This window comes from Streptomyces sp. NPDC091281, assembly GCF_044757425.1.
Lineage (GTDB): Bacteria > Actinomycetota > Actinomycetes > Streptomycetales > Streptomycetaceae > Streptomyces.
On record NZ_JBIVUY010000006.1, the window covers coordinates 228,997 to 340,879 of the forward strand.

Here is a 111,883-nt window from a genome sequence, read left to right on the forward strand (position 1 = left end):
GGGCCGATCCGGATAATGATCGTCCTGTTGTCAGTGGGGCCCGGTACGCTCGAAAGCACGATGACAGAGGACCTCTCCCCGGCCGAGCGGTACGCGGCTGCGCGCAGGCGCGCAGCCGAGCAGGCCACCGCGCTCGCTCCCTTCCGCGCGATGTACGACTTCGGTCTCGACCCCTTCCAGATCGAGGCCTGCCAGGCACTGGAGTCCGGCAAGGGCGTCCTGGTCGCCGCCCCCACCGGCTCCGGCAAGACGATCGTCGGCGAGTTCGCCGTCCACCTCGCCCTGGAGCAGGGCCGGAAGTGCTTCTACACGACGCCCATCAAGGCGCTGTCCAACCAGAAGTACTCCGACCTCTGCCGCCGCTACGGCAGCGACAAGGTGGGCCTGCTCACCGGCGACAACAGCGTCAACTCCGACGCCCCGGTGGTCGTCATGACCACCGAGGTCCTGCGGAACATGCTGTACGCCGGGTCGCAGACCCTCGTCGGCCTCGGATACGTGGTGATGGACGAGGTGCACTACCTCTCCGACCGCTTCCGCGGCGCCGTCTGGGAGGAGGTGATCATCCACCTGCCCGAGTCCGTCACCCTCGTCTCCCTGTCGGCCACCGTGTCCAACGCCGAGGAGTTCGGCGACTGGCTCGACACCGTCCGCGGCGACACCGAGGTGATCGTCTCCGAGCACCGGCCCGTCCCGCTGTTCCAGCACGTCCTCGCCGGACGGCGGATGTACGACCTGTTCGAGGAGGGCGAGGGCCACCGCAAGGCCGTCAACCCCGACCTCGCGCGCCTCGCCCGCATGGAGGCCAGCCGTCCCTCGTACCAGGACCGCCGCCGCGGCCGGATGCGCGAGGCGGACCGGGAGCGCGAGCGCCGGTCGCGGTCGCGGGTGTGGACGCCGGGCCGCCCCGAGGTCATCGAGCGGCTCGACGCCGAGGGCCTGCTGCCCGCCATCACCTTCATCTTCAGCCGCGCCGCCTGCGAGGCCGCCGTCCAGCAGTGCCTGCACGCCGGACTGCGGCTCAACGACGATGACGCGCGCGCCGAGGTCCGCGCCCTCGTCGAGGAGCGCACCGCCGCCATCCCCCGCGAGGACCTTCACGTCCTCGGGTACTACGAATGGCTGGAGGGGCTGGAGCGGGGCATCGCCGCCCACCACGCGGGCATGCTGCCGACGTTCAAGGAAGTCGTCGAGGAGCTTTTCGTCCGCGGCCTCGTCAAGGCCGTGTTCGCCACCGAGACCCTGGCCCTCGGCATCAACATGCCCGCCCGCTCGGTGGTGCTGGAGAAGCTCGTCAAGTGGAACGGCGAACAGCACGCCGACATCACCCCCGGCGAGTACACCCAGCTCACCGGCCGCGCGGGCCGCCGCGGCATCGACGTCGAGGGCCACGCCGTGGTGCTCTGGCAGCGCGGCATGAACCCCGACCACCTCGCCGGACTCGCCGGAACGCGTACGTATCCGCTGCGCTCCAGCTTCAAGCCGTCGTACAACATGGCGGTCAACCTGGTCGAGCAGTTCGGGCGGCACCGCTCGCGGGAGCTGCTGGAGACCTCGTTCGCCCAGTTCCAGGCGGACCGCTCGGTGGTCGGCATCTCCCGCCAGGTCCAGCGCAACGAGGAAGGACTGGAGGGCTACCAGGCCTCCATGACCTGCCACCTCGGCGACTTCGAGGAGTACGCGCGCCTGCGCCGCCAGCTCAAGGACCGGGAGACCGAACTCGCCCGGCAGGGCGTCGCCCAGCGGCGCGCCGAGGCGGCCGTCGCGCTGGAGAAGCTGAAGCCCGGCGACATCATCCACGTGCCCACCGGCAAGTACGCCGGACTGGCCCTGGTCCTCGACCCCGGCCTGCCCGCCGGACGCTCCAACGGCCACCGCGGCTTCGACCACCACGACGGGCCCCGCCCGCTGGTGCTCACCGCCGAACGGCAGGTCAAGCGGCTCGCGTCGATGGACTTCCCGGTGCCCGTGGAGGCCCTGGACCGGATGCGCGTCCCCAAGACGTTCAACGCGCGCTCCCCGCAGTCCCGGCGCGACCTCGCCTCCGCGCTGCGCACCAAGGCCGGGCACATCCCGCCGGAGCGGGCCCGCAAGAAGCGGGCGCAGGCCGCCGACGACCGGGAGATCGCCCGGCTCCGCACCGAACTGCGCGCCCACCCCTGCCACGGCTGCTCCGAGCGCGAGGACCACGCCCGCTGGGCCGAGCGGTACTACCGGCTCCAGCGCGACACCTCGCAGCTGGAGCGGCGCATCGAGGGGCGCACCAACACGATCGCCCGCACCTTCGACCGGATCGTCGCGCTCCTCACCGAACTGGACTATCTGCGCGGCGACGAGGTCACCGAGCACGGCAAGCGGCTCGCCCGGCTCTACGGCGAGCTGGACCTCCTCGCCAGCGAGTGCCTGCGCGCCGGGGTCTGGGAAGGGCTCGCGCCCGCCGAGCTGGCCGCGTGCGTGTCCGCGCTCGTGTACGAGTCCCGTGTCGGGGACGACGCCATGGCGCCCAAGCTGCCCGCGGGGCGGGCCAAGGCCGCGCTCGGGGAGATGGTGCGGATCTGGGGGCGGCTCGACGCGCTGGAGGAGGACTTCCGGATCAGCCAGACCGAGGGGGTCGGCCAGCGGGAGCCCGATCTCGGGTTCGCCTGGGCCGCGTTCATGTGGGCCTCCGAGAAGGGGCTCGACGAGGTGCTGCGCGAGGCGGAGATGCCCGCGGGGGACTTCGTGCGGTGGTGCAAGCAGGTGATCGACGTGCTGGGGCAGATCGCGGGGGCGTCGTCGCACGCGGAGGGGTCCACGGTGCCTCGCGCTGCGCGGAAGGCCGTGGATCAGCTGCTGCGGGGGGTTGTGGCCTACTCGTCGCTGGGCTGAGAGGCCCTGCGGGGCTTGGGCGGGCGGGGGCGCGTCGGTTCGGGGGCCTCGGGGTTCTCGGGGTGCTGGCCGGGTGCGGGTGTGTGGGGGCTGGTCGCGCAGTTCCCCGCGCCCCTGAGGGGATTCGCCCGGACCGGGGGGTCTGTGCGGGTGGGGATGGGGTGGGTGCGCGGTTCCTCGCGCCCCTGAGAGGGCTTGGCCGGGCGTGGGGACCGTGGACCCGCGGACCGGCCTTCTTCTTCAGCTCATCGCGGGCTTCTCCGGCTCATCGCGGGAATCTGACGCAAGCCACGCTCCCGGAACGGGAGTTCACCCGTCCCGGTGAGGGTTTTCGCACACCCTGACGCCGTCACGCGCCGTATTCGAACGAACCCCCAGCGTGCAAAAAGAGTGAGGCTACTCCACGTGCCGGGCCGGTTTCAGGCGGTTGCCGAATATGACACGGCGATGATCCCGCCGGACTAAGCTCGCCCGCGAAGCACCAAGTTGAGGTGTATTCGCGCACTTGTTCCCCGATATCCAGAACGTACCGACAGATCCCCTACAGAGGGTGCCCCCCATGGTGAGTGTTCAGTCCCCACCCGGCCGCCGTGAACCGGCCGACACACGCGTGCTGTTGCTGCCGGCGATACTGATGGCCGCGGCGACCGGAGCGGCTGTCGCCCTGGTGACGGAGCCCGCCCGGCTCGCCGTCGGCGTGTGCGGTGCCCTGGCCACCCTCCTGGTGAGCGCGGCGGGGGCCGAGACCGTCCGCCGGGGCCGTCGCCTGCGCGAACTGCGGGCGGAGAAGGATCGCCGCGTCGCCTACCTCGAACGCCGCGTCTCCGCCCACCAGGAACAGAACCTGCGCGTCGCCGAGTACTTCGTCCCCCAGGCCGTCACCTGGCTGCGCGGCGGCAACTCGCCCCGAGAGGTGATGCTCCACTTCAGCGACGTCGACACCGACTTCCGCGAACTCGACGAAGGTCAGCTGAACACCGTCAAGGCCATCCTCGACATCGTCGACCACGAGGAGGCCCTGCGCGACTCCGCCCAGCGGTCCTTCGTCAGCGTCGCCCGCAAGGTGCAGGCCATCGTCCACCAACAGGCCGCGGAACTCCGGGAGATGGAGGAGGACCACGGCCGCAACCCCGAGGTCTTCGACGACCTCCTGCGCATCGACCACGGCACCGCCCTGATCGGCCGCCTCGCCGACTCCGTCGGTGTCCTCGGCGGCGGCCGGCCCAGCCGCAACTGGCCCCAGCCCGTGCCGCTCTACAGCGTGCTGCGCGGCGCCATGTCCCGCATCCTGGAGTACCGGCGCATCCAGCTCGACTCCATCGCCAAGGTCAACATCCGCGGCCTGTCCGTCGAACCGCTCATCCACGCGCTCGCCGAACTCCTCGACAACTCCACCCGCTACTCGCCCCCGCAGAGCAAGGTGCACGTCAACGCCGTCGAGGTGCAGACCGGCATCGCCATCGAGATCGAGGACGCGGGCGTCAGCCTCAGCGAGGAGGCCCGCGCCAAGGCCGAACGCATGCTGGAGATGGCCATGGCGGGCGTCGACATCCAGGACGTCGGCGGCACCCCGCGGCTCGGCCTCGCCGTCGTCGGCCGTCTGTGCAAGTCCTTCAACATGCAGGTGTCGCTGCGCACTTCGGCGTACGGCGGAGTCCGCGCCGTGCTGATCGCGCCGAGCGAAATGGTCACCTCCGACCCGGCGCCCGGCTTCGCCCACGGCATCGGCGCCACCGCCGTGCCGCAGATCGACCTCAGCACCATGGTCGAGGGCCCGAAGCGCCCGCCCAAGAAGCGCCGCCCCACCAACCCGAGGATTCCGGCGGGCGTCTCCCTGGACGACGACGAGGTGCCCGTGGTCACCGAGTGGACCGACAAGGGGCTGCCGCAGCGCCGCAGCAAGGCGACGATCCCGATCAGCCAGCGCTACCGCGAGGCCTACGCCGCCCAGGCCGCCGCCGAGCGCGGCGAACCCGACCCGTTCGCCCGCCCCGAGCCCGAGCCGGAGCCGCAGCCGGAGATCAAGCGGCAGGAACCCGGCGTCGCCTTCGAGGCCTTCTGGGAGGGCCTCAAGAAGGACAACCCCGGTGTGCACCCCACCGACTTCACCCGCAACCCCACCGCGTACCTGCACCTGATCGAGGACAAGGCCAAGACCGAGGCCGACGACGAAGGGGACCTCACGTGATCCAGCAGCGCCAAAACTTCGACTGGCTGCTCAAGGAACTGTACGACGGCGTTCCGGGCATCGAGATGATCGTGGTGCTCTCGGCCGACGGACTGCGCATCGCCCGCTACGCCGGCGACCCCGACGCCGCCGACCGGGTCGCCGCCGCCTGCGCCGGGCTCCAGAGCCTCGCCGGGGCCGTCGCCCAGGAGATCCACTCCAGCGACGGCGTGATGAACCTCGTCGTCATCGAACTCAACGGCGGCTACTTCTACCTGATGTCCGCCGGGGCCAACGCCTACCTCGCCGTCCTCGCCGACGTGCGCTGCGAGGCGGGCCGGATGAGCGCCATGATGCGCGACCTCGTCGTCCGGATCGGCGCCCACCTCACCAGCCCGCCCCGGCGCAACGGGCAGAGCGTATGACTCCTCCGCAACGCCGGCGACGGGACCCCCTGCCGGAGCCGTCGCCCCCGCCGCCCCCCGAGGGCGAGGGCAAGAACCCCGAACGCCTTTACACCATCACCGGCGCCGACGGCGAACGCGCCCCGCTCGACCTGGTCACGCTGATCGTCGCCCATGCCGACCCGCCGACCTCCGCCACCCCCGAACAGACCGCGGTGCTGCGGCTGTGCGGCGCCCCGCTGTCGGTGGCCGAGGTGTCCGCGTACCTCGGCCTGCCGTTCAGCGTGATCACGGTGCTGCTCACCGAGATGCTGGCCGGTGAACTCGTCCAGGCGCGCGCCCCGATCGTCCGGCAGAAGCTTCCCGACCGATCCCTCCTCGAAGCGGTGATGCATGGACTTCAACGGCTCTGACACGATCCCCGGCCCACGGACCGAGGACCACCTCCCGCAGAGCACCCGGGCCGCGGCGAAGATCGTCATCGTGGGCGGCTTCGGCGTCGGCAAGACCACGATGGTCGGCTCGGTCAGCGAGATCAAACCGCTGACCACCGAGGAGACGATGACGCAGGCCGGGATCGGCGTCGACGACAACTACGGCTCCGACTCGAAGACCGCCACCACCGTCGCGATGGACTTCGGCCGCATCCGCATCACCGACCAGGTCGTCCTCTACCTCTTCGGCACCCCCGGTCAGGAACGCTTCTGGTTCCTGTGGAACGGCCTCTTCGAGGGCGCCCTGGGCGCGGTCGTCCTGGTCGACACCCGGCGGCTGGAGGTCAGCTTCGAGGTGATGGGCCGCCTGGAGGAACGCGGCGTGCCCTTCGTCGTCGCCGTCAACACCTTCCCCGACGGCCCCCGTTACCCCCTCGACGACCTGCGCGCCGCCCTCGACCTGCCCCGCGACGTGCCGATCGTCGAGTGCGACGTGCGTCGCCGCGCCTCCAGCCGGGACGTCCTGCTCACCCTGATGAGCTTCCTGCACACCCTCGCCCTCACCGGCAACCTCACCTGACCGGGCCGACGTCGGCGCCCCCCTGCGTCAACCGGCCCCGGAACCAGCCGACTTCGGGCCCCGGCCCCGGACACACCACAGTTTCGGAGCGTCCCTGTGACCCCTGAACATCCCACCCCCACCGGACCGCACGACCTCGTCCCCGACCCCCAGCCGGGGGCCACCGCCGCCCCTCCGCCCGGCTGTCCCGCCCACGCCCAGGGCCCCGGCGGACTGCTCCGGCTCTACGGGCCCGGCGCCGCCGACCTCGGCTCGCTCTACGACCAACTGCGCGGCCAGCACGGCCCGGTGGCGCCCGTCCTGCTCCACGACGACGTACCGATGTGGGTCGTCCTCGGCCACGCCGAGAACCTGCACATGGTGCGCACGCCCTCCCAGTACACCCGTGACAGCCGCATCTGGACCCCGCTGCTGGAGGGCATGGTCAAGCCCGACCACCCGCTGATGCCGCACATCGCCTGGCAGCCCATCTGCTCGCACGCCGAGGGCGACGAGCACAAGCGGCTGCGCGGCGCGGTCACCGCCGCGATGGCCACCATCGACGACCGCAGCGTCCGCCGCTACATCTACCGGTCCACGCAACGCCTGGTGAACCGCATCTGCGAGCAGGGTTCCGCCGAACTCGTCGGCCAGTTCGCCGAGCACCTCCCGATGGCCGTCATGTGCCACGTCCTCGGCATGCCCGAGGAGTACGACGACCGGATGGTGCACGCGGCCCGCGACGCCCTCAAGGGCACCGAGACCGCCATCGCCAGCCACACCCTCGTGATGGAGGCGCTCGACCGGCTCACCACCCGCCGCCGGGCCCGCCCCGAGGAGGACTTCGCCAGCCACCTCATCCTCGACCCGGCCGGACTCACCGACGACGAGGTCCGCGAGCACCTGCGCCTGGTGCTGTTCGCCGCCTACGAGGCCACCGTCAACCTGCTCTCCAACGCGCTGCGGATGGTCCTCACCGACCCGCGGTTCCTCGCCCAGCTCAACGGCGGGCAGATGACCGTGCCCGAGGCGGTCGAGCAGTCCCTGTGGGACGAACCGCCGTTCAGCACCGTCTTCGCCTACTTCGCCAAGCACGACACGGAGTTGGGCGGCCAGCGCATCCGGCGCGGCGACGGCCTGCTGTTCGCGCCCGCGCCGGGCAACGTCGACCCGCGCGTCCGGCCCGACCTCGCCGCCCACATGCAGGGCAACCGGTCCCACCTCGCCTTCGGCGGCGGCCCGCACGAGTGCCCCGGCCAGGACATCGGCCGCGCCATCGCCGACGTCGGTGTCGACGCGCTGCTGATGCGCCTGCCCGACGTGCAGCTCGACTGCCTGGAGGAGGACCTGCGCTGGACGACGTCGATCGCCTCCCGCCATCTCGTGGCGCTGCCGGTGCGGTTCGAGCCGAAGCCGCAGCAGGACGTGATGACGAGGCCGACGCACGGGGTTCCGACACCTGTCCGCCCGGCCGTCCCGCTCAGCCTCGACATCAACCCCCGGCCGGGCCCCGCCGAACAGGCCGCCGCCGCACCGACGGCCACCGCCACCGCCACCGTGACCGCCCCGGCCGGGTTCGCGCCGCCGCCCGCCCCCGGTTACGGGCCGCCGACCGGCGAACCCCTGCCGGGCGCCCTGCCCCGCCCCCGCCCGGACTCCGTGCCGGACGCGGGACCCGGCCCCGAGTCCGCGTCCGCGCACGCACCCGCCACCGGCCCGGCCCGGCCGCCGGGTGCCTGGCGGCGCTTCGTCACCTGGTGGCACGGCTACTGACCGCGCGGCACCCCTCGGTCGCCGCCCGGCCCGCCTGTTTCCGCGCCGCCGTCGTCCTCACCGGCCGGTGACCACGCGGACAGGGTCCGGCCGCTGCGCAGCCGGTGGTCCTTCCCTGTGACCGGGTCGGTGAACGCCAGTTCCCGCGCGAGCAGTTGGAGCGGGTGCCGGGGATCACCGGCCGGTCCGGCGGCGGTCACCTCCGGGTAGAGCGGGTCGTGGCGGATCGGTACGCCCAACGCGCTCATGTGCACGCGGAGTTGGTGGGTCTGGCCGGTGTGCGGGGTGAGCCGGTAGCGGGCGAGGCCGTCCGGCCGGTGCGCGAGCAGTTCGACCCGGCTGACCGCGTTGGGCTCGCCCGGCACCTCGCGGGCGGCCAGCTCCCCGCGCTCCTTGAGGATGCGGCTGCGCACGGTCACCGGCAGGGTGAGCGCCGGATCGTACGGGGCCACGGCCTCGTACACCTTGTGGACCCGGCGCTCGCGGAACAGGGCCTGGTAGGCGCCGCGTTCCTCGGGGCGCACGGTGAACAGCACCAGTCCCGCGGTGAGTCGGTCCAGGCGGTGCGCGGCGCCCAGCGTGGGCAGGCCGAGTTCACGGCGCAGCCGGGCGAGCGCGGTCTCGGTGACGTGGCTGCCGCGCGGGGTGGTGGCGAGGAAGTGCGGTTTGTCGGCGACGACGACGTGCTCGTCCCGGTACACCACCTCGACCGGGAAGGGCACCGGTTCCTCCGGCGGGAGGTCGCGGTGGAACCACACGAACATGCCGGGCACGTACGCCGCGTCCGGCGGCACCGCCTGCCCGTCCGTGCCGACGATCCGGCCCGCCGCGAACATCTCCGCCAGCAGTCCGGCCCGGCGCGGCCCGAACCGCTCCGACAGATGCTCGCCGACCGTCGCCCACGGCCCGAGCCCCGGCAGCCGCACCCGCACGGGATCGATCCCGTCACGCTGCGGGAGGGGAGAGGGCGGGGGAGGGGTACGGCGTCTCATCGCCCCCAGCCTAGGCCGCGGCCCGGCTCGCAGTCCGGGGCGCGCGCCGCGGCGGACGTGGGGTGCTGCGGAGGTGGGGCGCGGCGGAGGGGGGCGCCCCGCCCGGAGCCCGTGCCCTCGGTGCGCCGTGCGCTCGGCGGCCGGCTGCGCGGAAAACCTCTTGGTCCCCACCCCGATCGCTCGGCAGGATGAGGATCATGCCCTACCTGACGCCGCCCGTCCTGCCGCCGGGCACCCTCGCCGCGCGTCCGCAGCCCGTGCTCCCCACCGGCGACGGACTGCTGCTGCGGCCCTGGCGGGCCGAGGACGCGCCCGCCGTCCACGAGGCCTTCCAGGACCCGGCGCTCCGGCAGTGGCACGTCCGGGGCTGCGACTCGGTGACCGAGGCCGGCGGCTGGATCGAGGAGTGGCGCAGCGCCTGGGCGAGTGAGCGGAACGCCCAGTGGGCGGTCGTCGACGCGGACACCGGCACGCTGTTCGGCCGGGTCGCCCTGCGGGTGATCCTGCTGGACGAGGGCGTGGCCGAGGTCGCCTACTGGACGACGGAGGCGGCCCGCGGCCGGGGCGTCGCCGCCCGCGCCACCGACACCCTCGCCCGCTGGGCCCTGGACGAGATCGGCCTGCACCGCCTGGAACTCATGCACGCCACCGCCAACGAGGCGTCCTGCCGCGTCGCCGCCAAGACGGGCTTCCGCCTGGAGGGCACCAGACGCAGCGCGGTCCTCCACGCCGACGGCTGGCACGACATGCACCTGCACGCGCGCGTGCGCGGCGACTGAGGGGGCGACCGACGGGTCGGACGGATTGTCAGTGGGTGCCCCTAGCCTGGACGACGTCACTGTTCATCGTCTGCTGGCTGGCGTGCGTTGGACATCCGGGCGTCCCGCCGACGGACAGCGCCGTCGGCGGGACGCCCGGCACTCCAAGGGCGGACAGGCCCCGCGGACACGGCCTAGGCTCCGGATCATGCAACGCAACGAGGTCATGCAGCGGGTCGTCGGGATTCTCACCGAGGCGGTCGAGATGCGGCGGCAGGCACGCGAACACCCGGACAGCGACGTCGTGTCGAGCGGTGCGGTGGCCGCGCTGCTCGCGGAGACGCTGCCGGACATCCGACTGCCCGCCGAGGCGGGCGGCCGGGCCGCGGTCGACATCATCACCGAGGAACTCGGCCCGGCCATCGTGACCATCGCGAACTGCTTCGCCTTCGCCTTCGTCCAGCTCGCCGAGATCCACGACGCGGGCCGCACCGACGTCCCCGCCGCCGAGGTCCTGCGCGCCATCTCCCTGCGACTGGCGGGACAAGAGGGGCAGGAGGGGCAGGAGGGGCAGGCGGGGCGCGCGGGGCAGTGAGAGGAGGGAGAGGGCGCCCACGGGGACGCCCCGGTGGTCGGGGAGAACAGGGGGCGCCCGTCCCGTCCGTGCCGCAGGCCGGGGAGCCGACGCGGAGCCTGCGCAGGGGGAGCGGGCCGGTGACCGCGGCGTAGGCCAGGCGTAGCGGCACGACGCGCGATGCGAGGGGTGCCGACAGCGAGGAACGCCTTACGGGCGCGACGTTCCGCAGGACGCACTCCGCGCGCCCCGCGAGGTGTCGCGTCGTACCGCGCACGAAGGCGGATGAAGGCGTGCGCGGGTGTGCGCGGGCGGTGGAGGGCCGGGAAGGGGGGTGGGGGGCGCCGGGCGGCCCGGCGAGGTCGTCGCGGGCCGCTCTCCGGGGTGCGCGGGCGGTGGGGACGCCCTCTGTGCGGTGAGGTGCCCCCGCGGAGTGGGGCGGGGTGCCTCGGAGTACGGCTGGTGCCGCCTCGGTGTGCCGGGCGATGCCGCCTCCGGGTGCCTGGGGGCGGCCGTCGTGCCTGGTGGGGGGGGTCAGGCGGCGGGCGGGGTCGTGCTCTCCTGCTCGGCCTCGACGCGCGCGTTCCACTCCGGCTTGGAGGCCTGCCAGCCGTCCTCGTTGTGGCCGAGCCGCCAGTAACCCGAGATCGACAGGTCCTCGCGGGGGATCGCCAGCTCGACGCGGAGCAGTTTGCGCAGCTCCTTCACGCAGGCGGCCTCGCCGTGCACGAACGCGTGCAGCCGGCCCTCGGGGAACTCCAGCGCGCGGACCGCCTCGACCAGCCGCTCGCCGACCGGGCGGTCGCCGCGGTGCAGCCAGACGACGTCCACGTCGGAGTCGATCTTCTGCTCCTCCTCCGGGCCGCTGATCTCGACGAACGCGTGGGCCACGGCGCCCGCGGGAAGCGCCTCCAGCGCGGCGGCGATCGCGGGCAGCGCGCTCTCGTCGCCCGCGAGGAGGTGCCAGTCGGCGGCCGGGTCGGGGGCGTAGGCGCCGCCGGGGCCCATGAAGCGGATGATCTCGCCGGGCTGGACGCGGGCCGCCCACGGCCCGGCCAGGCCCTCGTCGCCGTGCAGGACGAAGTCGAGGGTCAGCTCGCGGTGCTCGGCGTCCCAGTGGCGGACCGTGTACGTCCGGGTCACCGGCCACTGCTCGCGGGGGAACTCCGCGCGGATGCGGTCCACGTCGAAGGGCTCGGGGTAGGTCACGCCCGCCGGGCCGAACAGGAGTTTCACGTAGTGGTCGGTGCAGGTGTCGGCCGCGAACTCGGCCAGGCCCTCCCCGCCGAGGATCACGCGCTGCATGTGCGGGGTGAGCCGTTCGGTGCGGACGACCTGCGCGGAATGGGGCTTCCGCGGCTTCCGTGCCGGACGTTCTGCCATGACGGCCTCCCAAGTTGTTTGGTTAGGTTTACCTAAGTTAGCACCCCGCCCCCCTGTGGTGCTCATGATGAGTGGGACCGGCCTCGTCCGCGTGCCCCGGGTAACCTCCGTCGCCCCGGTCACGCCTCCCGGCCGTCCCCCGGCCCGCCTCGGGCCGCTCCACCGCCTCCGACGTCCCGCGACGCCGTCTCCGGCCTCCCGCGACACCGTTTCCCGCATCCCGCGACGCCGTTTCCCACGTCCCGCGACGTACTGCTGCCGCTCCCCCCGTCCGCGAGGGCTCAGTCGCCCAGGGTCGACAGCAGCCGCTGGAGCGATCCGCCGAGCCCCCAGCGCTCCGCCAGTCCCTCCAGTGTCGCCGGTTCCCGCGGAGTCCGCGGCAGCAGCGTGTCCACCTCGGGCAGCGGCACGTCACCGGCGACCCGGACCACCTTCGGGGCGACCGCCAGATACGGCCGGGCCTCGACCAGCCGCTTGCGCTGCGACGGTGTCAGCTTCGCCGCCGGGTCGTCGACCGCGGCCTCGATCCCGGCCAGGTCGCCGAACTCCGCGAGCAGCTTCGCCGCGGTCTTCTCCCCGATGCCGGGCACGCCGGGCAGACCGTCGCTCGGGTCGCCGCGCAGGGTCGCCAGGTCCGCGTAGCCGCGGCCGTCGACGCCGTACTTCTCGCGCAGCCACGTCTCGTCCGTGAGCTGGAGGGTCCCGACGCCCTTGAGGGGGTACAGCACGCGCACCCCGCGCGCGTCGTCCACGAGCTGGTAGAGGTCGCGGTCGCCGGTCACGATGTCGACCGGGCCCTTGGCCCGCCCGGTGAACGTGCCGATGACGTCGTCCGCCTCGTACCCCGCGACGCCCACCCGCGCGATGCCCAGCGCGTCCAGGACGGCCTCGATGACCGGGACCTGCGGGGAGAGGGTGTCGGGCACCTCCTCCTCGTCGGGGCCCGCCTCGCGTTCCTCGGCGACCCGGTGGGCCTTGTACGACGGGATGAGGTCGACCCGCCACTGCGGACGCCAGTCCGCGTCCATGCAGGCGACCAGCTCGTCCGGCCGGTGGTCCTTGACCAGGCGGTCGATGAAGTCGAGCAGTCCGCGTACGGCGTTCACCGGCGTCCCGTCCGGGGCCTTCACGGAGTCCGGGACCCCGAAGTAGGCGCGGAAGTACAGCGAGGCGGTGTCGAGGAGCATCAGTCGTCCGGTCACGCCACGCATCATGCCCCACCGGGCCCGCGACGCCCGGCCGGATTCACCCCCGCGCCCGCCGCGCCCCCGTGCCGCGCCCCGTCGTGCCCCCGTGCCGGGCCCCGCCGCGGCAGGGCTGCGCGGGGCCGTGACCTGTGAAGGGCCTGTGAACTGGCCCACTCGCACGTTTGCGCCCAGGGCGTCCGGGCAGGCGCGGCCTCGGAGCGGCGCAGGTTGCGTGTTCAACCGCCTGCTGACGCCGGACCCTGACCGGTCCGGCGTCCGCGGCGGCGGGACGTGCCCAGCCGTGGTCCGTGACGGCGGGTCCCACCGGCCCGCCGTCCGTCACGTCGGCCCGCACCGGCCCCGGCCGGACCCGCGCTCCTCCGGTCCTTGCCCCCGATCCGAGAAGGTATGTGTGTCCTCCAGGCTGGAAGCCGATCACCTCTACAAGGTGTTCGGCAGACGACAGGACGAGGCGGTCGAACGGCTGCGCGGCGGAGCCGACCGTGAGGAGCTGCGCGCCGACGGCACCACCGCCGCCGTCATCGACGCGTCCCTCACCGTGGACCCCGGCGAGATCTTCGTCGTCATGGGCCTGTCCGGCTCCGGGAAGTCTACCCTGCTGCGCATGCTGAACGGGCTGCTGGAGCCGACCGCGGGACGCGTCCTCTTCGACGGACAGGACCTCACCGCGCTCCCCGCCCGCGAGCTGCGCGAGGTCCGCGCCCGGAAGATCAGCATGGTCTTCCAGCACTTCGCGCTCTTCCCGCACCGCAGCGTCCTCGACAACGCGGGCTACGGCCTCGCCGTCCAGGGCGTCCCGCGCGCCGAGCGCGAGGAACGCGCAGCCGAGGCGCTGCGCCTGTGCGGCCTGGCGGGCTGGGAGCGGTCCTGGCCGGACGAGCTGTCCGGCGGCATGCAGCAGCGCGTGGGCCTCGCCCGCGCCCTCGCCACCGACGCCGACCTGCTGCTGATGGACGAGTCCTTCAGCGCCCTGGACCCGCTGATCCGCCGCGACATGCAGGACCAGCTGCTCACGCTCCAGAAGACGCTCAAGAAGACGATCGTCTTCATCACCCACGACCTCAACGAGGCGATGCGTCTCGGTGACCGCATCGCCGTGATGCGCGACGGCCGCGTCGTCCAGACCGGCACCGCCGAGGACATCCTCCTGCGCCCCGCGGACGACTACGTCGGGTCCTTCATCCAGGACGTCGACCGCTCCCGCGTGCTCACCGCCTCCGCCGTCATGGACACCGAGGTCCGCGGCGACGAGGCCGACTGCGCCTGCGCGACCGCCGCCCCGGACACCCCGTTCACGGAGCTGTGCGCGCTCAGCGCCCGCCTCAGCCACCCGGTCGCCGTCCTCGACGCCGACGACGCGCTCGTGGGCGTCGTCCCGCGCCGCCGCCTGGTCGGCCTCCTCGGCGACGAGACGGGGGCGCCCGCCCCCTGCGGCTCCCCGCGCGACGAGGGGAAGGTGACCGCCCGTGCCTAGGCTCCACCTCGGCGACTGGGTCGACTCCGGCGTCGACTGGCTCGTCACCCACCTGTCCTGGCTCTTCGACGCCGTCAAGACGGTCGTAGAGGGCCTCTACGACGGCATCGACGCCGTCCTCACCGCGCCCGAGCCGCTGCTGCTCGCGGGCATCCTCGCCGTGCTCGCCTGGTGGCTGCGCGGCCTGGTCGCCGGGGTCCTCGGCTTCGCCGGGTTCGCCCTGATCGACTCCCTCGACCTGTGGGAGGAGGCGATGTCCACCCTCTCCCTGGTGCTCGTCGCCACCCTCATCGCCCTGCTGATATCGGTGCCGCTCGGCATCTGGGCGGCCCGTTCCAGGACGGTCAGCGCCGTGCTGCGGCCGGTCCTGGACCTGCTCCAGACCATGCCGTCGATGGTGCTGCTGATCCCGGCGATCCTCTTCTTCGGCATGGGCGTCCCCGCCGGTGTCGTCGCCACCCTGATCTTCGCGCTCGCCCCCGGCGTCCGCATGACCGAACTCGGCATCCGCCAGGTCGACCCCGAACTCGTGGAGGCCGCCGAGGCGTTCGGCACCTCGCCCCGTGACACCCTGCTGCGCGTGCAGCTCCCGCTGGCCCTGCCGACCATCATGGCGGGCGTCAACCAGGTGATCATGCTGGGCCTGTCGATGGTCGTCATCGCGGGCATGGTCGGCACCGGCGGCCTCGGCGGCGCCGTCAACGAGGCCATCGGCCAGCTCGACATCGGCCTCGGCTTCGAGGCGGGCCTCGGCATCGTCGTCCTCGCCATCTACCTCGACCGGATGACGGGCGCCCTCGGCACCCGTATCTCCCCGCTCGGCCGCCGGGCCGCCGCCAAGGCCCGCCCCACGATGTGGACGTACCGGCCCCGCCCGGCCGTCGCCGTGATCGGCGTGGTCGTGCTGGCGCTGGTCGCCGGGGGCATGGGTGTCTTCGGCCGCGACTCCGGCACCGCCGAGGCCTCCGCCACGGACGTCGGCAAGGGCCGCGAGGTCACCATCGGCTACATCCCGTGGGACGAGGGCATCGCCTCCACCTACCTCTGGAAGGAACTCCTGGAGGAACGCGGCTTCGAGGTGAAGACCACCCAGTACGCGGCCGGGCCGCTCTACACCGGTCTCGCCACCGGCCAGGTCGACTTCCAGACCGACTCCTGGCTGCCCGTCACGCACGCCGAGTACTGGAAGAAGTACGGCGACCGCCTCGACGACCTCGGCTCGTGGTTCGGCCCCACCTCCCTGGAGCTGAGCGTCCCCGCGTACATGAAGGACGTGAACACCCTCGCCGACCTCAAGGCGCAGTCCGGGCGGTTCGGCGGGAAGATCACCGGCATCGAGCCCAGCGCCGGGATGATGGGCCTGCTCAAGGACAAGGTCCTGAAGCAGTACGGCCTCGACGGCACCTACAAGGTCGTCGACGGCTCCACCCCCGCGATGCTCGCCGAACTCAAGCGCGCCTACGCCAAGAAGGACCCGATCGTCGTCACCCTGTGGTCCCCGCACTGGGCGTACAGCGAGTACGACCTGAAGAAGCTCAAGGACCCGCAAGGCGCCTGGGGCAGGGGCGACGGCGTGCACACCCTCTCCCGCAAGGGCTTCGCCGACGACAACCCCGAGGTCGCCGCCTGGCTCAAGGACTTCCGGATGACCGAGAAGCAGCTCACCGGCCTGGAGGCCGCCATCCAGAAGGCCGGCAAGGGCAAGGAGCAGGACGCCGTCCGCACCTGGCTGAAGGACGAGCCCGCCCTGCTCGACAAGTGGGCCCCCGTCGGCACGGCCGCGCAGAGCCGGGCGGCCGGGTGACCTGACAGCACCCGGTACGCCCAGCGAGGGGCGGGTCCGCCGTACGCGCCTGACACGCGCGGCGCGACCCGCCCCTCGCGCCCGTCCCCCCGGCCCACCCGCGTCCCGGCTACGGGAGGAATCCGGCCAACCACGCAGCGCCACGCCCATGCCCAGGCCGCGCCCGGCCCCGTGTCCCGGCGCCGCGCGCCCCACCAGCCGGATCACGGGCCGGACGGCCGCACGGGAACACCGGGCCCGCTCCGTACGCTGAACAGAGAGAGCGCACGACGCCGGAGCGGCGTGCGCGGCGTTCCGTCCGCGGGGCGTGCGCGGCGCACCACTGGCGTGAAAGTGGGGGGTCGCGCGGGACACCGCGGGTCCCCGACGCGACAGGCCCGTGAAACGGTTTGCCGAAGATGCGTAGGGTGCAGAGAACCCTTCACAGGGGAGTGCGCCGGCAGCGGGGCACACGGGAAGTCGGAACGCGAGCGAAGGAGGGAGCCGGAGCGATGGGCGACCACAAAGAACAGCCCCTTCGGGTGGGCGCGGCCGTGCGGCGCCGCCGCCGGTCCCTCGACCTGACCCTCGCCGTCGTGGCCCAGCGCAGCGGCCTGTCGGTCCCCTTCCTGAGCCAGATCGAGAACGACCGGGCCCGGCCCAGCACCGGCTCCCTGGAGAAGGTCGCCGACGCCCTGCGCACCACCGCCGTCGAACTCCTCGCCGCCGCCGACCCCGCGTGCAGCGTCGACGTGGTCCGCGCCGAACCGGCCGAGGCCACCGGCTCCGCCCCGCCCGCGCGCGCCTCGCGTTCCCTCGTCCGGGGCCATCACCAGATGCACGCCACCGAGTTCACCGGCGACCACGAGGCGGGCCGCGAGTTCCAGTACCGCAACGACCAGTTGATGTACGTCGCCGACGGCGCCGTCGAGATCGAGGCCGAGGGCCGCGCGTACCGTCTAGGCCGCGGCGACACCCTCTACCTCACCGGCGGGGTCCGCCACCGCTGGCGGGCGACCGTGCCGGACACCCGGATCGTGGTGGTCGCCGTCGCCGAGCACATCGAGGCGGTCCGGGACCGGGAGCGGTAGCCGCCGCCGTGCTGCGCGTCGTCTCCCTCGTCCCCTCGCTCACCGAGGCGGTCGCCGTCACTCTGCCCGGCGCCCTGGCCGGTGCCACCGACTGGTGCACCCACCCGGCCGGGCTCGGCACCGCCCGCGTCGGCGGCACCAAGAACCCGGCGGTCGACCGGATCGTCGCTCTCGCGCCCGACCTCGTCGTCGCCAACGAGGAGGAGAACCGGGAGCCCGACCTCGCCGCCCTGCGCGCGGCCGGGATCGAGGTCCTGGTCACCGAGGTGCGGGACGTCCCGCAGGCCTTCCGCGCACTCGACCGCGTCCTCACCGCGTGCGGCGCCCGCACCCGCCCCCGCTGGCTCGACGAGGCCGAGGCCGCCTGGGCGGCGCCGCCCGGCGCAGCGGAGCGTCCTGCGACGGCCGTGGTGCCGATCTGGCGCCGCCCCTGGATGGTCCTCGGCCGCGACACCTTCGCCGGAGACGTCCTGGCCCGCCTCGGCGTCCCCCACCTCTACGCGGACGCCGCGGACCGCTATCCCAAGGTGCCCCTGGCGGACCTCCGGGCGGCGGCACCCGACCTGGTCGTCCTCCCCGACGAGCCCTACCGCTTCACCGCCGACGACGGCCCCGAGGCCTTCCCCGGTGTCCCCGCCGCGCTGGTCAGCGGACGGCATCTCACCTGGTACGGCCCGTCGCTCGCCGAGGCGCCGCGGGTGCTGTCGGGGGCGCTGCGAGCAGCGCTCCGCTGAGCAGGCCGCGGGCCGTGCCGGCGGCGGCCACCGTCCAGGCGGCCACCAGCACCACGTACAGGCCCACGGCGAGCGCGTCGAAGGCGACGAGACCGGTGTGCCGGGCCAGGGCCTCGGCGCCGGTGACGCAGGTGCCCACCGGGAAGGTGAACGCCCACCAGGTCATCGCGAACCCCATCCCGCGCCGCCGGGCCCGCGCCACCAGGGCCGTCGCCAGCACCAGCCACAGCAGCGCGAACCCCATGACCGGCACCCCGTACAGCACCGCCACGACCGCGAGCCCGCCGCTGTCCGGACCGGGCAGCACACCGGGCGCGACCTCGGCGAACGCGCCCACGGCCGTCGTGGACTGGCCGAGCGGCCCCAGCACCAGGAACAGGGTCGGCGTCAGCAGCAGGGGCAGCGGGCCGCCGGTGAGCAGCCGGGCGAAGACCAGCGGCAGCATCAGCAGCACGGCCAGCAGGCTCAGCCCGAACAGCGCCACGCACCCGAACAGCAGCGTGGCCCGTGCCTGCCCGGCCGGGAGGTACGGCACCAGCCGGGGCCCGGCCGCCGCCGACACCATCGGCGCGACCAGCGGCAGCAGCCACACCGGCGTGGCCTCGCCGGGCCCGACCCGGTGGCGTACGGCCATCAGGTACGGCACGGCCACGGCCGACGCCAGCGCCACCGCCGTACCGGCGCCGAACAGCACGGCGTCGACGGCGACCGCCGCCCGCGTACCGACCACGTCGCGCCCGACGGCGAGCGTGCCCGCGCCCACCGCCGTCAGCGCCATCGCCAGGCAGCCGTAGAACGGGACCGTCGCCGGGTCGAGGAGGTGGGCGCGGGCCTGGTCGGCGTGATGGCGCCAGTGCAGGGTGCGCGCGGCCAGCAGCGCCACCAGCAGGGTGAGGGAGAGCGCCCAGACGACCGTGCAGAGGACCCGCAGGCCCGGCACCGTCAGCGGCAGCCCGGCCCCCGCGGTGGCGACCACGGCGGTGCCCATGACCGTGGCGTACCAGTTCGGTCCGAGGTGGCGGACGGCCGCGGCGCGCGGGCGGGGCAGATCCGGGAGACGGGAGAGGCGTGGAAGGTTCAGGGGCTGGGCTGCGGTGACCATACGTCCACGGTCCCGCCGGAACACGGACGCGACCAGGGAGGATGACTCTATGAGGGCATAAGCTGACTTTATGAGCGGTACGGAACAGCGGGGAGCGGGCGGGGCCGGTGAGGGTCGTACGACCGGCGGGGCCGGTGACGCCGGTGCGGTCGGCGGGGAGCGGGGGGTGGCGGGCTCCCTGGCCCACCGGGTGCCGGATCTCGGCGCGCTGGAGCTGCTGCTCGCCGTCGCCCGGCTCGGCAGCCTCGGCGCGGCGGCTCGCGAGGTGGGGATCACCCAGCCCGCCGCGAGCAGCCGGGTGCGGTCCATGGAACGCCAGCTCGGGGTGGCCCTCGTCGACCGTTCGCCGCGCGGGTCACGGCTCACCGCCGCCGGGGCGCTGGTCACCGACTGGGCGCGCCGGATCGTGGAGGCCGCCGCCGCCTTCGACGCGGGCGCGCAGGCGCTGCGCGACCGGCGGGACTCGCGGCTGCGGGTGGCGGCCAGCATGACCATCGCCGAGTACCTGCTGCCCGGCTGGCTGCTCGCCCTGCACGCGCGGCGCCCGGACACCGCGGTGTCCCTGCTCGCCGGGAACTCGGCGGCGGTCGCGGAGCGGCTGCTCGGGGGAGAGGCCGACCTCGGGTTCGTGGAGGGCGTGAGCACGCCGGCCGGGCTGGACTCGGCGGTCATCGCCCACGACCGCCTGCTCGTCGTCGTCGCGCCCGCCCACGCCTGGGCCCGGCGCCGCCGGTCGGTGGCCGCCGGTGAACTCGCGTCCACGCCGCTGATCCTCCGGGAGCAGGGCTCGGGCACCCGCCAGGTCCTCGACGCGGCCCTGGGCGGCCTGGCTCGCCCCCTGATCGAACTGTCCTCGACGACCGCGGTCAAGGCGGCGGCGGTGAGCGGCGCGGGCCCGGCGGTCCTGAGCGAACTGGCGGTGGGGGAGGAGCTGGCCTCCCGCCGCCTGGTCGGGGTCCCGGTGGAGGGCGTACGGCTGGGGAGAGAGCTACGGGCGGTCTGGCCCACGGGACATCGACCGACGGGGCCGGCGCGGGAGCTGCTGGCGTTGACGAGGGGGTGAGGGGGCGGCCGCCCCCGGGAACACCAGCCGCGGACTCATGGAGCCGCCTCCGGGAACACCAGCCGCGGACTCACCGAGCCGCCTCCACCAGCCCCCGCATCACCCGCACGTCCTCGCCCATCTCCGGATGCCACTGCACGCCCAGCACCCAGCCCTTCGCGGAGGGCGACTCCACCGCCTCCACGGTCCCGTCCACCGCGTACGCCGTCGCGACGAGCCCCGTGCCCAGCCGCTCCACCGCCTGGTGGTGGAACGACGGCACCGACGCCTCCTCCGGCACCAGCGCCGCGTACCCCGACCCGGCCACCGGCGTCACGGGGTGCCGCCCGAAGACGCCGACCACCTCCGCGTGCCCGTCGAGATGCTGCACGAGCGTCCCGCCGAGCGCGACGTTCAGCAGTTGCATCCCCCGGCAGATCCCGAGCAGCGGTGTCCCCGAGGCGAGCGCCGCCTCGATCAGCGCCAGCTCCCACGCGTCGCGTTCCGGCGCGGGCGGCCCCGTACGGGGGTCGCGCGGGGCGCCGTAGCGCGCGGGGTCGACGTCCGGGCCGCCCGCGACGACCAGCCCGTCCAGGCGGGCCACGGCCGCCGCCGCGTGCTCGGGCGCGTCCGGCGGCAGCATCACCGCGAGCCCGCCCGCCCGCTGCACCAGCCGCGGATACCCGGCGGGCAGCAGCGCCGCGTCCAGCTCCCACACGCCCCAGCGCGCCCCGGCCTCCAGATAGGTGCTGACCCCGATCAGCGGCCGCCGGGCCCCCTGACCGTCCTCCTCGGCACCCGCCGCATCCACGGCACCCGCTGTACCCGCCGCGCTCACCGCATCCACCACAGCCACCGCTTCCCTGCTCGTGTCCGCGAGGACTCCCACCCGAATGGACCTGGACCGAACCATTGCACACCCCGGCGCCGCGGACCAGGACGTGTCCGGCCAGGACGCCCCAGGCCCCCCGCAGGACCGTCAGGCCCTCGGACCCTCAGGCCCCTCAGGCCAGGAATCCCCGCAGCAGCGCCGCCGTCCCCGCGCAGTGCTCGCGCATCACCTCGCGCGCCCCGTCCGCGTCCCCGTCGAGCACCGCCTCCACCAGGGCCGTGTGCTGGTGCTGCGAGTGCTCCAGGTTGCGCACCAGGAGCGGGATGCAGTCGAGGAGGTCGTTCACGGTGGCCCGGACCGCCGCGTACCGGGCGGCCAGCGAGGGCGAGCCGGACAGTTCGGCGAGGGTCAGGTGGAACAAGGTGTCGCGGCGCCGGTAGTCGGCGAGCGGGGCGTCCCGCGTGCCGTCCAGCGCCTCCCGCAGCCGCGCCGCGCCGACGCCGTCCAGCCCCTCGGCCGCGCACAGCCCGGCCGCCCCGACCTCCAGCACCTCGCGGAACCGCAGCACGTCCTCCAGGTCGACACCGCTCACCCGCCGCCGCAGCTCGGCCTCGCCACCCGCGCCGACGGCCCGCGGCAGGACGAACGTGCCGCCGTACCGGCCCCGCCGGGACTCCACCAGACCCTGGTCCTGGAGCACCTTCAGCACCTCCCGCAGGGTCACCCGGCTGATCCCGAGCCGCTCGGCCAGCTCCCGCTCGGCGGGCAGCCGCTCCCCGTCCGGCACCAGGCCCAGCCGCATCACCTGGAGGATCTGCTCCAGGGCCTCCTCGAAGCCGTTGCCCGCCCGCACCGGTCGCAGCACCGGCGTCAGCCGGTCCTCCGGCGCGCCGCCGGTGTCCGCCGCCATCCGTCGCGCCCCCTTCCCAAGCAATGGTCCTCCGCCATACCTTAGGACCTCCGGTCATCGGCCGTCCCCTCCCCGTCGGCCACCGACCGCCGTCCAGAGGAAGCCGGAGGAGGCCCTCCCGTGGCACACCGCACCCCCCCGCTCGGCGTCGAGGAACTGCGCCGCCTGGTCGCCGACGGCGAGATCGACACCGTCGTCCTCGCCTTCCCCGACATGCAGGGCCGCCTCCAGGGCAAGCGGTTCGCCGCCCCCTTCTTCCTCGACGAGGTCCTCGGCCACGGCAGCGAGGGCTGCAACTACCTCCTCGCCGTCGACACCGAGATGAACACCGTCGACGGCTACGCCATGTCGTCCTGGGAGCGCGGCTACGGCGACTTCGCGATGCGCCCCGACCCGGACACCCTGCGCCGCGTGCCCTGGCACCCCGGCACCGCGTTGCTCGTCGCCGACCTCGCCTGGGAGGACGGCTCGCCGGTCGTCGCTGCGCCCCGGCAGATCCTCCGCCGCCAGCTCGACCGGCTCGCCGGCCTCGGCCTGACCGCGCAGGTCGGCACCGAGCTGGAGTTCATCGTCTTCAAGGACACCTACGAGGCGGCCTGGGACGGCGGATACCGCGGGCTCACCCCGGCCAACCAGTACAACATCGACTACTCGATCCTCGGTACCGGCCGCATCGAGCCCCTGCTGCGCCGCCTGCGCAACGAGATGGCGGGCGCGGGCCTCACCGTCGAGTCCGCCAAGGGCGAGTGCAACCCCGGCCAGCACGAGATCGCCTTCCGCTACGACGAGGCCCTCGTCACCTGCGACCAGCACGCCGTCTACAAGACCGGCGCCAAGGAGATCGCCGCCCAGGAGGGCGTCTCCCTCACCTTCATGGCGAAGTACAACGAGCGTGAGGGCAACTCCTGTCACATCCACCTCTCCCTCACCGACGCCGACGGCGCCAACGCGATGGCCGACGCCGACGGCGGCATGTCCGACACCATGCGTCACTTCCTCGCCGGTCAACTGGCCGCCCTGCGCGAGTTCTCCCTGCTCTACGCGCCGCACATCAACTCCTACAAGCGGTTCCAGCCGGGCTCCTTCGCCCCGACCGCCGTCGCCTGGGGCCCCGACAACCGCACCTGCGCGCTGCGCGTCGTCGGCCACGGCCGCTCCCTGCGCTTCGAGAACCGGCTGCCCGGTGGGGACGTCAACCCGTATCTCGCGGTCGCCGGACTGGTCGCGGCGGGCCTGCACGGCGTCGAGCAGCGCCTCGAACTCCCCGAACCCTGCACGGGCAACGCCTACGCCGCCGACTACGCCCACGTCCCCGCCACCCTCCGTGAGGCCGCCGAACTGTGGGAGCACAGCGACCTCGCCCGCGCCGCCTTCGGCGACGAGGTCGTCGCCCACTACCGCAACATGGCCCGCGTCGAACTGGCCGCCTACGACGCGGCGGTCACCGACTGGGAACTGCGCCGCTGCTTCGAACGCATGTGATCCACCGACCCCGCCCGGTACGCCCGCCGCACCGTCCCCCGGCGGCGCGGCTCCCCCCACCGCCCCCCGCGCCACCGCCCCGACGGCCCCACCCCGTGCACGCCCCGCTCCGAAAGGGCACCCCCTTGTCCCACCCCCAGCCCGCCGGCACCCCTGACGCCCCCGGCTCCGCCGACCTCGGGGACCTCACCGTCCTGAACCCCGCCACCGAGGAGGTCGTCGCGGTCGTCCCCGCCGCCGACGCCGCCGCCGTGGACCGCGCCGTCACCCGCGCCACCGCCGCGCAGACCCGGTGGGCGGCGCTCGCCCCCGCCGACCGGGCCCGCCTGCTGCGCCGCTACGCCGACACCGTCGACACCCACGTCGAGGAACTCGCCGCGCTGGAGGTCCGCGAGGCCGGACACCTCCCCGGCAACGCCCGCTGGGAGGCCGGGAACGCCCGCGACCTGCTGCTCTACGCCGCGGGCGGCGTCGAACGCCTCACCGGCCGGCAGATCCCGGTCCCCGGCGGCTGGGACGTCACCTTCCAGGAACCCCTCGGCGTGGTCGGCGTCATCGCCCCCTGGAACTTCCCGATGCCCATCGCCGCCTGGGGCGCCTTCCCCGCCCTCGCGGCCGGCAACGCCGTCGTCCTCAAACCCGCCGAGACCACCCCCCTCACCGCCCTGCGCCTGGCCGAACTCGCCCTGGACGCGGGCCTCCCCGAACACCTCTTCCAGGTGCTGCCCGGCCACGGCCGGGTCGCCGGACGCGCCCTCGTCGACCATCCCGGCGTCGCCAAGATCGTGTTCACCGGGTCCACCCGCACCGGCCGCGAGGTCATGGAGCGCTGCGCCCGCCAGATCAAACGGGTCACCCTCGAACTCGGCGGCAAGAGCCCCAACATCGTCTTCGCGGACGCCGACCTCAAGGCCGCCGCCGACCCCTTCTCCTTCCTCGACAACTCCGGCCAGGACTGCTGCGCCCGCACCCGCGTCCTCGTCCAGGAGTCCGTGTACGACGAGGTCGCCGACCACCTCGCCCGCGAACTCGCCGCCGTCGTCGTCGGCGACCCCACCGACCCGGCCACCACCATGGGCCCCCTGATCAGCCGTCAGCAGGTTGAGCGCGTACGGTCGTTCGTCCCCGACGGCGCCCCCGCCCTGCGCGGCGGGGCGCCCGACGGGCCCGGCTTCTGGTTCCCGCCGACCGTCCTCACCGGCGAGCGGCCCGACTCCGCCGCCGCCCGCGAGGAGATCTTCGGCCCCGTCGCCGTCCTGCTGCCGTTCACCGACGAACAGGACGCGATCCGCCTCGCCGACGACACCCCGTACGGCCTCTCCGGCTCCGTCTGGACCCGGGACCTCGGCCGCGCCCTGCGCGTCACCCAGGCCGTCCGGGCGGGCAACCTGTCCGTCAACTCCCACTCCAGCGTCCGCTACTGGACCCCGTTCGGCGGCTACCGGCAGTCCGGCGTCGGCCGCGAACTCGGCCCGGACGCCCTGGCCGCCTTCACCGAGACCAAGAACGTCTTCATCAGCACGGAGGGCCCCGCACAGTGACCAGAGAGATCGTCTGCCGCCGCCTCGTCGGCCGCACCGCCGTCATCACCGGGGCCGCCAGCGGCATCGGCCTCGCCACCGCCCGCCGCCTCGCCGCCGAGGGCGCGCACGTCGTCCTCGGCGACGTCGACGAGGAGCGCGGCAAGGCCGCCGCCGAGGAGACCGGCGGCACCTTCGTCAAGGTCGACGTCACCGACCCCGACCAGGTCGAGGCGCTGTTCAAGACGGCGCACGACACCTACGGCAGTGTCGACATCGCCTTCAACAACGCGGGCATCTCCCCGCCCGACGACGACTCCATCCTGGAGACCGGCCTGGAGGCGTGGAAGCGGGTCCAGGAGGTCAACCTCACCTCCGTGTACCTGTGCTGCAAGGCCGCCCTCCCCTACATGCGCCGCCAGGGCCGGGGCTCCATCATCAACACCGCGTCCTTCGTGGCCCGGATGGGCGCCGCCACCTCGCAGATCTCCTACACCGCGTCCAAGGGCGGCGTCCTCGCCATGTCCCGCGAACTCGGCGTCCAGTTCGCCCGGGAGGGCATCCGGGTCAACGCGCTCTGCCCTGGCCCCGTCAACACCCCGCTGCTGCAGGAGCTGTTCGCCAAGGACCCCGAGCGGGCCGCGCGCCGCCTGGTGCACATCCCCGTCGGCCGGTTCGCCGAGGCCGACGAGATCGCCGCCGCCGTCGCCTTCCTGGCCAGCGACGACGCCTCGTTCGTCAACGCCACCGACTTCCTCGTCGACGGCGGCATCTCCGGGGCCTACGTAACCCCCCTGTAGGCCCCGGCACGTGACCGTACGGAGCCGCCGTACCGGGGATCAGAGGAAGGTGTGGCCCTCGCCCCGGTACGTCGGCACCGTCGCCGTCACCGTGTCGCCCTCGACCAGGTGCAGCGCGTCGAACCGCTCGCACAGCTCCCCGGCCTTCGCGTGCCGGAACCACACCTTGTCGCCGATCAGCAGGTCGTCGGCCGGGGAGCCCAGCAGCGGGGTCTGCACCTCGCCCGCGCCCTCCTGCGGGTCGTAGCGCAGCCCCTCCGGCAGATACGGCACCGGCGACCGGTCCGCCCCGGCGGCACCGGACGCGGGGTAGCCGCCGCCCAGCACCGTCACCACGCCGACCCCCGGCCGCCGCACCACCGGCTGCGCGAAGAGCGCCGCCGGACGGCCGTGGAACGACGTGTAGTTGTCGAACAGGCGCGGCACGTACAGCCCGGAGCCCGCCGCGATCTCGGTGACCGCGTCCTCCGCCGCCGTGTGCTGCACACTGCCCGTGCCGCCGCCGTTGACGAACTCCAGGTCCGGCACCACCGCCCGCACCGCGCGCACCACCGCGCCGCGCCGCTCGGCGAGTTCACGCCGCGCCGCCGCCTGCATCAGCCGGATCGCCCGCGACCGCAGCGGCCGGCCCGCCACCGCGTCCCCGACCCCCGCCACATGCCCCTCGTACGCCATGACCCCCACCAGCCGGAAGCCGGGCCGCCGGGCCACCGCCCGCGCCACGTCGGCGACTTCGGCGGGGGAGTGCAGCGGCGAGCGCCGCGCGCCGACCCGGACCCGGCCGCCCAGCAGCTTCAGCGAGGTGTCCAACTCCAGGCAGACCCGCACCACTTCACGCCCGCCGCCGCGCGCCCCGTCGATCAGGTCGAGCTGGGCGACGTCGTCCACCATCACGGTGACCGCCGCCGCGAGCTTCGGGTCCCCGGCGAGTTCCGCGAACCCGGCACGGTCGGCGGAGGGGTAGGCGAGCAGGACGTCGTCGAACCCGGACCGCGCCAACCACAGCGATTCGGCCAGGGTGAACGACATGATCCCGGCGAAGCCGTCCCGCGCCAGGACGCGTTCCAGCAGCGCCCGGCAGCGGACCGACTTGCTGGCGACCCGGACCGGTTTCCCGCCCGCCCGGCGTACGAGATCGTCGGCGTTGGCGTCGAAGGCCTCCAGGTCGACGAGGGCGAGCGGGGCGTCGAGGTGGGCGGTCGCCCGGTCGTACCGGGCCCGGTCGGTGGCACGCGCAGTCATGGACGCAGCCTGCCAGACGCGATTACCGCAGGGTAGGGGGACGTTCCGGGCAGAAGCCCCCGGCGTCCCGGACTGGTTCCCGCGGGCGCCGGAACAAGACGTAGAGTGACGCGCACGCACGGAGGTCACGGCTCCGGCCGGGCAGCCGCGCCGGGATGCCGGTCCGCCCGCGCGGGTATGCCTGCCCGGAGGACCGAGGGGTCCGTCCCGGGCCGGGGAGGACGGTCGGCGCGGGACGACGACGGCCCGGCGACGAGGAAACGGGGGGTGCATGAGCACGGAAGCACGCCGCGCCTCGGTCCCGCCGCGCCCTTCCGCCCCACCGCACCCCACCACCCCGCCCCACCCGGCCCCCGCCGACACCCCGGCCCCGCCGCCCGTACCCCCGCCCTCGCCTGCAGCCACGGTCCCGGCCCCGCCCGACGGCCCCGCCCCCGCCAAGGTGACCGCGACGACCACCCCCGAGGCGGGCTCCTTCTTCGCCCGCCGCACCCGCGTCACCCCGCCGCCCGCCACCCCCGCGCCCACGGCCACCCCGCGACCGTCACAGCCGCCACAGCCGCCGGAGGCACCGCAGGCACCGCGACCGCCGCGCCAGGCGACCCCGTCCCGCCCGGTCGGCACCCCTCCGGCACCGGACACGCCCCCCGCGCCCACGACGCCGGAGACGGCCCGGACACCGGACACCCGGCACGCCCCGAGCACGCCCGACGCGTCGGCCCCCTCCGCCCCGCCCGAGCCCGAGCAGCCCCCCGCGCCCCCGCCCTCCGCCTCCGCCCGCTTCCCGGACACCCCGCCCCCCGCCGTGCCCCCGGCCCCGGAGATCCCCCGGCCCGCCCGCCTGGACGCGACGCGCGCGGACGCCGTACGCCCCGACACCCCGCGCCCCTCCGGCACCCCCGGCGTGCGCCGCCCCGTACGCCTGGACAACCTCCGTCCCGGCGGCACCCGCCCGCCCGCCCCCGGCGCCGCCGCGCCCACCGCCCCGCCGCGCCCCCGCCCCGCCCCGGCGGACACGCCCCGCCCCGCGACCGCCACCCCACCGCCGCCCACCGCACCGCCCCTGGCCCCCGACACCGCGCTGCCCCCGGCCCCCGGCACCGCCTGGACACCGCTGCCGCGCGGCTGGGTGCCGCCGCCCGCCGTACCGCCCCGCGAGGGGTACGCGCGGGCCGTACCCGGCGAACCGCGGCCCGGACCCGCCGACGCGCCCGCCGCGACCGGCGGCACCGACACCCGCGACGACCTCGACGCGGGCCCCGCCTGGACGCCCGCCACACCCCTGCACCACCCCGACTACGACCCGCCGGAGACCCGCCCCACGCCCCCCGGCCCGGACCCGGCGCTCTCCTGGAGCGCCCCCATGACCCCCGGCGGCGCCCCCGGAGCCACCCGGCCCGTCGTCACGTTCGCCCGCCCCGAGGCCTACCGCGAGCCGTCCCGCCCGCTGTGGGCCCGGCTGCGCGGGCGCCCCGTCACCGCGGCGGCCTGCCTCGTCCTCGGACTCGGCCTGCTCGGCGGCGCCCTCGCGGGCAGCAGCCTCCTCGGCGACCCCGGCGCCGCCCGCGACCGCGGCGCCTACGCCACCGCCGCCGGACTCTGGCACAACGTCCCCGTCGACCGGCTCTTCCCGCCCACGCTCATCGGGCAGGGCGCCGGACCCGGCGGCGCCGACCGCACCTGGACCCGCGTCGCCGTCGCCCCGGACGGCGGCTGCGCGGGCGCCTTCGACCCGCTGCTCACCAAGGTCCTCGCCCCCGTCGGCTGCGCCCGCCTGCTGCGCGCCACCTACACCGACGCCACCCGCAGCCACGTCACCACCGTCGGGATGCTCTTCACCAAGGCCGACCAGGCCGCCATGCGCGCCCTCGACACCCGCTTCACCCGAGAGGGCCTCGCCCGCCGCACCGACCTGCTGCCCCGCCCGTACGCCGTGCGGGACACCGTCGCCGCCGCCTTCGGCGACCGGCAGCGCGCCTCCTGGTCCGTCTCCGTCCTCACCGACGCCCCCGTCGTCGTCTACGCCGTCTCCGGCTGGGCCGACGGCCGTACGGTCGCGACCCCGCAGTCCGCCGCCGAGGCCACCGCGACGGGCGCCACCTCGGCCCCCGCCCAGGCGGGCCTCGGCAACGAGGCGAAGGGCCTCGCCGACCGGATCGAACGCGGCCTGCGCAAGACCGCCGCCGCCCCCACGGAGCAGCCCTCATGACCGGCCGTACGCGAGGAGGGCGCACCGCCCGCCGGGCCGGGGTGCTGAGCTGTCTGCTGGCCGCCGCCGTCGCCCTCGTCCCGCCCGCCACCGCCCACGCCGACGGCATCCGCGCCCAGCAGTGGGCGCTGACGGCGCTGCACACCGACGAGGTCTGGCGCACCACCAAGGGCGCGGGCGTCACCGTCGCCGTCCTCGACACCGGGGTCGAGGCCGACCACCCGGACCTCGACGGCAACGTCCTGCCCGGCCGCGACATGGTCGGCTTCGGCGCCGAGGAGGGCGACCGGGCGTGGGCCCGGCACGGCACCGCGATGGCCGGCATCATCGCCGGTCACGGCCACGGCGCCGGGAACGACGACGGCGTCCTCGGCATCGCCCCCGAGGCGAGGATCCTGCCCGTCCGGGTCATCCTGGAGGACGGCGACCCCGCCCGCGCCAAGGCCCGCACCACCCGCGGCAACGCCCTCGCGGACGGCATCCGCTGGGCCGCCGACCAGGGCGCCGACGTCATCAACCTCTCCCTCGGCGACGACTCCGCCTCCGCCCACCCCGAGCCCGCCGAGGACGAGGCCGTCCAGTACGCGCTGAAGAAGGGCGCGGTCGTCGTCGCCTCGGCCGGGAACGGCGGCGAGAAGGGCGACCACATCTCCTACCCGGCGGCCTACCCCGGCGTCATCGCCGCCACCGCCGTCGACCGCTACGGCACCCGCGCCTCCTTCTCCACCCGCCGCTGGTACGCCACCGTCAGCGCGCCCGGCGTGGACGTCGTCATCGCCGACCCCGACCACAAGTACTACGAGGGCTGGGGCACCTCGGCCGCCGCCGCGTTCGTCTCCGGCGCCGTCGCCCTCGTCAAGGCCGCCCACCCCGGCCTGAACCCCGCGCAGATCAAGCAGCTGCTGGAGGACACCGCCCGCAACGCCCCCACCGGCGGCCGGGACGACTCCCGCGGCCACGGCTTCATCGACCCGGCCGCCGCCATCGCGGCCGCCGCCCGGATCGAGCCCGAGGAACTGCGGACCGTCGCGCACGGCGAGGAGTACTTCGGCCCCGGCCCCGACGCCCCGCCGACCGACGACGCCGCCTCGGGCCGCTCCGCCGCGCTCGCGGGCGGCGCCGGGGCGGCGCTCCTGCTCACCGCCGTCGTCCTGTGGCGTGCCCACCGCCGCCGCACCCCACCCGCCGCACCCCAGCCGTACGAGACGTACTGAGCGGGAGCGGTCGGGAGCCGTACGAGACGCACGGAGCGGGACCGGTCCGGCCGGGACCCGCCGGACCGGGGGAGTCCCGGCGTCGGAGCGGACGCTCAGTCGGTGGCCGTGGCCGCCGGGGCGAACACCGACACCGCCGCCTTCGCCGCCGCCTCCACCCGGGCGATCCCTTTCTCCTGCGAGACGCTCCGGTCGGAGAGCACGGCCACCAGCAGCTCACGGCCCCCGGACGTCACCCGGCCGATGCTGTTGACGTCCCACAGCCCGGTCGCCGTCCGCGGCAGCCAGCCGTTCTTCAACGCCCACGCCGACCCGTCGGCCGCCGCCGAGACACCCCACCGCTGGCCCTCCACGATCGACCCCATCAGCTTCCGCAGGTAGGCGCGCGAGTCCGCGTCCAGCGCCGAGTCCGTGCCGAACACCTGCTCCAGCAGCGTGAGTTGATCGGCGGCCGTGGTCTGTGTCAGCCCCCACAGCAGATCGCGTCCGCCCTCGGTCCCCGTCAGCCCGAGCCGCTCGTTCGCCGCGTCGAGGCCGTCCGCCTCCCCGATGACCTTCCACAGCGCGCTCGCCGCGTCGTTGTCGCTCCGCCGGATCATCGCGGCGGCGTACGTCCGTTCCGTCGCGGTCAGCTCCCGGTCCGCGTCCTGGGCCCGCAGCAGCAGCGCCGCCAGGATGTCCACCTTGACGATGCTCGCCGTGTCGAAGGACCCCGCACCGAACCCGGCCCGCTCCCCGGACACCGGGTCCAGCACGGCCACCGAGACCCGCGCCCCGTCCGGCACGGACACCTTCTCCATCGCCGCCGCCAGCACGGCGTCCCGATCCACCCCGACCGGCACCGCCGCCTCCGCCCGTGCTTCCACCCCGGCCTCCCCTCCCGCACCGCCCGTCTCGCCCGCCTCGGGCGTCACCCGCGGTGTGGCCGATGACGTGACTGGTGACGTCGTCCGGGGCGAACTCCCCGGCACCTGCGCCGACCCCGACGACGACGATACGGCGGCGGCCCGCCCCGGATGCGCCTGCGCGCGGACGAAGACGGTGCCGCCCGCGCTGACCCCCAGCACGGTGGCGACGGCGAGCACGGAGCGCAGGACGCGGCGACCGCTCCCGCGGGGACCGGGGGACGCACCGGCGGACGCACGGGAGAACCTCATGCGGCGATGCTGCGGGCCCTCGCTGTGCGCCCCGTTAAGCGCAGGTTAGATCTGCGTCAGAGAAGCCTCAGCGCGCCCGATAGGGTCGACGACCGTGGCGAACAAGAACATCCCCGACCCCGGCTTCTCCGACGACGACGGCTCCGCCGACCCCCGGCTGAGCGAGGCGCTCGCCGCCTGGGCCGAGGACCGCGCCGCCGTGGGCCCGGTGCTGGCGGCCCTGAAGGGCGCCCGGCTGCTGGTGCCCGTGGTCGCCGTGCTCGGGGAGGTCGAGGAGGACGAGAACGGCCTGCGCCGGGAGAAGACCAGCGACATGGCCGTCCCCACCCTCAAGGCAGGCGGCCGCACCGCCCTGCCCGCCTTCACCTCCACCGCGTCGCTGGCCCGCTGGGACCCGCGGGCCCGGCCCGTCGCCGTCCCCCTGCACCAGGCGTTGCGCGCCGCCGCCCACGAGAAGGCCGACACGGTCGTCCTCGACCTCGCCGGACCGGTCGCCTTCGAACTGACCGGCCCCGCGCTGCTGGCGCTCGCCGAGGGCCGCACCAGCACCGACCCGCTCGCCGACCCGGCGGTCCGTACCGCCGTCCGCGACGCGGTGGCCGCCGAGCCCGACGTGCTCCGCGCCCACCTGCTCCCCGGCGACACCGACGGCACGCTCGCCCTCGTCCTCGGCCCGGGGACCGAACCCGCCGTCACCGCCCGCTCCGTCGCCGCCCGGCTGGCCGCCGACGACACCCTGCGGGCCCGCCTGGTGCACGGCCTCGACCTGGCCCTCCTGCCGCCCGGCACCACCCCGCCGGGCGAGCCGCTGTACGTACGGGACTGACCCGGCCGCCGGGTACGGAGGCGCCGCGCACGCCGTAGCCGTCGTACACGGTGGACGCGGGCCGGGTCAGCCGTAGACCGGCCCCGTGTACTTCTCGCCGGGGCCCTGGCCGGGCTCGTCCGGGACGATCGACGCCTCGCGGAAGGCCAGCTGGAGCGACTTCAGACCGTCGCGCAGGGGCGCCGCGTGGAAGGAGCTGATCTCGGTCGTGCTCGCGTCCAGCAGACCGGCGAGCGCGGTGACCAGCTTGCGCGCCTCGTCCAGGTCCTTGTACGCGTCGCCCTCCTCCGTCAGCCCGAGCTTCACGGCGGCCGCGCTCATCAGGTTCACGGCGACCGTCACGATCACCTCGACCGCGGGGACCTCGGCGATGTCACGGGTCATCTCGTCGAAACCGGCCGGACCGGCGCTCTCCGGACCGTCGGCGGCCGGAAGGGAGCCCGAGGAACCGTGGGAAGCAGCGGCGGAGGAAGCGGAGGAGGGGGTGTCACTCATGCCCCACACGATAGGCGCAGCCCCCGGCCTCCCCGGCGCCCGGCCCCGGCCGCCGCCCACCGGGCACGATTAGCCCTTACCGGCCACGGCTGGTAATCTCGTACAACGACCGGTCGGACACGCGTGCCACCCAGCAGGCGGGCCCGGCCCACAAGTGGAGGCTCCGAACTCCCACCCGATCGCCTTCAGAGGCGGCGGGTCACCCCGGTCAGGCGGCCCCCATCGTTCCGTACGGACGATGGAGTCGCCCGGTAGTGCGCCCCGCGATCCCTCGCGTCGGTGCTCCGGTAGTGCATGGAGCCCCCGCCTGTGATCGTCCGGGGCATTTTTTGTGTTTCGGCGTGGTTATTGGTCTAACGAACACAGACGTTACGCGGCCGTCCGCCAGACCGCCGCGTGGTGCTACCGAGGAGGATCCATCAGCGCCGAGCCCCGCATCAACGACCGGATTCGCGTTCCCGAGGTGCGACTTGTCGGTCCCAGTGGCGAGCAGGTCGGCATCGTGCCGCTCGCGAAGGCACTGGAGCTTGCGCAGGAGTACGACCTGGACCTGGTCGAGGTCGCGGCGAACGCCCGCCCGCCGGTCTGCAAGCTCATGGACTACGGGAAGTTCAAGTACGAGTCGGCCATGAAGGCCCGTGAGGCGCGCAAGAACCAGGCGCACACGGTCATCAAGGAGATGAAGCTCCGGCCGAAGATCGACCCGCACGACTACGACACCAAGAAGGGTCACGTCGTCCGGTTCCTCAAGCAGGGCGACAAGGTCAAGATCACGATCATGTTCCGCGGTCGTGAGCAGTCCCGCCCCGAACTGGGCTACCGACTGCTGCAGCGTCTCGCGGAGGACGTCCAGGACCTCGGGTTCGTCGAGTCGAACCCGAAGCAGGACGGCCGGAACATGATCATGGTTCTCGGTCCGCACAAGAAGAAGACCGAGGCGATGGCCGAGGCCCGTCAGGCGCAGGAGGCCCGCAAGGCCGAAGCGAAGGCCAACCCGGGCCGCTCGCAGAACGCCGCCGACGCGAGCGCCGTGAACGCGGAGGCCCCCGCCGCCGAAGCCCCTGCCGAGGCATCCGCCGAGGCGTGACATCCCGGGACCCCGGTCCCAGGACGTACCCATACAAGAGCGACGCTCCACCGTGCCCGGTTTCACGACCGGGCACCGGAGCGCCACCGACGAGGAGAGAACGGCGCTATGCCGAAGAACAAGTCGCACAGCGGTGCCAGCAAGCGCTTCAAGATCACCGGCTCCGGCAAGGTGCTCCGTGAGCGCGCCGGCAAGCGCCACCTGCTCGAGCACAAGTCGTCCCGTCTGACGCGTCGCCTCACCGGCAACGCCGAGATGGCCCCGGGCGACGCCAAGAAGATCAAGAAGCTTCTCGGCAAGTGACGTTCCGGCGCCCAGGCGCCGCACGTCAGGACCGGGACCCAATCGAATTCGGGCCGCGTGAGTCGAACCGCGGCCCCGCTACAAGGAGTTAACAAGTGGCACGCGTCAAGCGGGCAGTCAACGCCCACAAGAAGCGCCGGGCGATCCTCGAGGCGGCCTCCGGCTACCGCGGTCAGCGTTCGCGCCTGTACCGCAAGGCCAAGGAGCAGGTCACCCACTCGCTGGTCTACAACTACAACGACCGCAAGAAGCGCAAGGGCGACTTCCGTCAGCTGTGGATCCAGCGCATCAACGCCGCTGCCCGCGCCAACGGCATCACCTACAACCGCTTCATCCAGGGTCTGAAGGCCGCCAACGTCGAGGTGGACCGCAAGATCCTGGCCGAGCTGGCCGTGAACGACGCCAACGCGTTCGCCGCGCTCGTCGAGGTCGCCCAGAAGGCGCTGCCGAGCGACGTCAACGCGCCGAAGGCCGCGTGACGCTGCGCCGGCGCTAGCCGAACGCACCGAGGACCCGCAGGCCGTCGACCGGCCCGCGGGTCCTTTTGCGTGAACCCGGCCCGCGGGCCCTCTTGCGTGAACGAGGCCGCGCGGACGGCCGGTCGGAGCCGCAGCTGTCAGCCCGTCCGGCGTTCGAGGACGAGGCCCGTCCAGGGCCGACAAGGGGGTCCGGGGGCGAAGCCCCCAGCAACGGCCCCCGCCCACCCCACCCCCGCCCCCTCACCGAAGGTGCCCCCATGCCCCGGATCAGCCCCGAGCTGATTTCCCCCCGCTCCCCCCGCGTCACCGCCGCCAGGCGCCTCGCGCGGCGGAACTTCCGGGGCAAGGACCGGCTGTTCCTCGCCGAGGGCCCCCAGGCCGTCCGCGAGGCCGTGGCCCACGGCACCGACCACGGCGCCGACACCCTCACCGAACTCTTCACCACCCTCGACGCCGCCGAGCGCCACGCCGACATCATCGGCGCCGCCCGCGCCGCGGGAGTCCGCGTCCACCTCGCCGCCGACGAGGTCGTCGAGGACATCTCCACCACCGTCACCCCGCAGGGACTCGTCGGCGTCTGCCGCTTCGTCGACACCCCCTTCGCCGCCGTCCTCGCCGCCCGCCCCCGCCTCGTCGCCGTCCTCGCGCACGTCCGCGACCCCGGCAACGCGGGCACCGTCCTGCGCTGCGCCGACGCCGCCGGAGCCGACGCCGTCGTCCTCACCGACGCCTCCGTCGACCTCTACAACCCCAAGGCCGTCCGCGCCTCCGTCGGCTCCCTGTTCCACCTGCCCGTCGCCGTCGGCGTCCCCGTCGAGGACGCCGTCGCCGGGCTCCGGGACGCGGGCGTCCGCATCCTCGCCGCCGACGGCGCGGGCGACGACGACCTCGACGCCGAACTGGACCGCGGCACGATGGGCGGCCCCACCGCCTGGGTCTTCGGGAACGAGGCCTGGGGCCTGCCCGAGGAGACCCGCGCCCTCGCCGACGCCGTCGTCCGCGTCCCGATCCACGGAAAGGCCGAGAGTCTGAACCTCGCGACCGCCGCGGCCGTATGTCTCTACGCATCGGCCCGTGCACAGCGCGCCTCCGGAGGGTGCCGCTCCGTCACCGAGAGCTAGTAGGGTGACCAGCTCGGGGGTCCTCGTCTGGGAGGTGGGACACGGGGATGAGTGTCGGCACGAGCAGCGCACCGGGAGCGGACACCCCCGAGCGCCCGCCCGCGAACCGACCGGCCGCTGACGGCCGCGACGCCCCCCACGCCCCCGGCCCCGACACCCCCGCCCGCGACGACTTCGGCGGCTCCGACGCCTCCGGCGGACTCGACCCCGACGACCTGCCCGACGGCCTCGTCGTCGCCGACGAACACGGGTACGTCGTCCGCTTCAACGCCGCCGCCGAACGCATCACCGCCGTCCCCGCCGCCGAGGCCCTCGGGGAGCGCCTCGACAAGGCGCTCCCCCTGGAAGACCTCGAAGGCCGCCGCTGGTGGCAGCTCACCGACCCCTACGGCGGGCTCGCCGTCCGCACCCGCCAGCCCGAGCGCAACCTGCTCCTCCCCGGCGGCCGCGAGGTCCTCGTCACCGCCCGGTACGTCCGCGACGTACCCGGCGGCGCCGTCCGCCGCGTCGTCGTCTCGCTGCGCGACACCGAGGCCCGCCGCCGTACCGAGCGCAGCCACGCCGAGCTGATCGCCACCGTCGCCCACGAGCTGCGCTCCCCGCTCACCTCCGTCAAGGGCTTCACCGCCACCCTCCTCGCCAAGTGGTCCCGCTTCACCGACGACCAGAAACGGCTGATGCTGGAGACCGTCGACGCCGACGCCGACCGCGTCACCCGGCTCATCGCCGAACTGCTCGACATATCCCGGATCGACTCCGGCCGCCTGGAGGTCCGCCGCCAGCCCGTCGACATGGGCGCCGCCGTCGGCCGCCACATCCAGGCCTACGTCGCCGCGGGCCAGCCCGCCGACCGTTTCCTCCTCCGGCTCGAACAGCCGCTGCCCGCGCTGTGGGCCGACCCCGACAAGGTCGACCAGGTCCTGAGCAACCTCATCGAAAACGCGGTGCGCCACGGCGAGGGAACCGTCACCATCGACATCACACCCGTCGAGTCCCCGCGTGAGGGGGAGGAGACCGGCACCTCCGTCGTCGTGAGCGACGAGGGCGCCGGCATCCCGGAGGAATCCATGAACCGTGTCTTCACCCGCTTCTGGCGGGGCAGCAAGCGCGGCGGCACGGGCCTCGGGCTGTACATCGTCAAGGGCATCGTCGAGGCCCACGGCGGCACCGTCACGGTCGGCCGCGCCCCCGGCGGCGGCGCGGAGTTCCGATTTACGCTGCCCGTGGCCGCCCCGGCGTATCTCGCCTGAGCGGCCGCGGGCGCCTCCGCCTCCCACCACCCCGTTAGACTCGGCCTTTGGCACCTTTGTGTCCCAGGGACCGTGGCGATCCGCCCACGAGTCGGCCGGGGACGTCAGCCAGCCAATCGGAAGCACGGGAAGAGATGTCGGCACCCAATAAGTCGTACGACCCGGTCGAGGTCGAGGCGTTGAAACCGGAAGAGATCGAGCGCTTGCGGGACGAGGCGCTCGCCGCCTTCGCCGCCGCGGACTCCCTCGACGCGCTCCAGGAGGCGAAGGTCGCCCACACCGGCGGCGCGTCCCCCCTCGCCCTCGCCAACCGCGAGATCGGCGCCCTGCCCCCGCACGCCAAGGCCGCCGCGGGCAAGCTCGTCGGCCAGGCCCGCGGCGCGGTGAACAAGGGCCTCGCCACCCGCCAGACCGAGCTGGAGGCGGAGCGCGACGCACGCGTCCTGACCGAGGAGGCCGTGGACGTCACCCTGCCCCACGACCGTGTCCCGGCCGGCGCCCGCCACCCGCTCACCACCCTCTCCGAGCGCATCGAGGACGTCTTCGTCGCCATGGGCTACGAGGTCGCCGAGGGCCCCCAGGTCGAGGCCGAGTGGTTCAACTTCGACGCCCTCAACATCGGCCCGGACCACCCGGCCCGCGGCGAGGCCGACACCTTCTTCGTGCAGGGCCCGCAGGGCGGCACCGAGTCCGGCGTCGTGCTGCGCACCCACACCTCGCCCGTCCAGATCCGCTCCCTGCTCGACCGCGAGCCGCCGGTCTACGTGATCTGCCCCGGCCGCGTCTACCGCACCGACGAGCTGGACGCCACGCACACGCCCGTCTTCCACCAGGTCGAGCTGCTGGCCGTGGACGAGGGCCTCACCATGGCCGACCTCAAGGGCACCCTGGACCACATGGTCCAGTCGCTGTTCGGCGAGGGCATGAAGACCCGGCTGCGGCCGAACTTCTTCCCCTTCACCGAGCCGTCCGCCGAGATGGACATGGTCTGCTACGTCTGCCGCGGCGAGTCCGTCGGCAACCCCGACCGGCCCTGCCGCACCTGCTCCAGCGAAGGCTGGATCGAGCTGGGCGGCTGCGGCATGGTCAACCCCAAGGTGCTCACCGCCTGCGGGGTCGACCCGCAGAAGTACAGCGGCTTCGCCTTCGGCTTCGGCATCGAACGGATGCTGATGTTCCGCCACAACGTCGAGGACATGCGAGACATGGTCGAGGGTGACATCCGGTTCACCCGGCCGTTCGGGATGGAGATCTGATGCGTATCCCGCTTTCCTGGCTGCGGGAGTACGTCGACCTCCCCGCCACCGAGACCGGCCGCGACCTCCAGGCCAAGCTCGTCTCGGCCGGCCTGGAGGTCGAGACCGTGGAGCAGCTGGGCCACGACCTGAAGGGGCCGCTCGTCGTCGGCCAGGTGCTCACCATCGAGGAGCTGGAGGGCTTCAAGAAGCCCATCCGCTTCTGCACCGTCGACGTCGGGCAGGCCAACGGGACCGGTGAGCCGCAGGAGATCGTCTGCGGCGCCCGCAACTTCGCCGTCGGCGACAAGGTCGTCGTCGTGCTGCCCGGCGCCACCCTCCCCGGCGGCTTCTCCATCGCCGCCCGCAAGACCTACGGCAAGACCTCCCACGGCATGATCTGCTCCAGCGACGAGCTGGGCATGGGCGACGACGGCACCAAGGGCATCATCGTCCTGCCGCCCGAGACCGAGGTCGGCCGGGACGCCGTCGAGCTGCTCGAACTCGTCGACGAGGTCCTCGACATCGCCGTCACCGCCAACCGCGGCGACTGCCTGTCCCTGCGCGGCGTCGCCCGCGAGGCCGCCATCGCCTACGGCCTGCCGCTGCGCGACCCCGCCCTCCTCGACGTACCGGGCCCCAACGCGTTCGGCTACCCCGTCCAGGTCTCCGACCCGATCGGCTGCGACCGCTTCACCGCCCGCACCGTCACCGGGCTGAGCCCCGAGGCGCGCTCCCCGCTCTGGCTCCAGCGGCGGCTCCAGAAGATCGGCATGCGCCCGATCTCCCTCGCCGTCGACGTCACCAACTACGTGATGATGGAGCTGGGCCAGCCCCTGCACGCCTACGACCGCACGCGCGTCCAGGGCACCATCGGCGTCCGCCGGGCCGCCGAGGGCGAGAAGCTCACCACCCTCGACGGCGTCGAGCGGGTCCTGCACGCCGAGGACCTGGTCATCACCGACGAGCGCGGCCCGATCGGCCTCGCCGGGGTCATGGGCGGCGCGAACACCGAGATCGCCGACCACGACGACGAGAGCGCCACCAGCGACGTCGTCATCGAGGCCGCCCACTTCGACGCCGTCTCCGTCGCGCGCACCGCCCGCCGCCACAAGCTGTCCTCCGAGGCCTCCCGCCGCTTCGAGCGGGGCGTCGACCCGCAGGCCGCCGCCGCTGCCGCGCAGCGCACCGTCGACCTGCTCGTCCTCCTCGCGGGCGGCACCGCCGAGGCCGGTGTCACCGAGATCACCGGCCCGTCCGCGCCGCACACCGTCACCACCCCCGCCGACCACCCCGACCGCGTCGCGGGCGTCGTCTACGGCCGCGAGACCGTCGTACGGCGGCTCCAGGAGGTCGGCTGCGACGTGTACGGGCAGGACGAGCTGATCGTCACCGTGCCGTCCTGGCGGCCCGACCTCGCCGAGGCCAACGACCTCGCCGAGGAGGTCATCCGGCTGGAGGGCTACGAGAACCTGCCCTCCACCCTGCCCAAGCCGCCCTCCGGCCGCGGCCTCACCGCCCGCCAGCGGCTGCACCGCCGCGTCGGCCGCGCGCTGGCCGGAGCCGGGTACGTCGAGGCACCCACCTACCCCTTCGTCGCCGAGCAGGTCTTCGACCAGCTCCAGCTGGCCGCCGACGACCCGGCCCGCCGGGTGGTACGGCTGACCAACCCGCTCAACGACGAGGAACCCGCGCTGCGCACCACGCTGCTGCCGGGCCTGCTCGCCGCGCTCCGCCGCAACGACGGCCGCGGCTCGCACGACCTCGCTCTCTTCGAGACCGGGCTCGTCTTCCATCCGCGCGACGGACAGCGCGTCGCCGGGCACCTCCCCGTCGACCGCCGTCCCACCGCCGAGGAGATCGCCGGACTCGACGCCGCGCTCCCCGCGCAGCCGCGTCACGCCGCCGTCGTCCTCGCGGGCGCCCGCGAGCAGGCCGGCTGGTGGGGCAAGGGCCGCCCCGCCGACTGGGCCGACGCCGTCGAGGCCGCGCGGACCGTCGCGCGGGAGGCGGGGGCCGAGCTGATCGTCCGCGGCGGGCAGTACGGGCCGTGGCATCCGGGCCGGTGCGCCGAGCTGGCCGTCGTCGTCGACGGCGCCGAGCACGTCGTCGGCCACGCGGGCGAGCTGCACCCCCGCGTCGTCAAGGCGCTGGGGCTGCCCGCGCGGAGCTGCGCGGCCGAGCTGGACCTCGATCTCGTGGAACGCGCGGGCGCCGGTACGCCGCAGGCGCCGCGCATCTCCACGTTCCCCGTCGCCACGCAGGACGTCGCCCTCGTCGTCGACCTCGGTGTCCCGCACGCGGACGTCGAGGCGGCGCTGCGCGAGGGCGCGGGTGAACTGCTGGAGGGCATCCGGCTGTTCGACGTCTACGAGAACGAGGGGCAGTTGGGTGCCGGGCGGAAGTCGCTCGCGTACGCGCTGCGGTTCCGGGCGGGGGACCGGACGCTGACCGTGGACGAGGCGTCCGCCGCGCGGGACGCGGCGGTCGCCCTCGCGGGCGAGCGGACGGGGGCGGTGCTGCGGGGGTAGCCTCGCGGCCCGTTCGCGGGTGGGGGGCCGGGGCTGCGCCCCCGGCCCCCTTCGGCTTGTCCGGCCGGTGCGGGTGGGTGGGGGCTGGTCGCGCAGTTCCCCGCGCCCCTGAGGGCTCGGCCTGCGGCCTTTGCCCTGGGGTCAATCACCCCTCACCCGTTCGGGTGAGTTGTGGGCGGGATGGGGGTGGTGGGGGTGCGGCGTCGACAGAATCGGACCGGCCTCTCGGGGTCGGTCCGGGCTGTGGGGTCAGGGCTCAGATGGGGGGCCATCGACATGTTCCGCATCAGAGGGCCGCTGCGCCGGGCCCTTGCGCTGGGGTTGCCCACGGCCTGGGGCGCCCTGGCGATCGGCTACAAGCTGGGCTGCCCGCTCGCCCAGCAGGACGGGCTCGGCGCGCGGCTCGTCACCAGCGCCGTCTTCTTCGTCGTCGGCACCGGGATCGTCCACCACGTCCGGCGGAACCTGCTGCGCGAACTGCGGCAGGCCCGCCGCGTCGCGGGCGCCGCGCAGAGCGTGCTGCTGCGTCCGCTGCCGCCGCGCGTCGAGGGCCTCGGCGTCGCCGCGGGCCGGTTCTCCGCCGAACGCGGCGCCACCGTCGGCGGCGACCTGTACGAGGTCGTCGCCACCGAGCACGGTGTACGGATCGTCATGGGCGACGTGCGCGGCCACGGGCTGCCCGCCCTCGGCACCGTCGCCGCCCTGCTCGGCAGCTTCCGGGAGGCCGCGCACGACGAGGCCGACCTCGGCGGCGTCCTGCGCAGGCTGGACCGCGCCCTCGCCCGCCACCTGCGCGCACGCCACCGGGAGGAACACCCGGCCCACGGACCCGCCCCCGACACCCCCGTCGCCGAGGAGTTCGCCACCGTGCTGCTCCTGGAGATCGACCCCGACGGGCAGGCGCGGGCCCTCAACTGCGGGCATCCGTGGCCGTACCTGCTCGACGGGACGGACGTGGCACCGCTGGCCCGCGCCGATCCGCTGCCGCCGCTGGGGCCGTTCGCGCTGCCGTCCGACCTGGCGCCGCTGCCCGTGGGGCGGCTCGCCGCCGGGCAGTCGCTGGTGCTGTACACCGACGGCGCGGAGGACGCGCGGGACGCCGCAGGGCGCTTCTTCCCGCTGACGGAGACCCTCGCCAAGGCCGTCCACGACCACCCCGTGTCGGCCGAGCAGATCATGCGGACCGTGCTCACCGCGCTGTCCCGGCACACCGCCGGACGGCCCGCCGACGACACCACCGTCCTCGTCCTGCGCAACGACCGCACCGGCGTCCGCCACCCCGCCGCGCACGCCACCGCGGACACCCCGTAGCCCCCTTGTCGCCTCTGTCCGCACCGCCGGGCCGCCGCTTTACGAGGGGGAGCCGACGGCCCGGCGAACCTCTTGCGAGGCAGTCCAGTCAACCGCCCCGGTCACCCTCCGCGACAGCGCGTGCACCATATGGATACGAGTATTCCGTTCACACCCCGTGTGAACCCGGAGCCGCTACTCTGAGTGGCGCCGTCGGCACCGAGCCATCCGGGGGGCACCGCATGCATCCCAACCCGCCGCGACCCAACCCGCCGCACCCCAACACCCTGCTCGACTCGCTCCTCGACGAGGCGGGCGTCTCCCACGCGGGTCTCGCCGCCCACGTCAACCACGCCGGACGCGCCCGCGGGCTGGCCCTGCGCTACGAACACACCGCCGTCGCCCGCTGGCTCAAGGGCCAGCGCCCGCGCGGCCAGGTCCCCGACCTGATCTGCGAGGTGCTCGCCGCCCGGCTGCGCCGCCCCGTCACCCTCGACGACATCGGCCTCGGCGTCCCCGGCGAACCCGCCCCGCACACCGCCGCCCCGTTCAGCCTCTCCGGCTTCGTCGAGCGGGCCACCGCCCTGTGGCGCTCCGACCAGCAGCAGCGCCCGCACGTCCTCGGCGCCCCCGCCGTCACCGGCACACCCGCCGTGATGCCGGTCTGGGAGTGGGAGAACCCGCCCGAGGACACCGACGTCTCCCGCGGCGGACGGCACCGGGTGACCCCGGCCGACCTCGCGATGCTGCGCGCCGCCCGCGCCCACTACGAGCAGATGTACCGCAAGGCCGGCGGCGTGGCCACCCGCGGCCGCGTCGTCGGCTTCCTCACCGCGGAGGCGGCCCCCCTGCTGCGCGGCGGCTACACCGACGCGACCGGCCGTCAACTCCACCGCGCCACCGGCGGGTTGGTGGCCATCGCCGGGATCTGCGCCTACGACTCCGACGCCCACGGCCTCGCCCAGCGCTACTTCCACCAGGCGCTGCGCCTCGCCAAGGCCAGCGGCGACCGCAGACTCGGCGGCTACGTCATCGCCCTGCTCGTCAACCAGTCCCTGTACATGCGGGAGTTCCGGCAGGCGGTCGCCTTCGCGGAGGCCGCGCTGCGCACCGCGGGCGCCGACATCACCCCCGCCCTCGCTTCCGACCTGTACGCGATGCAGGCGAAGGCGTACGCCCATCTCGGCGACGGCGGGGGCGCGTTGGACCGCATCCGGCGGGCGGAGCGGGCCGCCGAGCACATCCGGCCCGGCCACGAACCCGACGAGACCGGCTACGTCCAGCCCGGCCTGGTCAACGTCCAGGTCGCGGAAGCCCTGTTGAGCCTCGGCGACCTCACCGCCGCCGCCGAGCACGCCGAGGCCGCCGTGGGGACGCCCGCGCACGACCGGGGCCGGGTGCACCGGCTCGCCATCCTCAGCACCGTCGCGCTGCGCCAGGGGCAGGCCGACAAGGCGGTCGCCACCGCCGTGCAGATGGCCGAGCAGGCACGGGGCATGGAGTCACAGCGGCTCCGCGACCGGCTCCGCACGGTCCGCGCCGAACTGGCCCGCAGCGACTGCGCGGGCACCGCCGAGGCGGCCGAACTGATCGACGGCGCGCTGCGCGTCCCGCTGTAGACACTGCGATATTGCCACTGACCCGACGGAAGGTGGCAGAACCGTGCAGTGGACGAAACAGAACGAACGAACTGTGTATGAGAATCGCTGGTTCCGCGTCAACCTGGCGGATGTCGGACTCCCCGACGGCCGGCACCTGGACCACTTCCTCATACGGCTGCGGCCCGTCGCCGTGGCCACCGTGGTCAACCAGGCCGACGAGGTGCTTCTGCTGTGGCGGCACCGCTTCATCACCGACAGCTGGGGCTGGGAACTCGCCGCGGGCGTCGTCGAGGACGGCGAGGACATCGCCCGCGCCGCCGCCCGCGAACTGGAGGAGGAGACCGGCTGGCGGCCCGGCCCCCTGCGCCACCTGATGACGGTCGAGCCCTCCAACGGCCTCACCGACGCCCGCCACCACATCTACTGGACCGACGAGGCCGAACACGTCGGCCACCCGGTGGACGACTACGAGTCCGACCGCCGTGAGTGGGTCCCCCTCAAGGTCGTCCCCGACCTGGTCGCCCGCGGTGAGGTCCCGGCGGCCAACATGGCCGCCGCGTTGCTGCTCCTGCACCACCTGCGCCTCGGTCGCGACCCGGCGTAGCCCCGGCCGCGCCCCCGGCCGCCCGTGCCTGACCGCACGCCTGCCTGAACACGCGCCGCGGGCCCGGCACTCGGGGGAGTGCCGGGCCCAACCGGTCGTCGCCGCGGGGCGGTTCAGCCGTACGGGTAGAAGCCCGAGCCGGTCTTGCGGCCGAGGCGGCCCGCGTCGACCATGCGCTGGAGCAGCGGGGGAGCCGCGTACAGGGGCTCCTTGAACTCGTCGTACATCGACTGCGCGACCGAGGCGACCGTGTCCAGGCCGATCAGGTCGGACAGCTTGAGCGGGCCCATCGGGTGGGCGCAGCCCAGCTCCATGCCGTTGTCGATGTCCTCGCGGCTGGCGATGCCCGTCTCGAACATGCGGATCGCGGAGAGCAGGTAGGGGATCAGCAGCGCGTTGACCACGAACCCGGACCGGTCCTGGGCGCGGATGGCGTGCTTGCCGAGGAGCTTCTCGGCGAACAGCTGGGCCCGGCTCAGGGTGCCCTCGGAGGTGGTGAGCGCCGGGATCAGCTCGACGAGCTGCTGCACCGGGGCGGGGTTGAAGAAGTGGATGCCGACGACCTGGTCCGGCCGCGAGGTGGCGACGGCCAGCTTCACCAGCGGGATGGAGGAGGTGTTGGAGGCCAGGATGGCGTCGGGACGGGTCACGACCTGGTCCAGGACCTGGAAGATCTCCGTCTTCACCTGCTCGTTCTCCACGACGGCCTCGATCACCAGATCGCGGTCGGCGAGCGCGCCGAGGTCGGTGGTGAAGCTCAGCCGCGCCAGGGTCGCGTCCCGCTCCGCCTCGCTGATCTTGCCCCGCTCGGCGGCCTTGGCCAGCGAGGAGTGCAGCCGGGTGCGGCCGAACTCCAGGGCCTCGCCGGTGGTCTCGGCGACCCGGACGTCCAGACCGGCGCGGGCGCAGACCTCGGCGATCCCCGCTCCCATCTGGCCGCAGCCCACCACTCCGACGCGTGCGATGTCTCCCGCTGGGGTGCTCGTCACTTCGTCCCCTTCACTGGCGTTCTCTGGCGTTCACTGGCATTGCGTGCGCTGTCCGGTCTCCGTCGGCGTGGAGCGACGGTCACCGGCCCGCGTCGGCGCTGACGGCCGCGGCAGGTCCGCCGGGGTCCGGCCGGCCTGCTCCGATCGTGCAATTTACTAGCAAGTATCGATGATCGATCGGCGGGGTGGGGGCATGCTGGGCGGGACCACGGTCCGTGACGGGCGGATCTGCGACGTATGTGGGGATGTGCGTGATGGGGCGACTGAGTCGGCGGGCGTTCGCGCTGGCCGCGGTGTCGGCGGTGTCGGCGTTCACGACGACCGGGGCCGCGGCCCCGGCCCGGCGGGACGCCGCGGCGGGCGGGGAGCGCGCGGCGACGGGCGAGATGCGGGGCGTCTGGCTGGCGACGGTCGCCAACCGCGACTGGCCCTCGCGGACCGGACTGACCGCGGCGCAGCAGCGCTCCGAACTCCTCGGCTGGCTCGACCTCGCCGTCCGTGACCGCCTCAACACGGTCGTCCTCCAGGTGCGGCCCACCGCCGACGCGCTGTGGCCGTCGTCGTACGAGCCGTGGTCGGAGGTGCTGACCGGCACCCAGGGCAAGGCGCCCGGCTGGGACCCGCTGGGCACGGCCGTCACCGAGGCGCACGCCCGCGGCCTGGAACTGCACGCCTGGTTCAACCCGTACCGCGTCGCCACCCACACCGACCCGTCCCGCCTGGTGGCCTCCCACCCCGCCCGCAAGCACCCCGACTGGGTCGTGCCGTACGGCGGGAAGCTCTACTACAACCCCGGACTGCCCCAGGTGCGGGCGTTCGTGCAGGACGCGATGCTCGACGCGGTCGCCAAGTACCCGGTGGACGCGGTGCACTTCGACGACTACTTCTACCCGTACCCGGTGGCGGGCCAGACCTTCGACGACGACGACGCGTACGACGAGTACGGCGGTGGTTTCCCCAACAGGGCGGCCTGGCGCCGCGACAACATCGACAAGCTGGTCCGCGAGACGGCCGCCCGCGTCAAGTCGGTGCGTCCCGGCACCGAGTTCGGGATCAGCCCGTTCGGTGTGTGGCGCAACGCGACCACGGACTCCCGCGGTTCGGACACCCGCTCGCTCCAGTCGTACGACGACATCCACGCCGACACCCGCAAGTGGGTGAGCGAGGGCTGGATCGACTACGTGGTCCCGCAGCTGTACTGGAACATCGGGCTCGCCGCCGCCGACTACGCCAAGCTCGTCCCCTGGTGGGCGGAGGTCGCCCGCGGCAGCCGCACCAAGCTGTACCTGGGCGAGGCGCTGTACAAGGCGGGCGACCCCGCGCAGCCCGCCGCCTGGCAGGACCCGGCGGAACTCTCCCGGCACCTGACGCTGGCCGCCCGGTATCCCGAGGTCCGCGGCCATGTGCACTTCGCGGCGAAGGACGTCCGGACGGACCGGATCGGCGCGATGGCCCGGGTGGTCGCCGACCACTACAAGCAGTCGGTGAAGCCTCCCGCCTGAGCCGGCGGCGCCCCTGCCAGGGGCGCCGGACGCCCTTCCCCCGGCGCTACCCCCGTTCCTCGGAGCGGTGCCGGATCTCGGTGTCGGGGCCGGGGGAGCACACGCCCTCGTGCCCATCCTCGAAGCGGACGCGGTACGGGGGGCTGCCCTCGGCGCCCATGACCTCGACGATCTCACCGACCTTGTCGTGCTGACCGACCACCCTGCCGTGCTGGACGAGCCGGTCACCTGTGGTGGCACGCATCTGGGGGCCTCCTCGCGGTGGTGGAGAGGGGGGAAACGCGGTGCGGGACCGCTGCCCTGCCTGAGATGTCCGATTCTACGGACTCGTCGGCTCGGGTGACCGGTCCTGGTACCCGCCCTTCTCCCCCCGGCGGCCCTTCCGCCCGGTGTCCCGTCAGCCGCGTGACCGCTGGGTCACCGCGATGCAGACCAGGACGGCCGCCGCGGTGAGCGGGGCGGCGGGGCCCAGGTGCTCGCCGAGCAGCAGCACCGACCAGACCAGGGTGAGCAGGGGCTGGGCGAGCTGGAGCTGGCTGGCCTTCGGGATGCCGATGGCCGCCATGCCCCGGTACCAGACCACCAGGCCCAGGAACTGCGAGCCCACCGCCACCCACAGCAGCCCGGCCACCCCGTGCGCGGTCAGGTGCGCGGGCTCGTGGGCCAGGGCGACGGCCGCGGCGGGCACGCTCAGCGGCAGGCAGAGCACCAGCGCCCAGCCGATGACCTGCCAGCCCGGCATCACCCGCGCCAGCCGCCCGCCCTCGGTGTACCCGGCCGCGCACACCAGCAGCGCCCCGAACAGATAGACGTCGGCGCCGGTCAGCGCCCCGCCGCTCTGCTGGACGGTGAACGCCACCACGGCCGCCGCGCCCGCCAGCGCCGCCGCCCAGAAGCCGCGGGAGGGGCGGGCGCCGGTCCGCAGTGCGGAGAGCAGGGCGGTGGTCAGCGGCAGCAGCCCGACCACCACCGCCGCGTGGGCCGTCGTCGAGGTGCGCAGGGCGAGCGTGGTGAGCAGCGGGAAACCGGCCACCACCCCGGCGGCCACCACGGCGAGCCCCGGCCAGTGCCGCCGCGCGGGCGGCGCGATGCGCAGGGCGAGCAGGCAGCCGCCCGCGATCAGCCCGGCGAGCACGCACCGCACGGCGACCAGCGACCAGGGGCCGAAGCTCTCCAGGCCCCAGGCGGTGGCGGGAAAGGTGAGCGAGAAGGCGACGACGCCCAGGGCGGCCTGGGCCGCGCCGAAGCCCCGCCGACGGGCACGCGCACCGCCCGAACCGGCTTGCTCCGCCCGGTTCCGCTCCGCGCGGCCCCGCTCCGCGGCGGCCTCGTCCGCCGTCCGCCCTCCGGTGACCGCTATCGTCGTCTCGCCAGTAGCGCTACTCTGTGCCTTCATGCATGAGCGTAGCAGTGCCGCAAGCGGCGCCGGAAGCAGCGTCCATGAGCTGGCGGGACACCTGCGACAGGATCTGGACCGCTACTCTCCCGGTGAGAAGCTCCCGTCGAGCCGGGCCCTGGTCGAACGGTTCCGGGTGAGCCCCGTGACCGTCGCGCGGGCCCTCGCGCAGCTCGCCGCCGAGGGACTGGTGGTGACCCGGCCCGGCGCCGGGGCGTTCCGCGCCGCCGGTCCGCCCCCGCTGTCCGGCCGGTCCGGGGACACCTCCTGGCAGGAGGTCGCCCTCAGCGCCGACGCCGCCGCCGACCACGTACCGCGCTCCGTGGACGCCTCCGGCGTGACCGTCTCGCTCGCCGCCCCGCCGCCCGGCGTGGTCGAGTTCAACGGCGGCTATCTGCACCCCTCCCTCCAGCCGGAACGCGCGATGTCGGCCGCGCTCGCCCGCGCCGGACGCCGCCCCGGCGCCTGGGGCCGCCCGCCGCTGGAGGGGCTGCCCGAACTGCGCGAGTGGTTCGCCCGCTCCCTCGGCGGCACCGTCACCGCGGCCGAGGTCCTCGTCGCGTCCGGCGGACAGAGCGCCCTCACCACCGCGCTGCGCGCCCTCGCCCCGCCCGGCGCCCCCGTCCTCGTCGAGTCCCCGACCTACCCCGGCATGCTCGCCATCGCCCGCGCCGCGGGCCAGCGGCCGGTCCCGGTACCGGTCGACGCCGACGGCGTACGGCCCGACCTGCTCGACGCCGCCTTCCGCGCGACCGGCGCCCGCGTCCTCGTCTGCCAGCCCCTGTTCCAGAACCCGACCGGCGCCGTCCTCGCCCCCGCCCGCCGCGCCGAGGTGCTCCGCATCGCCCGTACGGCCGGGGCCTTCGTCGTCGAGGACGACTTCGTACGGCGGCTCGTCCACGACGACGCGGGGCCGCTGCCGCGCCCGCTGGTCGCCGACGACCCCGACGGCGTCGTCGTCCACGTCGGCTCGCTCACCAAGGCCACCTCGCCCAGCTTCCGGGTCAGCGCGCTCGCCGCCCGCGGCCCGGTCCTGGAACGGCTCAGGGCCATCCAGGTCGTCGACACGTTCTTCCCGCCCCGCCCCCTCCAGGAGGCCGCCCTCGAACTCGTCGGCTCGCCCGCCTGGCCACGCCATCTGCGCACCCTCGCCACCGAGTTGCGCGTCCGCCGTACCGCCCTCACCGCGGCCCTCGCCCGCCACCTTCCCCAACTCGCCCTCCCGCACGTCCCGTCCGGCGGCTACCACCTCTGGCTGCGCCTGCCCGACGGCCCCGGCACCACCGACGGCGCCCACGCCGCCCAAGGCCTCGGCGGCGAGGCCGCGTTCACCGCGGCGGCCCTGCGCGCGGGCGTCGCCCTCACCCCCGGCCGCCCCTACTTCAGCGCCGAACCCCCCGCCCCGCACGTCCGGTTGAGCTTCGCCGCGGTCGCGGGCACCGACGAGATCACCGAAGGCGTACGACGGCTGCGGCGGGCCTGGGACGAGGTGCTGCCGGAAACCGTTCGACAGCGCGTACCCGATCTGTGAGGGTCCCGCCATGACCAGCGTTCCGCCCCTCGCCGAGGGCTACGAGATCTCCACCGACCCCGGCCGCCTCGACGTCACCCGCGTCCACCACTGGCTGTCCACCGACGCCTACTGGGCCCTCGGCCGCGACCTGGAGAAGCAGGAGCGGGCCGTCGCGGCCTCGCTCAACTTCGGGGTCTACGACACCGCGTCCGGCGCCCAGGTCGCCTACGCGCGCGTCGTCACCGACCACGCCACCTTCGCCTGGCTGTGCGACGTGTACGTCGACCCGAGCGTCCGCGGCAAGGGCCTCGGGACCGCGATGGTCGCCGCCGTCCGCGACCGGCTCCGGGCGGACGGGGTGCCGCGCGTCCTGCTCGCCACCCAGGACGCGCACGGCGTGTACCGCAAGATCGGCTTCGAGCCGCTGGAGTTCCCCGACCGCTGGATGGCGCTGATTTTCGCGAAGTTGGCGGACTCCGTCTCTTGACCATTCCCCAAGAGCGTCACACCATCACGGCATGGCACTCCGGGTCACGTTCGTCGCCGCGGCGGGCGGCTCCGCGCTGCTCAACGAACGCTTCGAGGACGCCCGCCCGCTGGACCAGGCGGGCTGGGACGAGGTGCAGCGCGTGGCGGCCGACCTGCTGCCGCTGGCCGCCGCCGAACTGCGCTACTGCTCGCCGACCCCGCGCAGCCGCGCCACCGGAGACGCCCTCGGCTACGCCCCCCTCGTCCAACTCGCCCTGCGCGAGTGCGACATGGGCCGCTGGCGCGGACTCACCCTCGGTGAGGCCATGGCCCGCGAGCCGGACGCGGTGGACGCCTGGCTCGCCGACCCCCGCTCCACCCCGCACGGCGGTGAACCACTCCCCGAGTTCGTGGCCCGCGTCGGCGGCTGGCTCGACACCCGGCCGGTGGCCGACAGCGGCCGGATCGTCGCCGTCGCGGAACCCAGCGTGATCCGGGCCGCCCTGGTCTACGTGCTGAAGGCACCGCCCTCGACGTACTGGAACCTCGACGTCCGCCCGCTGTCGACGATCACCGTGCGCGGGCGGGGCGGGCGCTGGAACCTGCGGTTCGAGGGGGCGGTGACTCAGCCCTCGCGCACGTAGTCCGTCGTCAGCAGCAGGTCCTTCGCCGGACCGCCCACCCGCCACACCGTCCGCCAGCGGTCCGCGTCCCGCACCGTGAACTCGCCCCGGTACAGGTCCGCGACGCACGGATGGTCGGCCACGTGCCGCCCGGTGCGCAGGTCGAGACCGTGGAAGGGCCGCCCGTCGGCGAACGTCACCTCCGCCGTGCCCGGCACCGCGCCCGGCCCCGACGCGGGCAGGAACCGCAGCGTCCGCTCGGCGGGCCGCGCCACACCCCGCCAGACGAACGTGCCCGCCTCCCGGTGCAGCAACCCGCCGCCCCCGCCCTCCCCGTCGTCTCCGTCGAGCGGCGCGAACACGGTCACCCCCGAGAACCGCCCCTCGTCCCCGCCCGTCAGATCCCGCACCACACGCTCCACCCGCCACCCCCCGGCCAGGAACGCCAGCACATCGCCCACCGGCCAGTACGCCGTGACCGCGGCAGCCTCCCCCCTCCCCGCCGCGCTCACTCCGCGTCCGCCCGCAGGGCCGCGTCGAGCCGGTGGTACAGCGTGTCGAGCCGGCCGCGCCCCGGCGAGCGGGCCGGCATCCGCCGCAGCAGCGCCCGTACGGCGGGCGGCGCCGTCTCGATCGCCCGAAGCAGCTCCGCGTCCCCGACGGCGGTGTCCTCGCCCGCCGCCAGCTCCGTCGCGCGCGCCTGGTAGACGGCGGGCGCCAGGACGTGCCGCGACTGGTGGGGCGAGGCGAGCGGATGGACGTACGGGGTGGCCGCCGCGCAGCACGCCGAGCGGGCGGCGGCCGCGGCGGCGGGGTCGGCCACCGCGCCCGCGGCGGCCTGCGCGGCCCAGGCCAGCGACCGCAGCTCCGCGGTCCGCCGCCCGTCCTCGGTGTAGCGGCGGATGCCCGCGATCGCCTCGCGGGGGCGGAGGTCGTGCGGCGCGTGCGCCTCGAAGAGCGGCAGCGCCGACGCGGCCCGGTCGGCCGCCCACCCGCCGAGCACCCGGCGGTCCTCGTCGCTGATCGTCACCTGGTCCATCCGCCCATCATGCGGCCCGGCCGGGCCGCGGCGGGAGGGCGGCCCCGGATCAGTGCGGGGCGAGGACGCAGAACGCGTGCCCCTCCGGGTCGGCCAGACAGGTCCAGGGCACGTCGCCCTGCCCGACGTCGAGCCCGGTCGCCCCGAGGGCACGCAGCCGCGCCACCTCCACGGCCTGGTGGTCCCCCGGATACGGCAGCAGGTCCAGATGGACCCGGTCCCGGTCCGCGTCGGGAACGGTACCGGGCACGCGCAGGAACTCCAGATACGGGCCGACCCCCGCCGCGGAACGCAGCGTCGCCTGCTCGTCGGTCACCTCGTGGACCGTCCAGCCCGTCGCCGCGCCCCAGAACCGCGCCATGGCCCGCGGGTCCGCGCAGTCGACGACCACCGCGGCGATCGGCCCCGTGTCCCGGTACACCTCCCGCGGCTCCAGCACACAGAAGACGGTGCCCTCCGGATCGGCGAGCACGGCCCACGGCACGTCGCCCCCCTGCCCGACATCGACGGGCGTCGCCCCGGCCGCCCGCAACCGCGCCACCAACTCGGCCTGGTGGGCGAGGGATTCACTGGCCAGATCGAGATGCACCGGATTCTTCGCCCCCGCCCTCGCCCGTCCCCCCGACTCCGGCACCACATCGATCCCCACGAACACCGGGTCCGGCCACACCAGCCCCCCACCCGGCCCCACATACGTCGTGACCCCAGGACTGTAGGCACTCCACCCCAACGCCTCCGCCCAGAACCGGCCGACCCCCGAGTGGTCGATCGCCTTGATGATCACGTGCACGGGTCGCAGCGGCATGGGGACGATTTTAGGGGCGGGGGGCGCCGCCGCGAGACGTCCGGATCACCCAAGATTGTATAAACGTGCAGACCGACGTATAGTCATGCCATCCAAGAGGAGGGTGGACATGGCCGTACGTGTCGCGGTGGCCGGGGCTAGTGGGTATGCCGGTGGTGAGGTGCTGCGTCTGTTGCTCGGTCATCCCGAGGTGGAGATCGGGGCCCTGACCGGGAACTCCAACGCCGGACAGCCGCTCGGGTCGCTCCAGCCGCATCTGCTGCCGCTGGCCGACCGGGTGCTGGCCGAGACCACCCCCGAGGTGCTCGCCGGTCACGATGTCGTCTTCCTCGCCCTCCCGCACGGTCAGTCCGCCGCCGTCGCCGAACAGCTCGGCGCGGACACGCTGGTCGTCGACATGGGCGCCGACTTCCGGCTGAAGGACCCGGCCGACTGGGAACGATTCTACGGCTCCCCGCACGCCGGCACCTGGCCCTACGGGCTCCCCGAACTGCCGGGAGGCCGCGCCGCGCTGGAGGGGTCCAAGCGCATCGCGGTCCCCGGTTGCTACCCCACCGCCGTCTCCCTCGCCCTGCTGCCCGCCTACGCCGCCGGACTCGCCGAGCCCGAGGCCGTGGTCGTCGCCGCCTCCGGCACCTCCGGCGCGGGCAAGGCCCCCAAGGCCCACCTGCTCGGCAGCGAGGTCATGGGCTCCATGTCGCCGTACGGCGTCGGCGGCGGGCACCGGCACACGCCCGAGATGATCCAGAACCTGAGCGCGGCGGCCGGGGAGCGGGTCGCCGTGTCCTTCACGCCCACCCTCGCGCCCATGTCCCGCGGCATCCTCGCCACCTGCTCCGCCAAGGCCCGCCCCGGCACCGACGCCGACACGGTGCGCGCCGCCTACGCCAAGGCCTACGCCGACGAGCCCTTCGTGCACCTGCTGCCCGAGGGCCGCTGGCCCGCCACCGCGTCCGTGCAGGGTTCCAACGCCGTTCAGGTGCAGGTCGCGTACGACGACGCCGTGGGCCGCATCATCGCGATCAGCGCCATCGACAACCTGACGAAGGGCACCGCGGGCGGTGCCCTCCAGAGCATGAACCTCGCCCTCGGCCTCCCCGAGGAGCTGGGCCTTTCCACGATCGGAGTCGCACCGTGAGCGTCACGGCAGCACAGGGGTTCCGCGCGGCGGGCATCGCCGCCGGGATCAAGGAGAACGGCAACCCGGACCTGGCCCTCGTGGTCAACACCGGGCCCCGCCGCGCCGCCGCCGGTGTCTTCACCTCCAACCGCGTCAAAGCCGCCCCCGTCCTGTGGTCCGAACAGGTCCTCAGGAGCGGCGAGGTGGGCGCCGTGATCCTCAACTCCGGCGGCGCCAACGCCTGTACGGGACCCAAGGGCTTCCAGGACACCCACGCCACCGCCGAGAAGGTCGCCGAAGCCCTCGGCAGCGGCAGCGGCAGCGAGACCGGCATCGGCGCCGGTCAGGTCGCCGTCTGCTCCACCGGCCTCATCGGCGTCCTGCTGCCCATGGACAAGCTGCTGCCCGGCGTCGACACGGCCGTCGCCCAGCTCTCCGAGCACGGCGGCGAGAAGGCCGCCATCGCCATCAAGACCACCGACACCGTCCACAAGACGTCCGTCGTCACCCGCGACGGCTGGACCGTCGGCGGCATGGCCAAGGGCGCGGGCATGCTCGCCCCCGGCCTCGCCACCATGCTCGTCGTCCTCACCACCGACGCCGACCTCGACGCCGCCGCCCTGGACGCCGCCCTGCGCGACGCCACCCGCGTCACCTTCGACCGCGTCGACTCCGACGGCTGCATGTCCACCAACGACACCGTCCTCCTCCTCGCCTCCGGCGCCTCCGGGACCACCCCCGAGCAGGCCGCGTTCGCCGAGGCCGTACGGACCGTCTGCGACGACCTCGGCCAGCAGCTCATCCGGGACGCCGAGGGCGCCAGCAAGGACATCCGCATCGAGGTCGTCGGCGCCGCCACCGAGGACGACGCCGTCGAGGTGGGCCGCTCCATCGCCCGCAACAACCTCCTCAAGTGCGCCCTGCACGGCGAGGACCCCAACTGGGGCCGCGTGCTGTCCGCCATCGGCACCACCTCCGCCGCCTTCGAGCCCGACCGCCTCAACGTCGCCATCAACGGCGTCTGGGTCTGCAAGAACGGCGGCGTCGGCGAGGACCGCGACACCGTCGACATGCGCTACCGCGAGATCCACATCGTCGCCGACCTCGCCGCCGGGTCCGAGACCGCCACCATCTGGACCAACGACCTCACCGCGGACTACGTCCACGAGAACAGCGCGTACTCCTCATGAGCGCCACCCGCAAGCACACCGCCCTGCCCAAGGCGCAGACCCTCATCGAGGCGCTGCCCTGGCTGACCCGGCACAACGGCCGGACCGTCGTCATCAAGTTCGGCGGCAACGCCATGGTCGACGACGACCTCAAGGCCGCCTTCGCCCAGGACGTCGTCTTCCTGCGCCAGGCCGGACTCAAGCCCGTCGTCGTGCACGGCGGCGGCCCCCAGATCAGCGCCGCCCTCGACCGGCACGGCATCGTCAGCGAGTTCCGCGCCGGACTGCGCGTCACCACCGAGGACGCCATGGACGTCGTACGGATGGTCCTCGCCGGGCAGGTCCAGCGCGAACTGGTCGGCCTGCTCAACCAGCACGGCCCGCTCGCCGTCGGACTGACCGGCGAGGACGCGCACACCATCACCGCCACCCGGCACCTGCCCGAGATCGACGGCGAACGGGTCGACATCGGGCGGGTCGGCGAGATCACCGCCATCGACACGGGCGCGATCGAGGCCCTTCTCGCCGACGGCCGCATCCCGGTCGTCTCCTCGATCGCCCGGAGCCAGGACGACGGACATGTCTACAACGTCAATGCTGATACGGCGGCTGCGGCACTCGCTGCTGCGCTGGGCGCCGAGACCCTCATGGTCCTCACCGACGTCGAGGGCCTCTACGAGGACTGGCCGCACTCCGACGAGGTGATCAGCCGCCTCACCGCGAGCCAGCTGGAGAAACTGCTGCCCGAGCTGTCCTCGGGCATGGTCCCCAAGATGGAGGGCTGCCTGCACGCCGTGCGCCACGGCGTCACCACGGCCCGCGTCATCGACGGCCGGGTACCGCACTCGATCCTGCTGGAGATCTTCACCGACGAGGGCATCGGCACGATGGTCGTGCCCGACGAGCCGCCGCACACACCCGCACCGGACCAGGCACAGGGGGAGCCGTCATGAGCAACCAGGACCTCACCGCGCGCTGGCAGGGCGCGCTCATGAACAACTACGGCACCCCGAGGCTGCCCCTCGTCCGCGGCGCGGGCTCCCGGCTCTGGGACGCCGACGGCACCGAGTACGTCGACTTCGTCGGCGGTATCGCCGTCAACGCCCTCGGTCACGCCCACCCCGCGGTCGTCGAGGCCGTCAGCCGCCAGATCGCCTCCCTCGGCCACGTCTCCAACCTCTTCGTCGCCGAACCGCCCGTCGCCCTGGCCGAACGCCTCCTCGGCCTCTTCGGCCGCGACGGCAAGGTCTTCTTCTGCAACTCCGGCGCCGAGGCCAACGAGGGCGCCTTCAAGATCGGCCGCCTCACCGGCCGCCCCCACATGGTCGCCACGCAGGGCGGCTTCCACGGCCGCACCATGGGCGCCCTCGCCCTCACCGGCCAGCCCGGCAAGCAGGCGCCGTTCCTGCCGCTGCCCGGCGACGTCACCCACGTCCCCTACGGCGACGCCCAGGCCCTCGCCGCGGCCGTCACCGAGGACACCGCCCTCGTCATCATCGAGCCGATCCAGGGCGAGAACGGCGTCGTCGTGCCCCCGCCCGGCTACCTCAAGGCCGCCCGCGCCATCACCGCCGCCACCGGCTCCCTCCTCGTCCTCGACGAGGTGCAGACCGGCATCGGGCGCACCGGGTCCTGGTTCGAGTACCAGGCCCACGAAGGCGTCCTGCCCGACGTCGTCACCCTCGCCAAGGGCCTCGGCGGCGGCCTCCCCCTCGGCGCCACCGTCGCCTTCGGCCGCGCCGCCGACCTCCTCCAGCCGGGCCAGCACGGCACCACGTTCGGCGGCAACCCCGTCGCCTGCGCCGCCGGGCTCGCCGTCCTCGACACCATCGAGAACGAGGGGCTGCTGGAGAACGTCAAGCGGCAGAGCGGCAGGCTGCGGGACGGAATCGAGGGGCTGGGCCACCCGTTGATCGATTCGGTCAGGGGTGCGGGCCTGCTCCTGGGTATCGTGCTCACCGAGCCGCTGGCGCCGCAGGCGCAACAGGCGGCTCAGGAGGCCGGATTCCTGGTGAACGCGCCCGCCCCCGACGTCGTACGGCTCATGCCGCCGCTGACCATCGGCGACGACGACGTGGACGCGTTCCTCGGGGCGCTGCCCGGTCTGCTCGACAGCCTCGCAGCGAACGGGGACGGACGATCCGGAGCATCCGGAGAATGAGACGACGATGAGTCAGGCGCAGGAGCACGAGCACGCGGCGGCGGGCGGACCCGCCGTCCCGCAGACCCGCACCGCCCGCCACCGCCGGATCGTGGACATCCTCAACCGGCAGCCGGTGCGGTCGCAGAGCCAGCTGGCGAAGCTGCTCGCCGACGACGGGCTGAGCGTCACGCAGGCGACGCTCTCCCGCGACCTGGACGAGCTGAACGCGGTGAAGATCCGCAACGCGGACGGGGACCTCATCTACGCCGTGCCCAGCGAGGGCGGGTTCCGTACGCCGCGGGTGCCGCTCGGGGGGTCCGCCAAGGAGGACCGGATGCGGCGGCTCTCCCAGGAGCTGCTGATCTCCGCGGAGGCGTCGGCGAACCTCGTCGTCCTGCGGACCCCTCCGGGGGCCGCGCAGTTCCTCGCCTCCGCGATCGATCAGGCCGAGCTGCACGACATCCTCGGGACGATCGCCGGGGACGACACGCTGCTGCTGATCAGCCGCGAGGCGACCGGCGGTCAGGCCCTGGCCGACCACCTCCTCCGCCTGGCCCAGAACGGCCAGTAGCCCCTCGACGGTCACGTGCCGCCTGGCCGCGCAGTTCCCCCACCCCTGAGGCTCGGCCTGCGGCCGTTGCCCCGCCGCGTGGTCGGGTGCGGGTGCGCGGGGGCTGTTCGCGCAGTTCCCCGCGCCCCTCAAGGCTCGCCCTGCGGCCGTCGGCCCGCTGCGCGATCGGGTGCCGGCCTGTCGTGGTTGCTCGCGCAGTTCCCCGCGCCCCTGAACGACTCGGCCTGCGGCCATCGGCAGACGGCAGCCCCGGGGGGATGACAGGCCGCAGGCCGTCACCCCCCCCAGGGGCGCGGGGAACTGCGCGAGCAACCCCCACCCACCCGCACCCGACCACGCACCGGGCCAACGGCCGCAGGCCGAGCCCTCCAGGGGCGCGGGGAACGGCGCGAGCAACCACGACGCACCCGCACTCGAAGTCCAAAGGGCCAATGGCCGCAGGCCGAGCCCTCCAGGGGCGCGGGGAACTGCGCACCCCGCCCCCACCCACCCGCACCCGCAAACGAACCGAGCCCCCACTCACCCCAACCTTCTGGCCAGGCCCGCCGTACAGCGGACCTCGTCCCCCCCGGTGATCAGCAGCGCCTCCACGTCGGGGAGGGACTCCAGCCAGTCCAGCCCTTCCCGCGACCCCATCGCGAACGCGGCCGTCGCCCAGCAGTCCGCCCAGGTGAGGGATGGCGCGACGACGGTGACGGCGACGAGGTCGGTCACGGCGGACCGCCCGGTACGGGGGTCGACGATGTGCGCGCCCCGTTCCGCCGTACCGGACGTGGCCACGGCCAGTTCCGCCGCCCCCGCCGCGGAGACGACCGCCGCGAGCCCGCCGGGCCGGAGCGGATCGGCGACGCCGACGCGCCACGGCCGGTCCGGTCCGGGCACCCCGAGCAGCTGGACGTCACCGCCGCCGTTGACGCTGACCCCGACCGGCCCGGCCGCCGCGATCAGCCGGGCGGCGCGTTCGACGGCCCAGCCCTTGACGATCCCGGTGGGGTCGATCCGGCCGCCGTAGCGGGGACTGAACCAGCCCGCGCTCACCCGCTCCGCCTCGGCGGCCAGTTCCAGCACCTCGGCGACCTCGGGATCGCACGCGTCGACCGTCAGGGTGCCGTCCGCGAGGCGGGAGATCTGGCTGTCCTCGCGGTAGGTGGAGAACACCTCGTTCACCCTGTGCAGCCCCGCGACGGCCGTGTCCAGTGCCGCCCGTACCGCCCCGGGTTCCCCGCCGCGGACGTCGAAGGAGAAGACGGTCCCCATGACCTCCTCCACGTGACGTACCGCGGCGGGGGCCTGTGCCGACTCGGCCACGGTCGCCGTCACCGGGCCTGGTCCAGGGCGGACTGGAGGGACTTCTGGTAGCCCCCGCTGGTGTAGGTGGCGCCGGAGACGGCGTCGATGTCGGCGCTGCCCGCGGCGACGGCCGCCTGGTTGAGTTTCGGGACGGCGTTGGCGGTGATCTGGTCGGACTGGCCGCCCTTGGGCGCCTGGACCGCCTCCGCCTTGGTGATCTTGCCGCCGCTGACGGTGATGCGGACCTGGACCACCCCGTACTGGGTCTGCTCGGCCTTGCCGGTGAAGGTGCCCGAGGCCTGCTCCTGCCCCTGCCCCTGCTCCTGCCCCTGTTCCGCCCCGCCCCCGCCGTCCTGCTGCCCGCCCGAACCGCCCTGCTGCGCACCGGACGTGGCGCTCGCGTTGGCCTTGTCGATGGCGGACTGGAGGGACTTCTTGTAGCCCGCGCTGGTGTAGGTCGCCCCCGACACGGCGTCGATGTCGCCGGTCTGCCCGGCGACGACGGCCTGCCCCAGCTTGGGCACCGCGTTCGCGGTGACCTGGTCGGACTGCCCGCCCTTGGGCGCCTGGATCGCCTCGGACTTGGTGATCCGGTTGTCCTTGACGGTGATGCGGACCTGGACGACCCCGTACTCGGTCTGTGCCGCGTCGCCCTCGAAGGTGCCGGTCACCGACGCCGGCGCGGTCCCCGAGCCGCCCTGCTGGGGACCCGCGCCCGCCTTCATCTTGTCGACGGCGGACTGGAGGGACTTCTTGTAGCCCGCGCTGGTGTAGGTGGCCCCGGACACGGCGTCGATGTCGGCGCTCTGCGCGGCGACGGCGGCCTCGTTGAGTTTGGGGACGGCGTCGGCGGTGATCTGGTCGGACTGCCCGCCCTTGGGCGCCTGCACCGCCTCCGCCTTGGTGATCTTCCCGTCGGCGACGGTGAGCCGGACCTGCACGGCCCCGTACTGGGTGTCGGCCGCGTCACCGGTGACGGCCCCGTTCACGGGCGCTCCGGCCCCGCCCTGCGCGGCTTCCTGCGCCGCCGCGCCGGGTGCGGGGGCGGCGGAGGCGTCCGGATCGGAGTCCGGCTTGAGCGCCAGCAGCAGCACGATGCCGGACACGGTGGCGGCGGTGGCGAGCACGACGCGCCGCATGGGGTGGCTTTTCTTCATCGCTCCTGATTCCCGATTCCCGTTTCCCGGTCGCGTCCCGAGGGGGACGGGACGGTGGATGGACGGTGACCGCGCCCCGCGCCGGACGGCGGGGGCGACGGCCGCCGCTCACATCTCGAACGACTCGTGGTGGATGCGGCGGGCGGGGACCCCGGCGCCGCGCAGTGCCTCGAACACGCCCTGCGCGAAGCCGGCCGGCCCGCACATGAAGACGTCGTGCTCCTCGATGTCCGGCAGCTTGCGCCGCAGGGACTCCGCCGAGATGTCCGGCCGTTCCCCGTCGGGGCTGTTCACCGCGTACATCAGGCGTGCCCCGCGCTCGTCGGCGATCTTCGCCAGCTCGTCCCAGAGCGCCAGGTCCTGCGTGCTGTTGGCCCGGTAGAGGAGCGTGATGTCGCCCGCCCCGCCCGGCAGCGTCTCGAACAGCGCCCGCATCGGCGTGATCCCGACCCCGCCCGCCACCAGCAGCACCTTGCCCTGGCTGCGCCGGGAGGCGGTCATCGCGCCGTACGGGCCCTCGGCCCACACCTTCACGCCGGGCTTGAGGCCGCGCAGCGCCGAGCTGTGGTCGCCGATCGCCTTGACGGTGATCCGCAGCAGCTCGGGGCGGGGCGCCGCCGACAGCGAGTACGGGTGGGAGCTGAACCGCATGCCCGGCGCGAGGAACCGCCACCGGAAGAACTGCCCGGCCTCCGCGCCCATCCGGTGCAGCTTGCGCCCGCCGATCAGCACCGACACGATGCCGGGCGTCTCCTCGATGACCGCCTCGACGTAGAGGCGGTGGCGCAGGTTCAGCCGGACCGGGGTGATCACCCGGTACCAGATCACCAGCGCGGTGACCGTGCCGTACAGCGCGTACCAGACGGTCTTCGCGGCGGGTTCGACGGCGAACTCGTTGCCGGTGGTGATCTGGTGCCAGAACGTCAGGAACACCGCCGCGTACGTCAGCAGGTGCACGTGGTACCAGGTGTCGTACGGGATCATCCGGCGCACCGGGCCGATCGAGGCGACGCCGATGACGACCAGCAGGGCGGTGCCGATGGCGGCCTTGCCCATGTCGGGCAGCTGGTTCACCGAGTCGACCGTCTGCTGGACGATGTCGCCGAGGGACTTGCCCGCCAGGAGGGCGTAGCCCCACATGATGAGGAAGACGTGGGCGAAGGTGAGGCTCAGGGTGTAGCGGCCGCTCATGGCGTGCCAGCGGGCCACCCGGTCCGAGCCGACTCGCCGCTCCAGCGCGGGCACCCGCGCCATCTGGAGCACCACCAGGGCCATCAGGTATCCGGCGAGCAGCCCGGTGAGGCGGCCCGCGTGGAGGATCATCGCGTCCGTGTTCGCGATGGACGGGGTGTTGCTCCACCACAACCAGATCACGCCCGCGGCGCCCGCCCACACGGCGACCAGCAGCGGAACGGCCGGGGAGCGGCGCGGACGGATCCGGCGCATCGTCTGGCGGCGGGCGGCCCGGCCGCCGCTGATCGTCGTGGTCACTGTTCCTCCGTGGGTACCGACCCTTGGCCCACAGATACGGGCGGGGCACGCGGAGTGTTCAGCGCCGGGACGAGTCGTACGGCGGCGGGGGAGCGGGCGGTCGCCGGGTCAGGGGCGGACGAGCGCGGTCCGGCCGTGCTCGGTGCCGATCGCGAGGTGCGGACGGCGTCCCGGCTCGACCCACGCGAGGACCCTGCGCATCGCCTCCGCGGGCACCGACACGCAGCCCGCGGTGGCGCCCTTCCCGTTCACGTGCAGGAAGATCCCGGCCCCGCGCCCGCGCACCGGCTCGTGGTAGTTGAAGCCCACGACGAGGGCGTGCGCGTACTGCGTGCGGTAGTCGGCCAGGTGCTCGGACTCGGCGGCGCGGCAGTCGGCGGGGCGCGGTTCGGTCCAGCGGTTGTAGGCGCGCGAGGCGTTGTCCTGGCACCACCAGGAGTCCTCGCGCACCGGCCGGTAGGGGTACGACGTCCCGCGCGGCGCGGGCTCGGTGCCGAAGGCGTACGGCAGGTCGTACAGTCCCGCCGGGGTGGTGCTGGTGCCCTGCCGCCGCTCGGTCCCCTCGACGAGGCCGCCCGCGCCGAACCGGGCGGCGGCCGAACCGGCCCGCACCCAGCGCCCGCCGCGCCGGTCCCACCAGGTCAGCGTCCCGGTGGTCGACCCGGCCTCCGGTGCCACGGCGGTCAGGAGCTGCGAGCCGCCGCCGGTGTCCGCCATCCGCGCGGGCAGGGGCACCGGACCGGGAGGGCCGGAGGGGGCGGGCGCCGCCGCGAGGAGCAGCAGGGACAGTCCGGCGAGAGCGGCGGGGCGAAGGGCCCGGGGGCGGGCGGGTCGGCGCATGATCAGACGCTAGGCCGCGCCGCCGTGGGCGGCAGGCGGGGTGGTCCGACCGGGCGGCCCGCCGTCCCGGCCCGCCCCGGCGCGTGCGCCCCGCGTGATCGTCCCGGCGGGGGCGGACGACGGCCCCACCGACGACTTTGACTATGCATGCAGACTCCTGCATACTCATGCAGAGCGGTTCGGGGACACGGCCGACGGCGCACGCCCCCTCCCCGGCCTCCCCGGTCCCCTCTCCCTAGGAGCGACGCAAGTGAGCAGCAACAGCGGTGACGTACGGCTCTGGGGCGCGCGTTTCGCCGACGGTCCCGCCGAGGCCCTGGCGAAGCTGTCCGCGTCCGTCCACTTCGACTGGCGCCTCGCCCCCTACGACATCGCCGGCTCCCGCGCCCACGCGCGCGTGCTGCACAAGGCGGGGCTGCTCACCGCGGACGAACTGACCGCCATGCTCGCCGGACTGGACACGCTGGAGGCCGACGTCGCGTCCGGCGCCTTCGTCGGCACCGTCGCCGACGAGGACGTGCACACCGCCCTGGAGCGCGGCCTGCTGGAGCGGCTCGGCCCCGACCTCGGCGGCAAGCTGCGCGCGGGCCGCTCCCGCAACGACCAGATCGCCACCCTCTTCCGGATGTACCTGCGCGACCACGCCCGGATCATCGGCGGTCTGATCGCCGAACTCCAGGACGCCCTGGTCGGCCTCGCCGAGGCGCACCCGGACGTCGCGATGCCCGGCCGCACCCACCTCCAGCACGCCCAGCCGGTCCTCTTCGCCCACCACGTCCTGGCCCACGTCCAGGCCCTGAGCCGGGACGCCGAGCGGCTGCGCCAGTGGGACACGCGGACCGCCGTCTCGCCGTACGGCTCCGGCGCGCTCGCCGGTTCCTCCCTCGGCCTCGACCCGCAGGCCGTCGCCGCCGACCTCGGCTTCGAGCACGGCAGCGTCGCCAACTCCATCGACGGCACGGCCTCGCGGGACTTCGTCGCCGAGTTCGCCTTCGTCACCGCGATGATCGGCGTCGACCTCTCCCGGATCGCCGAGGAGATCATCATCTGGAACACGAAGGAGTTCTCCTTCGTCACCCTCCACGACGCGTTCTCCACCGGCTCGTCGATCATGCCGCAGAAGAAGAACCCCGACATCGCGGAGCTGGCGCGCGGCAAGAGCGGCCGCCTCATCGGCAACCTCACCGGCCTGCTGGCCACGCTGAAGGCCCTGCCGCTCGCCTACAACCGCGACCTCCAGGAGGACAAGGAGCCCGTCTTCGACTCCTGCGACCAGCTGGAGGTCCTGCTCCCCGCCTTCACCGGCATGATCGCCACCCTCACCGTGCACCGCGAGCGCCTGGAGGAGCTGGCCCCGGCCGGGTTCTCCCTCGCCACCGACATCGCGGAGTGGCTGGTCAAGCAGGGGGTGCCGTTCCGGGTCGCGCACGAGGTCGCGGGGGAGTGCGTCAAGGCCGCCGAGGCCGAGGGCAAGGAACTGGACGAGCTGACCGACGAGCAGTTCGCCAAGATCTCCGCCCACCTCACCCCCGAGGTCCGCTCGGTCCTCAACGTCGCCGGCGCCCTCGCCTCCCGCGACGGCCGCGGCGGCACCGCCCCCAGCGCGGTCGCGGTCCAGCTCGCCGAGGTCCGGGACGACCTGGCCGTCCAGCACGCCTGGGCCACGGCGAAGGGCACCCCGCCCCGGCAGGGCTGAACCCCGGCCCGCTGCCCCCGCCCCCCGGCCCCGGCCGACTCGGGACGAGCGTCGCGGGCGTCTCGGGTGACGCGTGGGGCGTCGCGGGTACGTTGGTCGTCAGCCGCACGGAGCCGACCGAACGGAGCCCGCGATGCCCTTCGCCCGCCTGGCCACCGCCACGACCCCGACCTGCCACCTGGGACTCGGGCTCGCCGCGGTCGGCCGCCCCGGCTATCTCACCCTCGGCCGCGACCGCGACCTCCCGGCCGACCGCGGCGTCGACGCCCTGCGTGAGCGCGCCCACGCCCTGCTGGACGCGGCCTACGCCCAGGGCGTCCGCTACATCGACGTCGCCCGCTCCTACGGCCGCGCCGAGGAGTTCCTCGCCGACTGGCTGCGCGCCCGCCCCGAGGCGACCGACGTCGTTGTGGGCAGCAAGTGGGGCTACACCTACACCGCGGGCTGGTCCGTCGAGGCCGAGCAGCACGAGGTGAAGGACCACGCCCTCGCCACCTACGAACGGCAGCGCGCGGAGACCGCCGCCCTGCTCGGCGACCGCCTCGACCTCTACCAGATCCACTCGGTGACCCCGGACAGCCCGGCCCTCACCGACAAGGAGCTGCACGCCCGCCTCGCGGAGGCCGCCGCCGGGGGCCTCACCGTCGGCTTCTCCACCAGCGGCCCCGCCCAGGCCGACGCGATCCGCGCCGCCCTCGCCGTCGAGGCCGACGGCGCCCCCCTCTTCCGTACCGTCCAGTCGACGTGGAACGCGCTGGAGACCTCCGCGGGACCCGCGCTGGCCGAGGCGCACGCCGCCGGGCTCACGGTGATCGTCAAGGAGGGCGTCGCCAACGGCCGCCTCGCCGGACCCGAGGCCCCGCCCGCCCTGCGGGAGATCGCCGAGGAGACCTCCCTCGGCTGCGACGCCGTCGCCCTCGCGCTGATCCTGCGGCAGCCGTGGGCGGGTGTCGTCCTGTCCGGCGCCGCCACCACCGCCCAGCTCGCCTCCAACCTGCACGCGGCCGTCGTCGACCTCGACGAGGAGCAACTCGCCCGGCTCGCCGCGCTCCCGGAGGACCCGGCCGCGTACTGGGACCACCGCGCCCGCCTGCCCTGGCACTGACCCCCCGCGTTCCCCGCCCAGCCATGAGACGTCTACGCCCGTAGTGAGACATTCATGTCTCACATGGGCTATGCTCGTCTCATGGCTGTCGATCGTGACCACGTGCTGCGCAGTGCCGCCGCGCTGCTGACCCGGAAATCCACCGCGACCATGGACGAGGTCGCGCGGGCCGCCGGGATCAGCCGGGCGACGCTGCACCGGCACTTCGCCGGGCGGGACGCGCTCGTCCGGGCGCTGGAGGCGCTCGGCATCGAGGAGTGCGAGGCCGCCCTGGCGCGCGCCCGCCCCGACGACGGTCCCGCGAGCGAGGCCGTACGCCGCATGATCCGCGAGATCGAGCCAGCCGCCGCCCTGCTGGCCTTCCTCTACACGGAGAACCAGCTCTTCGAGGGCGAGGAGCAGAACCCCGGCTGGACCCGCATCGACGAGCACATCGCCACCCTGTTCCGCCGCGGACAGGAGACCGGCGAGTTCCGCATCGACCTGACCCCCGCCTGGCTGACCGAGGCGCTCTACGGCCTGCTGGCCTCCGGCGCCTGGGCGGTCACCGAGGGCAGGGTCGCCCGCAACGACTTCACGCACATGGTCACCGAGCTGCTGCTCGGTGGCGCGCTACGGAGAGAGGAATCATGACCAGCACGACGCAGCCGGCGACCACGACCGAGGCGGTGAAGCGCCCCGGCCGCTGGCTCGCGCTCTCCGTCCTCGTGCTCGCCGTGCTGCTGGTGGCCGTCGACGCGACCGTCCTCGGCCTCGCCACCCCGTACATCAGCGAGGACCTGGAGCCGACCGGCACCCAGTTGCTGTGGATAGGCGACGTCTACTCGTTCGTCATCGCCGGTCTGCTGGTGTCGATGGGCAGCCTCGGCGACCGCATCGGCCGCAAGCGCATCCTGCTCGTCGGCGCCACCGCGTTCGGCGCGCTGTCCGTCCTCAACGCGTACGCGACGACGCCCGAGATGCTGATCGCGGCCCGCGCCCTGCTCGGCGTCGCCGGTGCCACGCTGATGCCCGCCACCCTCGCCCTGATCCGCAACCTGTTCCACGACCCGCGCGAGCGCAGCCTCGCGGTCGGCATCTGGGGCGCGGCGGCCTCCGCCGGCACGGCGGTCGGCCCGATCGTCGGCGGCTTCCTCCTCGAACACTTCTGGTGGGGCTCGGTCTTCCTCATCAACCTGCCCGTCATGGCGGTGCTGGTGCTCGTCGGCATCCGCACCCTCCCCGAGTCCCGCACCCCGAACCCGGGCCCCTGGGACCTGGCGAGCGTCGTGCTCTCCCTCGTCGGCATGATCGCCGTCGTGTACGCGGTGAAGGAGGCCGCCTCGCACGGCGTCACCCCGGTCACCGTCGGCACGGCCCTGCTGGGCGCGGCGGCGCTGTACGGCTTCGTCCGCCGCCAGCTGACCCTGCCGAAGCCGCTGCTGGACATGCGGCTGTTCCGCAACCGCGGGTTCAGCGGCGCCGTCCTCGCCGACCTGCTGACCATCCTCGGCCTCTCCGGCCTGGTCTTCTTCCTCTCCCAGTACCTGCAACTGGTCCAGGGCAGGCGCCCGCTGGAGGCGGGCCTCGCCGAACTCCCCGCCGCGATCGGCGCGGTGGTCGCCGGTCTGATCGCGGGCCGGGTGGCCCGGCGCTGGTCGGTGCGCGCGGTCGTCTCCGGCGGCCTCGCGGCGATCGGCCTGGCCCTGGCGTCCCTGACGGTGATCGACGCGTCCACCGGCTACCCGCTGCTGGGCGCGGCCCTGCTGGTCGTCGGCGTCGGCGCGGGCTTCTCGTTCACGGTCACCGCGGACGTCATCCTGTCCTCGGTCCCGAAGGACCAGGCGGGCTCGGCGTCGGCGGTCTCCGAGACGGCGTACGAACTCGGCGCCGCCCTCGGCATCGCCGTCCTCGGCTCCATCGTCACCGGGGTCTACCGCGGCTTCCCGTCCCCGCCCGGCACCCCCGAGGGTGCCCACGAATCCCTCGGCGGAGCCGTCGAAGCGGCGTCCACCCTCCCCGAGGACACCGCGCACACCCTCCTCACCGCAGCCCGGGAAGCCTTCGTCGACGGCCTCACCCTGGCCGCCGGAGCAGGCGCCCTGGTCCTCCTGGCCACAGCAGTGGCAGCCTGGTTCATGCTGAAGAACGAGTCCCTGAAGGACCACGCGTGACACACGCCGACACATGAATGTGGGCGGGCCACCGACAAAGTCGGTGGCCCGCCCACATTCAGGGGCGCGGGGAACTGCGCGACCAGCCACAACGAATCCCGCACCCGAAATCGGCTCCCTCAGGGGCGCGGGGAACGGCGCGACAAACCACGACGCACCCGCACCCGAAAGCGGGTTTCCAAGGGCCGCGGGGACCCCCCCGCACGCCCCACCCCGCCCAACCGCCGGAGGCTCAGGCTCAGGCGGCTTTGGCCTTCGTCGCGTACATGTCCACATACTCCTGCCCCGACAACCGCATCACCTCGGTCATCACGGAGTCCGTCACCGCCCGCAGCACATACCGGTCCCGGTCCATGCCCTCGTACCGGGAGAACTCCAGCGCCTCCCCGAACCGCACCGTCACCTTCGACGGCCGCGGCATCCCCGAGCCTCCGGGCTGGATGCGGTCCGTGCCGATCATCGCGAACGGCACCACCGGCGCTCCCGTCATCAGCGTGAGCCGCGCGATCCCGGTCCGCCCGCGGTACAGGCGTCCGTCGGGCGAGCGGGTCCCCTCGGGGTAGATCCCGAAGACCCGCCCCTCCTCCAGGATGCGCCGCCCGGTCATCAGCGCGGCGACGCCGCCCTTGCCGCCGTCGCGGTCCACGGGGATCATGCCGACGCCGGTGAAGAACCAGGCCATGAGCCGGCCCTTGATCCCCTTGCCGGTGACGTACTCGTCCTTGCCGATGAAGAGGACCTGCCGGTCGCAGACGAGCGGCAGGATCATCGAGTCGATGAAGGTGAGGTGGTTCCCGGCGAGGATCACCGGTCCGTCGCCCGGGATGTGCTCCACGCCTTCGACACGGGGGCGGAACATCAGGCGCATGACCGGTCCGAGCACTGCTTTGATGAGTGCGAAGCGGGACAACGGACCCTCCGGTGTCAAGGGGTGTGCAGGAGTCTGTACAGCAGTCTGTGCAGCTGAGGACGATACTCGCGCGCCCCGCCCCCGCGCACATCGGGTTCACCGAGGTCTTACGCACTGTTGACGTGCGTTTACCTGTTCGAGCCCCGCCGCCCGGCCCCACATCCGGCCCCCGCCCCGCCCCATGACACCCCGTCAACCGCCCCCGCCCCGCTCGGCCCGCCGACGGCCATCCCCCGTCACCCGCCCGTTCGGATCGCCGCCTCCCCACCGCCATGTCGACGCCCCTACGATCGGCCCGCACGCGACGAGCCGACGGCAGGAGACCCCCATGACGACCGAGGGCACGCAGGGCACGCACGGAGCGCAGGACGAGCCGGGCACACCGCACCTCGACGACCCCCGACGCCCCGGCCCCGGAGCGGGCCGCAGCGCACGCCGTGCCTTCCTCGGCGCCGCCGCCGCGCTGGGCGCCGCCGGGACCGGCCTCGGCCTCTCCGGCACCGCCCACGCCGCCGGGGCCGACCGCACCGGCACCGAAAGCAGCGGCACCGACCGCACCGAAGCCCGGCACGGTGCCCGCGGTCTCGCGAGCCTCCCGGTGCCGACGATCATCGGTCACCGGGGCGCCAGCGGCTACCGCCCCGAACACACCCTCGGCTCCTACCAGCTCGCCCTGGACCTCGGCGCGCACATCGTCGAGGCCGGTGACCTGGTCCCCACCCGCGACGGCCACCTCGTCTGCCGCCACGAGCCGGAGATCGGCGGCACCACCGACGTGGCGAGCCACCCCGAGTTCGCCTCCCGCCGCACCACCAAGTCGCTGGACGGCGTCGCCACCACCGGCTGGTTCACCGAGGACTTCACGCTCGCCGAGCTGAAGACGCTGCGCGCCACCGAGCGCATCCCGGCCAACCGCCCCCACAACACGCTCTACGACGGCCGCTGGGAGATCCCCACCTTCGAGGAGGTGCTGCGCTGGCAGGACGAGCAGACCCGCCGCCGCGGCAGGCAGGTCTGGATCTACCCCGAGCTGAAGCACCCCACCTACTTCCGGCAGCTCGGCCTCGGCCTGGAGGAGCGGGTCGCGAAGATCCTGCGCCGCCACGGCAAGGACGGCCGCAACGCCCCCGTCATCCTCCAGTCGTTCGAGCCCACCAGCGTCCAGCGGCTGGACCGGCTGGTCGGCAACCCGCTCGTGGTCCTCCTGTCCGGCGCCACCACCCGCCCCTGGGACCTCGTCACCGCCGGTGACCCGCGCACCGTCGCCGACCTCGTCACCCGCCAGGGGCTGCGCGAGATCGCCCGCTACGCCGACGGCATCGGCCCCACCCTCGACCTGGTCATCCCGAAGGACGCGGCGGGCGACCTCACCACCCCGACCACCCTCGTCCGCGACGCCCACGCCGCCGGGCTGATCCTCCACCCGTACACGCTGCGCAACGAGAACCCGTTCCTGCCGCCCCGCTTCCGCAAGGGCAGCGACCCCGACGCGTACGGCGACGTCTTCGGCCTCTACCGCGCCTACTTCGCCACCGGCATCGACGGCGTCTTCACCGACCAGCCCGACACCGGCCTGCTGGCCCGCGCCGACTTCGTCGACGGCTCCTGACCGGCCCCCGAAACCGCCGGGGCCGTCAACGGCCCCCGACCCCGTTGGGGTGACACCGGCCGCCCGCGGGCAACCGACCCGCGGGCGGCCGCGTCGTGCCGCACATGACGTACGACCTGCTCACCGCCCTGCGCCCGCTGCTCACCGCCGAGTCCGCCGCCGAGGCGCACGCCACCGGAGCCGAGGCCGCCGACCTCGAACAGGCCGTCTCCCTCCGCCTCCTGGAACGGCTCGCCGCCGGACGCCCGCCCCGCGACCCGCACCACTGGCTGCGCCGCGCCGTCCGCGCCGAGTCCCGCCGCGCCCGCCGCACCGACCGCCGCGAACACCCGTACCCGGCCGAGCCGGTGGCCGACGGCGGCCACGGTCCCGAGCACACCGTCCTCGCCGCCGTCGGCGGGCGCGCCGTCCGCGAGGCCGTGCTCCGGCTGCCGGGCCGCTGCTCCCGGCTGCTGCTCGCCCTGCTGGCGCCGCAGGACCCCACCTACCGGGAGATCGCGGGGGAGTTGGGTATCTCACAGGGCAGTCTCGGACCGGAACGCTCCAAATGCCTGGGATGTCTGCGGCGGGTGCTGACGAGGGAGGTTGCGGCCGGCGAAGCACGGGGATAGGAGTGGAGGACACAGGCGATCAGGTGAGCGGGAGGCGTGCGCACATGGGCATGAGCGTGACCATCTCGGTGGCGACCGAGCAGGACGCAGAGCAGATCTTCAGACTGCAGTACCTGTGCTTCCAGAAAGAGGCGGCGCTGTACGGCAACTACCGCATCGCGCCCCTCGTCCAGACCCTCGACGAGGTCCGCCAGGAACTGGTCTCCGACTGCGTCTTCGTGGCCCGGCTCGGCGACGAGGTGGTCGGCTCGGTCCGGGGCACCAGCACCGAGGACGGCGCCGCCGCCATCGGCAAGCTCTGCGTCCACCCCCGCCTCCAGGGGCACGGCATCGGCGCCCGGCTGCTGCGCGCGGCCGAGTCGGCGCTCGCCGAGGAGCGCGGCGCCAAGCGCTTCCGGCTCTTCACCGGCCACCGCAGCGAGAGCGGCCTGCGCCTGTACCGCCGGGTCGGCTACGAGACGGTCGGCACCTCCCAGGGCACCGACGGCGTCCCGATGATCGTCCTGGAGAAGGCCGCCGCGGCCTACGCGGCGACCGCCTGAGCGGTCCGCGACCGGCGCAGCCAGTACAGCGCCGTCACCGGCAGCAGCACCGGGATGAACACGTAGCCCATCCCGTAGTCCGACCACACGGTCGAGTCGGGGAAGGCCGAGGGCTCGATCAGGGTCCAGGTCCCCACGATCAGCACGCCCGCCAGCTCGGCGGCGCAGCACACCTGCGCCGCCCTGCGGGCCGTCTCCCCGCCGCGCACCAGCGTGTACGTGATGAAGCCGTACACGAGTCCGGCCAGCGCCGACAGGGAGTAGGCGAGCGGGGCGTGCTCGAACTTGGTGGCGATCTCGAACACCGACCGCGACACCGCGCCGACCACCATCACGCCGTAGAACCAGACCAGCACCAGTCCGGGCCCGCCGATCAGCCGCACCGGACGCCCGCCCGTACCGTCCGCGGCCCGGCCGCCGGTGGTTCCGGGCGTCTCCGGGCCCGTGGTTCCTTCCGCATCTCCGGTCGCCGTCACGTCAGCCTCCCCAGATGTCATAGAGCCGCACCTCCAGGACCGCGAGGACCACACCGCTCGCGGCGACCGTCACCGAACCCCACTTCGTGCGCTCCGCCAGCGACATGAAACCGGCCGCCGGGACGCACGCGAACGCGCCCAGCAGATACGCCACGAAGATCGTCGTGCCCTGCGCCGGGTCCTCTCCCCGCGCCAGCTGCACCACCCCGACCACCAGCTGCGCCAGCGCCAGCACCGACACCACGGCCATCGCCGTGAAGTGCCAGTCCTTGGTCGGCTGGTCCCGGTAGGCCGCCCAGCCGCACCAGGCGGCCAGCAGCAGCGCGGCGACCCCGGTCACCAGCGTCAGGGCATCAAACATGCAGTGACCCTATTACGGCGTATGCGGCCCTCCTCCGGCGACCCCGGCACGGTCCCCGGCGCCCGCGCGGGGGCACGTAGGGTCGAGGTCATGACGATCCGCACCCTCCACGCGCAGGCCCTCCTCTTCGACAACGACGGCACCCTCGTCTCCACCCTCGCCTCCGTGGAGCGCTGCTGGACCCTGTGGGCCCGCGAGTACGGCATATCCGCCGAGGAGTTCGGCCGCGTCCCCCTGCACGGCCGGACCGCCGTCGAGATCGTGGCCGACCTGGTGCCCGCCGCGCTGGTGCCCGAGGCCGTCGCCCGGGTCGAGGAGCTGGAGGTCGCCGACGTACCGAACGGGGGAGTGGAGCTGCTGCCCGGCACCCGCGCCTTCCTCGACGCGCTGCCCGCCGACCGCTGGGCCGTGGTGACCTCCGCCACCCGGCGGCTGGCCGAGGCCCGGCTCGCCACCGTCGGCATCCGCCCCAAGACCCTGGTCACCGCCGACGACGTCACCCGCGGCAAGCCCGACCCCGAGCCCTATCTGCGCGCCGCCCGCGCACTGGGCGTCGAACCGGCCGACTGCGTCGTCTTCGAGGACGCCCCCGTGGGCCTCGCGGCCGGTCGGGCGGCCGGGATGACGACCGTGGCGTTGGCCACAACGCACCCCGCGGCCGACCTCCACGCCGACCTGGTGATCCCCGACCTCTCCGCCCTGTCCGCCGTGTCCGCACTGGTCAGCGGCGGGGGCGTGGAGATCTCCGTCCGCGCCTGAACCCTGTCCACGGATGTCCAGGATGCGGACACCCGGACTTGGTCAGGACCGTACGTCTGCTTTACTGATCGCATGACCACGACGAGCAGCCGCACCCTTGCGACCGAGGCGACCATGACGCCCGGTGCTCGTTGTATGTGTCGAATGTGCGCCTTCTAGAGGGCCCCCGCACCACCCCCCGCGCTCGCGCCCCGAAGCGAGCCGCCGTGGCACGTCCGTACCGGCCGGGACTCCCCGAGAGCCCCTGACGCACGCGACGCGAAGCCGCCCAGCGCACATGTCCTCCCCGGTTCCATCGCCACCGCGAGAGCCGTGTCGCGTCCCTGACCGAAAGCATCCGTGCCCGGGAACACCCATGCCCCGCGCACTCGACAGTGACGGAATCCCTGTGATCACCACCACGGGCCTGACCAAGGTCTACCGCTCGCGCGGCCGTGAGGTCACCGCCCTCGACGGCGTCGACCTGCACGTCCGCGAAGGCGAGGTCTACGGCGTCATCGGCCAGTCCGGCGCCGGAAAGTCCTCCCTGATCCGCTGCGTCAACCTCCTGGAACGCCCCACCTCCGGCACGGTCACCGTCGCCGGCCAGGACCTCACCGCCCTGGCCCGGCGCGGCCCGCGCGCCAGCCGCGACCTGCGGCGCGCCCGCACCCGGATCGGCATGGTCTTCCAGCACTTCAACCTGCTGTCGTCGCGGACCGTCCAGGACAACGTCGAACTCCCGCTGGAGATCCTCGGCACCTCCGGCAAGGAGCGGTCCCGCAAGGCGCTCGACCTGCTCGACCTGGTCGGCCTCGCCGACAAGGCCAAGGCGTACCCGGCGCAGCTCTCGGGCGGCCAGAAGCAGCGCGTCGGCATCGCCCGCGCCCTCGCCGGGGACCCCAAGGTGCTGCTCTCCGACGAGGCCACCAGCGCCCTCGACCCGGAGACCACCCGCTCCATCCTCCAGCTGCTGCGCGACCTCAACCGCCAGCTCGGGCTGACCGTCCTGCTCATCACGCACGAGATGGACGTCGTCAAGAGCATCTGCGACTCCGCCGCCCTCATGGAGCACGGCCGGATCGTGGAGGCCGGACCCGTCAGCGAACTGCTCGCCACCCCGGGCTCCGAACTGGCCGCCGCGCTCTTCCCGGTCAGCGGCGAGGGCCACGGCGACGACCGCACCGTCCTCGACGTCACCTTCCAGGGCGAGGCCGCGACCCAGCCGGTCATCTCCCAGCTGTCGCGGACCTACAACATCGACATCTCGATCCTCGGCGCGGCCATCGACACCGTCGGCGGCCTCCAGGTCGGCCGGATGCGCATCGAACTCCCCGGCCGCTACGAGGAGAACGTGGTGCCCATCGGCTTCCTGCGCGAGCAGGGTCTCCAGATCGACGTACTGGGCCAGGCGCCCGTGCTGGTGAAGGACGGTGCCCCGTGACCTGGTCCGAGATGCGGCCCCTGCTGGAGCAGGCGTGTTGGGACACCCTCTACATGGTGGGCTGGTCCACCCTGATCGCCGTGGTCGCCGGACTCCCGCTGGGCGTCCTGCTGGTCCTCACCGACCGGGGCGGCCTCCTCCAGAACGTCGTCGTCAACAAGGTCATCGGCCAGCTGGTGAACGTCGTCCGCTCGATGCCGTTCATCATCCTGATGGTCGCCCTGATGAGCTTCACCCGCTGGGTCACCGGCACGAGCATCGGCCGCGAGGCCGCCATCGTCCCGCTCGCCATCGGCGCCATCCCCTTCTTCGCCCGGCTCGTCGAGATGTCGGTGCGCGAGGTGGACGGCGGACTCGTCGAGGCCGTGCAGTCCATGGGCGGCAGCGTCTGGAAGGTCGTGCGCAGCGTCCTCGTCCCCGAGGCGCTCCCCTCCCTCATCTCCGGCGCCACCACGACGGTCATCGCCCTCATCGGCTACTCCGCCATGGCGGGCACCGTCGGCGCGGGCGGCCTCGGCGACATCGCCATCCGCTACGGCTACCAGCGGTTCGAGTCGGGCCTGATGTGGATCACCGTCGCCGTCCTCGCCGTCGCGATCTCCCTGCTCCAGTTCGGCGGTGACCTCGCGGCCCGTTCGCTGCACCGCAGGACCGGCAAGGGCGGCCCGCTGCTCCTCTTCCGCCCGTTCCGGGGCGTCTTCCCCGGCGCCGTCGCCACGGACACCGTCCGCAAGAACTGAGCGCCCCCGGCGCCGACCGCCCGAACCGACCGCCGTCCCGGCCGTCGGCGGGACCGGCACGGCCCGCACCACCCCCGCGTGCGGATTCCGCTCCCCCCGTGAGCGGCCCCCGCGCCACCCACCCAGGACTCCCCGCACACCCGCAGCGGGGTCGCATCACCCTCAGGAAAGGCACTTTTCGTGCGTAACACCGCCAAGTTCACCACCGCCGTCCTCGCCGTCGGAGCCCTCACCCTCGGACTCACCGCCTGCGGCTCGGACAACAAGGACGACTCCGCCTCCGGCTCCTCGGACAGCGGCGGCCCGCTGATCGTCGCCGCCAGCCCCGTCCCGCACGCCGAGATCCTCACCTTCGTCAAGGACAACCTCGCGAAGAAGGCCGGACTCGACCTGGAGGTCAAGGAGTTCACCGACTACGTCACGCCGAACACGGCGACGGAGGACGGCTCGGTCGGCGCGAACTACTTCCAGAACCAGCCCTACCTGGACGACTTCAACAAGAAGAACGGCACCCACGTCGTGCCCGTCGTCACGGTCCACCTGGAGCCGCTCGGCCTCTACTCCAGCAAGTTCAAGAGCGCCGACGAGCTGAAGAGCGGTGCCACCGTCGCCGTCCCCAACGACACCGTCAACGAGGCGCGCGCCCTCAAGCTGCTCGCCGCGAACGGCCTCATCACCCTCAAGGACGGCGTCGGCAACGAGGCGACCCCCGCCGACATCACCGGCAACCCGAAGAAGCTCAAGTTCAAGGAGCTGGAGGCGGCCCAGACCCCGCGCTCCCTCCAGGACGTCGACGCCGCCGTCATCAACGGCAACTACGCCATCGAGGCCGACCTCAAGCCCGCCGAGGACGCCCTCGTCCTGGAGTCCCCCAAGGACAACCCGTACGGCAACTTCCTCGCCGTGAAGAAGGGCAACGAGGACGACCCGCGCGTCAAGAAGCTCGCCAAGCTGCTCGTCTCGCCCGAGGTGAACAAGTTCATCCAGGACAAGTACGCCGGTTCCGTCATCGCGTCCTTCTGATCCGGCCGAACCCGCCGCATCCGCCGATCCATCCGACCCGCCCCACCGGGGAGAGCACATGCGCAAGATCCTCGTCCCCGCGTCGGCCCTCGCCCTGGCGCTCGCCCTCGCGGCCTGCGGCTCGGGCTCCGGCTCCGGGGACGGCGGCGGCTCCGACGACACGCTCGTCGTCGGCGCCACCGCCGTCCCGGCCGGCGAGGTCCTGACGTACATCAAGGACGACGTCGCCGAGAAGGCCGGACTGAGCCTGGAGATCAAGGAGTTCACGGACTACGTCCTGCCGAACACCGCACTCCAGGAGGGCTCGCTCGACGCGAACCTCTACCAGAACCAGCCCTACCTCGACGACTTCAACGCCTCCAAGGGCACCGACCTGGTGCCGGTCGTCAAGGCCTACCTGCCGCCCATGGGCGTCTACTCCACCAAGGTCAAGGACGTCCGCGAGCTGGCCGACGGAGCCACCGTCGCCGTGCCCAACGACACCACCAACGAGGGCCGCGCCCTCCAACTCCTCGCCTCCCAGGGCGTGATCACCCTCAAGGCGGACGCCGGTCCCAAGGCCTCGCCCGCCGACATCACGGCCAACCCGAAGAAGCTGAAGATCAAGGAGCTGGAGCCCGCCCAGCTGCCCCGCTCACTGGCGGACGTGGGCGCCGCCGTCATCAACAACAACTACGCGCAGGACGCGGGGCTCAGCCCCACCGAGGACGCTGTCCTGCTGGAGTCGGCGAAGGACAACCCCTACGCCAACCTCCTCGCCGTGAAGAAGGGCGACGAGGACGACCCGCGCGTCAGGAAGCTCGCCGAGCTGCTCGTCTCGCCCGAGGTGAAGAAGTTCATCGAGGACAAGTACCAGGGCTCGGTCCTGCCGGTCCCCACCGGCTGACCGCCGCGCACCGCACGGGGTCCGCACCGCACGAGCCGGTGCGGACCCCGTGGTGCGACCCGGTGCGTTCATGCTGCATGCTGGACAGTTCAGCGGGCCTGACGGTCAGGCAGATCGGCCCCTGACGGTTTCGCAGGCTTTCGAAGGTTACGGAGCGCCGCATGACGAGCACCTTCCCCACCATCTCCATCAGCACGGAGCGGTTGGTGCTGCGTGGCCTCGACGAGGACGACGTACCCGCCCTCGCCGAGATGATGACCGACGAACAGGTCGTCGCCTGGGTCCCCGCCCCCCAGCCCTTCACGCCCGCCGCCGCCCGCGCCTGGATCACCGACCACGCCCCCGCCGAGCGGGTCACCGGCCGCGGACTCGACCTGGCCGTCACCGAGTTCCTCACCCAGCGCCTCGTCGGCCTGATCCGCCTCACCGCCACCGACTGGCACCTGCGCGCCACCGAACTCTCCTACGTCGTCGCCCCCTGGGCACGCGGCGAGGGATACGCCTCCGAGGCCGCCCTCGCCACCGCCCAATGGCTGTTCACCGACCAGAAGTTCGAGCGCATCGAGCTGCGCACCGCCGCCGACAACGCCGCCGCCCAGCGGGTCGCCCAGCGCATCGGCTGCATCAGCGAGGGCGTCCTGCGCAACGCCTGCATAGCGCGCGCCCGCACCGACGACGGCACCTGGACCGAGGTGCGCACCGACTTCATCGTGTGGAGCCTCCTCCCCGAGGACCTGGAGGGCGCGGGCGACCACCTCGCCGACGGCGACGGCTACCCGTCGTACACCGACTGGAACTGACCCCACCGCCCCACCCCGCCACGGCGCTCCGGCCGCCGCGCCCGCCCGCGTCCCGCCCAGCGCCGCTCGCCCCGTCGGCCGCTCCGCCCGCCGCCCCGTCGAGGCACCCCCTCCGCGCCTCCCGGCTCTCCGGCGACCAGGTACCCTCACGGAGCCCGCTGCCTGCGCGAACCCCGGGGGACTGACGAGATGGCCGACCGCGTCACCGTGATCGGCTGGGACGGCTCACCCCTCACCGACGCCGCCCGCTCCGCCCTCGCCGCCGCCACCCTGGTGGCCGGGGCCGCGCACCACCTGGCCCTGCCCGAGGTACCGCCCGCCGCCGAACGCATCCGCCTGGGCAGCGTCGGCCTCGCCGCCCGCCGCATCACCGGCCACCGCGGCACCGCCGTCGTCCTCGCCGACGGCGACCCCGGCTTCTTCGGCGTCGTACGGACCCTGCGCGCACCGGAGTTCGGCCTGGAGGTCGAGGTCGTGCCCGCCGTCTCCGCCGTCGCCGCCGCCTTCGCCCGCGCCGGGATGCCCTGGGACGACGCCGAGGTCGTCGTCGCCCACCGCCGCACCCTGCGCCGCGCCGTCAACGTCTGCCGCGCCCACCCCAAGGTCGCCGTCCTCACCTCCCCGGGCGCCGGCCCCGCCGAACTCGGCCTGCTCATGGAGGGCGTCCACCGCACCTTCGTCATCTGCGAGGAACTCGGCACCGACCGCGAACGGGTCAGCGTCGTCACCTCCGACAAGGCCGCCGACCACACTTGGCGCGACCCCAACGTCGTCATCGTCATCGGCCCGGCCGCCGCCGCCCCCGCGGGCGACGGCAGTTGGATCACCGGCCGCGACCCCGCCACCGGCCCGCGCGGCTGGGCGCTGCCCGCCGAGGAGTACGGCGGCGGACTCGGCGAGGGCGAGGGCGAGTTGCTGCGCGCCGCCCAACTCGCCCGGCTCGGGCCCCGGACGGGCGACCTCGTCTGGGACATCGGCTGCGGCAGCGGCGCCTTCGCCGCCGAGGCCGCGCGCGCCGGGGCGGCCGTCATCGCCGTGGACCGCTCGCTGGAGGCGTGCGCCCGCACCGACGCGGCGGGCCGCCGGTTCGGCGTCCAGCTCAAGATCGTCCGCGGCGACGCCCCGCAGGTCCTGGAGAACCTGCCCGAACCGGACGTCGTCCGCGTCGGCGGCGGGGGAGCGGCCGTGGTGTCCGCGGTCGCCGACCGCCGCCCCGAACGCATCGTCACCCACGCGATGACCCGCGACGCCGCCGAACGCGTCGGCCGGGACCTCACCGAGCACGGCTACCACGTCACCTGCGCCCTGGTGCAGTCCCTCGAACTCGACACCCGGGCCTGGACGGAGACCGAGCGGAGCGTCGCGTTCCTGCTCAGCGGCGTGCTCCCCGACCGCTGACCGCCACCGCCACCGGCCGTCCTCCTCCCGCCGGGTGATCCGTTTGTCCTACCGCGCGCGGTAAGCTGGACGATCGTCGGACCGCATTCGGCCACCCGTCCTTTCGTCGGTCAATGTCCGGAAAAACGTGCCTGTTGCGGAGCGCGTGTGGTACGGCGGGACCAGAGGGCGCGCAACGTGGCGCAGTCCACAGGGGAGCGTCGCCGATCAAGCTGTCGTGAGGCGGCAACGGCCGCGACAATGCCACTGAGTGGCTTTGTCGCTTTTCCGGGGTTCCCCGGGGTGGGGCGGGCCCTCCCGGACGGGTGGCTCGTGCCGCGGAGCGCGGACGCTCGTTCTTCACTGCGGGGCGGGTCGGTGCGCCGTTCCGGGTGAGCTGGTCACAGGAGCACTAACCGATGGGCGAGGGGTACGCATGACCGACACCGGCCAGGTCCCGGCCGAGGGACTGCCGGAGAACGCAGGCCAGGTGGAGCAGCCGGACGTTTCCGCGCCCGGCGCGTTCACCTACCTCTCCGAGAGCACGATCGAGGACGAAGACCTGCTGCTGCCGGGCGCCCAGAGCGCCTGGGGCAACGAGGTCGCCCCGCCCGCGCCCGAACCGGTCGTCGAGACCGTGCACGAGCCCGGCCCGCACGAGACCGGCGGCCGCGACAGCGGTTCCGTCGACCTCAGCGCCGTCCGCCACCCCGGCCCGTCGGTGACCCCGCCCCCGGTGGCCCCGCGCCGCCCGCTGCACCTCGGCCCGCCCATCCCCGACGCCTCGGCCAGCCCGGTCCGCTCGCTCGCCGACCGCGGCCCCGCGGGCGCCCCCGTACGCCACCCGGGCCCGCCGCCCGCCGGGCCCGAGTACCTCGACGCCCCGCAGCGCGAGATGTCCCCGCAGGGCGCCGCCCCCTGGGGCACCCCGGCCCCCGCCGCCGGACCGGCCGCGCCGGCACCCGGCCGCCCGGCCGAGCAGCCCGGCGCCGCCCAGGCCGTCATGGCCCGCCTCGCCGCGGAGACGACCACCGCACAGCCCGCCTCCACGGAGGAGACGGCCCCCGAGACGCAGCCGGTCTCGGCGCCGGAGCCCCAGGCCGCGGCGGAGACCGAGGCGGCCGCGCAGGCAGAGCCCGAAGTGCAGGCGGAGGGCGCGGTGCAGCCCGAGGCCGCGGAGGAGCCTCCGGCTGCGGCGGCTTCCCAGGCCGCGCTTGAGCCCGAGGCAGGGGTGGAGCCCCAGCCCGTGGGCGGGCCCGCCGAGGAGCCCGCCGCCCCGCAGGCGACGCCGTCCGAGAGCCCCGCGCCGGTGGCGGACGTGCCCGTGACGGACCCGGCGACCCCCGAGGCCGGGGCGATCGGGGGCGACCAGCCCGCGGCGCCCGCGCCCGCCGCCGCACCGCCGGTCGGCGGCCCGCCGGAGGTGCCCGCGCCCGAGGCGTCGGTGCCCGAGCAGCAGCCACAGCCCGAAGCCCTTCAGCCCGAAGCCCTTCCGGAATTCGCGCCGGAGACCGCTCCCGAGGCGGTGACGGTCGCGCCTGAGGCGGAGCCGTCGATTCCGGTCGCTACGCCGGTCGACGCAGCCCCCGTGCCCCCGGCACCGAGCGACACCGAGCCCCCCACTGCCCCTGAGCCCCCCATCACCCCCGAGGCCGACACCGCCCCGGAGACCCCTACGGCTCAGGAGGCACCCTCCGCCCCCGACTCGCCCTCGGCGCCGCCTGCGCCCGAGGCCGCCGAGCCCGCTCCGCAGGAACCGGCGCCGGTGGCGGCCGAGGTGACGGCCGAGACGCCGACGCCGGTCACCGAACCCGCCCCCGTCGCCCAGGACTTCCCGGCCCCGCCCGTCCTCCCGGTCGCCGAGGCCGCCGTACCCGAGGCGCCTCAGCCCACCGAGGCGTTCGAGCCGCCGGACACCACTCTGGGCGCGCCCGCCGCTCCCGAGCCGATCCCGGTACCCGAGCCGACCGCACCGGCCGAGGCCGTCGCCCCGGAGCCGCAGCCCGCCGAGGCCGCCGCGTCCGCCGAAGCCCCCTCGGCCGTCGCCGAGACCCCCCTCCCGGCCGCAGCCCCCGAGCCCGCACTTCGCCCGACGCCCCTCGCCGCCGCCGCGCCGACCGAGCCCGACGTCCCGCAGCCCCAGCACGCTCCTGACACGGCACCCCTGACGGAACCCACCGTTCCGGCCCCGGAGCAGACGGCCGCTGGGCAGACGGCCCCGGAGCCCGCCGAACCGCAGCAGACGTCCCCGGAACCCGCCGAAGCGGAGCACCCGGCCCCGCAGCAGCCGGAACCCGCCCTTCCCGAGCCGCCGGCCGCCGCCGCGCCCACCCCGGAGACGGCCCCCGAGCCCGTACCCGCCCCCGCCGCACCGGAGGCCCCGGCCACGCCCCTCCTCACGGAGACCGCACAGGCGCCCGCGCACGAGGCCCCCGTACCCGAGGGCCCCGCGCACCTCACCACCCCCGACGCGGCGGACACCCTGCTCCCCGCGAACCCCCCGCACCCCCCGCAGACCCTCACCGAGCACCCCCAGGGCCCCGCGCACCTCCCCGAGCAGGAGAACGTGGCGCTCGTCCCGGTCGGCTCCCCGGCGCCCGCCGCGTTCCCGGACGCCGCGTCGGCCCAGGCGGGCCCGCCCGCCGACCCCGGGGCCCCGCAGCCGCAGCCCCCGGTCGGTCCCGCCGCGGAGACCGGCATCCCGGCCCCCCGCGCCGCCGCCCCGGACCAGGAGGCCGCGCCGGTCCCCGACCCCGAGGTCGCGCAGACCCCGGACGACCTGGACACCCGCGCCGCCGACCAGGCCGACGCCGTCGTGACCGCCGTGCGCGAGCCGGTCGGCCCGGCCGCCCCCGCGTACGACGAGGCCGAGCGCGCCGCCGTCCTGAAGGTGATGCGCGAACGCCGCGACATCCGCAACGGCTTCCGCGCCGACCCCATCCCGCACGAGGTGCTGCTGCGGGTCCTGGAGGCCGCGCACACCGCGCCCTCCGTGGGCCACTCGCAGCCCTGGGACTTCGTCGTCATCCGCTCCGCCGACACCCGGCGCGCGATGCACGAACTGGCGACCCGCCAGCGCGACGCGTACGCCAAGTCGCTGCCCAAGGGCCGGGCCAAGCAGTTCAAGGAACTGAAGATCGAGGCCATCCTCGACACCCCGGTCAACATCGTCGTCACCGCCGACCCCACCCGCGGCGGCCGCCACACCCTGGGCCGGCACACCCAGCCCCAGATGGCGCCGTACTCCTCCGCGCTCGCCGTGGAGAACCTCTGGCTCGCCGCGCGCGCCGAGGGCCTCGGCGTCGGCTGGGTCAGCTTCTTCGACGAGCGCGAGATGGTCCGCGCCCTCGGCCTGCCCGAACACCTGGAGGTCGTCGCCTACCTGTGCGTCGGCTACGTCGACGAGTTCCCGGACGAGCCCGAGCTGATGCAGGCGGGCTGGGCCAAGCGCCGCCCCCTGTCCTGGGTGGTCCACGAGGAGACGTACGGCCGTCGCGCCCTGCCCGGCGAGGACCCGCACGACCTGCTCGCCGAGACCGTCGCCGGTATCCGCCCGCTGGACGCCAAGGCGCTCGGCGAGGCCTGGGAGCGGCAGAAACGCATGACCAAGCCCGCCGGGGCGCTCGGCATGCTGGAGATCATCTCCGCCCAGCTGTCCGGCCTGTCCCGGCAGTGCCCGCCGCCCATCCCGGAGCCCGCGGCCGTCGCGATCTTCGCGGGCGACCACGGCGTCCACGCCCAGGGCGTCACCCCGTGGCCGCAGGAGGTGACGGCCCAGATGGTCGCCAACTTCCTCGGCGGCGGCGCCGTCTGCAACGCCTTCGCCGCCCAGGTGGGCGCCGAGGTCTGCGTCGTCGACGTCGGCGTGGTCGCCGACCTCCCCGCCACCCCCGGCCTGCTGCCCCGCAAGATCCGCGCGGGCACCTCCGACATGACCACCGGGCCCGCGATGACCCGCGAGGAGGCCAAGCAGGCCGTCGAGGTCGGCATCGAGACCGCCCGCGACCTGGTCGCGGCGGGCAACAAGGCGCTCCTGACCGGTGAGATGGGCATCGCGAACACCACCGCGTCCGCCGCCCTGATCTCCGTGTTCACCGGCGCCGACCCCGCCGAGGTCACCGGCCGCGGCACCGGCATCAACGACGAGACCCTCGCCCGCAAGACCGACGTGATCCGCCGCGCCCTCGAACTCCACCAGCCCGACCCCGCCGACCCGATCGGCGTCCTCGCGGCGATCGGCGGCTTCGAGCACGCCGCCATGGTCGGCCTGCTCCTCGGCGGGGCCTCCCTGCGGACGCCGGTGATCCTGGACGGCGTCAGCGCGGGCGCCGCCGCCCTGGTGGCCCGCGCGATCGCCCCCGAGGTCCTCGCGGCCTGCATCGCGGGCCACCGCAGCGCCGAGCCCGGCCACGTCGCCGCGCTCAACAAGCTGGGCCTGCGTCCGCTGGTCGACCTGGACCTGCGGCTCGGCGAGGGCACCGGAGCCCTGCTGGCCCTGCCGCTGGTGCAGTCCACGGCGCGTGCCATGCACGAGGTGGCCACCTTCGACTCGGCCGGGGTGACCGAGAAGTAGCGCACCTGCTTAGAATCCGCACGTCAGGGCAGTTCCCCGGCGGTCCGCAGCGCCGCCCCGCCGGGGGCCGCCGACCTGTGCCCCGGCACACCCCCGCTCGTCCGAGGAGCCGCGCCTCATGGCCGAACATCCGCCCTACCCCGTGGGCCTCCGCCTCACCGGCCGCCGGGTCGTCGTCCTCGGTGCCGGACAGGTCGCCCAGCGCCGTCTGCCCGCGCTGATCGCCGCCGGGGCCGACATCCACGTCGTCTCCCCGGAGGCGACCCCGTCGGTCGAGGCGATGGCGGACGCGGGCGAGATCACCTGGCACCGCCGCGGCTACGCCGACGGCGACCTCGCGGGCGCCTGGTACGTCCTGGTCGCCGCCGGCGACCGGGAAGCCTGCGAGCGCGCCTCGGCCGAGGCGGAGGCGCTGCGCGTGTGGTGCGTGCGCTCCGACGACGCCGACCGGGCGACCGCCTGGACCCCGGCCAGCGGCACCAGCGAGGGCGTCACCGTCGCGGTCCTCACCACCGAGGCCCAGGAACGCGACCCCCGGCACATCGCCGCCGTCCGCGACGCGGTCGTCGAGGGCCTGCGCGACGGCACCCTCGTCGCCCCGCACCACCGCACCCGCACCCCCGGCGTCGCCCTGGTCGGCGGCGGCCCCGGCGACCCCGACCTCATCACCGTGCGCGGGCGGCGCCTGCTCGCCGGGGCCGACGTCGTCGTCGCCGACCGCCTCGGTCCGCGCGACCTCCTCGCCGAACTCCCCCCGCACGTCGAGGTGATCGACGCGGCGAAGATCCCGTACGGCCGTTTCATGGCGCAGGAGGCCATCAACAACGCGCTCATCGAGCACGCCAAGCAGGGCAAGGCCGTGGTCCGCCTCAAGGGCGGCGACCCCTACGTCTTCGGCCGGGGCATGGAGGAGGTGCAGGCCCTCGCCGAGGCGGGCATCGCCTGCACGGTCGTGCCCGGCATCTCCAGCTCCATCTCGGTGCCGGGCGCGGCCGGCATCCCGGTCACCCACCGGGGCGTCGCCCACGAGTTCACCGTGGTCAGCGGCCATGTCGCCCCCGACGACGAGCGTTCCCTCATCGACTGGGCGTCCCTGGCCAAGCTCACCGGCACCCTGGTCGTCCTCATGGGCGTCGACAAGATCGGCCGTATCGCGGAGACCCTGATCGCGCACGGCCGCTCCGGGGACACCCCGGTCGCCCTCGTCCAGGAGGGCACCACCGCCGCGCAGCGCCGGGTGGACGCCACCCTCGCCACGGTCGCCGAGACGGTCCGCGCCGAGGACGTCCGGCCCCCGGCCGTGATCATCGTGGGCGAGGTCGTCGCCGTCGGTTCCCGGCCGACTCTGTAACCCCGAGTAACCCGACCGTGCCGATCCGTTGGCACCGCACCCAGGACAAGGCAGTATCACCCCTGTGGCCGATCTCATCACCGTGGACGACCCGGACGACCCGCGCCTGCGCGACTACACCGGCCTGACCGACGTGGAGCTGCGCCGCAGGCGCGAGCCCGCCGAGGGCCTTTTCATCGCCGAGGGCGAGAAGGTCATCAGACGGGCCAAGGAGGCGGGCTACGAGATGCGCTCGATGCTCCTGTCCGCGAAGTGGATCGACGTCATGCGCGACGTCATCGACGAACTCCCGGCCCCCGTCTACGCCGTCACGCCCGAGCTGGCGGAACGCGTCACCGGCTACCACGTCCACCGCGGCGCCCTCGCCTCGATGCAGCGCAGGCCGCTGCCCGCGGCGGAGGAACTGCTGCGCGCCGCCCGCCGCCGGGTCGTCGTCATGGAGTCCGTCAACGACCACACCAACATCGGCGCGATCTTCCGCTCGGCCGCCGCCCTCGGCATGGACGCCGTCCTGCTCTCCCCGGACTGCGCCGACCCGCTCTACCGCCGCAGCGTCAAAGTCTCCATGGGCGCCGTCTTCTCCGTCCCGTACGCCCGCCTGGAGACCTGGCCGAAGGGCCTGGACACCGTCCGCGAGGCCGGGTTCACGCTGCTTGCCCTCACCCCGGACGAGAAGGCCCGCAGCCTCGACGAGGCGGCCCCGCACACCATGGACCGGGTCGCGCTGATGCTCGGCGCCGAGGGCGACGGCCTCTCCACCCAGGCGCTGGTCGCCGCCGACGAGTGGGTTCGCATCCCCATGTCCCACGGCGTCGACTCCCTCAACGTGGGAGCGGCGGCGGCGGTCGCCTTCTACGCGGTCGCGACCGGCCGCCCGACGCCCTGACCTCTCAGGCCGAGTCCGGTTCTCCACCCAGAGGTGGAGTCTCCACCGGCTGCCCGTGCCGTACGACATCGCTGTCGCCGCCGCCGAGCCCCCGCGTCGCCGCCTCGCAGCCCTGCACGAAGGCGATGCCGAGCGCGACCAGCAGCGTCACGACGACGAAGACGAACAGACGCTGGCGCAGCAGACGCGGATTGGCGGGGCGCCGTCCGGTGCCGGTGGTCCGGGGTCCGGGACGGCCCGCGCCGCTGCGCGGCGCCGGGCGCCCGCCGGTGCCGGACCGCCCGGTGCGCCCGGTGCGCCCAGGGGGAACGGGCCGCGCGCCGGACCGCGAGGTGGGCCCGTTGCCGCCGCCGCGCGGGACACCGGAACCGCCCCGTGAGGGTACTCCGCCGCGCGAGGGCACCCCGTTCCCGCCCCGTGCGGGTGCCCCGCCGCGGGAGGAGGGGACGCCGCCGCGCGGCAGGGAGGACGGGCCGGGCTGCGGCTGGCGCAGCGTGCGGTCCGGGTAGGTGTGCTCGGCGAGCCGCCCGGTGGGCCGGTCGGCCTCGGCCGCGCGGGGACCGGGCGGGCGGCTGTCCGGCAGGCCCTGTGCCTCGCGGGCCGCGATCTCCTTGAGCCGCAGCGACAGGTCCAGGGTGCTGGGCCGCTCGTCGGGGTCCTTCGCGAGGCAGGCCCGGATCAGCGGGGCGAGCGCGTCCGGCACCCCGTTCAGATGCGGCTCCTCGTGGACCACCCGGTACAGCATCACCTCGGAACTGCCGTGCCCGAAGGGGGAGTCGGCGGTGGAGGCGTAGGCGAGGGTGGCGCCCAGCGAGAAGACGTCGGTGGCCGGGGTGACCACCGCGCCCCGCACCTGCTCGGGCGCGAGGAAGCCGGGCGACCCCACGGCCGTGCCCACGTGGGTGAGGGTGGAGGCCCCGGTCGCCCAGGCGATCCCGAAGTCGATGATCCGCGGGCCCTTGGGGGAGAGCAGGATGTTGGACGGCTTGAGGTCCCGGTGCACCACCCCGGCCTCGTGGACCGCGACCAGGCCCTCCGAGAGGGCGGCGCCGATCGAGGCGAGTTCAGCGGCGCCGAGCGGACCGTCGTCGGCGACCCGGTCGTGCAGCGAGGGGCCGGGCACGTACTGGGTGGCGAACCAGGGCCGGTCGGCGTCGAGGTCGGCCGCGACCAGCCGGGCGGTGCACCCGCCCCGGATGCGCCGGGCCGCCGAGACCTCCCGCGCGAACCGCGAGCGGAACTCCTGGTCCTCCGCCAGATCGGGCCGGATCACCTTCAGCGCGACCCGCTGGCCCTTCTTGTCGGACCCCAGGTAGACGACGCCCATCCCGCCCGCGCCGAGCCGTCGGTGAAGTTTGAACGAGCCGACGACGCGCGGGTCCTCGCGCCTCAGGCGCATCATCGCCATGTTCATCCCCGCTGCCCGGTCCGTGTGACGTGGCACAGCTTACGTTTACCCGGCCCCTCCCGCGCAGAGGCCGCGCCCTCTCATTGGATCGATTGTCAGTACCGCGCGGGGCAGGTGAGGAGAACTCAGGAGCCCTGCGCGCAGGCGCCGTTCACCTCTTCGCCGACCGCAACGACCGCTCCTGACACGGCTTCTGATTGCGTGACAGATACGCACCCGGGCACCCCCTGACGAACCCGGCGGCGGGGTGCCCGCGGCCCTCCGCCACAGGCCACCCCACGTGAGCGAAGTCACGCGGACGTCCGCCCCGGCTGCCGCGCCCCGACGTGTCCGTACGGCCGGGGGCCGCGTCCCCTCCGGGAAGACCCCGAGACGCCGACCGCCGTCTCCACCCAGGGGAGTACTCCGCAGGTCACGGCTCATCCTCCTGGAGGCCCGTCATTCGGTACGAGGGCATGACGCCCGGCACCGGCCGCGCCCCTAGATTTGAGGTCAAGCGGCGGGTGGAGCACTCGTCCCCCGAGGTCAGACACCCGCCGCTGCCGGCACTTCGCGGCGCCCGACGTCATGAACGGCACCGCGGCGGCTGGACAACACCGAAGAACGGTCAGGAGAGGGACCATGGCGTACACGGCTCCGCGGACGGCGTTCCGCACCGCGCGACCCCGCCGTACCGGTCGCCGTCACCCGTTGGTGGCGACCGTCATGGCCCTTCCCCTGGCGGTCCTGCTCCTCGTCGTCTTCGACGGCTGGGAGACAGTGGCCACACAGGCGTCGTCCGTGGGTGTGATGCTGGGGCGCTGAGCGGCGACCCCAGGCCCGGAAGAGCGGTCCGGGCGGGGACATCCATCCATGAAACCCCGTGGGGACGGGGGTGCGGCGGACGGCACAGATGCCGGCGCAGCTGGGGAGCTGCGCCGGCATTGCTTTTCCCCGCCGCCGGTTCTGCCCGGTGCCACCTCCCCCCGATTCCGTCTGACTCCCGCGTCGCCTTTCCCATGGTTTTGCCCGCGGCCCGGTGCCCGGCGCCGCGTCCCCGCATAGGCTCACGGCCGTACCCCGCACGCCCAGGGAGCCCCGTGACCGCCGCCGTCCATCCGCTGCTCGCCGAGCTGACCGGCCGCGCCCGGACCCGCGCCCACGCGGGCACCCCCGCCGCGCGGTCCTGCCCCTGCGGGACGGACACCCTCGCCGACCGGCCCGACGCGACCGTCGTCCGGCACGCGGGCACCGTCGCCAAGGCGCACGCCCCGGACACCGACCCGGCGGGCCTCGCCGCCCGGCTCATCACCGCGCACCGCGTCCCGTCCGTCCTGCTGCCGCCGCTCGCCCCCGAGGCCGCCGACCTGCACGGCCGCCTCGTGACTTTCTGGCCGTACGGCGTCCCCGTCGACCCGGACGACCCCGACGCCGCGCCCTGGGAGGCGGCCGGCACCCTGCTCGCCCGCCTGCACCGCACCCCGCCCCCGGTGCCGCTGCCCCCGATGCGCGGCCCGGCGAAGGCGGCCTGCGCCGTCGCCCGCCTCCGCGCGTCCGGCGAGGTGCTGGACCGCCCGGCCGCCGACGCCGTCCTGCGTGCCTGGTCGGCCCTCCCGCCCTGGGCCCGCGCCGAGGCCCCGCAGCCCGACACGACCACCCTCTGCCACGGCGACCTCCACCTCGGCCAGCTCGTCCGCACCCCCGAGGCGAAGAGCACCCCGGATGCCCCAGGCACCCCGGACATCGGGGACGTCGCATGGCGGCTCATCGACGTCGACGACCTCGGCGTGGGCGTCCCCGCCTGGGACCTGGCCCGCCCCGCCGCCTGGTACGCGTGCGGTCTCCTCCCGCCGCAGGAGTGGACGAGGTTCCTGGCGGCCTACCGTGCCGCGGGCGGCCCCGCCGTCCCCGCCGACGGCGACCCCTGGCCCGCCCTGGACGTCCCCGCCCGCGCCCTCACCGCGCAGACTGCCGCCCGCGCCCTGATCAAGGCCGCCGAGCAGGACCGGTCCCTGGACGAGGTGGAACGGTCACTGGTGGACGCCTGCGCGCGCATGACGTCCGTACCGGCCCAGTTGACGTCAACCCTCGCGAAGTAGGGTGCAACCGACCGCAGCCGGACAGAGTCTGTCCTGGCGACACCCGAAGCAGATCCGACCGGCGAGGAGTTGACCCGAACCATGCAGTGTCCGAAGTGTCACGCGCAGATGCACACGTACAACCGCAACGGCGTCCAGATAGAACAGTGCAGCAACTGCCGGGGGATCTTCCTCGACTACGGCGAACTGGAGGCCCTGACCCGGGTGGAGGGCCAGTGGGCCCAGCCGGGCCCGCAGCCCCCGGCCGCCCCGCAGGCCTACCCGCCCGCCGCCCCGGCGGCTCCCGCGTGGGGCGCCCCGCACGGCGGTCACGGCGGCCATGGCGGGCACTACGGCCACAAGCGGCACAAGAGCTTCGGGCACATGCTCTTCTCCAGCTGACCCAGCTGACCCAGCGAGAAGCCCCCGACCGCCAGAGGCGACCGGGGGCTTCTCGTGCTGTGGACGATACTGGGATTGAACCAGTGACCTCTTCCGTGTCAGGGAAGCGCTCTCCCGCTGAGCTAATCGTCCTCGGGATCACGGCCCGAGGGCCGTGCGTCCTGCGTGCGCGATACTGGGATTGAACCAGTGACCTCTTCCGTGTCAGGGAAGCGCTCTCCCGCTGAGCTAATCGCGCGGGGGACCCGAGGACCGGATCGGCTGACCCGGGACCCGAAGATCCAGTGGACGATACTGGGATTGAACCAGTGACCTCTTCCGTGTCAGGGAAGCGCTCTCCCGCTGAGCTAATCGTCCTTGGAGGTGGAGACGGGATTTGAACCCGTGTAGACGGCTTTGCAGGCCGTTGCCTCGCCTCTCGGCCACTCCACCAGGAGTGCAGGGTTTCGGGAAGATCCCCTGGTTCCTACGAGCGGACGACGAGGCTCGAACTCGCGACCTCAACCTTGGCAAGGTTGCGCTCTACCAACTGAGCTACGTCCGCCTGTCGTTTCGGGGCGCTCCCGCGTCCCGGCGACGTGTTGAACTCTAGCGGATTCCGGGGCCAGTACAAAAACGCGTTTGTGCAGCGTGCTGCGCTGTGCCCCGGCGCGTACCCGCTCAGGGCCCCCACCAGGTCGTCCCCGGGTCACGGTCCGGACACCCGCCCTAGACTCGACACCGTGCTCGACCTCCCTCCGCTCGCCCGCTTCGGCGGCCGCGTCGCCACCGGCCTCCTCGACGTCACCGACGATCCCGCCGCCCTGGACTCCGCCGGTTTCTGGGCCGTCGTCGCCGACTTCGAGGGCCGTCTGGTCTGCGCCCGTTTCGCCGACGTGCACCACGAAGCGGCCCCGGCGGCCCGTCCGGGGGAGTGGCGCGGGCCCGCCGCGGACGCCTGGACCTCCTCGCTGGACCGCGCCGGGTACACGGCCGGAGTGCGCCGCATCCGGGAGTACGTCGCCGCGGGCGAGGTCTACCAGGCCAACCTGTGCCGGGTCCTGTCGGCCCCCGTCCCGCCCGGCGCCGACGTCGACGCGCTCACCGCGCTGCTCGCCCGCGGCAACCCGGCCCCGTACGCCGGAACGATCCGGCTGCCCGAGTACGGGGTGGAGATCGCCACCGCGTCGCCCGAGCTGTTCCTGCGCCGGGACGGGCGGACCGTGGAGTCCGGGCCGATCAAGGGCACCGGGCGCACCGAGGCGGACCTCCTGGAGAAGGACTACGCCGAGAACGTCATGATCGTCGACCTGGTCCGCAACGACCTGGGCCGGGTCTGCGCCACCGGCACCGTCTCGGTGCCCGATCTGTGCGCGGTGGAGAAGCACCCCGGCCTGGTCCACCTGGTGTCGACGGTCCGCGGCGAGCTGCGCGACGGCGCGGGCTGGCCGGAGCTGCTGGCCGCCGCCTTCCCGCCGGGTTCGGTCACCGGGGCGCCCAAGTCGCGGGCGCTGCGGATCATCGAGGAGCTGGAGACGGCGCCGCGCGGCCCGTACTGCGGCGGTGTCGGCTGGGTGGACGCCGACCGCGGCACCGGCGAGCTGGCCGTCGGCATCCGCACCTTCTGGATCGACCGCTCCGCGGGCCTGCTCCGCTTCGGCACCGGCGCGGGCATCACCTGGGGCTCCGACCCCGAGGCCGAGTGGCGGGAGACCGAGCTGAAGGCGTCCCGGCTGCTCGCGATAGCGTCGGGGACGTACGACGCCGACGGAGGGAATCCGACGTGAAGATCTGGCTCGACGGCGGGCTGAAGGACATCGAGTCCGCGCTCGTCTCCGTCCTCGACCACGGCCTGACCGTGGGCGACGGCATCTTCGAGACCGTGAAGACGGTGGACGGCACCACGTTCGCCCTCACCCGCCACCTCGACCGCCTCACCCGCTCCGCGCGCGGCCTCGGGCTCCCCGACCCCGACCACGACGAGGTCCGCCGCGCCTGCGCCGCCGTCCTCGACGCGAACCCGGCGCCGCTCGGGCGGCTGCGCATCACCTACACCGGCGGCCACGGCCCGCTCGGCTCGGACCGTGGCGAGCACGGCCCCACCCTCGTCGTCGCCCTCGGCGGGACGACCCGCCGCCCCGACTCCACGGCCGTGATCACCGTCCCCTGGACCCGCAACGAGCGCGGCGCCGTCACCGGCCTCAAGACCACCTCGTACGCCGAGAACGTCGTCGCCCTGGCCCGCGCCCACGAACACGGCGCCTCCGAGGCCCTGTTCGGCAACACCGTGGGCCGGCTCTGCGAGGGCACCGGCTCCAACGTGTTCGTCGTCCTCGACGGCGAGATCCACACCCCGCCGCTCGCTTCCGGCTGCCTCGCGGGCATCACCCGCGAGCTGGCGGTGGAGTGGACCGGGGCCCGCGAGACGGATCTGCCGCTCGACGTGCTGGAGCGCGCCGACGAGGTGTTCCTGACCTCCACCCTGCGCGACGTGCAGGCCGTGCACCGGGTCGACGACCGTGAACTCCCGGGCGCGGAGGGCCCGGTGACCGCGAAGGCGATGCGGATCTTCGCGGAGCGGGCCGCCGACGACCTCGATCCCTGAGACGCCGACGATCTCGTCCCCAGAGGCGCCGGAGGGCGCCGACGGGGTAGGACTCCCGTGATGACCACGACCCTGCGGCCGACCGAGCCGCTCCAGCGCGCCGACGGCGGGGCACTGTCCCGCGCCTTCCAGGTCTGCGTGAACAGTCGCCCGGTGGGCACCGTCCACCTCTCCACCCACCCGGAGTTCGGCCCCGCCGTCGCGCGCGTCGACGACCTGCGCATCGAGGAACCCGACCGGGGCCGCGGGCGGGGCGCGGTGGCCGCGCTCGCCGCCGAGGAGGTAGCCCGCGGCTGGGGCTGCCGACGCGTCGAGATCCGCGTCCCTGCCGAGGCGGAGGGCGCCCTGCGGCTGGCGACCGCGCTCGGCTACGTCCACCGCAACCGGGGCCTGGAGAAGCAACTCGGCCCCGTCGCAACCGCGTTGCCGGACGGCGGCCGGGCCCGGCCCATGACGGAGGCGGAGTTCGGGCCCTGGTGGGCGGCGAACCTCGTCGACTACGCCCGTCAGTGGACCCTGCGCGGGGTGCCCGTGGAGGAGGCGCGCGCCAAGGCCGAACGGGACAGCGACCTCCCCGAGGGCCTGGCCACACCGCACCTCCGCTTCCTCGTCCTGGAGCACGAGAACACCCCCGTCGGCACGCTGTGGGGCGCCTTCACCGACACCAAGGCGTTCGTCTACGGCGTCGAGGTGGACGAGGCCTTCCGGGGACACGGGCACGGCCGCACCCTGATGCTGCTCGCCGAACGGGAGGCGCGGGCCGCGGGCCAGGAGACCCTCGGCCTCAACGTCTTCGCCGACAACACCCCCGCCGAGCGCCTGTACGCGTCCCTCGGCTACGTCCCGGTCGGGTACTCGATGTACAAGTCGCTGCTGTGAGCCGCACCCGGAACCGGGGGCGGCGAAGGGGCGGGGAGGAGGGGGTGTGCCTCAGCCCTGTCCGGCGAGCAGCCGGTCCGCGATCTCCTCGATCCGCGCCCGCAGCCCCTCCTGGCTCTTGCCGCCGTCCAGCCGCTCGCCGTCGATGACGTAGGTCGGGGTGCCGGTGACGCCGATGGCCTTGCCCTCGGCCTGGTCGGCGTCCACGATCAGGATGTGCCGGCCGTCGATCAACGCCGTGTCGAACTCCTCGGCGTCCAGGCCGAGTCCGGCGGCCACCTCGACCAGAAGGGCCTCGCCCCGGCGGTCCAGCTCCTCGGCCCGGCCCAGCACGGCCTCGACGTACTCCCAGCCCTTGCCCTGTTCGGCGGCCTCCTCGGCGGCCTGCGCGGCGGCGAAGGAGTGCCGGTGCTTCTCCAGCGGGAAGTGCCGCAGCCGCAGCTCCAGCCGGTCCCCGAAACGCTCACGCAGGATGTGCAGATCGGTCAGGGCGGTCCGGCAGTCCGTGCACTGCAACTCGCACCAGACGTCCAGGACGGGCGCCGGGACCGAACCGGAGGACGCGGCGGAGGCGGGGGAGGAGTCGTTCATGCGCCCAGTCTCCCAGCCCGCGCCGCCTCCCCGTCCCGTAGGGGCCACCGGGGTCGTACGCGGGGACCGGCACCTGGGGAGGAGCCGACCCGGAGATGTCCCTGATGTCCGGCTGAGGCATGGCCCGAGGGTGCCCGGGAGGTGCAGGATGGAGGGGACGAAGCGGCGCCGCGTCCCGGCGTGGCCCTGCTTCCGTACCGTGTGCCGATGCCCTGTGCCTGGAGGACCGGATGATTGCCGAGACCGTCTGTTCCGCCGTCGCCGCGGCCGGCCTGGGCATCGCGGCGGTCACCGCGTACCGCAAGCGCTGGCTCGCCGCCGCCCGCGTCGCGGCCTACGCCCTGATCCCGCTGGGCCTGGTGATGACCGGCGTCGTGGAGTGGGCCGCCGACACCGCGTTCAGCCCCGTCGCCTGGGCGGGCTTCGGGGTGCTCGGCGCCGCCTGGGCCCTGTTCGCGACGACCCGCGCCGTCGAGCGCCGCAGAGGCGTCACCACCCGCAAGGAACGCCGGGCCGCGGCACGAGCGGCCTCCGCCTCCGCCGACCCCGTGGCTCCGGCCGCCTCGGCGCCCGCGCTGGGCCGCAAGGCCCCGGCTCCGGCCGCCCGTCCCGCCGCCGCGCCCAGAACCGGCGCCCCGGCCGCCTCGGACGACTTCAGCGACATCGAGGCCATCCTCAAGAAGCACGGCATCTGACCGGAAGCACGGCGTCCGACCTCGGCCGGGCCCGCCGGGAGCCTCCAGGGGTGAAACGACACAGTCGGGCACCCACCCGCGCGAAAACGATCACGGCCGGGAAGGGTCCTCACGGAATTCGGCGCACCACCGCTCAACTCGGGCGGGGTGATCGCGGGGGCGGTCCCGCCTGCGTCATCATCGCGGCGAGATGCTGGACACGACACAGAGCGACGCCGCGCCCCCTCAGGACGAGCCGCGCGGGTGCCTTTTCGCCCTTTCCCAGCCACCGCTGATGATCTTCCTTGCGGTGATCGGGTGTCTGCTGCTCATGGCTGCGCTGCACGACCTGCTGCTGCTCTGAGCCGTACCCGCGGTCCCCGGCGCCACCCGCCGGGGCCGCGTCGGCATCGACCCGACCCGACCCGACCCGATCCGGCGCGGCCGGTCAGCCGGTCGCCTCCTTGCGGCGCGCCCGGTAGGCGGCCACGTGCAGACGGTTGCCGCAGGTCCGGCTGTCGCAGTAGCGGCGGGACCGGTTGCGCGACAGGTCGACGAAGGCGCGTCGGCAGTCCGGTGCCTCGCAGCGCCGCAGCCGCTCCTGCTCCCCGGCGACCACGAAGAACGCCAGGGCCATCCCGCAGTCCGCCGCGAGGTGGTCGGCGACGGAGGCGCCCGGCGCGAAGTAGTGCACGTGCCAGTCGTAGCCGTCGTGGTCGGTGAGCCGGGGCGTGGTGCCCGCGGCGGCGACCAGCTCGTTGATCAGACCCGCCGCCACCCGGGCCTCGGACGCCGCGAAGATCCTCGCGAACCGCGCACGGACCTTGCGTACGGCGGACAGGTCGAACTCGGAGAGCACGCCGATGTCACTGATCTCATGCTTTCGTACGAAATCCGCGAGCGTGGCGACATCCGGCAGTCCGTCCGGGGTGACGTCGTCCTCCGGTGCGGTGTTCACCAGATCCACCACGGCATCGAGCGCACACCGGGTGTCGTGGGTGATCAGCACGTTTCGCTCCCTGGCCTGTGGGTCGGGCGGGCGCCCGCCGATGCTGGCCGATGGTAGTCGTACCGGGCGCCGCGGCGGCCGGTCGCCGGGCCCGGATTTCCCGGGGTCGCCGCGGGCGCGGCCCCGTACGCGCGCCGGCGCCGCGCCACGGAGACCCGTGGCGCGGCGCCGGCGTGTGCCCTATGCGGTTGTGTCCGGGCCCGAGCCGTCTCCCCGAGTGGACGGCGCCGGGCGGCTCGGTGAACGCCTCGCCCTAGCTCTCCGCCAGGATGTGCGAGAGTTCTTGGTCGAGGTCGAAGTGGCGGTGCTCCGTGCCCGGGGGCACGGCCGCGTCCGTCCGCTTCAGGAAGGATTCCAGGGCCCGCGCCGGGGCCTCCAGCAGGGCCTCCCCCTCGGGGGAGCTGAGGGCGATGCACACGACGCCCTGACCGTGACTGCGCGACGGCCAGACGCGGACGTCGCCGGTTCCCGTGGGTCGGTGGAGGCCCTCCGCGAGCAGATCGCGGGCGAACACCCATTCGACTGTTTCCTCGGCTCCGGTGTGGAAGGTGGCGTGCACGGCGTAGGGGTCGGCCGTGTCGTACCGCAGGCCTGCGGGGACAGGCAGGGAGGACTCGCTCGACACAACGAGGCGCAGGTGCAGCTCGCAGCTGACCGTGGTGTTCATAAGCGCCAGGGCCTTTCGCTCAGTGTGCGCTCGGGGATTCGCACGTCGGCGAAATCGACATGCCACCTACGGTGCCGTTGTAAACCCCTCTGCGTGTTTTGCGTGCCTTTACGTAACTCTTCCGGCCGAGAGACCGTTCGCGAAGTACCACCATTACGGTGACCGGAATCTCTCGGGTAGGGTTTGGCCGTATGAATACGGGGAGTGACGAGTCGCGTGAGGCGGCCATGACCGCGAGCGACACGCGGTCCGAGGAGGGCGGCCCCGACCAGGCGCAGCCTCTCGGGTCGCGGGCGCCGGAGTTCATCAAGGCCCGCCGCGTGCTGCATCTGAGCTGGCAGGTCGGGATCTTCGTGGTCGGTCTCGCGGTCGTCGTGGCCGGGATCATCATGCTGCCGCTGCCCGGACCGGGCTGGGTCGTGATCTTCGGCGGCATGGCGATCTGGGCGACCGAGTTCGTCTGGGCCCAGCTGGTGCTGCGCTGGACCAAGCGCAAGGTCACCGAAGCGGCCCAGCGCGCCCTGGACCCCGCGGTCCGGCGGCGCAACATCATCCTGACCTCGGTCGGCCTGGTGATCATCGTGGCGATCGCCGGGTTCTACCTGTGGAAGTTCGGCCTCGTCATGCCCTGGAAGATCAAGGACCAGTGACCTGCGGGGCCGGGCGCCGGTGACCTGCGGCGGAGGCCCCGGCCGGGCCGGAAGGTGGTCACGGGGACCCGCTGACATGGGGTAATGTTCTTCCTGCGTCCGGGCGATTAGCTCAGTGGAAGAGCGCTTCGTTCACACCGAAGAGGTCACTGGTTCGAACCCAGTATCGCCCACCCAGACCGACGGCCCGCCTGCTCACAGCAGGCGGGCCGTCGTCGTACCGCCGCGCGGCGCCGACGGGGCCCACGGGAGGACGCCGGGGGAGCGGACGCCGACGGACGCCGACGGACTCCGACCGATGGTGACGATCTGTTAGGAATAAGTATCCGGGCGCCGAGATCAAGAGGAGCTTTCCGGACCGCTTCGCATTACGGCCGGAGTTCCGGGCCCCGCGGGGACGGAAAAGCGCCGCGGATATTCCGCGGCGCGGTCCCCTTTTCCCGGACTCCGTTTCACGGGGGCCAGTCTGACGGCTAGTCCAGTCTCCCCAGGGCCTCCCGCACGTGCCGCACGTCCCGCAGGCGCCGTTCGTAGGTGGCGCCCAGGGCGAGCAGCAGCAGACCGGCGAGGGCGGGCGGCACCCAGCGCGGCAGCGCGTCGGCCAGCTGGACCAGGTACGGGGCCAGTTCGTGCAGGGCGTCCAGCACGAGGACCCCGCCGCCGAGGACCAGCGGCGCCCGCAGCCGGTACGCGGCGCCGAGCAGCGTGATCGCCATCGCCGCCAGCCCCAGCAGCAGGGGGCGCCGCCAGCCCGCCCCGCCCCAGGCCATGACCAGGCTCGGCACCAGGGTCGCGGCGAGGCCGGGCCCGTACGCCGTCCAGGACGACAGGCGGGGGGCGCTGCGGCGGCGCCAGAGGCCGACGAGCAGCGCGGGGACGGTCACCGGGACGGTGTACGCCTCGGGGAGGGTGACGGTCCAGGCGGCCAGCCGCACCCAGGACGCCAGGACGAACAGGACGACGGCCACCCAGCCGGCCCAGCGCCGGTCGGACCGTACGGCCGTGCCCGCCGCCACCGTCCCCAGCAGCCCGAGGACCAGCGCGAGCTTCGCCGGATCGGTCACCGCCAGCCCGATCGCGACCAGACCGGCGACCGCGCCCGCCACCTCCACCGGCACCGTCGCCGGGGACCGGCCGAGCCGGGCGGCCAGCAGCGCCGCCGCCAGCGGGACCACGAGGACCAGCGGCGCCGTGTGCGCCGGGGACCAGCCCGCCGCCAGGCCCACCGCGCAGGTCAGCGCGGTCGCGTAGGCGAGGGCGGCCGGGGCGGTGACCGGGCGGACCGCGGCGCGCCGGGACAGCACCGCCCACAGCACCGTCAGCGCGGCCAGCACGGTCAGCGTCGCGGACCGGGTGCCCAGCGCCAGCGCCGCCGTCGGCACCGAGGACGCCAGCGCCGGGTACGGCGTCGGACGCAGCGCCGCGACCACCGTCACCGCGCCCAGCACCGACAGGGCGATCCCGTAGGGGAGTTCCAGGACACCGGGCAGGGTCACGGCCGCCGCCCACAGCAGCCAGAGCGCGCCGGTCCGGGCCCGCGTGCGCCAGGTCCCGTCACGGACGGTCAGGGCCAGCGCGGCGGCGACGGCCACCAGGACCACCAGCGCCTGCACGCCGTACGGCGGCCACGGCACGTCCTCGGCCAGCGGGCCCCGGACGTCGGACGGGGCGCCCGACCACGGGTCCGCGACCAGGGCCAGCGGACCCGTCAGCGCGGCGACCACCACCGGCACCGCCCACAGCAGCGCGCCCGCCTGCACCGCGGCACCGGCCCGCACGAGCCCCTGCCGCACCGGCTCCCCGAGGCCCGTCCGCCCGGCCGCCGTCAGCGCGACGGCGAAGGCCAGGAACACGGGCACCGCCCAGCCCGCGGGCAGCAGCACGCGCGGCACGCTCCCGGCCGCTGCCACCAGCAGCAGACCGGAGGCGAGCGCCGTACCCGTCGCGGTCGCCGCCCGCGGCTGCCGCACTGCGGCGGCCAGCGCGATCGCCGCCGCCAGCGCCAGCAGCGCCGCACCCCGCGCGGCAGGAGCGGCGCTCCCGGCCGACCAGGCCAGCCACGTCGCGGCCAGGACACCCCAGCCGCCCACCCCGTAGGCGCCGACCGCGGCGGTGATCCGGACCGCGCGGCCCGGCGCCCGCAGCGCGACCGCCGCGTCCGCCCCGGCCGTCACCAGCAGCGCCGCCGTGATCGCCCACGGCTCCGCGCCCGCCGCCACCGCGCCCAGCGGGAGCGGGAGCTGGGCGGCGGCCAGCGCGGCGGGCCACGGCAGCCGGAGCGCGCCGAGGCCACGGCCGTACGCCGTCCACAGCGCGGCCAGCAGCGTTGCCGCGCCCGCCGCGTACCAGGTGCCGTCCGTGCCGGACAGGGCCGTGGCGTGCAGGGCGTACGCGTCCAGCACCGTCAGCGCCAGACCCAGCCCCGCCACCGTCTCGGCCGTCGAGCGCAGCCCGCGCCGCAGCAGCGCCACCGGCGCGGCCAGCACGCCCACGGTGAGCGTGCCGAGCACCAGCGAGCGCCCCGCGATGCCCAGATGGCCCCAGCTGACCAGGGTGAACGCGATCGCCGCGACGGTCAGCAGGACCCCGCCGAGCAGCAGGAGCACGTTCTGCACCTTCGGCGGGGACGTCTCGGGGCGACCGGGCCCCGGCGGGACGGCCGGGGGCCGGTGCTGCGCGTGCACGGCGGCGACCAGCCAGGCCCGGCGGGCCAGCAACTGGTTCCGGCGCGCGTTCAGTTGCCACAGCTCGGCGTCGACGAGCCGCAGTTCCTCGGCCGGGGGCGGAAGGTGCGTCATGCTCCGGAGTGTGGCTCCGGGGCGCACGCCGTGACATGCGCGCGGCTACTCAGGCACGTACTCAGATCCGGGGATCACCCGGCCACGGGACTGGTGCCCGCCCGGCGGGCAGACTCGGCCCATGGACCGCACGCACCACCACTTCGACAGCCGCTGGCACCTGCCCGCGCCGCCCGCCGTCGTCCACGCCGTGCTGGAACGAGTCGACGAATACCCCCGCTGGTGGCCGCAGGTCCGCTCGGTCACCCGCCTCGACGACGCCACCGGCGTCCTCACCGTCCGCTCCCTGCTGCCCTACACCCTCACCCTCACGGCCCGCGAGACGCGCCGCGACCCGGCCGCCGGGGTGCTGGAGGCGGCGATCAGCGGCGACCTCAAGGGCTGGGCGCGCTGGACGATCACCGCCGACGGCACCGGCAGCCTCGCCCGCTACGAACAGGACGTCGACGTCACCGAGCCGTTCCTGCGCAGGCTCCCCGCCGCGGCACGGCCGCTCCTGCGCGCCAACCACCGCCTGATGATGCGCGCCGGACACCGAGGGCTGCTGCGGCACCTGCGAACGGTTTGAAGGAAACCCGCGGGGGCCTGTATGGTTCAGTCCGTTCCCGGGCGATTAGCTCAGTGGGAGAGCGCTTCGTTCACACCGAAGAGGTCACTGGTTCGAACCCAGTATCGCCCACCGGGAAAAGCCGGTCCGCGCCACGCGGGCCGGCTTTCTTCATGTCCCCGTGCCGTGCGCCGGAGTTCAGGCCGCGGCGGGCAGGGCCGGGCGCAGGGGCCAGGACGTGTCGACCGTCTCCGGGGTGCCCGCGCGGGCGAACCACGCCTGGAGGCCGCGCGCCTGGGCCGCGTGCCACGTCGTCTGGAGCGTGTGCAGCTCCTCCGGGGACAGCCGCTCCAGGCGGGCCGCGAACCGCCGGCCCAGGGCCCGGACCACCTCCAGCGCGGCCAGCGCGTCGGCGGCGGCGTCGTGCGCGTCGGCGAGGGTCACCTCGTAGTGCGCGCACAGGTCCGTCAGGGTGCGGCGGCCCTTGCGGTAGCGGTCCAGATGCTTGTCCAGGACCCTCGGGTCCAGCACCCGCAGCGGCGCCGGGTCCAGCCAGTGCCCCAGCGACGACGCGCGGTGGCGGCGCAGCTCGCGGTCGAGCAGGGTCAGGTCGAACGGCGCGTTCATCACCACCAACGGCCGCCTGGCCGACGCCTGTTCGGCGAGCAGCTCGGCTATCTCGTACATCACCGGCGCGGGCCAGCGGCCGTTGCGCTGGAGATGGTCGTCCGTCAGTCCGTGCACCGCCGTCGCCCCTTCGGGCACCGGCACGCCCGGATTCACCAGCCACCGGCTCACCCGGGGCCGGAAGCCCGGCGCGTCCTGGACGACGAGTGCGGCCGACACGATGCGGTCGGTCTCGACGTCGACGCCCGTCGTCTCCGTGTCGAAGGCCGCCAGCGGCCCCTCGTACCAGCACGTCATACCCACACAACTCCTCGTTCACCGACGGCAGGTGACGTTCCGTCTTCTGCCAGTTCGGTGATACCCGGGCTGTTTGCGCCGTACGCCGGACGGACACAACAGGAGTACGGGTCTTTGCAGTTCAGGGCTCTACGCGGATCTCACCGCGGACTCCTCCCCCCGCCCCCGACGCGGGACTCCCCTTGCCTGGAAGGCTGTTCGGTCATGGCGACAGCGCAGCCCGAGCGGAGCGGGCTGCTGCCCGGACGCACGGGCCCCCAACGCGGCACCCTCGCCACCACCGCCTGCATGGAGACCTTGCAGGTGGCCTATCTCCACGCGGTCGCGGCGGCCGCCGGGTGCTCCCTGTCCCAGCCGTTCCCCGACAACGGCATCGACTGGCACGTCAGCCACAGCGCGCCCGGCCACACCGTGGACGACGAGGTCACCATCAAGGTGCAGCTGAAGGCCACCTACCAGCTCGCACCGCACCCGCCGGGCCGCTCCTTCTCGTTCACGCTCGACAACGACCACCTGCGCAAGCTCGCCCGCACCCCGGTCTCCGTGCACAAGATCCTCGTCGTGATGATCGTCCCCCGGTCCCAGGACCAGTGGCTGCGGGCCGGACACGACCGGCTCGACCTGCGGCACTGCTGCTACTGGGTCAACCTCGCCGGACACCCGGTCACCGGCCGGACCCGGACCACCGTGCGGATACCGACCGCGCGCATCTTCGACGACCGCGCGCTGTGCGAGATCATGACGCGGGTCGGGACGGGAGGCAGACCGTGACGCACCGCCCGCTCGACGGACCCCTCCGGGCCGTACGGCCGCACCCCGCCGACCCCGCCTGGCACCGGACCCCCGACCCCGCCGACGTCGACCCCGCCGTCCTCGGCGCGCTGCTGCGCCGCCACGGCTGGCAGCGGCGCGGCGGCGCCCCCGGCCGCTACGGCCGCTGGACCCCGCCCGGCCCCGGCGCGGGCGCCACCAGCCTCCTCGTACCCGAGAACCGCGCCTTCCCCGACAGCGACGACCTGCTCGCCGAGGCGCTCCAGGCGCTCCGGCGCAGCCCCACGCCCGCCGCGCGCGAGGTGCTGGTCGCCCTCGCCGTGCCCAGCGACGAGATCCGCTGGTGGCGTGACGTCCCGGCCGGGCCCGCCGAGGCGGCGGGCGCCGCGTCCTGGGCCGTCGAGGAGCACCTGCGCGGCGCGGCCCGGCAGATGCTGCTCGCCGGGGCGCTCGCCACCCGCGCGCGGGCCGGGTACCACGGGGCCCGTCACCGCCGTCCCGCCGCCGCCGTCCTGGACGCCGTCCTCGTCGGCGGCGCGGGCGGCGGGCGCAGCCTCACCGCGTTCGCGCCCGTCACCGCCGCCCGCCCCCTCGCCGTACGCCTCCACCAGGCGCTCCACGCCGTCCGCGAGGCCGTCGACTACCAGCGCGCCACCGGCGGTATGGACGCCTTCGACGCGGCGGTCGAGGCCGGTGTCAGCCGCGAGCTGACCGAGTCGCTGATCTCCCTCGCGCGCGGCACCGAGGGCGCCCGCGTCGCCGTGCAGTGGGCGCCCGCGGCCGGGGTCCCCGAGGACTGCGCCGCCTCCGGGGAGCCCGTCGAGTTCTCGCCCGGCGACCTGCCCGCCCTGCGCGAGGCGGGCGCCCGCTATCTGCGCGAGGAGCCCTCCGTCGCCGTACGGATCACCGGCACGGTGGAGCGGATGCGGCGCTCCGGGCCGCGCGGCGAGGGCAGCGTCCGGCTGCGGGTGATCGCCGGGGCGGAGATCCCGCACGTGCGGCTCACCCTCGACGAGGAGGACTACCGCATCGCCGGGCAGGCCCACCTCGTCGGCCTCCCGGTACGGCTCCGGGGCCGCCTGGAGAGCCGCGGCGGCTTCCGCCGCGTCACCGGGGCGCGCGACGTCGTCCCCGTCCAGGTCGACGAGGCCGAACGCGACCGCCTGATGAAGTCCCTCCAGGAGAACGTGGACTTCTTCGAGGAGGCCTGCGGAGGGGAGTGAGCGGTTCCGGGAGACGTGCCGTGTCGGCCGTCGACCCGGAGATACCGTTTCGCGGTCAGGGGGCCCGGGTCGGTACGATCGGCGGATGCGCGCGTCCCCGGTATGGCGCCGCATTCCCCCTTCAGTCAGGAGAGACCGGTGTCAGACGTCCGTGTGATCATCCAACGCGATTCCGAGCGGGAAGAGCGCACGGTGACGACGGGCACCACGGCCGCCGACCTCTTCGCGGACCGGCGCTCGATCGTCGCCGCGCGCGTGGGCGGCGAGCTGAAGGACCTGGCGTACGAGGTGCGCGACGGCGAGACCGTCGAGGGCGTCGAGATCACCTCCGAGGACGGTCTCGCGATCCTGCGCCACTCCACCGCGCACGTCATGGCGCAGGCCGTGCAGGAGCTGTTCCCCGAGGCCAAGCTCGGCATCGGCCCGCCCGTCAAGGACGGCTTCTACTACGACTTCGACGTGGAGAAGCCCTTCCACCCCGACGACCTCAAGGCCGTCGAGAAGAAGATGCAGGAGATCCAGAAGCGCGGCCAGCGCTTCTCGCGCCGCGTCGTCACCGACGACGAGGCCCGCGCCGAGCTGGCCGACGAGCCGTACAAGCTGGAGCTGGTCGGACTCAAGGGCTCCGCCTCGCACGACGACGGCGCGGACGTCGAGGTCGGCGCGGGCGAGCTGACGATCTACGACAACCTGGACCCGAAGACCGGCGAGCTGTGCTGGAAGGACCTCTGCCGGGGTCCGCACCTGCCCTCCACCCGCCTCATCCCGGCGTTCAAGCTGATGCGCAACGCGGCCGCCTACTGGCGCGGCAGCGAGAAGAACCCCATGCTCCAGCGCATCTACGGCACCGCCTGGCCGTCCAAGGACGAGCTGAAGGCGTACCTCGACTTCCTCGCCGAGGCGGAGAAGCGCGACCACCGCAAGCTGGGCAGCGAACTCGACCTGTTCTCCATCCCGGAGCAGATCGGGTCCGGCCTCGCCGTCTTCCACCCCAAGGGCGGCGTCATCCGCCGGGTCATGGAGGACTACTCGCGCCGCCGCCACGAGGAGGAGGGCTACGAGTTCGTCTACACCCCGCACGCGACGAAGGGGAAGCTCTTCGAGACCTCGGGCCACCTGGACTGGTACGCCGACGGCATGTACCCGCCCATGCAGCTCGACGAGGGCGTGGACTACTACCTCAAGCCCATGAACTGCCCGATGCACAACCTGATCTTCGACGCGCGCGGCCGCTCCTACCGCGAACTGCCGCTGCGCCTCTTCGAGTTCGGGACCGTGTACCGGTACGAGAAGTCGGGCGTCGTGCACGGCCTGACCCGCGCCCGCGGCTTCACCCAGGACGACGCCCACATCTACTGCACCCGTGAGCAGATGTCGGAGGAACTGGACAAGACCCTCACCTTCGTCCTCAACCTCCTGCGCGACTACGGCCTCACCGACTTCTACCTGGAGCTGTCCACCAAGGACCCGGAGAAGTTCGTCGGCTCGGACGAGGCCTGGGAGGAGGCGACCGAGACGCTCCGCCAGGTCGCCGAGAAGCAGGGCCTGCCGCTGGTGCCCGACCCGGGCGGCGCCGCCTTCTACGGCCCGAAGATCTCCGTCCAGACGAAGGACGCCATCGGCCGCACCTGGCAGATGTCGACCATCCAGCTCGACTTCAACCTGCCGGAGCGCTTCGACCTGGAGTACACCGGCGCGGACGGCGCGAAGCAGCGCCCGGTCATGATCCACCGCGCCCTGTTCGGCTCCATCGAGCGGTTCTTCGCCGTCCTGCTGGAGCACTACGCGGGCGCCTTCCCGGCGTGGCTCGCGCCGGTGCAGGCGATCGGCATCCCGATCGGCGACGCGCACGTCGAGTACCTGGAGAAGTTCGCCGCCGCCGCCAAGCGGCAGGGGCTGCGGGTGGAGGTCGACTCCTCCTCCGACCGGATGCAGAAGAAGATCCGCAACGCCCAGAAGCAGAAGGTGCCCTTCATGGTCATCGCGGGCGACGAGGACATGTCCGGTGGCTCGGTCTCCTTCCGCTACCGCGACGGCTCCCAGGAGAACGGCATCCCGTTCGACGAGGCCATCGCCAAGATCGCCAAGGTGGTCGAGGAGCGGACGCAGGTCTGACACGTCGCGGACGCCCGCGCGTCACGCCGTGGCGTCGAAGCCCCCGGGAGGCTCAGCTTCCCGGGGGCTTCGCGTCGCCCTCGCGGGCGAACACCTGGAACAGCCACGACGAGAACGAACCCGTCACCGCGCCCAGCAGGCCGAGCCCGCACGCCATCATCCCCGCCGCGATGATCCGGCCCCGGACCGTCACCGGGACGACGTCGCCGTAGCCGACGGTCGCGAACGTCGAGCAGGTCCACCACAGCGCGTCACCGAAGGTGCGGATGCTGGCGCCGGGCGCGTACCGCTCCGCCTGGTAGACGGCGAGCGCCCCGGCGAAGCCGAGCAGACCGGTCGCCAGCCCGGCGTACGTCGCCACCCGGCCCTGGAGGGAGAGCCGGGGCCGCCCCTGCCGGTGCGCCACCGCCTGGTACACCTTCACGATCCGCAGCGGCCGCAGCAGCGGCAGGATCAGCACGACCGTGTCCAGCCAGTGCGTCCGCACGAAGCCGACGCCGCGTCCGCTGAGCCGCCAGCGCACCGCGTAGTCCAGGGCGAACGCCGCCCACATCGCGAACAGCACGGAGAGGCAGACGTCGTGCCAGACGGAGGCGATGCCGGTGGCCAGCACATGGACGGCGTAGGCCGCCAGGTAGAGCATCGAGGCGCACGCGAGGGGCAGCTCGGCGCGGTCCTCCCAGCGTGCCGCGCGGCTGTCGTCGCGGGGCGGGCGGGTGCCGTCGCGCGCGGGGCGGCGGTCGTCGTCCATAGGCCTGTCGTCCATCGGCCCAGCTTGGCGCGGGGGGCCGCGCCCCCAACCCCGGCGACACGCCGCGAACGGGCGAAGCCATATGCTTCGCTGCATGACGAGTGAGCCCGAGCAGCAGATCGGAGTGGGGACGCAGGACGCGTTCCAGCGCCTGTGGACGCCCCACCGGATGGCCTACATCCAGGGCGAGAACAAGCCGACCGGCCCGGGGGCCGACGACGGCTGTCCCTTCTGCTCGATCCCGGCGAAATCCGACGAGGACGGCCTGGTCGTCCGCCGCGGCGAGCACGTCTACGCGGTGCTGAACCTGTACCCGTACAACGGCGGCCACCTGATGACGGTGCCCTATCGGCACGTGGCCGACTACACCGACCTGACCGGCCCGGAGACGGCGGAGCTGGCCGAGCTGACCAAGCAGGCCATGACGGCGCTGCGGACCGCGTCCGGCGCGCAGGGCTTCAACATCGGCATGAACCAGGGCGGGGTTGCGGGCGCGGGCATCGCCGCCCACCTCCACCAGCACATCGTGCCCCGCTGGGGCGGCGACACCAACTTCATGCCGGTGGTGGGCCACACGCGCGTGCTGCCGCAGCTGCTGGCGGACACCCGCAAGATGCTCGCGGAGGCCTGGCCGACCGTCTGAGCCCACGCGCGGCGGGAGCGCGGGCAGGCACGGGCGCGGGGCCGCCGCGCCCTGTGCGGCCCGTCCGGCGGAGGCGGCCCGCCGGTCCGGCGGCGGGCGGGCGACCCGATCCGGCGGCGGGCGGCGGTTCCGCCAGTTCCGGGAACCGCCGGAGGCCTACGCGTCGTACGTGTCCGCCTTGCGCGGGGAGAGGTCCTGGACGGCGCCGCTGAGGACCGACGAGCGCGAGGTGAACTTGTCGGTGTCCACGTCGTGCTCCTTGAGCACCTTGATCGCCGCCGCGTGCACCACGCGCAGCACCGGCGCGGCGGCGCGCAGCGCGTCGTCCGCCATGAAGCGGTGCTTCCACGGCTGGTCGGCCCACGCGTGCCGCAGGCCGAACGGCTCGGGCAGGCTGATCGAGCCGCCGAGGTGGTTCAGCAGGGGCGGGTACCAGCTGATCGTGGCGCGCGCGGCCAGCCGTACCACCTCGTCCGGGGTGATCAGCGGCAGGTTGACCGTCCGGGTCTCCCAGAAGCGGACCGTCTTGGCGACCTGCTTGCTGGGCGCGGCGGGCCGGGACTCGAACAGGCCGTTGACCGGGCCCAGCGCGTGGCCGGTGACCTCGATGCGCAGCGTCTCGTGCAGCACCGTCACGCTGATCATCATGGTGATCAGCAGCTTGCCGTCCCACAGCGGCCACTGCACGCCCAGGTAGTGCCGGTCGCCGCCGCCGAACTGCTTGTTGTTGCAGATGTCCTCGACCGCGCGCGGCTTGACCTGGTACGCCTCCACGTCGGTGCCCTCGGGGCGGGCGACCGCCTTGGCGTCGGCGTCGACGTGGGTGGCGATCCAGTGCCGGACCGAGGGGGCCGGGAAGCCGCCCGTCTTGAGGCTCTGGCGGTGCAGCAGGTTCAGCTGGTCGTGGATCGCGCGGACCACCGTCCAACTGCGGAACTCGTGCACGCCCTTGACCGGGTCGACGGGGCTGATCTCCTCGGCCATGTGCCAGCCGCCCCAGCGGGTGCCCATGCCGAGTATGCCCTTGCGTCCGGCGTAGAAGATCGAGTTGGACTGCTGCTCGGCGGCCAACCGGGCCAGGGACTGGCGCAGTTGCTCGGCCGCCGTCTGGTTGGGGCTGGTCGGCACCGCCTCGGGGACCTTGGCGCCGATGCTGCCGCCGGTCAGCAGGCTGTCCCAGCGCCCCCGCAGGTCCTTCGACGTGCTCTCGCAGATCCGCTTGGCGAGGAACCAGCCGACCACGGGCGCGATCACCGCACCGCGCGCGTACAGCCCCGCGAGGCCGGAGAACGGCATCTTGAGCAGGAACAGCACCGCGAGCGCGCCGACGCCGACCAGCAGGCCGGTCGCCAGGCCGCCGGCCCGGCCGCCCGACTTCGCCATGGTGGCCCGCAGTTGGAACACCAGCAGCCAGACCAGCAGGCCGGGCAGGAACAGCACCCCGCACAGCAGCATGACGGCGGTGAGCTTCTTGTCCCGCTCCCGGCGGATGCGCTGCGCGGCGAGGCAGTGCTCGACGACGACCTGGGGCTCGCTGCCGAAGGACTGGACGAGCGGCTTGCGCCCCACCCCCAGCATGCGGTCGATCACCGCCTGGGAGAACGCCTCACCCAGGTTGGGCCGGAAGATCCGGGCCCAGCCGCGGCCCGCGTTGACCGTGGTCTGGTGCCACTCGTTGTCGGCCTTCTTGATCTCCTCGACCGGGCTGTCCCGGTAGGCGGCCGACGCGAGCGCCAAGGTCGGCTTCTGCCCGCCGTCGCCCGACTGGGGCACCTGTGGTCCGAAGAAGTCCGCGTAACCGCTGTCAACGGTCATTGCCGCCCCCCAAGGTCATTCCCGCCCCCGACCTGTGCCGCCGCTCTCGCTCCTGCGGCCTTCCCGACTTCCGTACCGCGCACACCTGTTGATCAGGTCATCAGCGTATCTCCCGGCACCGACATCCGTCGGCGGACGGCCGAAGCCGCCCGCCGGAGCGCGGGTGGGCGCCTCTCGGACGCCACTCGCGGGTGATCCGGCCCCACGCGAGGGGCCGGTCCGCCCCGAGGGCTATCCCTCCCGCGCCTGTTGACGCATCCGCTCGGCCACCTGCGCGGGCATCGGCTCGTGCCGCACGTACGCGCGCTGGAAGCGGGCCGTGCCGTGCGACAGGGACCGCAGATCGATCGCGTACCGCCCGATCTCGACCTCCGGCACCTCCGCCCGGACGAGCGTGCGCGCGCCGCTCGTCTGCTCGGTGCCCAGCACCCGGCCGCGCCGCCCGGACAGGTCGCTCATCACGGCGCCCACGTACGCGTCGCCGACCAGGACGGTCACCTCGGCGACCGGCTCCAGCAGATGGATGCGCGCGTCGGCCGCGGCCTCCCGCAGGGCGAGCGCCCCGGCCGTCTGGAACGCTGCGTCCGAGGAGTCCACCGAGTGCGCCTTGCCGTCCCGCAGCGTCACTCGCACGTCGATCAGCGGGTGCCCGGCGGCCACGCCCCGCGCGGCCTGCGCGCGGACGCCCTTCTCGACGGACGGGATGAACTGCCGGGGCACCGCGCCGCCGACGACCTTGTCGACGAACTCGATGCCCGAACCGCCCGGCAGCGGCTCCACCTCGATCTCGCAGATCGCGTACTGCCCGTGCCCGCCGGACTGCTTGACGTGCCGCCCGCGCCCCGCCGACCGGTCGGCGAACGTCTCGCGCAGCGACACCTGGTGCGGTACGACGTCGACCTGGACGCCGTACCGGCCGCGCAGCCGCTCCAGCGCCACGTCCGCGTGCGCCTCGCCCAGGCACCACAGCACGACCTGGTGGGTGTCCTGGTTCTGCTCCAGCCGCATCGTCGGGTCCTCGGCGACCAGCCGGGACAGCCCCTGGGAGAGCTTGTCCTCGTCGGCCTTGCTGTGCGCCTCGATGGCCAGCGGCAGCAGCGGGTCCGGCATCTGCCAGGGCTCCATCAGCAGCGGGTCCTCCTTGGCGGACAGCGTGTCGCCGGTCTCCGCGCGCGTCAGCTTCGCCACGCACGCCAGGTCGCCCGCGATGCAGTGCGTGAGGGCCCGCTGCTGCTTGCCGAAGGGCGCCGACAGCGCGCCGACCCGCTCGTCCACGTCGTGGTCCTGGTGGCCTCGGTCGGCCAGCCCGTGCCCGGAGACGTGCACCGTCTGGTCGGGGCGCAGCGTGCCGGAGAACACGCGCACCATGGAGACACGGCCGACGTACGGGTCCGAGGACGTCTTCACGACCTCCGCGACCAGCGGGCCGTCCGGGTCGCAGGACGCCGGCGCGCGCGGGGCGCCGTCCACGCCGGTGACACCGGGCGCCTCGCGCTCCAGCGGGGTCGGGAAGCCCCGTGTGACCAGCTCCAGCAGTTCGACGGTGCCGATGCCCTGGCGGGCGCCGTCGGCGGCGGGGGCGGCGGCCAGGACGGGGAAGAAGGTGCCGCGCGCGACGGCCCGTTCCAGGTCCTCGATCAGGGTCTTCACGTCGATCGGCTCGCCGCCGAGATAGCGGTCCATGAGCGTCTCGTCCTCGCTCTCGGCGATGATCCCCTCGATCAGCCGGTCGCGGGCCGCCTCGATGGCGGGCAGTTGCGCCTCGTCCGGTGCGCGTTCCACGCGCGCGCCGGACGCGTAGTCGAACAGGGTCCGCGACAGCAGCCCGGTCAGGCCGGTGACCTGGGCGTGCCCGTCCGGCGCCTGCGGGCCGTGCAGCGGCAGGTAGAGCGGCAGGACGGCGTCCGGGTCGTCGCCGCCGAAGGCCTCCGCGCAGATCCGGGTCATCTCCTCGAAGTCGGCGCGGGCGGCCTCCAGGTGCGTCACGACGATCGCGCGCGGCATGCCGACGGCCGCGCACTCCTCCCACACCATGCGCGTCGAGCCGTCCACGCCGTCCGAGGCCGAGACGACGAAGAGGGCCGCGTCCGCGGCGCGCAGACCGGCCCTCAGCTCCCCGACGAAGTCGGCGTACCCGGGGGTGTCGAGGAGGTTGATCTTGATGCCGTCCCAGGCGACGGGCACCAGGGAGAGCTGTACCGAGCGGTGCTGCCGGTGCTCGATGTCGTCGTAGTCGGAGACCGTGCCGCCGTCCTCCACGCGGCCGGCCCGGTTCACCGCCCCCGCGGTCAGCGCGAGGGCCTCCACCAGGGTCGTCTTGCCCGAACCGCAGTGGCCGACCAGCACCACATTCCGTACGGACGTGGGGTGGTCGGCCGCCGTCGCCCTGCCGGCGGCCCCGGTGTGTGTGTTCGCCTTGTCGCCCATGTCTCTGCCTCCCGTGCGCGGTGAGGTCATCGGGGCGCGGGAGGCGGCGGCGCGGCGTGCGGTGGCGGCTCCGGCGACGCCCGCGGTCCTTCGAGCTTTCCACTCCCGTCACGGCGCGTCCATACGACGGACGCGGCGGGCGGACGGGCGGGGCGGGAGGCACGGGTGGGAAGCGGGGGAGGAGCGGGTGAGCGGGGGCGTGGCGACCTGTTCACGCGCGCGTGACCGGGGCAGGGGGACCTCTCCACGCGCGCGTGGCGGCCCGTACGGTCCCCGGGGGCCGTACGGCCGGGACACGGGCCCCGGGTGCCCGGCGGTCGCCCACGCGCGCGCGTGACTACGATGGGCCAGCCGGTGGCCAGCAGGGCCGCCCGGCCACACGACCTTCGGGAAGGCCATGCTGAACAAGTACGCGCGTGCATTCTTCACGCGTGTCCTCACACCGTTCGCCGCGTTTCTCATCCGCCGGGGCGTCAGCCCCGACACGGTCACGCTCCTCGGCACCGCCGGTGTGGTCGCGGGCGCGCTGGTCTTCTACCCCCGGGGCGAGTTCTTCTGGGGCACGGTCGTGATCACGCTCTTCGTCTTCTCCGACCTGGTCGACGGCAACATGGCCCGCCAGCTCGGCCGCTCCAGCCGCTGGGGCGCCTTCCTCGACTCCACCCTCGACCGGGTGGCCGACGGCGCGATCTTCGGCGGCTTCGCCCTCTGGTACGCGGGCGGCGGCGACGACAACGTCCTGTGCGCGGTGTCGATCTTCTGCCTGGCCAGCGGCCAGGTCGTGTCGTACACCAAGGCACGCGGCGAGTCGATCGGTCTGCCGGTCGCCGTCAACGGGCTAGTGGAGCGCGCCGAACGCCTCGTGGTGTCGCTCGTCGCGGCCGGATTCGCCGGACTGCACGCGTTCGGCGTCCCCGGCATCCAGTACCTGCTGCCGGTTGCCCTGTGGCTCGTCGCCGTCGGCAGCCTCGTCACGCTGATCCAGCGGGTCGTCACCGTACGGCGGGAGTCCGAGGA

101 protein-coding genes and 7 tRNA genes (1 of these 108 cut by a window edge) are annotated in these 111,883 nt (G+C 74.0%); 72 read left to right on the forward strand and 36 right to left on the reverse strand.

What is annotated here, in order from left to right:
* The first annotated feature begins 15 nt into the window (after window positions 1–15).
* The 6 genes from ACIQPQ_RS17910 (at window position 16) to ACIQPQ_RS17935 (ending at window position 8,205) form a co-directional block, all read left to right on the forward strand.
* Window positions 16–2,868, forward strand: a complete 2,853-nt coding sequence (locus ACIQPQ_RS17910) for a DEAD/DEAH box helicase (protein ID WP_401304897.1) — start codon at window positions 16–18, stop codon at window positions 2,866–2,868.
* A 559-nt stretch (window positions 2,869–3,427) separates the two neighbouring features.
* Complete coding sequence (locus ACIQPQ_RS17915; protein ID WP_401304899.1) at window positions 3,428–5,056, forward strand: sensor histidine kinase; 1,629 nt, start codon at window positions 3,428–3,430, stop codon at window positions 5,054–5,056.
* Window positions 5,053–5,460 carry a roadblock/LC7 domain-containing protein gene (locus ACIQPQ_RS17920; RefSeq protein ID WP_401304900.1) on the forward strand — a complete coding sequence of 136 codons (408 nt, stop codon included), beginning with the start codon at window positions 5,053–5,055 and terminating at the stop codon, window positions 5,458–5,460. Before ACIQPQ_RS17915 ends, ACIQPQ_RS17920 begins: the two co-directional genes overlap by 4 nt.
* Complete coding sequence (locus ACIQPQ_RS17925; protein WP_383778111.1) at window positions 5,457–5,852, forward strand: DUF742 domain-containing protein; 396 nt, start codon at window positions 5,457–5,459, stop codon at window positions 5,850–5,852. The genes ACIQPQ_RS17920 and ACIQPQ_RS17925 overlap by 4 nt, the downstream gene beginning before the upstream one ends.
* Window positions 5,833–6,453 carry an ATP/GTP-binding protein gene (locus tag ACIQPQ_RS17930; protein ID WP_383778110.1) on the forward strand — a complete coding sequence of 207 codons (621 nt, stop codon included), beginning with the start codon at window positions 5,833–5,835 and terminating at the stop codon, window positions 6,451–6,453. The genes ACIQPQ_RS17925 and ACIQPQ_RS17930 overlap by 20 nt, the downstream gene beginning before the upstream one ends.
* Window positions 6,454–6,549: 96 nt before the next feature.
* Window positions 6,550–8,205, forward strand: a complete 1,656-nt coding sequence (locus tag ACIQPQ_RS17935) for a cytochrome P450 (RefSeq protein ID WP_401304903.1) — start codon at window positions 6,550–6,552, stop codon at window positions 8,203–8,205.
* Here the strand turns inward: ACIQPQ_RS17935 and ACIQPQ_RS17940 are convergent.
* Window positions 8,199–9,197, reverse strand: coding sequence for a pseudouridine synthase (locus ACIQPQ_RS17940; protein ID WP_401304905.1), 999 nt, complete (start codon window positions 9,195–9,197; stop codon window positions 8,199–8,201). The genes ACIQPQ_RS17935 and ACIQPQ_RS17940 overlap by 7 nt on opposite strands.
* 197 nt (window positions 9,198–9,394) lie before the next feature.
* On the opposite strand from ACIQPQ_RS17940, the gene ACIQPQ_RS17945 reads away from it, so the two are divergent.
* Window positions 9,395–9,976 carry a GNAT family N-acetyltransferase gene (locus ACIQPQ_RS17945; RefSeq protein WP_401304907.1) on the forward strand — a complete coding sequence of 194 codons (582 nt, stop codon included), beginning with the start codon at window positions 9,395–9,397 and terminating at the stop codon, window positions 9,974–9,976.
* Between the two features lie 187 nt (window positions 9,977–10,163).
* Complete coding sequence (locus ACIQPQ_RS17950) at window positions 10,164–10,550, forward strand: hypothetical protein (RefSeq protein ID WP_401304908.1); 387 nt, start codon at window positions 10,164–10,166, stop codon at window positions 10,548–10,550.
* Between the two features lie 513 nt (window positions 10,551–11,063).
* On the opposite strand, the gene ACIQPQ_RS17955 is transcribed toward ACIQPQ_RS17950, so the two are convergent.
* Together ACIQPQ_RS17955 and ACIQPQ_RS17960 are read right to left on the reverse strand one after the other, a co-directional pair.
* On the reverse strand, window positions 11,064–11,912 hold the full coding sequence (locus ACIQPQ_RS17955) for a siderophore-interacting protein (RefSeq protein WP_383778099.1): 849 nt from the start codon (window positions 11,910–11,912) through the stop codon (window positions 11,064–11,066).
* A 281-nt stretch (window positions 11,913–12,193) separates the two neighbouring features.
* Entirely contained in the window at window positions 12,194–13,123 is a 930-nt protein-coding gene (locus tag ACIQPQ_RS17960) for a 5'-3' exonuclease H3TH domain-containing protein (RefSeq protein ID WP_401304909.1), read from the reverse strand.
* A gap of 388 nt (window positions 13,124–13,511) precedes the next feature.
* Between ACIQPQ_RS17960 and ACIQPQ_RS17965 the strand changes: the two genes are divergently transcribed.
* The 4 genes from ACIQPQ_RS17965 (at window position 13,512) to ACIQPQ_RS17980 (ending at window position 18,202) form a co-directional block, all read left to right on the forward strand.
* Window positions 13,512–14,594 carry a glycine betaine/L-proline ABC transporter ATP-binding protein gene (locus tag ACIQPQ_RS17965; RefSeq protein ID WP_401304910.1) on the forward strand — a complete coding sequence of 361 codons (1,083 nt, stop codon included), beginning with the start codon at window positions 13,512–13,514 and terminating at the stop codon, window positions 14,592–14,594.
* Window positions 14,587–16,398 (forward strand): ABC transporter permease/substrate binding protein, encoded by a 1,812-nt coding sequence (locus ACIQPQ_RS17970; RefSeq protein WP_401304911.1) that lies wholly within the window; start codon window positions 14,587–14,589, stop codon window positions 16,396–16,398. Before ACIQPQ_RS17965 ends, ACIQPQ_RS17970 begins: the two co-directional genes overlap by 8 nt.
* A 491-nt stretch (window positions 16,399–16,889) precedes the next feature.
* Window positions 16,890–17,468, forward strand: coding sequence for a helix-turn-helix domain-containing protein (locus ACIQPQ_RS17975; protein ID WP_401304912.1), 579 nt, complete (start codon window positions 16,890–16,892; stop codon window positions 17,466–17,468).
* Window positions 17,469–17,479: 11 nt separating this feature from the next.
* Window positions 17,480–18,202, forward strand: a complete 723-nt coding sequence (locus ACIQPQ_RS17980) for a helical backbone metal receptor (protein WP_401305239.1) — start codon at window positions 17,480–17,482, stop codon at window positions 18,200–18,202.
* Here ACIQPQ_RS17980 and ACIQPQ_RS17985 read toward each other — a convergent pair.
* Window positions 18,129–19,304 carry a TDT family transporter gene (locus ACIQPQ_RS17985; RefSeq protein ID WP_401304914.1) on the reverse strand — a complete coding sequence of 392 codons (1,176 nt, stop codon included), beginning with the start codon at window positions 19,302–19,304 and terminating at the stop codon, window positions 18,129–18,131. The two genes, ACIQPQ_RS17980 and ACIQPQ_RS17985, sit on opposite strands and share 74 nt — an antisense overlap.
* 70 nt (window positions 19,305–19,374) lie before the next feature.
* Here ACIQPQ_RS17985 and ACIQPQ_RS17990 point away from each other — a divergent pair, with 70 nt between their 5' ends.
* Window positions 19,375–20,367 carry a LysR family transcriptional regulator gene (locus ACIQPQ_RS17990; protein ID WP_401304915.1) on the forward strand — a complete coding sequence of 331 codons (993 nt, stop codon included), beginning with the start codon at window positions 19,375–19,377 and terminating at the stop codon, window positions 20,365–20,367.
* Between the two features lie 70 nt (window positions 20,368–20,437).
* On the opposite strand, the gene ACIQPQ_RS17995 is transcribed toward ACIQPQ_RS17990, so the two are convergent.
* A complete protein-coding gene (locus tag ACIQPQ_RS17995) occupies window positions 20,438–21,157 on the reverse strand; it encodes a gamma-glutamyl-gamma-aminobutyrate hydrolase family protein (protein WP_401304916.1) in 720 nt (239 codons plus the stop codon).
* Between the two features lie 193 nt (window positions 21,158–21,350).
* Window positions 21,351–22,088, reverse strand: coding sequence for a FadR/GntR family transcriptional regulator (locus ACIQPQ_RS18000; RefSeq protein ID WP_401304918.1), 738 nt, complete (start codon window positions 22,086–22,088; stop codon window positions 21,351–21,353).
* A gap of 120 nt (window positions 22,089–22,208) precedes the next feature.
* Between ACIQPQ_RS18000 and ACIQPQ_RS18005 the strand changes: the two genes are divergently transcribed.
* The 3 genes from ACIQPQ_RS18005 to ACIQPQ_RS18015 all read left to right on the forward strand — a co-directional run bounded on the left by ACIQPQ_RS18005 (window position 22,209) and on the right by ACIQPQ_RS18015 (window position 25,890).
* Complete coding sequence (locus ACIQPQ_RS18005) at window positions 22,209–23,570, forward strand: glutamine synthetase family protein (RefSeq protein WP_401304920.1); 1,362 nt, start codon at window positions 22,209–22,211, stop codon at window positions 23,568–23,570.
* Between the two features lie 125 nt (window positions 23,571–23,695).
* Window positions 23,696–25,111, forward strand: coding sequence for an aldehyde dehydrogenase family protein (locus ACIQPQ_RS18010; RefSeq protein ID WP_401304922.1), 1,416 nt, complete (start codon window positions 23,696–23,698; stop codon window positions 25,109–25,111).
* Window positions 25,108–25,890 (forward strand): 3-oxoacyl-ACP reductase, encoded by a 783-nt coding sequence (locus ACIQPQ_RS18015; RefSeq protein ID WP_383778077.1) that lies wholly within the window; start codon window positions 25,108–25,110, stop codon window positions 25,888–25,890. The genes ACIQPQ_RS18010 and ACIQPQ_RS18015 overlap by 4 nt, the downstream gene beginning before the upstream one ends.
* A 39-nt stretch (window positions 25,891–25,929) precedes the next feature.
* On the opposite strand, the gene ACIQPQ_RS18020 is transcribed toward ACIQPQ_RS18015, so the two are convergent.
* Window positions 25,930–27,132, reverse strand: coding sequence for an amino acid deaminase/aldolase (locus tag ACIQPQ_RS18020; protein ID WP_401304924.1), 1,203 nt, complete (start codon window positions 27,130–27,132; stop codon window positions 25,930–25,932).
* 271 nt (window positions 27,133–27,403) lie between these two features.
* On the opposite strand from ACIQPQ_RS18020, the gene ACIQPQ_RS18025 reads away from it, so the two are divergent.
* Window positions 27,404–29,341 carry a hypothetical protein gene (locus ACIQPQ_RS18025; protein ID WP_401304925.1) on the forward strand — a complete coding sequence of 646 codons (1,938 nt, stop codon included), beginning with the start codon at window positions 27,404–27,406 and terminating at the stop codon, window positions 29,339–29,341.
* Window positions 29,338–30,555, forward strand: a complete 1,218-nt coding sequence (gene mycP / locus ACIQPQ_RS18030) for a type VII secretion-associated serine protease mycosin (RefSeq protein ID WP_401304927.1) — start codon at window positions 29,338–29,340, stop codon at window positions 30,553–30,555. The genes ACIQPQ_RS18025 and mycP overlap by 4 nt, the downstream gene beginning before the upstream one ends.
* A 95-nt stretch (window positions 30,556–30,650) precedes the next feature.
* Here the strand turns inward: mycP and ACIQPQ_RS18035 are convergent, their stop codons facing one another.
* Window positions 30,651–31,712 carry a serine hydrolase gene (locus ACIQPQ_RS18035; protein WP_401304929.1) on the reverse strand — a complete coding sequence of 354 codons (1,062 nt, stop codon included), beginning with the start codon at window positions 31,710–31,712 and terminating at the stop codon, window positions 30,651–30,653.
* Between the two features lie 94 nt (window positions 31,713–31,806).
* Here ACIQPQ_RS18035 and ACIQPQ_RS18040 point away from each other — a divergent pair, with 94 nt between their 5' ends.
* Window positions 31,807–32,538 (forward strand): SseB family protein, encoded by a 732-nt coding sequence (locus tag ACIQPQ_RS18040; protein ID WP_401304930.1) that lies wholly within the window; start codon window positions 31,807–31,809, stop codon window positions 32,536–32,538.
* 66 nt (window positions 32,539–32,604) lie between these two features.
* On the opposite strand, the gene ACIQPQ_RS18045 is transcribed toward ACIQPQ_RS18040, so the two are convergent.
* The gene (locus tag ACIQPQ_RS18045) at window positions 32,605–33,033 is read right to left on the reverse strand and encodes a DUF1844 domain-containing protein (RefSeq protein WP_401304932.1); all 429 of its coding nucleotides are present in this window, start codon (window positions 33,031–33,033) and stop codon (window positions 32,605–32,607) included.
* 418 nt (window positions 33,034–33,451) lie between these two features.
* Between ACIQPQ_RS18045 and infC the strand changes: the two genes are divergently transcribed.
* From infC to ACIQPQ_RS18095, 10 genes are all read left to right on the forward strand, one after another.
* Window positions 33,452–34,120 (forward strand): translation initiation factor IF-3, encoded by a 669-nt coding sequence (gene infC / locus ACIQPQ_RS18050; RefSeq protein ID WP_401305241.1) that lies wholly within the window; start codon window positions 33,452–33,454, stop codon window positions 34,118–34,120.
* 108 nt (window positions 34,121–34,228) lie between these two features.
* Entirely contained in the window at window positions 34,229–34,423 is a 195-nt protein-coding gene (gene rpmI, locus ACIQPQ_RS18055; protein WP_003947156.1) for a 50S ribosomal protein L35, read from the forward strand.
* Window positions 34,424–34,518: 95 nt separating this feature from the next.
* Window positions 34,519–34,902: a 50S ribosomal protein L20 gene (gene rplT, locus ACIQPQ_RS18060; RefSeq protein WP_020938960.1), complete on the forward strand. Its 384-nt coding sequence runs from the start codon at window positions 34,519–34,521 to the stop codon at window positions 34,900–34,902.
* A gap of 257 nt (window positions 34,903–35,159) precedes the next feature.
* The gene (locus ACIQPQ_RS18065; protein ID WP_401304934.1) at window positions 35,160–36,023 is read left to right on the forward strand and encodes a TrmH family RNA methyltransferase; all 864 of its coding nucleotides are present in this window, start codon (window positions 35,160–35,162) and stop codon (window positions 36,021–36,023) included.
* A 47-nt stretch (window positions 36,024–36,070) separates the two neighbouring features.
* A complete protein-coding gene (locus tag ACIQPQ_RS18070) occupies window positions 36,071–37,273 on the forward strand; it encodes an ATP-binding protein (RefSeq protein WP_401304936.1) in 1,203 nt (400 codons plus the stop codon).
* A gap of 134 nt (window positions 37,274–37,407) precedes the next feature.
* Window positions 37,408–38,529 (forward strand): phenylalanine--tRNA ligase subunit alpha, encoded by a 1,122-nt coding sequence (pheS, locus tag ACIQPQ_RS18075; RefSeq protein WP_401304938.1) that lies wholly within the window; start codon window positions 37,408–37,410, stop codon window positions 38,527–38,529.
* Entirely contained in the window at window positions 38,529–41,039 is a 2,511-nt protein-coding gene (pheT, locus tag ACIQPQ_RS18080) for a phenylalanine--tRNA ligase subunit beta (protein WP_401304940.1), read from the forward strand. The genes pheS and pheT overlap by 1 nt, the downstream gene beginning before the upstream one ends.
* Window positions 41,040–41,315: 276 nt before the next feature.
* Window positions 41,316–42,350, forward strand: coding sequence for a PP2C family protein-serine/threonine phosphatase (locus tag ACIQPQ_RS18085; protein WP_401304941.1), 1,035 nt, complete (start codon window positions 41,316–41,318; stop codon window positions 42,348–42,350).
* A gap of 221 nt (window positions 42,351–42,571) precedes the next feature.
* Complete coding sequence (locus tag ACIQPQ_RS18090; RefSeq protein ID WP_401304943.1) at window positions 42,572–43,948, forward strand: transcriptional regulator; 1,377 nt, start codon at window positions 42,572–42,574, stop codon at window positions 43,946–43,948.
* A gap of 43 nt (window positions 43,949–43,991) precedes the next feature.
* The gene (locus ACIQPQ_RS18095) at window positions 43,992–44,534 is read left to right on the forward strand and encodes an NUDIX hydrolase (RefSeq protein ID WP_401304944.1); all 543 of its coding nucleotides are present in this window, start codon (window positions 43,992–43,994) and stop codon (window positions 44,532–44,534) included.
* Window positions 44,535–44,647: 113 nt separating this feature from the next.
* Here the strand turns inward: ACIQPQ_RS18095 and ACIQPQ_RS18100 are convergent, their stop codons facing one another.
* Window positions 44,648–45,523 (reverse strand): 3-hydroxybutyryl-CoA dehydrogenase, encoded by an 876-nt coding sequence (locus ACIQPQ_RS18100; RefSeq protein WP_401304945.1) that lies wholly within the window; start codon window positions 45,521–45,523, stop codon window positions 44,648–44,650.
* A gap of 254 nt (window positions 45,524–45,777) precedes the next feature.
* Between ACIQPQ_RS18100 and ACIQPQ_RS18105 the strand changes: the two genes are divergently transcribed.
* Window positions 45,778–47,025 (forward strand): glycoside hydrolase family 10 protein, encoded by a 1,248-nt coding sequence (locus ACIQPQ_RS18105; protein ID WP_401304946.1) that lies wholly within the window; start codon window positions 45,778–45,780, stop codon window positions 47,023–47,025.
* Window positions 47,026–47,071: 46 nt separating this feature from the next.
* Here the strand turns inward: ACIQPQ_RS18105 and ACIQPQ_RS18110 are convergent, their stop codons facing one another.
* Window positions 47,072–47,269 (reverse strand): DUF1918 domain-containing protein, encoded by a 198-nt coding sequence (locus tag ACIQPQ_RS18110; protein WP_401304948.1) that lies wholly within the window; start codon window positions 47,267–47,269, stop codon window positions 47,072–47,074.
* Window positions 47,270–47,422: 153 nt separating this feature from the next.
* The gene (locus tag ACIQPQ_RS18115) at window positions 47,423–48,421 is read right to left on the reverse strand and encodes a DMT family transporter (protein ID WP_401304950.1); all 999 of its coding nucleotides are present in this window, start codon (window positions 48,419–48,421) and stop codon (window positions 47,423–47,425) included.
* Between ACIQPQ_RS18115 and ACIQPQ_RS18120 the strand changes: the two genes are divergently transcribed.
* Genes ACIQPQ_RS18120 through ACIQPQ_RS18130 form a run of 3 tightly spaced genes read left to right on the forward strand, consistent with a single transcriptional unit; the run spans window position 48,420 to window position 51,046 of the window.
* Entirely contained in the window at window positions 48,420–49,952 is a 1,533-nt protein-coding gene (locus ACIQPQ_RS18120) for a PLP-dependent aminotransferase family protein (RefSeq protein WP_401304951.1), read from the forward strand. The two genes, ACIQPQ_RS18115 and ACIQPQ_RS18120, sit on opposite strands and share 2 nt — an antisense overlap.
* Window positions 49,953–49,962: 10 nt before the next feature.
* Window positions 49,963–50,421, forward strand: a complete 459-nt coding sequence (locus ACIQPQ_RS18125) for a GNAT family N-acetyltransferase (protein ID WP_401304953.1) — start codon at window positions 49,963–49,965, stop codon at window positions 50,419–50,421.
* A 31-nt stretch (window positions 50,422–50,452) separates the two neighbouring features.
* A complete protein-coding gene (locus tag ACIQPQ_RS18130; RefSeq protein WP_401304954.1) occupies window positions 50,453–51,046 on the forward strand; it encodes a histidine phosphatase family protein in 594 nt (197 codons plus the stop codon).
* Here the strand turns inward: ACIQPQ_RS18130 and ACIQPQ_RS18135 are convergent.
* The 3 genes from ACIQPQ_RS18135 to ACIQPQ_RS18145 all read right to left on the reverse strand — a co-directional run bounded on the left by ACIQPQ_RS18135 (window position 51,028) and on the right by ACIQPQ_RS18145 (window position 52,869).
* The gene (locus ACIQPQ_RS18135; RefSeq protein ID WP_401305243.1) at window positions 51,028–51,438 is read right to left on the reverse strand and encodes a DUF6314 family protein; all 411 of its coding nucleotides are present in this window, start codon (window positions 51,436–51,438) and stop codon (window positions 51,028–51,030) included. The genes ACIQPQ_RS18130 and ACIQPQ_RS18135 overlap by 19 nt on opposite strands.
* Before the next feature lie 95 nt (window positions 51,439–51,533).
* A complete protein-coding gene (locus ACIQPQ_RS18140; RefSeq protein ID WP_401304956.1) occupies window positions 51,534–52,064 on the reverse strand; it encodes a putative immunity protein in 531 nt (176 codons plus the stop codon).
* Window positions 52,065–52,113: 49 nt separating this feature from the next.
* Window positions 52,114–52,869, reverse strand: a complete 756-nt coding sequence (locus ACIQPQ_RS18145; RefSeq protein ID WP_401304957.1) for a VOC family protein — start codon at window positions 52,867–52,869, stop codon at window positions 52,114–52,116.
* A 109-nt stretch (window positions 52,870–52,978) separates the two neighbouring features.
* Here ACIQPQ_RS18145 and argC point away from each other — a divergent pair, with 109 nt between their 5' ends.
* From argC to ACIQPQ_RS18170, 5 genes are read left to right on the forward strand one after another with little or no spacing between them, the layout of a single operon-like run.
* Window positions 52,979–54,007 (forward strand): N-acetyl-gamma-glutamyl-phosphate reductase, encoded by a 1,029-nt coding sequence (argC, locus tag ACIQPQ_RS18150; RefSeq protein WP_383779760.1) that lies wholly within the window; start codon window positions 52,979–52,981, stop codon window positions 54,005–54,007.
* Window positions 54,004–55,179, forward strand: a complete 1,176-nt coding sequence (gene argJ / locus ACIQPQ_RS18155) for a bifunctional glutamate N-acetyltransferase/amino-acid acetyltransferase ArgJ (protein WP_401304959.1) — start codon at window positions 54,004–54,006, stop codon at window positions 55,177–55,179. The genes argC and argJ overlap by 4 nt, the downstream gene beginning before the upstream one ends.
* Window positions 55,176–56,111 (forward strand): acetylglutamate kinase, encoded by a 936-nt coding sequence (argB, locus tag ACIQPQ_RS18160; RefSeq protein ID WP_401304961.1) that lies wholly within the window; start codon window positions 55,176–55,178, stop codon window positions 56,109–56,111. The genes argJ and argB overlap by 4 nt, the downstream gene beginning before the upstream one ends.
* On the forward strand, window positions 56,108–57,319 hold the full coding sequence (locus tag ACIQPQ_RS18165) for an acetylornithine transaminase (RefSeq protein ID WP_401304963.1): 1,212 nt from the start codon (window positions 56,108–56,110) through the stop codon (window positions 57,317–57,319). Before argB ends, ACIQPQ_RS18165 begins: the two co-directional genes overlap by 4 nt.
* Before the next feature lie 7 nt (window positions 57,320–57,326).
* Entirely contained in the window at window positions 57,327–57,872 is a 546-nt protein-coding gene (locus tag ACIQPQ_RS18170) for an arginine repressor (protein ID WP_401304965.1), read from the forward strand.
* Window positions 57,873–58,391: 519 nt separating this feature from the next.
* On the opposite strand, the gene ACIQPQ_RS18175 is transcribed toward ACIQPQ_RS18170, so the two are convergent.
* From ACIQPQ_RS18175 to ACIQPQ_RS18190, 4 genes are all read right to left on the reverse strand, one after another.
* Window positions 58,392–59,129, reverse strand: a complete 738-nt coding sequence (locus ACIQPQ_RS18175; protein WP_401304967.1) for an FAD:protein FMN transferase — start codon at window positions 59,127–59,129, stop codon at window positions 58,392–58,394.
* A 59-nt stretch (window positions 59,130–59,188) separates the two neighbouring features.
* Window positions 59,189–60,301: an FMN-binding protein gene (locus ACIQPQ_RS18180; protein WP_401304969.1), complete on the reverse strand. Its 1,113-nt coding sequence runs from the start codon at window positions 60,299–60,301 to the stop codon at window positions 59,189–59,191.
* A gap of 126 nt (window positions 60,302–60,427) precedes the next feature.
* Window positions 60,428–61,810 (reverse strand): ferric reductase-like transmembrane domain-containing protein, encoded by a 1,383-nt coding sequence (locus ACIQPQ_RS18185; RefSeq protein ID WP_401304970.1) that lies wholly within the window; start codon window positions 61,808–61,810, stop codon window positions 60,428–60,430.
* A gap of 108 nt (window positions 61,811–61,918) precedes the next feature.
* On the reverse strand, window positions 61,919–62,650 hold the full coding sequence (locus ACIQPQ_RS18190; RefSeq protein WP_401304971.1) for a L,D-transpeptidase: 732 nt from the start codon (window positions 62,648–62,650) through the stop codon (window positions 61,919–61,921).
* A gap of 250 nt (window positions 62,651–62,900) precedes the next feature.
* On the opposite strand from ACIQPQ_RS18190, the gene argH reads away from it, so the two are divergent.
* The 4 genes from argH (at window position 62,901) to ACIQPQ_RS18210 (ending at window position 67,604) form a co-directional block, all read left to right on the forward strand.
* On the forward strand, window positions 62,901–64,346 hold the full coding sequence (argH, locus tag ACIQPQ_RS18195) for an argininosuccinate lyase (protein ID WP_401304973.1): 1,446 nt from the start codon (window positions 62,901–62,903) through the stop codon (window positions 64,344–64,346).
* A gap of 133 nt (window positions 64,347–64,479) precedes the next feature.
* Complete coding sequence (locus ACIQPQ_RS18200; RefSeq protein WP_401304974.1) at window positions 64,480–65,451, forward strand: aldo/keto reductase; 972 nt, start codon at window positions 64,480–64,482, stop codon at window positions 65,449–65,451.
* Window positions 65,452–65,532: 81 nt separating this feature from the next.
* The gene (locus tag ACIQPQ_RS18205; RefSeq protein ID WP_401304976.1) at window positions 65,533–66,084 is read left to right on the forward strand and encodes a TetR/AcrR family transcriptional regulator; all 552 of its coding nucleotides are present in this window, start codon (window positions 65,533–65,535) and stop codon (window positions 66,082–66,084) included.
* Complete coding sequence (locus ACIQPQ_RS18210; RefSeq protein WP_401304978.1) at window positions 66,081–67,604, forward strand: MFS transporter; 1,524 nt, start codon at window positions 66,081–66,083, stop codon at window positions 67,602–67,604. Before ACIQPQ_RS18205 ends, ACIQPQ_RS18210 begins: the two co-directional genes overlap by 4 nt.
* 238 nt (window positions 67,605–67,842) lie before the next feature.
* On the opposite strand, the gene ACIQPQ_RS18215 is transcribed toward ACIQPQ_RS18210, so the two are convergent.
* Window positions 67,843–68,514, reverse strand: a complete 672-nt coding sequence (locus ACIQPQ_RS18215) for a lysophospholipid acyltransferase family protein (RefSeq protein ID WP_383772455.1) — start codon at window positions 68,512–68,514, stop codon at window positions 67,843–67,845.
* Between the two features lie 328 nt (window positions 68,515–68,842).
* On the opposite strand from ACIQPQ_RS18215, the gene ACIQPQ_RS18220 reads away from it, so the two are divergent.
* The 3 genes from ACIQPQ_RS18220 to ACIQPQ_RS18230 all read left to right on the forward strand — a co-directional run bounded on the left by ACIQPQ_RS18220 (window position 68,843) and on the right by ACIQPQ_RS18230 (window position 71,276).
* Window positions 68,843–70,123, forward strand: coding sequence for a glycerophosphodiester phosphodiesterase (locus tag ACIQPQ_RS18220; protein WP_401304980.1), 1,281 nt, complete (start codon window positions 68,843–68,845; stop codon window positions 70,121–70,123).
* Window positions 70,124–70,227: 104 nt separating this feature from the next.
* Entirely contained in the window at window positions 70,228–70,734 is a 507-nt protein-coding gene (locus tag ACIQPQ_RS18225) for an RNA polymerase sigma factor (protein ID WP_401304981.1), read from the forward strand.
* Window positions 70,735–70,778: 44 nt separating this feature from the next.
* Entirely contained in the window at window positions 70,779–71,276 is a 498-nt protein-coding gene (locus tag ACIQPQ_RS18230; RefSeq protein WP_383772460.1) for a GNAT family N-acetyltransferase, read from the forward strand.
* On the opposite strand, the gene ACIQPQ_RS18235 is transcribed toward ACIQPQ_RS18230, so the two are convergent.
* Together ACIQPQ_RS18235 and ACIQPQ_RS18240 are read right to left on the reverse strand one after the other, a co-directional pair.
* Window positions 71,258–71,659 (reverse strand): hypothetical protein, encoded by a 402-nt coding sequence (locus ACIQPQ_RS18235; protein WP_401305244.1) that lies wholly within the window; start codon window positions 71,657–71,659, stop codon window positions 71,258–71,260. The two genes, ACIQPQ_RS18230 and ACIQPQ_RS18235, sit on opposite strands and share 19 nt — an antisense overlap.
* A 94-nt stretch (window positions 71,660–71,753) precedes the next feature.
* A complete protein-coding gene (locus ACIQPQ_RS18240; RefSeq protein WP_401304984.1) occupies window positions 71,754–72,113 on the reverse strand; it encodes a hypothetical protein in 360 nt (119 codons plus the stop codon).
* 90 nt (window positions 72,114–72,203) lie between these two features.
* Here ACIQPQ_RS18240 and ACIQPQ_RS18245 point away from each other — a divergent pair, with 90 nt between their 5' ends.
* From ACIQPQ_RS18245 to ACIQPQ_RS18290, 10 genes are all read left to right on the forward strand, one after another.
* Window positions 72,204–72,872, forward strand: a complete 669-nt coding sequence (locus ACIQPQ_RS18245) for an HAD family hydrolase (RefSeq protein ID WP_383772468.1) — start codon at window positions 72,204–72,206, stop codon at window positions 72,870–72,872.
* Window positions 72,873–73,260: 388 nt separating this feature from the next.
* Window positions 73,261–74,295 (forward strand): methionine ABC transporter ATP-binding protein, encoded by a 1,035-nt coding sequence (locus tag ACIQPQ_RS18250; RefSeq protein ID WP_401304986.1) that lies wholly within the window; start codon window positions 73,261–73,263, stop codon window positions 74,293–74,295.
* Complete coding sequence (locus ACIQPQ_RS18255; protein ID WP_383772472.1) at window positions 74,292–75,035, forward strand: methionine ABC transporter permease; 744 nt, start codon at window positions 74,292–74,294, stop codon at window positions 75,033–75,035. The genes ACIQPQ_RS18250 and ACIQPQ_RS18255 overlap by 4 nt, the downstream gene beginning before the upstream one ends.
* 180 nt (window positions 75,036–75,215) lie before the next feature.
* Window positions 75,216–76,058, forward strand: coding sequence for a MetQ/NlpA family ABC transporter substrate-binding protein (locus ACIQPQ_RS18260; protein WP_401304988.1), 843 nt, complete (start codon window positions 75,216–75,218; stop codon window positions 76,056–76,058).
* A gap of 58 nt (window positions 76,059–76,116) precedes the next feature.
* Window positions 76,117–76,944: a MetQ/NlpA family ABC transporter substrate-binding protein gene (locus ACIQPQ_RS18265; protein WP_401304990.1), complete on the forward strand. Its 828-nt coding sequence runs from the start codon at window positions 76,117–76,119 to the stop codon at window positions 76,942–76,944.
* Between the two features lie 161 nt (window positions 76,945–77,105).
* Window positions 77,106–77,744: a GNAT family N-acetyltransferase gene (locus ACIQPQ_RS18270; protein WP_383772478.1), complete on the forward strand. Its 639-nt coding sequence runs from the start codon at window positions 77,106–77,108 to the stop codon at window positions 77,742–77,744.
* Window positions 77,745–77,933: 189 nt separating this feature from the next.
* Window positions 77,934–79,142 carry a precorrin-6y C5,15-methyltransferase (decarboxylating) subunit CbiE gene (cbiE, locus tag ACIQPQ_RS18275; protein ID WP_401304992.1) on the forward strand — a complete coding sequence of 403 codons (1,209 nt, stop codon included), beginning with the start codon at window positions 77,934–77,936 and terminating at the stop codon, window positions 79,140–79,142.
* 415 nt (window positions 79,143–79,557) lie between these two features.
* Window positions 79,558–83,694: a nicotinate-nucleotide--dimethylbenzimidazole phosphoribosyltransferase gene (gene cobT, locus ACIQPQ_RS18280; protein WP_401304994.1), complete on the forward strand. Its 4,137-nt coding sequence runs from the start codon at window positions 79,558–79,560 to the stop codon at window positions 83,692–83,694.
* 118 nt (window positions 83,695–83,812) lie between these two features.
* Window positions 83,813–85,045: a uroporphyrinogen-III C-methyltransferase gene (cobA, locus tag ACIQPQ_RS18285; RefSeq protein ID WP_401304996.1), complete on the forward strand. Its 1,233-nt coding sequence runs from the start codon at window positions 83,813–83,815 to the stop codon at window positions 85,043–85,045.
* 64 nt (window positions 85,046–85,109) lie between these two features.
* Window positions 85,110–85,931 carry a TrmH family RNA methyltransferase gene (locus tag ACIQPQ_RS18290; protein ID WP_383772486.1) on the forward strand — a complete coding sequence of 274 codons (822 nt, stop codon included), beginning with the start codon at window positions 85,110–85,112 and terminating at the stop codon, window positions 85,929–85,931.
* A gap of 4 nt (window positions 85,932–85,935) precedes the next feature.
* On the opposite strand, the gene ACIQPQ_RS18295 is transcribed toward ACIQPQ_RS18290, so the two are convergent.
* Window positions 85,936–87,345 (reverse strand): serine/threonine-protein kinase, encoded by a 1,410-nt coding sequence (locus ACIQPQ_RS18295; RefSeq protein ID WP_401305245.1) that lies wholly within the window; start codon window positions 87,343–87,345, stop codon window positions 85,936–85,938.
* A 615-nt stretch (window positions 87,346–87,960) separates the two neighbouring features.
* Here ACIQPQ_RS18295 and ACIQPQ_RS18300 point away from each other — a divergent pair.
* The 3 genes from ACIQPQ_RS18300 (at window position 87,961) to ACIQPQ_RS18310 (ending at window position 89,798) form a co-directional block, all read left to right on the forward strand.
* Window positions 87,961–88,143 (forward strand): hypothetical protein, encoded by a 183-nt coding sequence (locus ACIQPQ_RS18300; protein WP_383772488.1) that lies wholly within the window; start codon window positions 87,961–87,963, stop codon window positions 88,141–88,143.
* A gap of 275 nt (window positions 88,144–88,418) precedes the next feature.
* Window positions 88,419–89,417: an aminoglycoside phosphotransferase family protein gene (locus ACIQPQ_RS18305; RefSeq protein ID WP_401304998.1), complete on the forward strand. Its 999-nt coding sequence runs from the start codon at window positions 88,419–88,421 to the stop codon at window positions 89,415–89,417.
* Between the two features lie 81 nt (window positions 89,418–89,498).
* Window positions 89,499–89,798 carry a zf-TFIIB domain-containing protein gene (locus ACIQPQ_RS18310; RefSeq protein WP_383772492.1) on the forward strand — a complete coding sequence of 100 codons (300 nt, stop codon included), beginning with the start codon at window positions 89,499–89,501 and terminating at the stop codon, window positions 89,796–89,798.
* Between the two features lie 60 nt (window positions 89,799–89,858).
* Here the strand turns inward: ACIQPQ_RS18310 and ACIQPQ_RS18315 are convergent.
* The 5 genes from ACIQPQ_RS18315 to ACIQPQ_RS18335 all read right to left on the reverse strand — a co-directional run bounded on the left by ACIQPQ_RS18315 (window position 89,859) and on the right by ACIQPQ_RS18335 (window position 90,342).
* Window positions 89,859–89,930 (reverse strand) — tRNA-Val (locus ACIQPQ_RS18315).
* Window positions 89,931–89,964: 34 nt separating this feature from the next.
* A tRNA-Val gene (locus ACIQPQ_RS18320) sits at window positions 89,965–90,036 on the reverse strand.
* A gap of 47 nt (window positions 90,037–90,083) precedes the next feature.
* Window positions 90,084–90,155: transfer RNA gene (locus ACIQPQ_RS18325), tRNA-Val, on the reverse strand.
* Window position 90,156: 1 nt separating this feature from the next.
* Window positions 90,157–90,230, reverse strand: a tRNA-Cys gene (locus ACIQPQ_RS18330).
* Between the two features lie 39 nt (window positions 90,231–90,269).
* A tRNA-Gly gene (locus ACIQPQ_RS18335) sits at window positions 90,270–90,342 on the reverse strand.
* Window positions 90,343–90,520: 178 nt separating this feature from the next.
* On the opposite strand from ACIQPQ_RS18335, the gene ACIQPQ_RS18340 reads away from it, so the two are divergent.
* The 3 genes from ACIQPQ_RS18340 to ACIQPQ_RS18350 are packed head-to-tail and all read left to right on the forward strand — an operon-like array spanning window position 90,521 to window position 93,261.
* The gene (locus ACIQPQ_RS18340) at window positions 90,521–91,564 is read left to right on the forward strand and encodes a chorismate-binding protein (RefSeq protein ID WP_401305000.1); all 1,044 of its coding nucleotides are present in this window, start codon (window positions 90,521–90,523) and stop codon (window positions 91,562–91,564) included.
* Complete coding sequence (locus ACIQPQ_RS18345) at window positions 91,561–92,382, forward strand: aminotransferase class IV (protein ID WP_401305002.1); 822 nt, start codon at window positions 91,561–91,563, stop codon at window positions 92,380–92,382. Before ACIQPQ_RS18340 ends, ACIQPQ_RS18345 begins: the two co-directional genes overlap by 4 nt.
* A gap of 60 nt (window positions 92,383–92,442) precedes the next feature.
* Window positions 92,443–93,261: a GNAT family N-acetyltransferase gene (locus ACIQPQ_RS18350; RefSeq protein ID WP_401305004.1), complete on the forward strand. Its 819-nt coding sequence runs from the start codon at window positions 92,443–92,445 to the stop codon at window positions 93,259–93,261.
* Window positions 93,262–93,312: 51 nt separating this feature from the next.
* Here ACIQPQ_RS18350 and ACIQPQ_RS18355 read toward each other — a convergent pair whose 3' ends face one another.
* Complete coding sequence (locus ACIQPQ_RS18355) at window positions 93,313–93,852, reverse strand: DsbA family protein (protein WP_401305006.1); 540 nt, start codon at window positions 93,850–93,852, stop codon at window positions 93,313–93,315.
* Between the two features lie 230 nt (window positions 93,853–94,082).
* Between ACIQPQ_RS18355 and ACIQPQ_RS18360 the strand changes: the two genes are divergently transcribed.
* Complete coding sequence (locus tag ACIQPQ_RS18360) at window positions 94,083–94,547, forward strand: hypothetical protein (RefSeq protein WP_401305008.1); 465 nt, start codon at window positions 94,083–94,085, stop codon at window positions 94,545–94,547.
* Window positions 94,548–94,737: 190 nt separating this feature from the next.
* Complete coding sequence (locus tag ACIQPQ_RS18365) at window positions 94,738–94,890, forward strand: hypothetical protein (RefSeq protein ID WP_020138043.1); 153 nt, start codon at window positions 94,738–94,740, stop codon at window positions 94,888–94,890.
* An 84-nt stretch (window positions 94,891–94,974) separates the two neighbouring features.
* Here the strand turns inward: ACIQPQ_RS18365 and ACIQPQ_RS18370 are convergent, their stop codons facing one another.
* Window positions 94,975–95,535, reverse strand: a complete 561-nt coding sequence (locus ACIQPQ_RS18370; RefSeq protein WP_401305009.1) for a CGNR zinc finger domain-containing protein — start codon at window positions 95,533–95,535, stop codon at window positions 94,975–94,977.
* A 253-nt stretch (window positions 95,536–95,788) separates the two neighbouring features.
* Complete coding sequence (locus ACIQPQ_RS18375) at window positions 95,789–96,202, reverse strand: SsgA family sporulation/cell division regulator (RefSeq protein ID WP_004002642.1); 414 nt, start codon at window positions 96,200–96,202, stop codon at window positions 95,789–95,791.
* A 191-nt stretch (window positions 96,203–96,393) separates the two neighbouring features.
* Here ACIQPQ_RS18375 and ACIQPQ_RS18380 point away from each other — a divergent pair, with 191 nt between their 5' ends.
* Both ACIQPQ_RS18380 and ACIQPQ_RS18385 read left to right on the forward strand, forming a co-directional pair.
* Entirely contained in the window at window positions 96,394–96,852 is a 459-nt protein-coding gene (locus ACIQPQ_RS18380; RefSeq protein WP_401305011.1) for a TIGR02611 family protein, read from the forward strand.
* Window positions 96,853–96,953: 101 nt separating this feature from the next.
* Window positions 96,954–97,025: transfer RNA gene (locus ACIQPQ_RS18385), tRNA-Val, on the forward strand.
* A 300-nt stretch (window positions 97,026–97,325) separates the two neighbouring features.
* Here ACIQPQ_RS18385 and ACIQPQ_RS18390 read toward each other — a convergent pair.
* Window positions 97,326–99,650, reverse strand: a complete 2,325-nt coding sequence (locus tag ACIQPQ_RS18390) for an SCO7613 C-terminal domain-containing membrane protein (protein WP_401305013.1) — start codon at window positions 99,648–99,650, stop codon at window positions 97,326–97,328.
* Between the two features lie 121 nt (window positions 99,651–99,771).
* On the opposite strand from ACIQPQ_RS18390, the gene ACIQPQ_RS18395 reads away from it, so the two are divergent.
* On the forward strand, window positions 99,772–100,218 hold the full coding sequence (locus tag ACIQPQ_RS18395; protein ID WP_401305015.1) for an SRPBCC family protein: 447 nt from the start codon (window positions 99,772–99,774) through the stop codon (window positions 100,216–100,218).
* 39 nt (window positions 100,219–100,257) lie between these two features.
* Window positions 100,258–100,329, forward strand: a tRNA-Val gene (locus tag ACIQPQ_RS18400).
* Window positions 100,330–100,395: 66 nt separating this feature from the next.
* On the opposite strand, the gene ACIQPQ_RS18405 is transcribed toward ACIQPQ_RS18400, so the two are convergent.
* Complete coding sequence (locus ACIQPQ_RS18405; RefSeq protein WP_383772511.1) at window positions 100,396–101,121, reverse strand: 3'-5' exonuclease; 726 nt, start codon at window positions 101,119–101,121, stop codon at window positions 100,396–100,398.
* Between the two features lie 204 nt (window positions 101,122–101,325).
* Here ACIQPQ_RS18405 and ACIQPQ_RS18410 point away from each other — a divergent pair, with 204 nt between their 5' ends.
* From ACIQPQ_RS18410 to thrS, 3 genes are all read left to right on the forward strand, one after another.
* Complete coding sequence (locus tag ACIQPQ_RS18410; RefSeq protein ID WP_383772512.1) at window positions 101,326–101,892, forward strand: DUF4365 domain-containing protein; 567 nt, start codon at window positions 101,326–101,328, stop codon at window positions 101,890–101,892.
* Entirely contained in the window at window positions 101,889–103,115 is a 1,227-nt protein-coding gene (locus ACIQPQ_RS18415; protein WP_401305017.1) for a hypothetical protein, read from the forward strand. The genes ACIQPQ_RS18410 and ACIQPQ_RS18415 overlap by 4 nt, the downstream gene beginning before the upstream one ends.
* A gap of 138 nt (window positions 103,116–103,253) precedes the next feature.
* Entirely contained in the window at window positions 103,254–105,230 is a 1,977-nt protein-coding gene (thrS, locus tag ACIQPQ_RS18420; RefSeq protein ID WP_401305018.1) for a threonine--tRNA ligase, read from the forward strand.
* Between the two features lie 52 nt (window positions 105,231–105,282).
* On the opposite strand, the gene ACIQPQ_RS18425 is transcribed toward thrS, so the two are convergent.
* A complete protein-coding gene (locus tag ACIQPQ_RS18425) occupies window positions 105,283–105,981 on the reverse strand; it encodes a potassium channel family protein (protein WP_401305246.1) in 699 nt (232 codons plus the stop codon).
* An 82-nt stretch (window positions 105,982–106,063) separates the two neighbouring features.
* Here ACIQPQ_RS18425 and ACIQPQ_RS18430 point away from each other — a divergent pair, with 82 nt between their 5' ends.
* On the forward strand, window positions 106,064–106,624 hold the full coding sequence (locus tag ACIQPQ_RS18430; RefSeq protein ID WP_401305020.1) for an HIT family protein: 561 nt from the start codon (window positions 106,064–106,066) through the stop codon (window positions 106,622–106,624).
* Window positions 106,625–106,780: 156 nt separating this feature from the next.
* Here the strand turns inward: ACIQPQ_RS18430 and ACIQPQ_RS18435 are convergent, their stop codons facing one another.
* Together ACIQPQ_RS18435 and ACIQPQ_RS18440 are read right to left on the reverse strand one after the other, a co-directional pair.
* Window positions 106,781–108,439 (reverse strand): hypothetical protein, encoded by a 1,659-nt coding sequence (locus tag ACIQPQ_RS18435; protein WP_401305022.1) that lies wholly within the window; start codon window positions 108,437–108,439, stop codon window positions 106,781–106,783.
* Between the two features lie 231 nt (window positions 108,440–108,670).
* Window positions 108,671–110,866 carry an elongation factor G-like protein EF-G2 gene (locus tag ACIQPQ_RS18440; protein WP_401305023.1) on the reverse strand — a complete coding sequence of 732 codons (2,196 nt, stop codon included), beginning with the start codon at window positions 110,864–110,866 and terminating at the stop codon, window positions 108,671–108,673.
* A gap of 397 nt (window positions 110,867–111,263) precedes the next feature.
* On the opposite strand from ACIQPQ_RS18440, the gene pgsA reads away from it, so the two are divergent.
* Window positions 111,264–111,883, forward strand: partial view of a phosphatidylinositol phosphate synthase gene (gene pgsA / locus ACIQPQ_RS18445; protein ID WP_401305025.1) — the 5' portion only. 94 nt of this gene lie beyond the right edge of the window; only the first 620 of its 714 coding nucleotides appear in the window; the start codon lies at window positions 111,264–111,266; its stop codon lies off the right edge, out of view.

Bases quoted from the DNA above. Each gene is read 5' to 3' on its own strand.
- ACIQPQ_RS17990 (WP_401304915.1), top strand. From the start codon at position 19,375: ATGAGCGGTACGGAACAGCGGGGAGCGGGCGGGGCCGGTGAGGGTCGT.
- ACIQPQ_RS18165 (WP_401304963.1), top strand. From the start codon at position 56,108: ATGAGCAACCAGGACCTCACCGCGCGCTGGCAGGGCGCGCTCATGAAC.
- ACIQPQ_RS18225 (WP_401304981.1), top strand. From the start codon at position 70,228: ATGACGTACGACCTGCTCACCGCCCTGCGCCCGCTGCTCACCGCCGAG.
- ACIQPQ_RS18035 (WP_401304929.1), bottom strand. From the start codon at position 31,712: ATGAGGTTCTCCCGTGCGTCCGCCGGTGCGTCCCCCGGTCCCCGCGGG.
- ACIQPQ_RS18435 (WP_401305022.1), bottom strand. From the start codon at position 108,439: ATGACCGTTGACAGCGGTTACGCGGACTTCTTCGGACCACAGGTGCCC.
- ACIQPQ_RS18130 (WP_401304954.1), top strand. From the start codon at position 50,453: ATGGCACTCCGGGTCACGTTCGTCGCCGCGGCGGGCGGCTCCGCGCTG.
- ACIQPQ_RS18240 (WP_401304984.1), bottom strand. From the start codon at position 72,113: ATGTTTGATGCCCTGACGCTGGTGACCGGGGTCGCCGCGCTGCTGCTG.
- ACIQPQ_RS18045 (WP_401304932.1), bottom strand. From the start codon at position 33,033: ATGAGTGACACCCCCTCCTCCGCTTCCTCCGCCGCTGCTTCCCACGGT.
- ACIQPQ_RS18190 (WP_401304971.1), bottom strand. From the start codon at position 62,650: ATGCGCCGACCCGCCCGCCCCCGGGCCCTTCGCCCCGCCGCTCTCGCC.
- cbiE (WP_401304992.1), top strand. From the start codon at position 77,934: ATGGCCGACCGCGTCACCGTGATCGGCTGGGACGGCTCACCCCTCACC.
- ACIQPQ_RS17985 (WP_401304914.1), bottom strand. From the start codon at position 19,304: ATGGTCACCGCAGCCCAGCCCCTGAACCTTCCACGCCTCTCCCGTCTC.
- ACIQPQ_RS18350 (WP_401305004.1), top strand. From the start codon at position 92,443: ATGACCACGACCCTGCGGCCGACCGAGCCGCTCCAGCGCGCCGACGGC.
- ACIQPQ_RS18000 (WP_401304918.1), bottom strand. From the start codon at position 22,088: ATGGCGGCGGACACCGGCGGCGCGCCGGAGGACCGGCTGACGCCGGTG.
- ACIQPQ_RS18085 (WP_401304941.1), top strand. From the start codon at position 41,316: ATGTTCCGCATCAGAGGGCCGCTGCGCCGGGCCCTTGCGCTGGGGTTG.
- ACIQPQ_RS18230 (WP_383772460.1), top strand. From the start codon at position 70,779: ATGGGCATGAGCGTGACCATCTCGGTGGCGACCGAGCAGGACGCAGAG.
- ACIQPQ_RS17925 (WP_383778111.1), top strand. From the start codon at position 5,457: ATGACTCCTCCGCAACGCCGGCGACGGGACCCCCTGCCGGAGCCGTCG.
- ACIQPQ_RS18175 (WP_401304967.1), bottom strand. From the start codon at position 59,129: ATGGGGACCGTCTTCTCCTTCGACGTCCGCGGCGGGGAACCCGGGGCG.
- ACIQPQ_RS18105 (WP_401304946.1), top strand. From the start codon at position 45,778: ATGGGGCGACTGAGTCGGCGGGCGTTCGCGCTGGCCGCGGTGTCGGCG.
- cobA (WP_401304996.1), top strand. From the start codon at position 83,813: ATGGCCGAACATCCGCCCTACCCCGTGGGCCTCCGCCTCACCGGCCGC.
- ACIQPQ_RS18025 (WP_401304925.1), top strand. From the start codon at position 27,404: ATGAGCACGGAAGCACGCCGCGCCTCGGTCCCGCCGCGCCCTTCCGCC.
- rpmI (WP_003947156.1), top strand. From the start codon at position 34,229: ATGCCGAAGAACAAGTCGCACAGCGGTGCCAGCAAGCGCTTCAAGATC.
- ACIQPQ_RS17915 (WP_401304899.1), top strand. From the start codon at position 3,428: ATGGTGAGTGTTCAGTCCCCACCCGGCCGCCGTGAACCGGCCGACACA.
- ACIQPQ_RS18375 (WP_004002642.1), bottom strand. From the start codon at position 96,202: ATGAACACCACGGTCAGCTGCGAGCTGCACCTGCGCCTCGTTGTGTCG.
- ACIQPQ_RS18110 (WP_401304948.1), bottom strand. From the start codon at position 47,269: ATGCGTGCCACCACAGGTGACCGGCTCGTCCAGCACGGCAGGGTGGTC.
- ACIQPQ_RS18300 (WP_383772488.1), top strand. From the start codon at position 87,961: ATGGCGTACACGGCTCCGCGGACGGCGTTCCGCACCGCGCGACCCCGC.
- ACIQPQ_RS17950 (WP_401304908.1), top strand. From the start codon at position 10,164: ATGCAACGCAACGAGGTCATGCAGCGGGTCGTCGGGATTCTCACCGAG.
- ACIQPQ_RS18395 (WP_401305015.1), top strand. From the start codon at position 99,772: ATGGACCGCACGCACCACCACTTCGACAGCCGCTGGCACCTGCCCGCG.
- ACIQPQ_RS18355 (WP_401305006.1), bottom strand. From the start codon at position 93,852: ATGAACGACTCCTCCCCCGCCTCCGCCGCGTCCTCCGGTTCGGTCCCG.
- mycP (WP_401304927.1), top strand. From the start codon at position 29,338: ATGACCGGCCGTACGCGAGGAGGGCGCACCGCCCGCCGGGCCGGGGTG.
- pheT (WP_401304940.1), top strand. From the start codon at position 38,529: ATGCGTATCCCGCTTTCCTGGCTGCGGGAGTACGTCGACCTCCCCGCC.
- ACIQPQ_RS17960 (WP_401304909.1), bottom strand. From the start codon at position 13,123: ATGCGTGGCGTGACCGGACGACTGATGCTCCTCGACACCGCCTCGCTG.
- ACIQPQ_RS18295 (WP_401305245.1), bottom strand. From the start codon at position 87,345: ATGAACATGGCGATGATGCGCCTGAGGCGCGAGGACCCGCGCGTCGTC.
- ACIQPQ_RS18440 (WP_401305023.1), bottom strand. From the start codon at position 110,866: ATGGGCGACAAGGCGAACACACACACCGGGGCCGCCGGCAGGGCGACG.
- ACIQPQ_RS18140 (WP_401304956.1), bottom strand. From the start codon at position 52,064: ATGGACCAGGTGACGATCAGCGACGAGGACCGCCGGGTGCTCGGCGGG.
- ACIQPQ_RS18220 (WP_401304980.1), top strand. From the start codon at position 68,843: ATGACGACCGAGGGCACGCAGGGCACGCACGGAGCGCAGGACGAGCCG.
- ACIQPQ_RS18145 (WP_401304957.1), bottom strand. From the start codon at position 52,869: ATGCCGCTGCGACCCGTGCACGTGATCATCAAGGCGATCGACCACTCG.
- ACIQPQ_RS18205 (WP_401304976.1), top strand. From the start codon at position 65,533: ATGGCTGTCGATCGTGACCACGTGCTGCGCAGTGCCGCCGCGCTGCTG.
- ACIQPQ_RS17940 (WP_401304905.1), bottom strand. From the start codon at position 9,197: ATGAGACGCCGTACCCCTCCCCCGCCCTCTCCCCTCCCGCAGCGTGAC.
- ACIQPQ_RS18425 (WP_401305246.1), bottom strand. From the start codon at position 105,981: ATGGACGACGACCGCCGCCCCGCGCGCGACGGCACCCGCCCGCCCCGC.
- ACIQPQ_RS18090 (WP_401304943.1), top strand. From the start codon at position 42,572: ATGCATCCCAACCCGCCGCGACCCAACCCGCCGCACCCCAACACCCTG.
- ACIQPQ_RS18125 (WP_401304953.1), top strand. From the start codon at position 49,963: ATGACCAGCGTTCCGCCCCTCGCCGAGGGCTACGAGATCTCCACCGAC.
- ACIQPQ_RS18170 (WP_401304965.1), top strand. From the start codon at position 57,327: ATGAGTCAGGCGCAGGAGCACGAGCACGCGGCGGCGGGCGGACCCGCC.
- ACIQPQ_RS17930 (WP_383778110.1), top strand. From the start codon at position 5,833: ATGGACTTCAACGGCTCTGACACGATCCCCGGCCCACGGACCGAGGAC.
- ACIQPQ_RS17910 (WP_401304897.1), top strand. From the start codon at position 16: ATGATCGTCCTGTTGTCAGTGGGGCCCGGTACGCTCGAAAGCACGATG.
- ACIQPQ_RS18245 (WP_383772468.1), top strand. From the start codon at position 72,204: ATGACGATCCGCACCCTCCACGCGCAGGCCCTCCTCTTCGACAACGAC.
- ACIQPQ_RS18020 (WP_401304924.1), bottom strand. From the start codon at position 27,132: ATGACTGCGCGTGCCACCGACCGGGCCCGGTACGACCGGGCGACCGCC.
- ACIQPQ_RS18310 (WP_383772492.1), top strand. From the start codon at position 89,499: ATGCAGTGTCCGAAGTGTCACGCGCAGATGCACACGTACAACCGCAAC.
- ACIQPQ_RS18120 (WP_401304951.1), top strand. From the start codon at position 48,420: ATGCATGAGCGTAGCAGTGCCGCAAGCGGCGCCGGAAGCAGCGTCCAT.
- cobT (WP_401304994.1), top strand. From the start codon at position 79,558: ATGACCGACACCGGCCAGGTCCCGGCCGAGGGACTGCCGGAGAACGCA.
- ACIQPQ_RS18265 (WP_401304990.1), top strand. From the start codon at position 76,117: ATGCGCAAGATCCTCGTCCCCGCGTCGGCCCTCGCCCTGGCGCTCGCC.
- ACIQPQ_RS18430 (WP_401305020.1), top strand. From the start codon at position 106,064: ATGCTTCGCTGCATGACGAGTGAGCCCGAGCAGCAGATCGGAGTGGGG.
- ACIQPQ_RS18115 (WP_401304950.1), bottom strand. From the start codon at position 48,421: ATGAAGGCACAGAGTAGCGCTACTGGCGAGACGACGATAGCGGTCACC.
- argB (WP_401304961.1), top strand. From the start codon at position 55,176: ATGAGCGCCACCCGCAAGCACACCGCCCTGCCCAAGGCGCAGACCCTC.
- ACIQPQ_RS18405 (WP_383772511.1), bottom strand. From the start codon at position 101,121: ATGACGTGCTGGTACGAGGGGCCGCTGGCGGCCTTCGACACGGAGACG.
- ACIQPQ_RS18065 (WP_401304934.1), top strand. From the start codon at position 35,160: ATGCCCCGGATCAGCCCCGAGCTGATTTCCCCCCGCTCCCCCCGCGTC.
- ACIQPQ_RS18365 (WP_020138043.1), top strand. From the start codon at position 94,738: ATGCTGGACACGACACAGAGCGACGCCGCGCCCCCTCAGGACGAGCCG.
- ACIQPQ_RS17945 (WP_401304907.1), top strand. From the start codon at position 9,395: ATGCCCTACCTGACGCCGCCCGTCCTGCCGCCGGGCACCCTCGCCGCG.
- ACIQPQ_RS18180 (WP_401304969.1), bottom strand. From the start codon at position 60,301: ATGCGGCGCGTCGTGCTCGCCACCGCCGCCACCGTGTCCGGCATCGTG.
- ACIQPQ_RS18410 (WP_383772512.1), top strand. From the start codon at position 101,326: ATGGCGACAGCGCAGCCCGAGCGGAGCGGGCTGCTGCCCGGACGCACG.
- pheS (WP_401304938.1), top strand. From the start codon at position 37,408: ATGTCGGCACCCAATAAGTCGTACGACCCGGTCGAGGTCGAGGCGTTG.
- ACIQPQ_RS18270 (WP_383772478.1), top strand. From the start codon at position 77,106: ATGACGAGCACCTTCCCCACCATCTCCATCAGCACGGAGCGGTTGGTG.
- ACIQPQ_RS18390 (WP_401305013.1), bottom strand. From the start codon at position 99,650: ATGACGCACCTTCCGCCCCCGGCCGAGGAACTGCGGCTCGTCGACGCC.
- ACIQPQ_RS18360 (WP_401305008.1), top strand. From the start codon at position 94,083: ATGATTGCCGAGACCGTCTGTTCCGCCGTCGCCGCGGCCGGCCTGGGC.
- ACIQPQ_RS17955 (WP_383778099.1), bottom strand. From the start codon at position 11,912: ATGGCAGAACGTCCGGCACGGAAGCCGCGGAAGCCCCATTCCGCGCAG.
- argC (WP_383779760.1), top strand. From the start codon at position 52,979: ATGGCCGTACGTGTCGCGGTGGCCGGGGCTAGTGGGTATGCCGGTGGT.
- ACIQPQ_RS18380 (WP_401305011.1), top strand. From the start codon at position 96,394: ATGAATACGGGGAGTGACGAGTCGCGTGAGGCGGCCATGACCGCGAGC.
- ACIQPQ_RS17975 (WP_401304912.1), top strand. From the start codon at position 16,890: ATGGGCGACCACAAAGAACAGCCCCTTCGGGTGGGCGCGGCCGTGCGG.
- ACIQPQ_RS18070 (WP_401304936.1), top strand. From the start codon at position 36,071: ATGAGTGTCGGCACGAGCAGCGCACCGGGAGCGGACACCCCCGAGCGC.
- ACIQPQ_RS18200 (WP_401304974.1), top strand. From the start codon at position 64,480: ATGCCCTTCGCCCGCCTGGCCACCGCCACGACCCCGACCTGCCACCTG.
- ACIQPQ_RS18210 (WP_401304978.1), top strand. From the start codon at position 66,081: ATGACCAGCACGACGCAGCCGGCGACCACGACCGAGGCGGTGAAGCGC.